Genomic DNA, 111637 nt, shown 5'->3' on the forward strand with positions numbered 1-111637 from the left:
GACGAGATGCTCGGTCTGATCCGCCGCGTCCACACCGACTTCGGCATCTCCGTCCTGGTCACCTCGCACCTGCTCGGCGAGCTGGAGCGCACCTGCGACCACGTGGTCGTCGTGGACGGCGGCAAGCTGCTGCGGTCCAGCTCCACCACCGACTTCACCCAGACCACGACGACCCTCGCGATCGAGGTCACCGACAGCGACACCCACCCCGACGGCACCCGCGCCCTGCGCGAGGCGCTCGGCGCGCGCGGACTCGACACCGAGGACGAGGGCGGCGGGCTGCCCGGCGCCGGACACATCGTCCTGGTGACCGCGAGCGGCGACGAGACGTACGACCTGGTGCGCGACGTCGTCGCGGACCTCGGACTCGGCCTGGTGCGCATGGAGCAGCGCAGGCACCGCATCTCCGAGGTGTTCACCACCGCCGACGAGCAGCGGAAGGAGGCCGCCGGCCATGGCGGTTGAGCACCCCATCCAGCACCCTGTCACCGAGTCGGCGGGGTCGCCCTCTGGCGACCAGTCCCGCATCCACGACATCGGCTACCGCGGTTACGACGGCCCCCGCCTCGGCCGCGCCTACGCCCGCCGTTCGCTCTACTCGCAGTCCCTGCGCGGCGCCTACGGACTCGGCCGCTCGGCCAAGTCCAAGGTGCTGCCCATGCTGCTGTTCGCGGTGATGTGCGTGCCCGCGGCCATCATGGTCGCCGTCGCGGTGACCACCAAGGCGCACGAACTGCCGGTCCCCTACAGCCGGTACGCGATCATCATGCAGGCCGTCATCAGCCTGTACGTGGCCTCGCAGGCACCCCAGTCGGTCTCGCGCGACCTGCGCTTCAAGACGGTGCCGCTGTACTTCTCGCGGCCGATCGAGACCGCCGACTACGTGCTCGCGAAGTTCGCGGCGCTCGCCTCGGCCCTGTTCGTCCTCACCGGTGGCCCGCTGCTCGTGCTCTACGTGGGCGCGCTGCTCGCCAAGATGGGGGTGGCCCACCAGAGCGAGAAGTTCGGACAGGGAGTGGTCTCGGTGGCGCTGCTCTCCCTGCTGTTCGCCGGGATCGGTCTGGTCATCGCCTCCATCACCCCGCGCCGCGGCTTCGGCATCGCCGCCGTCATCGCCGTCATGACGATCTCCTACGGCGCGGTCTCCACGCTCCAGGCCATCGCGGACGCCCAGGGCAACAGCGGGGCGGTGCCGTGGATCGGGCTGTTCTCCCCGGTCACCCTGATCGACGGCATCCAGTCGGCACTGCTCGGCGGCGCGTCGTCGTTCCCCAGCGGCGTCGGCCCGTCCACCGGAGAGGGCTTCGTCTATCTGATCGTCGTCCTCGGAGTCATCGCCGCCTGCTACGGCCTGCTGCTGCGCCGCTACAAGAAGGTGAGCCTGTGACCACGCTCAGCATCGACCACGTCTCCCGCTGGTTCGGCAACGTGGTCGCCGTCAACGACATCACCATGACGATCGGCCCCGGCGTCACCGGTCTGCTCGGTCCCAACGGTGCCGGGAAGTCCACCCTCATCAACATGATGGGCGGCTTCCTCGCCCCCTCCACCGGCACGATCACCCTGGACGGCCGCCCGGTGTGGCGCAACGAGTCCGTCTACCGGGACATCGGCGTCGTACCCGAGCGGGAGGCGATGTACGACTTCCTCACCGGGCGCGAGTTCGTCGTCGCCAACGCCGAACTGCACGGGCTCGGCGACCGGGAGGCGCAGCGCGCCCTGGCCACGGTCGAGATGGAGTACGCGCAGGACCGCAAGATCTCCACGTACTCCAAGGGCATGCGGCAGCGCGTGAAGATGGCTTCCGCGCTGGTCCACGACCCCTCGCTGCTGCTGCTCGACGAGCCGTTCAACGGTATGGACCCGCGCCAGCGCATGCAGCTCATGGACCTGCTGCGCACCATGGGCGACGAGGGCCGCACGGTGCTGTTCTCCTCGCACATCCTGGAGGAGGTCGAGCAGCTCGCCCGGCACATCGAGGTCGTCGTCGCCGGACGGCACGCGGCCAGCGGTGACTTCCGCAAGATCCGCCGCCTGATGACCGACCGCCCGCACCGCTACCTGGTGCGCTCCAGCGACGACCGGGCGCTCGCGGCCGCGCTGATCGCGGACGCGTCCACGGCCGGTATCGAGGTGGACACCTCAGAGGGCGCGCTGCTCGTCCAGGCCGTCGACTTCGGCCGCTTCACCACGCTGCTGCCGAAGGTCGCCCGCGACCTGGGCATCCGGCTGCACACGGTCTCGCCGTCGGACGAGTCCCTGGAGTCCGTGTTCTCGTATCTGGTCGCGGCGTAGGAGGCCGAAGATGTACGACCCCACCGTCGCCCGGCTCACCTACCGAGCCCTGCTCGGCCGCCGTCGGGCCCTCGTGCTCGGCGTGCTGCCGCTGCTGCTGATCGTCATCTCCGCGATCGTCCGCGGTCTGACCGGCGCCGACGACCAAGTGGCCGCCGACGTCCTCGGCGGGTTCGCGCTCGCCACCATGGTGCCCATCATCGGCGTCATCGCGGGCACCGGCGCCATCGGACCGGAGATCGACGACGGCTCCGTGGTCTATCTGCTGTCCAAGCCGCTCAAGCGGCCGGCGATCATCTTCACCAAGCTGATCGTCGCCATCGCGGTCACCATGGTGTTCTCCGCCGTCCCGACCCTGATCGCGGGCCTGATCCTGAACGGCAACGGCCAGAACATCGCCGTCGCCTACACGGTCGCCGCGCTCGTCTCGTCCATCGCCTACTCGGCGCTGTTCCTGCTGCTCGGCACGGTCTCGCGGCACGCGGTGGTCTTCGGGCTCGTCTACGCGCTGGTCTGGGAGGCGCTGTTCGGCTCCCTGGTGGCCGGTGCGCGCACCCTGAGCGTCCAGCAGTGGTCGCTCGCGGTCGCCCACAAGCTCGCGGGCGGCGACCTGGTCACCTCCGACGTGGGGCTGACGACGGCCACGGTGCTGCTGATCGTGGTGACCGTCGCGGCCACCTGGTTCGCGGGCTGGAAGCTGCGGTCGCTGACGCTGGCGGGCGAGGAGTAGGAGCGGGGGCCCCGGCGCTTTGACGGGGCCTTCACTCCCGGCTCGGCACACTGGAAACACGCTGAGAGACGGCGCGGAGGTGCGCGGATGAACGAGCGGACACCGCAGGACGACGAGCCGGGACGGGACGGCTTTGACGCCTGGGACGACGTGGTCCTCGACGAGGAGTTCGTACGGGACGCCGAGACCGTCGAGCCCTCCGCCCGTGCCCGGATGCTCGCCGCCCGCTGGCGCGCGGAGCGGCCCGAGCCGCAGCCGTGGCGCTCGGACGAACCGCCCGCGGGCTGGTTCTTCAGCCGGGCTCGTCGGCGCAGGTGGCGCCGCCGGTAGCGCCGTTAATTCGGTGGCGCCCCCGCTCGGCGCCGGGGCACAGTAGGGGTGCCCCATCCGCCGGGAACGTCCCGGCGCCCCGAACCGGGAGAGGAGTGAGGACGATGCCTCTGCACGGCAGTACGTCCGACTCCCGACAGGGTGGCCCGAGGCGGACTCCGGTGTAGTTCCCACCGTCGAGCCCGCTCCGCACAGGGAGCCACCCGGGGCGGCCGCTTCGAGCACGCGAAGTCGCTCTCGCGTGGGCCGCCCACCCGGAGGATTGGCCGAGTGGCAAGGCACCGGCTTGCTAAGCCGTGGTCGGGTGTCAAAGCCCGCGCACGTTCGATCCGTGCATCCTCCGCATGACCGCATGACCGCATGACCGCATGACCGCATGCCTGTCGGGCGGGACCGTTGTGGTCCCGCCCGGTGGGCGTTCAGGCTCGTTCGGAGAGCAGTCGCTCCAGGACGATCGCGATGCCGTCGTCCTCGTTGGAGGCGGTCACCTCGTCGGCGACCGCGCGCAGGTCCACGTGGGCGTTGTCCATGGCGACGCCGTGGGCGGACCAGGCGAACATCGGGATGTCGTTCGGCATGTCGCCGAAGGCGATCGTGTCGGCCGCCTTCATGCCCAGGCGGCGGGCGGCGAGGGAGAGACCGGTGGCCTTGGACAGACCGAGCGGGAGCAGTTCCACGATGCCCTCGCCCGCCATGACGACGGTGACGAAGCCGCCCGCGGCACCCTGCGCGGCTTCGGCCAGCTCGTCGCTGTTCAGCCGGGGGTGCTGGATGTAGAGCTTGTTCAGCGGCGCGGTCCACAAGTCGGACACGTCGGTGAACGGCGTGCTCGGCAGGGCGCCGGTGACCGCGTAGCCGGGACCGACCAGGACGTCGCCGTCCAGCCCGTCCCGGCTGGCGGCGATGTACAGCGGACCGACCTCCGCCTCGATCTTGGCCAGCGCCACTCCCGCCAGCTTCCGGTCCAGGGTGACCGAGGTGAGCAGGCGGTGCTGCCCCGCGTCGTAGACCTGGGCACCCTGACCGCAGACGGCCAGACCCTCGTAGCCGAGGTCGTCCAGGATGTGCCGGGTCCAGGGGACGGCACGGCCGGTGACGACGATGTGCGCGGCGCCCGCCTCCGTGGCGGCGGCCAGCGCCGCGCGGGTGCGCGGCGAGATGGTGTCGTCGCCGCGCAGCAGCGTGCCGTCGAGGTCGGTGGCGATCAGCCGGTAGGGGAGTCCGTCGCTCACTTGGCGGTCGGCTCCAGCACCTCACGGCCGCCGAGGTACGGGCGCAGCACCTCGGGGACGCGGACCGAGCCGTCGGCCTGCTGGTGGTTCTCCAGGATCGCCACGATCGTGCGCGGTACGGCGCACAGCGTGCCGTTGAGCGTGGCCAGCGGCTTGACCTGCTTGCCGTCGCGCATCCGGATCGACAGGCGGCGGGACTGGAACTCGGTGCAGTCCGAGGTCGAGGTCAGCTCGCGGTACTTGCCCTGGGTCGGGATCCACGCCTCGCAGTCGAACTTGCGCGCCGCGGAGGAGCCGAGGTCACCGGTGGCGACGTCGATCACGCGGAACGGCAGCTCAAGCGAGGTCAGCCACTGCTTCTCCCACTCCAGCAGGCGCTGGTGCTCGGCCTCGGAGTCCGCCGGGTCGACGTACGAGAACATCTCGACCTTGTCGAACTGGTGGACGCGGAAGATGCCCCGGGTGTCCTTGCCGTGCGAGCCGGCCTCGCGGCGGAAGCACGGGGAGAAGCCCGCGTACCGCAGCGGCAGCTTGTCGGCGTCGATGATCTCGTCCATGTGGTACGCGGCGAGCGCCACCTCGGAGGTGCCGACCAGGTAGAGGTCGTCCTTGTCTAGGTGGTACACGTCCTGCGCGGCCTGGCCGAGGAAGCCGGTGCCCGCCATGGACTGGGGACGCACCAGCGCGGGGGTGAGCATCGGGGTGAAGCCCGCGGCGGTGGCCTGCGCCATGGCGGCGTTCACCAGGGCCAGCTCCAGGAGGGCGCCGACGCCGGTGAGGAAGTAGAAGCGGGAGCCGGAGACCTTGGCGCCGCGCTCGGTGTCGATCGCGCCGAGGAGCTGGCCGAGTTCCAGGTGGTCCTTGGGCGCGAAGCCCTCGGCGCCGAAGTCACGGATCGTGCCGTGCGTCTCCAGCGTGACGAAGTCCTCCTCGCCGCCGACGGGCACGCCGGGGTGGACGAGGTTGCCGAGCCGGAGCAGCAGCTCCTGGGTCTCGGTGTCGGCCGCGTCGCGCTCGGCGTCGGCGGCCTTCACGTCCGCCTTGAGCTGCTCGGCGCGCTTGAGCAGGTCGGCCTTCTCCTCGGGAGCGGCCTTGGGGATCAGCTTGCCGAGCTGCTTCTGCTCGGCGCGCAGCTCGTCGAAGCGGACGCCGGAGGACCTGCGCCGCTCGTCGGCAGAGAGGAGGGAGTCGACGAGCGCGACATCCTCTCCACGGGCGCGCTGGGACGCGCGCACACGGTCGGGGTCCTCACGAAGCAGGCGAAGGTCAATCACGGGGCCAAGGCTACCGGTGCGGGGGGACGGGCCGGGAATCACTTCCCGGTTCCGCTCTGCAAAGATCGTCCGGAGTACCCCGGCTTGCCCGGACTCCCTTGCGGTGGGCGGCACTTGGCGGGCGCCTTGTCCACAGGAATCCACACCCGGGGAAAAGTTATCCACAGGCTGTGCGAAAGGGCTGTGGATTTCGGAATTGATCACTCCGGAACTCGGCACGAGTTCGAGGAATTACCGGTTCAAACACGCATGACACCCACTTTCGGGCGTAGATAGGTCGCCCTAAATGGTGAATCGAAGGAATCGGGTAGACCAAAGCCGATAGGCACACGGTTGGTCGATCTTGAACCGGCTAGGGCGATTTGTCGACCGTAGGGCCCGTTGTTGTCGACTTGTCCCCAGGTCGAGAAGCTGACCTGTGGATAACTTCTGTGGACAACGCCGAGGCGGCTAGAACCGGCCGTCCTGGCAGCCCGCCACCCAGTCGGCCGCCGCCAGGAACTCCTGGTCCGACGTGCCCGGCGGGGTCTGCCTGGCTTCCCCGGGCCTGATGTCCGCGCGCGGATAGGAACCGAGGAAACGCACCTGGAGGCAGATCCGCTTCAGACCCATCAGGGCTTCGGCCATGCGCCGGTCGGAGATGTGCCCCTCGGCGTCGATGCAGAAACAGTAATTCCCGATACCTGCCCCGGTCGGACGCGACTGGAGCAGCATCAGGTTGATCCCGCGCCCCGCGAACTCACCCAGAAGGTCGCGCAGCGCACCCGGGTGGTCGTCGCGCTGCCAGAGCACCACCGAGGTCTTGTCGGCGCCGGTCGGGGCGGCGGGCCGGGCGGGACGGCCGACCAGGACGAACCTGGTCTGCGCGTTCTCCGCGTCGTGGATGCCGGTCTCCAGCGGGACCAGACCGTACCGGGCGGCGGCGAACTCGCCCGCGAAGGCGGCGTCGTACCGGCCCTCCTGGACCAGCCGGGCGCCGTCCGCGTTCGAGGCGGCGGACTCCCAGAGGGCGTCCGGGAGGTGGGTGCGCAGCCAGTTGCGGACCTGCGGCTGGGCGGCCGGGTGGGCGGTGACCGTCTTGATGTCGGCGAGCTTCGTGCCGGGGCGGACCAGCAGTGCGAAGGTGATCGAAAGGAGCACCTCGCGGTAGATCATCAGCGGGTGCCCGGCGACCAGCTCGTCCAGGGTGGTGGTGATGCCGCCCTCGACGGAGTTCTCGATCGGCACGAAGGCCGCCTCGGCCTCGCCGGCGCGCACCGCGTCCAGCGCGGACTGCACCGACACATAGGGGATCAGTTCACGGGTGGCCGCCTCCGGAAGCGTGCGCAGGGCGACTTCGGTGAAGGTGCCTTCGGGACCGAGATACGCATAGCTCGCTGGCATGACCTCACCCTAATGGCCGCGCGGGAAGCAGGCTCGGGCGTCTCACGACGGCCACTCGCACGGGTGGTTTCGACCGCTGGGGACCACCTATGTCACCGGCGAGCACCGGCACGGCTGTCACCGGCGGCCACCGCCACGGCTGCCACAACTACCGCCTCAGCCCTCCAGCAGCCGCTGCCCCACGTACTCGCCCTTCGCCGCGCCGCCCGGCACCGCGAACAGACCGCTCGACTCGTGCCGCAGATAGGTGGAGAGCGCGTCGCCACGGTCGAGCTTGCGCTGCACCGGGACGAAGCCGCGCAGCGGGTCCGCCTGCCAGCAGATGAAGAGCAGCCCGGCGTCGGGGGTGCCGTCCGCGTCGAAGCCGTCGTGGAAGGAGAAGGGGCGCCGCAGCATGGCCGCACCGCCGTTGCGGTCGGGCCGGGTGATCCTGGCGTGCGCGTTGAGCGGCACCAGATACTCGCCGTGGGCGTCGGTCTTCTCCAGGTCCATCGGCGTGGTCTCGTCGCCGCCGGACAGCGGGGCACCGTCGGACTTGCGGCGCCCGACGACCGCTTCCTGCGCCGTGAGCGACAGCTTCTCCCAGTCGTCCAGCAGCATCCGGATGCGGCGGACGACCGCGTAGGAGCCGTTCGCCATCCAGGCGGGCTCCCCCGAGGCGGGGACGAAGATCCGCCGGTCGAAGTCGGGCTCGGCGGGCTTGGGGTTGCGGGTGCCGTCGATCTGGCCCATGAGGTTGCGGGCCGTCATGGGGTGCGCGGTGGCGCCGGGCGAGCGGTTGAAGCCGTTCATCTGCCAGCGGATCCGGGCCGCGCTTCCCGCTTCCTTCTGGAGGGCGCGCAGGGCGTGGAAGGCGACCAAGGAGTCGTTCGCGCCGATCTGCACCCACAGGTCGCCGTCGCTGCGGGACGTGTCGAGGTGGTCGGAGGAGAAGGCGGGCAGCGGGTCCAGCGCGGCAGGGCGCTGCTTCTCCAGACCGGTGCGGGCGAAGAAGGAGTGCCCGAAACCGAAGGTGACGGTCAGCGAGGAGGGTCCGGCGTCGCGGGACACATCGGTGTCGTCGTGCGGCGCGGGCTCGCCCGCCATGAGCCGCTCCGCTGTCGTCGACCAGCGGCGCAGCAGGGCGGCGGCTTCCTTGCGTCCCGCGCCGGGTGCCAGGTCGAAGGCGATGAGATGGCCGCGCGCCTGGAGCCCGTCGGTGATTCCGGGCTGATGTTTCACGTGGAACATCGCCCGGTCCGAGCCGAGGGAGGTGAGCGGAGCGGCGGGGGCGGGCGCGGCGGCGTACCCGACGGAGGCACCCGCCGCGCCGAGGACGATGCCGGTGGCTCCGGCGGTGCCGAGCAGGGTGCGCCGGGAGACGCCCCGGGCGCCGGACTGCTCCGGTGCCGGGGTCTCGGGTGCCTTACGGGTCTGAGGGACGGACGGGTCGGGCATGGTGCGGTTCAGCCGATCTGCGCGTTCTTGGAGACGGTGACCTGGTCGATGTCGGAGGTGCGCACGGTCACGGCGACCCTCCAGTCACCGGCCACGGGGATCTGCACTCCGGTGGCGGCCCAGTGGCCGCGCGTGATGTGCTCCGCCTTCACCGGGAGGGGGCCGATCTTCTTGGCCTCCTGGGTGAGGGCGATCTTCACCTCGGGGACGTCGTAGGGGCGGCCGTCGGGGCGCTGGACGTAGACGTGCATCTCGTTGCCGCCGACCCGCGCGGGGTCGAAGTCGATGCGGACCAGCCCCTTGCCGTTCGTGCCGCCGGTGTCGAAGGCCATGTCGAGGGTCAGCGCGCCCGAGGTGTCGGAGGATGAGGAGCTGCTGGCGGACGCGCCCGCGGCCTGCGCCTCCTGCTCGGTGCGGCCCGGCTCGGTCTGGGTCAGCGCGGTGGTGACGGCGAGCAGGACGACGGCGACGGCCGCCTCCGCGAGCACCGAGCGGCGCAGTCCGGACCGGTTGGGGTCGGCGTCCCGCAGCCGCTTGCGGCGGGCGTCCTCGACGGCACTGCGCTGCCGGGCGAGCTGGGCGGCGCGCTCGGTGGTGCCCGTGGCGGTGCCGCCGACGGTGGACGCGGTGGTGGACGCGGTGGTGGAGCCGGTGCTCTCCGCGGAGTCCTTGCCCTGCACGGCGGCGGCAGCGGTGGCGGGCACGGAAGCAGCCTCCGCCTTCGGCTCGTCCTCCGCCCCGGTCGCCGGGTGCTCGGCCAGCCGTCCCGTCCAGCGCCGGGAGATTCCCGCGAGGGCGACCATGACGGCCACCAGGCCGATCTTCACCAGCAGCAACTGCCCGTACCGGGTCTCGGTGAAGGCGGACCAGGAGCCGAGCTGGCGCCAGGACTGGTAGACGCCGGTGGCGACCAGGGCGAGCACCGAGCCGAAGGCGAGCCGGGAGAAGCGGCGTACGGCGGACGCTTCGAGGGGCGTGTCGGCCGGGGCCCGGTAGAGGGCGACCAGCAGGGAGGTGAGACCGCCGAGCCAGGCGGCGACGGCCAGGAGGTGGACGATGTCGACCGGTATGGCGATGCCCGGCTGGAGCCCGGTGGAGGCGTGCTCGGCCATGGCCCAGCTCGCCGCGAGCCCGGCCGCGACGACCACACCGCCGATGGCGAGCCCGAATCCGAGGTCCCGCTTCTCCTCGGCCTCCTCACCGACGGCGTGCTCCTCGCTGACCAAGTCGCCCTCGCCTTCGTCCTCACCCTCGACCTCGTCCCTCCTGGCGTACGCCCCGAAGAGCACGGCCACGAAGAGCGCGGCGGCGGCGAGCAGCAGCAGCCGGGAGACCAGCGCCGCCCCGGCCTTGGTCTGGAGCACCTGGCCGAGCAGGGCCAGGTCGAAGACGTCCCCGAACTTGCCCGAGGTGGTGTACGAGCCGCGCAGGAGCAGCAGCCACAGCGTGGCGCCGGTGAGCGCCACCCAGCCGCCGACCACCAGCCGCTGCAGCGCCCGTACGCTCGCGCCGCGCCGCCAGCAGGCCAGCACGAAGGCGGCCCCGCCGACCAGCACGATGTACCCGGCGTAGGACACGTACCGCCCGATCGCGTACAGCGTGCCGACCACGCCGCCGCCGACCGTGGCGGTGCCGGAGACCACGGTCTGGGAGGGCGCCCCGATGGAGAAGGTGTAGGCACCGGCGACGGGGTGGCTGTCCGCCGAGACGACCTGGTAGGTCACCGTGTAGGTGCCCTTGGCAAGCCCGCTTTTGAGCTGGACCGCGTAGGTGGTCCCGCTGACGTTGGCGGGCTTGCCCTGCTGGACGGGCTTGCCCTTGGGGTCGAGGACCCGCAGGGAGTCGTCGCCCATCGCGACCTGTTCGGAGAAGGTGAGCGACACCTGGGTGGGCGCCTTGTCGACCACCACGCCCTGGGCGGGGTCGCTGCCGGTCAGCGCGGCATGCGCGGAGGCGGGCGCGGCGCCCGCGAACAGCACGGCGGTGACGGCGAGAAGCAGCAGCACCAGGGGGCGCAGCCGAGGGGTGATGGTCCGCGTCAAGGTGGTCCCTCCCTAGTTGCCGGTCGACGGTGTGTACGTGGCGGACCGCACCGGCATCTCGACGGTGAGCGGCTTGGAGTGGGCGAAGCCCAGCTTCACCGTGACCGTCTGGCCCTCGCGCGGCTTGTGCGTGAGCCCTTCGAACATGAGGTGGTTCGCCCCGCTCTTGAACACCAGGCGGCCGTGGGCCGGGACGGCGAAGGAGGTCTCCTCCTTCATGGCGCCGCCGCTGGTGCTGTGCATGGTGACCTCACCGGCGATGTCGCTGCTGACGGAGGTCAGCTCGTCGGCGCCGCCGCCCTTGTTGGTGACGGTGAGGAACCCGGCGGCCATGTCGGACGAGACCGGCTGGGGCATGTAGGCGGCACCGGCGGACAGTTCGGGACGGCCGCCGGAGTCCGCGCCGCAGCCGGTGAGGGCGAGCGCCCCGCCGAGCGCGGCGACGGCGGCGGGCACCAGGGAACGCCTCACGGCTTCGCTCCCCGGACCAGCTTGGGCAGGTCCTTGGTGTAGTCGTCGACCGAGGCGTCCTCGCCGTAGAGGACGTAACCCCCGTTCGTCTTCGGGGAGAAGGCGATGACCTGGGTGCCGTGCACCGAGACGGTCTTGCCGTTCTTGTCCTTGGTGGTCGGCTCCACGGAGATGCCGAGGGTGCGGGCGCCCGCCTGGATGGTGGGGAAGTCGCCGGTGAGGCCGATGAAGCGGGGGTCGATCCCCTTGAGCCACTTGCCGAGTTCGGCCGGGGTGTCGCGGCCGGGGTCGGTGGTGACGAAGACGACGCGGAGCTTGTCCTGCTCGGCCTTGGGCAGCGCCTTCATGGCGACGGCGATGTTGCTCATCGTCGTGGGGCACACGTCGGGGCAGTGGGTGTAGCCGAAGTAGACGAGGGTCGGGTGGCCCTTGGTCTCGGCGCGCAGGTCGTACTTCTTGCCGTGGGTGTCGGTGAGGACCAGGTCCGGCTTCTCGAAGGGCTGGTCGAGGACCGTGGCGGCCTTGCCGGAGTCGGTCTCCGAGGAGACCGACGAGACGGGCGACTTGGCGTCGTCGCCGGAGCCGCAGGCGGTCAGGCCGAACGCGGCGGCGGTGAGCAGGGCGGCCACGGCGAGGGTCTTCCCGCGCGAGGAGAGGAGCGCCGAGGGGCGCGGGTCGGGCATGGAGGGCATGGCAGAACTTCCCGGAGGTGAGGAATCCGGCGCGCACCGGGGCCGCATGGGCCACACGGCCCCGGTGCGCGCGGACGGGTGGGTCAGGCGGTGCGGCGACGGCCCGCGAGGACGCCGTAGCCGACGCCGGCCGCGCCGACGACGATGCCGACGACGCCGAGGACGCGGGCGGTGGTGTCGGAGCCGCCGCTCTTGTCGGAGGCGGCGGCGGTCTGCTCGGTCTTGGCGTCGCCCTTGTCGTCGGACGCGGCACCGGACGTGCCGGAGGCGGCTGCCTGGGTGCCGTGGTGGTCGTCCGTGGCGGCGGTCAGTTCCAGCGTCGGAGCCGGGTTCTCCGGCTCGTCCTCGCCCTTCTGCGGCACCTCGATCCAGCGGACGACCTCCTTGTTGGAGTACGTCTGCAGCGCCTTGAAGACGAGCTGGTCGGTGTCCTCGGGCAGCGCGCCGAGCGAGAGCGGGAACTTCTGGAAGTAGCCGGGCTGGATGCCCTTGCCGTCGGCGGTCCAGGTGACCTTGGTGACGGCCTCGTCGATCTTCTCGCCGTGCATGGTGAGCGGCTTGGCCAGCTTGGACTTGGTGACCTTGACGTTCCAGCCGGGCACCGGCTGCGGCATGACCGAGGCGATCGGGTGGTCGGCGGGGAGGTTCACCTCGAGCTTGGTGGTCGAGGCGTTGTCACGCTCGTTGGGGACCTTGAAGTCGACGACCGCGTAGCCACCCTTGGCCGCGGCGCCCTCGGGCTGCACGGTGACGTGCGCGAAGGCGGGGGCCGACAGGGCGAGGACGGCGGTGGCGGCGACGGCGCCGGCGGCGGCGATCCGGGTGGTGGTACGGGAAACCTGCATGGCAGAGCACTCCACTCTGAGCGAGATCCGATGACGAAGAGGGGTGCGCGTGCGGTCGGTCCGACGCGCGCACGCGCGCGCCGCGTGACGGCGGACCCTCTCCGTCCGGTGCCGGTGGATCCGGGTTGCCGGGGAGCGGTGGTCGCGTCGTGTCAGGCGGCGAGGCGGAACGCGGCGGCGGGCGGGCCGCGCCGGATCACGGAGTGCTGGAGCGCGGTGGTGCGCGGGGCGGGCGGCTCGTCGCGGTCGGCGCGACGGGCGCGCGGTTCGGGTCCGGTGGCGGGCAGCAGCCCGGCGCACAGGGCACGCGCGAGGGCGAACGCCGCGCGCAGGGACCGTACGAGCGCGGCTTCGGCGACGCCGTGGGCCGACAGCTCGATCAGCCGCAGTACGGCCAGGTCGCCCCGGCGCAGCAGCCAGCCGACGGCGACGGCCGCGAGGACGTGCCCGAGCAGCATCGGCAGCGAGGGCAGCGACGCGGCGGAGAACCCGGTCAGGTCGTGGGCGTGCGGGGCGGTCGCCGCCGGGGTGCCCAGGAGATGTCCCGAGGGGTCGATCAGATGGGCGTCGAGCAGCAGTTGATAAGCCCGGCCGGGGCTGAGCGTCGAGGGCGTGGAGCCGCACAGCAGCCGGGTGGCGCGCTCGACGAGCACGTCCTGGCTCGGCGCGACCGCGCCCATGGCACTCATGCCGCTCATGTGCATGGACCCCATCGAGCCCATGGATCCCATGGAGTCCGTCGTGGCCGTGTGCTGGCCCAGGCCGAACAGCGTGTGCAGCGCGGTCTGCCCGAGCGCGAGGAGTCCGGCGATGGCGGGCAGCGAGCGTGCCCGTCCGGCGAGCGGCGCCATGAGCAGCAGCGAGCCCGCGAACCCCGCGCCGAGCGTCCACAGCGGGACGGTCGCGCAGGACGCCATGGTGTGCCCGGCAGCGGCCAGCACGACACAGACCGCGGCGAACACCGCGGCCCGCAGAAGCCGGACCCGGGGTCCGGGGCGCGTCGTGCGCGGCTGGGGGGCAGTCATGGCGGGGCTCATCATCGCACTGCGCCCCCGGGCCCCGTACGCCAGGTGGCCGGATCCGTCGCCGGAGCGCGACCGCGCGGAGCCGGGCGGACACGCCTGGGGCGCCCGGGGCCATACACCGATTCGTCCCCGCGCGCATCGGCCCTATGGGCGACCTCACGCTCCGGAAGGGCTTACACACGCGGAGCGGCGGCAATAGGTAACGGTATGTCGAGCCGCGGCCAGGAGGCTGGAGCATGAGCATCTGGTGGTCCGTCCACTTGCGACGCGAGGCCGCGAGCGTGCCGCTCGCCCGCAGGCTCCTGATCGGCACGATGGAGACGGCGGGCGTCGACCCGGACGTCTCCTACGACCTGTCGGTCGCCCTGAGCGAAGCCTGCGCGAACGCGGTCGAGCACGGCGGCGACGACGTGCGCGGCGGCGGTTCGGAGGCGTACCGGGTCACCGCCTACCTCGACGGCGAGAAGTGCCGTATCGAAGTGGCCGATTCGGGACCGGGGTTCGGGTCCGTGCCCGACGTCCGCCCGGCGCGGACCGATGCCGAGGGCGGTCGCGGGCTGTGTCTGATCAGCGCGCTCGCCGACCATGTCCACATCGGGACGGGTACGGGCCGGGGCGGCACGGTCGTGAGCTTCGACAAGGTTCTCAAGTGGAAGAAAGATCCTTCCCTGCTTACGGCATGAGGGGTCCCGTGCGGCGTCCGCGCGGCTAGGGTGCGCGCATGTCTGTGGAACTCATTCAAAACCAGGAAATACCGGGTGGATTCACCCTGCGCGCCCTCGCTCCCGGAGATGCCCCGGGGCTGGCCGACGCCTATACCGACAACCGTGCCCATCTCGCCCCCTGGGAGCCGGTCCGGCCGGACTCCTTCTTCACCGTGCGCGGCCAGGCCGAGCGGATCGAGGGGCTGCTGCGGAGTTGTACGGACGGAACCGTGGCGCCGTGGATCATCGAGACCCCGGACGGCCGGATCGCGGGGGCGATCACCCTGTCCGGCATCTCCCGGGGTCCGTTCTGCAGCGCGAGCGTCGGCTACTGGGTGGCCGCCGACCGGCAGAACCGGGGGCTGGCCAGCGCCGCCCTGGAACGGGTCTGCGACCTCGCCCGCGACCGGCTCGGGCTGCACCGCGTCGAGGCGTCCACGCTGACCGACAACACCGGCTCGCAACGGGTTCTGGAGAAGTGCGGGTTCGCGCCGATCGGACTCGCCCCGCGCTATCTGCACATCAACGGCGCCTGGCGGGACTGCCGCCTCTTCCAGCGCGTATTGCACGACAACGCGCCCGCGGCGTTGTAGCCGACCGGCCGACGAGCCGCCTTTGGGGGCGCGGGGGACTGCACGACCAGCCACGACGCGCCCGCACACGAAACGGCCGGGCACCCCGCTCGGGTACCCGGCCGTCCGTCGGAGGTCAGCTCTTGAGCGAAGCCATCCAGCTCTCGACCTCGTCAGACCGCCGAGGCAGCGCAGCGCTGAGGTTCCGGTTGCCGTCCTCGGTCACGAGGATGTCGTCCTCGATGCGCACGCCGATGCCCCGGTACTCCTCCGGAACGGTCAGGTCGTCGGCCTGGAAGTACAGACCGGGCTCGACGGTGAGGACCATGCCCGGCTCCAGGGTGCCGTCGACGTAGGTCTCGGTGCGGGCGACCGCGCAGTCGTGCACGTCCATGCCGAGCATGTGACCGGTGCCGTGCAGGGTCCAGCGGCGCTGGAGACCCAGCTCCAGGACGCGCTCGACCGGACCCTCGACCAGACCCCACTCGACCAGCTTCGCAGTGAGCACCCGCTGGGCGGCGTCGTGGAAGTCGCGGAACTTGGCGCCGGGCTGGACGGCGGCGATGCCCGCCTCCTGTGCCTCGTACACCGCGTCGTAGATCTTGCGCTGGATGTCGGTGTACGTGCCGTTCACCGGCAGGGTGCGCGTGACGTCGGCGGTGTAGAGGGTGTGGGTCTCCACGCCCGCGTCCAGCAGGAGCAGGTCGCCGGAGCGGACCGGGCCGTCGTTGCGCACCCAGTGCAGGGTGCAGGCGTGCGGACCCGAGGCGCAGATCGAGCCGTAGCCGATGTCGTTGCCCTCGACGCGCGCGCGGAGGAAGAAGGTGCCCTCGATGTAGCGCTCGGAGGTGGCCTCGGCCTTGTCGAGGACCTTCACCACGTCCTCGAAGCCGCGCACGGTGGAGTCGACCGCCTTCTGCAGCTCGCCGATCTCGAACGCGTCCTTGACCAGGCGCGCCTCGGACAGGAAGACCCGCAGCTCCTCGTCGCGCTCGGCGGTGACCTTGTCGGTCAGGGCCGCCTCGATACCGGCGTCGTGACCGCGCACGACGCGGACCGGACCCCTCGCCTCGCGCAGCTTCTCGGCCAGCTCGCGCACGTCGGCGGCGGGGATGCCGTACAGCGCCTCGGACTCGGCGAGGGAGTGGCGGCGGCCGACCCACAGCTCGCCCTGGCCGGAGAGCCAGAACTCGCCGTTCTCGCGGTCGGAGCGGGGCAGCAGGTAGATGGTCTCGCGGTGCCCGTCGGCGGTGGGCTCCAGGACGAGGACGCCGTCCTCGGTCTGGTTACCGGTGAGGTAGGCGTACTCGGTCGAGGCGCGGAAGGCGTACTCCGTGTCGTTCGAGCGCGTCTTGAGGTTGCCCGCGGGGATCACGAGGCGCTCACCGGGGAAACGGGCGGACAGCGCGGCGCGGCGGCGCCGGGTCTCGGCTGCCTGGGCGACCGGCTTCAGGTCCCGCAGTTCGGTGTCGGCCCAGCCGCCGCGCATGTTCTCGGCCAGCTCGTCGGAGACGCCCGGGTACAGGCCGTTCTTCCGCTGCTTGATGGGCTCCTCCGCCTCGGACTCCGGGGTCTCCGGGTTGAGCTCGTCGGACACGTGATCCTCCTCCGTACGGCAAGTGGTCTCCCCGGGCTCGCGAGGTCCGCGACCGTGCCCGAGCTGGGAACCACCCTCATCGTACGGTCGTACCGGGACGGACCGGGGCGTCGGGACCGGTGTGCGGGCGGGCGCACACGGTCGCGGCGGGCGCCGGATCAGTCGAAGCGCGCCGCCAGCAGGACGACGTCCTCGGTGTCCGCCGCGTCGTCCGCCGGGTCCATGCCGTCCGTGCCGTCCGGCAGCAGCGTGCGCAGTACGTGGTCCGCGACGGCGCCGGGGTCGCCGCGCAGGGCGCGCGGGACGCTCGCGGCGGCAGCGTGCAGCCGGGCGAAGGCGCGGTCCATCGCCTCGCCCGTGCGGTGCAGCAGTCCGTCGGTGTAGAGGAGGAGCGTCTCGCCGGGCTCGGCGTGGAACTCCAGGCTGGGCGCCTCCCAGCAGGCGAGCATCCCGAGCGGCGCGGAGAGGGAGGTCTCGGCGAACTCGGTGCGGCGCTCGCCGACGATCAGCGGCGGGCTGTGTCCGGCTCCGGCCAGGGTGATCTTGCGCAGGGCGGGCTCGCAGTAGGCGAACAGGGCGGTGGCGGAGCGGGCGGGCTCGGTCAGCCGCAGCAGCAGCTCCAGGTCGGACAGGACGGCGACCGGGTCCTCGCCCTCCATCACGGCGTACGCCCGCAGCGAGGCGCGCAGCCGTCCCATGGCGGCGACCGCGCCGGGCCCGGTACCGGTGACGGAGCCGACGGACAGACCGAGCGCGGCGTCCGGCAGCGGCAGGGCGTCGTACCAGTCGCCGCCGCCGTGCGGACCGGTGCGGTGCCGGACGGCGAGCTGGACGCCGGGCACGCGGGGCAGCCGGGAGGGCAGCAGTTCCTCGGTGAGGGTCGCCGCCCGCGCGCGGGTGCGCTCCACCTCGGTGAGCAGGGCGAGGTGTTCGGCGGCGTGCCGGACGTACAGCCCGATCAGATGCCGGTGGTGCTCGTCGGGCGCGGCGGGTTCGTCGTAGAACCAGACGGCGCCGCCGAGGACGCCCGCCGACTCGGAGACGAGCGGGAGCGCGTAGCAGGCGGCGTAGCCGAGGCGGGTGGCCACCTCGCGGTGGCGGGGGTCGAGACCGTCCTCGGCGAACAGGTCGGCGCGGACGCTCTCACCGGCGGGGAGGGGATGGAGCGGGCCGTGCGGGACGGTCTCCAGATGACCGATGTCGGCGCGGCCGATGCCGAGTCCGAGGCTGGTGCGCGGTCCGGGTCCGTCGCCGGGGTCGAGGGCGACGAGACCGCGGCGGGCGCCGACCAGGGCGGCTCCGGCGTGCAGCAGTTCCTGGAGGGCGGCGTCGAGGGTGCCCGTGCGGCACAGACGCTCGGTCAGTTCGTGGAGGGTGGTGAGGTCCGAGACCCAGCCGGCCAGGCGGTCCTGGAGCAGGGTGCCGGGGGCGGGCGCGTGGGGGGCGGGGACGGCGGGTGCGGTGAGCGCGGTGTCCGGGACGGGAGCGGCGTCCGGGGCGGGAGGTGCGGGCGCGACAGTGTGGGCGGGAGTGGGAACTGTGGGATCGATTCCGGCCACTTTCGCTGGGTGCGGGGCGTTCATGGCGTTCGGCTTTCGGGCCGGTGCGTAGTGCTGAAAAGCATCGCAAACCCCCATGTCATTCTGCGCCGCTGGCAGTGTCTCCACATGTACACGGACTCGTGAGGGGATGTCCAGCATTGTCCTGCTGGTATTCCTGGTGTCCATGCGTCTGACGTGCTTTTCCTTCGATGCCCTTGCCTTACTGGCAAGTTGGCTTGAAACTGCCTCGGGTAAGGCTTCTTTGCGGTCGACTGGCCCTGCTCCACGGAGCGTCACAGCGGTCGTGATGGGTACGTACTCGGAGAAGGCCAGGGGCGGTTGGGCAACGGCCCGGAACCTGGCGGCGGACCCGGGCGTCATAACCACCGACGGCCGAGCCCCATCCTCCCGTGGCGGAGGCGGAGAGAAACACGCGCGACGGCAAAACGCCAGGCTTCGCCACCCCCGCGCCGCAGCCGTACTCCTGCTGGACGCACCACCGACGCGGCCGATGCTCGACCCCGGGGGGCTCTTCCTGCCGCGCGCGGGGGCGTGATGCGCCACAAGGTACGCACAGTGAAGTGATCGACACATGATGTGATTCCACGGTGTTGCCAGCGGTGCAACGGAGTTGCCCAGCGGTGCAACGGAAAGGAACGAGCGCTCATGCGCGAGATCCTCGGAAGGCGACGCGGGCTGCTGCCCGGGCGGGACGAGTCCGGGCCGGATCGGCTCGGCGCGGCTCTGACCTTCGCGACCGAGTGGCGGTGGCCGGTACTCCCGGGCGTGGCGCCGGACTCCGGCGGCCCGGCCCGCTGCTCCTGCCCCGACCCCGACTGCACGGTGCCCGGCGCCCACCCCTTCGACCCCGGTCTGCTCGCGGCCAGCACCGACGCGCGCATGGTGCGCTGGTGGTGGACCAGGCGCCCGGCCGCGCCGATCGTCCTGGCCACCGGTGGCCAGGCACCCTGCGCGATCAGCCTGCCCGCGCTCGCGGCCGCCCGCGCCCTCACCCTGCTCGACCGGCGTGGGATGCGGCTCGGTCCGGTGATCGCGACCCCGGTCCGCTGGGCGATCCTGGTGCGGGCGTACTCCATGGAGCAGCTCGGCGAACTCCTCTACGCGCAGGACCACGTGCCCGGCTCGCTCCGCTTCCACGGCGACGGCGGCTATCTCGCCCTGCCGCCCTCCGAGACCGGCCAGGGCGCCGTCCGCTGGGAGCGCGCCCCGCTGCCCGGCTCGGCGCGGCCCTGGGTGCCCGACGTGGAGGCCGTGGTGCCCACGGTCGTCGAGGCACTCACTCGTACGGGTGTGAGCGCGCCCGAGTTGTAGGGGTGTCGGGCGGGAGCGGGCCCGGAGCGCCTTCCGGGCTCGTTATGTTCCGCCCATGCTGCGAATTCCCGCGGGTCCCGGCGGCCGGGCGCCCGCCCGGCTGCGTCTGCTCACCCTCGCCGGACTCGCGGCGGTCGCGGTGCTGCTGCCGCTCGGCGCGGCGTCGGCGGGACAGCCGGGCGCGGGCGGACCGGGCACGTCCGTCGGTGGGGCGTCCATTGGCGGCACGTCCGGGGGCGCCGCGTCCGGGGGTCCTACGGCCGCTGCCGTCACGCCCGCCGCCGGTACGACCGTTGCCGGTGTGCCCGTCGCCCCCGCGCCCGCCGCTCGTACGCCCGCTGCCGTCCCGTCCGCTGCGGAACGCGCCGTAGCCGGGCGGGAGCGACCCCGTTCGCTGGGGCTCGGGCAGGCCACCGCCGTGCGCTGCGGTCCCGAACTCTCCGCGCCGGACGGCGTCGAGGCGCAGACCTGTGTGCTGACCCGGGGCGGCGAGACCTGGGCCCGCGTCTACTACCGCAACACCACCGGTGACGCGGTCGACGCCCTGCTGAGCCTCATGGGTCCGGGCGGGCGGAGCGTGCTGACGCGCTGCGTGTCCGGCGGTGACGACGAGCCCGCCGTCTGCGACACCCCGCGCCTGCGCGTCCGGGGTCTCCCGGCTGCCTACACGGCCGTCGCGGAGTTCGCCGGGCGGGGCGACACCGCGCCGCTGATGCTCCGGGCGGGCAGCAACTTCCCTCACTGACAAGGGAGTTGGTGGCGCGTCGGGGACGCGCGGCCGTCACGCGGGCATGGAAAGGCCCGGTTGCTGGCGACGGGGGATGCACCAGCAACCGGGCTACTGGAACGGTAACAAGAGATCGGCGGTTCGCAAATTCCGGCTCGGCCATTCGGCCACCGATTGCCTTGTCAGAACCGGGAGTTGTGACAGGCGTCACCCTCCGCGGTCACCGCCGTCCCGCCGTTCTCAGCTCAGCGTGACCTGCCGGTTCGTCAGACCGCCGCGGGCCCGGCGCTCCTCAGGGGTGAGCGGCTCGGTGACCGCGAGGGCGGCGGCGAGGCGCTCGGCGAACTCGGCGGCGGGCTTCTCCATGTCGTCGGCGTCGACCCCGGTGGGCAGGTCCCACACCGGCACGGTCAGACCGTGCGCGCGGAAGGAGCCGACCAGGCGGGTGCCCTCGCCGAGGGTGGACTGTCCGGCGGCGTGCAGCCGGGCCAGCGCGTCGAGCAGGCGCTCCTCGGGGTGCGGCATGACCCAGCGCAGGTGGTTCTTCTCCGGGGTCTCGCACCAGTAGGCGGCCTCGACGCCGGTCAGCTTCACCGTGGGGATCGCGGCGGCGTTGGCGCGCTCCAGGGAGGCGGTGACCTCCGCGCTCGCGTTCTCCGCGTCCGGCACCCAGAACTCGAACCCGCTGTGCACGACCGGCTCCAGCGGCGCGGAATCGTCCAGCAGGTCCTGCAGCCGGGGTCCGTCGGCGGGGGCACGGCGCGCCTCGACCGGGGTGCCGGGCTCCGCCTCCAGGGCGCGCAGCAGGGTGTCGGCCAGGTCGCGGCTGATGTCGCCGGAGGCGGTGTCGTTCTGCAGACCGAGCAGCACCGAGCCGTCGTCGCGGCGCAGCGCGGGCCACGCCATCGGCAGCACGGTGGCCAGCGTGACGGAGGGGACGCCCTCGGGCAGACCGTCCTTCAGGGTCAGCGCGGCGGTGGCGGCGGGGACCAGCTCGCGCAGGGCGACCCAGTCGCACTCGCCGTTCAGCCCCTCGAAGGGGCGGTGCACCAGCTCGGTCGCCGCGTGGGCGGCGGCGCGGCCGTGGCACGCCTTGTAGCGCCGGCCGCTGCCGCAGGGGCAGTCCTCGCGGGCGCCGACGACCGGGATGTGGCCGTCGGCGGAGCGGGTCCCGCTCTGCTGCGGGCGCTTGGCCTTCGTCTGGGGTCGCTTCTTGGCCATCGTGGGTGTCTCCCGGTTACGGCTCCGTCTGGTACGCGGGGAGCCTAGCCGTTCACGCCACCAGCGGCTCGGACCTGTGGACAACCCTCGGCGGCCCCGGGTTCCGGGCCGTGGCGGGGTCGTCAGTCCAGGGCGTCGAACACGTCCGCGAAGTCCAGTCCGTCCAGCCCCGGCAGGGCGGGGACCGCCGCGACGCGCGTAGCGAAAGCGTGGTGTCCGCAGCGGGCGTCGGGATCGTGCACGTCGGCGTGGACGACCACCCAGACCGTCATCTCACCGGGGATCTCGTCGCGTACGCCCCAGTCGTCGGCGAGCGCGTCGATGATGCTCAGTCCCCGGCCGCCGTGCGCGGTGACCGAGGGGCTCGCCGGAGCCGGGCGGGTCGGGCCGCCGCCGTCCGTGACCTCCACGATGAGCCGCCCCCGCGCGTCCACCCGCCAGGCAGCCCGCACCGAGCCGGTCCCGGCCGGGGCTCCGCCCAGCGGTCGGCCGTGCCGGTACGCGTTGCTGAGCAGTTCGGACAGAATCAGCACGGCGTCGTCGATGACCGATTCGGAGACACCGCCGCCGCGCAGTTGCGCACGCATCCGGTGTCTCGCCTTCCCCACGCCCGCAGGGCCATGGGGTACGGCCATGCTCGACGACGTGGGCACCTCCTGTGCCACCACCAACGCCACCCCCGAGACCTCCTTCGCCCCACGCCACGGTGTGGATGCCCCTTTGGCCTGTACCGGAAACCGGTCAGTCTTGTTCCGGCGACGCATTCGCAACGTCCGCACACGCACCGAACGCGCCGGAGCACTCCCTTGTGCTCCCTATGGCCGGGTGGCCGGATATCAGTGGTGTGGCCGGGAAACGGAGGATGCTCCACCGCGGCTCCCGGGTCAAGGGCCGCGTGCCGGTCCTTACGGGACTCTTGGCCCGTACCGGTCCGGAAGCCGTGCCTCGGTCGCCCCTCAGCCGCCCTTCAGCCGTGCTCAGTCCAGCCGGCCCAGCCTGCCTAGCACCGCGCGCGGGCGGTTGGTGATGATGGCGTCCACCCCGAGCCGGACGCACAGATCCACGTCCTCGGGCTCGTTCACGGTCCACACATGGACCTGGTGTCCGGCGTCTTTCAGCCGTTCGACATATGCCGGGTGGCTGCGCAGGATGCGGATCGACGGTCCCGCGATGCCCACCCCCTCGGGCAGCCGTCCGTCGCGCAGCCGGGGCGAGACGAACTGCGCGAGATAGACGGTGGGCAGGTTCGGGGCGGCCGCCCGCACCCGGTGCAGGGAGCGGGCGGAGAAGCTCATGACGCGCACCGGGGAGTCGTCGGGGTGCTCCGGCGCGTCCAGGGCGAACCGCTTCAGCAGCGTCAGCAGCCGTTCCTCGACCTGGCCCGCCCAGCGCGTGGGGTGCTTGGTCTCGATGGCCAACTGCACCGGTCGTCCCGCGTCCGCGACCAGTTCGAGCAGCCGCTCCAGGGTGAGGACGGAGGTCGCCTCGCGGTCCTCGGGGCGGTGCTCCCAGTCGGGCTCCTCGTCCCGGCCGCGCCCGGAACCGCGCCCCTTCCAGGAGCCGAAGTCCAGTGCCGCGAGGTCGGCCAGCTCCAGGGCGGAGACCGCGCCCCGGCCGTTGGAGGTGCGGTTGACCCGCCGGTCGTGCACACAGACGAGATGACCGTCGGCGGTGAGTCTTACGTCGCATTCGAGGGCGTCGGCGCCGTCCTCGATCGCCTTGCGGTAGGCGGCCAGGGTGTGTTCGGGCGCGTCCTCGGAGGCCCCCCGGTGCGCGACGACCTGGATGGAGTGCTGTGATACGTGGGTCACGGCGTCATCGTGCCACCGACCGGACGTGCGGCGGGAGGCGTGAACGGTACGCGCGACGGACGCGGTGCTGCACCGTAATTCATGCGTATATAACACTTGCCGGAGATGTCCTGTGTAAAGGTTGTCACCGGACCCACAGCCCCCGCTTATGGTGCTCTGACGGCTCGTGGGAAAAGCTGCATACATACAACAGGAACGGCACGAGCGAGTGCGACCGACGACGACAGCCGTGGATCGAGGAGAAGAGCTGTGAGCACCGAGAACGAGGGCAACGCGGTACCCCCGGCCCCGTCCGCACCTCCCGTGCCGGTGGACGCTCCCACTGCCTCCGCGCAGGGCGCCGTATCCGACGGCGGAGCACCGACGACTCCGCTGCCGCCGCTGCCCCAGAGCCCGCCCGGCGCCGCCGGGCAGGCTCCGGGACCGGCATCCCCCGAGGGTCCCCAGACCCACGCCCAGGGTCCCGCCCCGCACCAGCCCTACGGCAGCCCCGCGCCCGACGGTTCCTGGCCGCCCCCGCCCGCCTACGGCGACGCGGGTGCTGCCGGTGCCGGTGCCGGTGGCGCGGGCGGTGGCTGGGGCGCGTCGTACCAGCCGCCCGCCCCCAAGCGCTCCGGGCGCGGCGGGCTGATCGCCGCCGTCCTGGTGGCCGCGCTGGTCGCGGGCGGCATCGGCGGCGGTATCGGCTACACCCTGGCCAAGGACAACGACGGGCAGGGCTCCACCACCGTCTCCGCCACCGACAGCAGCGCCTCGCAGGTCAAGCGGTCGGCGGGCACCATCGCGGGCGTCGCCGCCCGGGCGCTGCCCAGCACGGTCACCATCGAGGCGGAGAGCAGCAGCGGCGAGGGCGGCACCGGCACCGGGTTCGTCTTCGACACCCAGGGCCACATCGTCACCAACAACCACGTGGTCGCCGACGCGGTCGACGGCGGCAAGCTGACGGCGACCTTCCCCGACGGCCGGAAGTACAACGCGGAGATCGTCGGGCACGCGCAGGGCTACGACGTCGCCGTCATCAAGCTCAAGAACGCGCCCTCCGACCTCAAGCCGCTCTCCCTGGGCGACTCGGACAAGGTGGCGGTGGGCGACGAGACGATCGCCATCGGCGCGCCCTTCGGACTGTCCAACACGGTCACCACCGGCATCATCAGCGCCAAGAACCGTCCGGTGGCGTCCAGCGACGGCAGCGCCAGCTCCAAGGCGTCGTACATGAGCGCCCTGCAGACCGACGCGTCGATCAACCCGGGCAACTCCGGCGGTCCGCTGCTGAGCGCCTCGGGCGCGGTGATCGGCATCAACTCCGCGATCCAGTCGAGCAGCAGCGGTGGTCTCGGCTCCGGTCAGTCCGGCTCGATCGGGCTCGGCTTCGCCATCCCGATCAACCAGGCGAAGTACGTCGCCCAGCAGCTCATCAAGACCGGCAAGCCGGTGTACGCCAAGATCGGCGCCTCCGTCTCCCTGGAGGACTCCACCGACGGCGCGAAGATCACCGACCAGGGCGCGGGTGGCGCCGCCGCGGTCGAGTCGGGCGGTCCCGCCGACAAGGCCGGTCTCAAGCCGGGCGACGTCATCACCAAGCTCGACGACTCCGTCATCGACAGCGGACCCACCCTGATCGGCGAGATCTGGACCCACCAGCCCGGCGACAAGGTGACGGTCACCTACAAGCGCGGCGGCCAGGACCACACGGTCGACCTCACCCTCGGCTCCCGCGTCGGTGACAACTGACGCCCACCGCCCCCTCGGCCCCCCGATCCCGGTACGCTGTACCCCGCTCCGCCCCAGGTGGGCGAGGCGGGGAGGCGTGCCCGAGCGGCCGAAGGGAACGGTCTTGAAAACCGTCGTGGCAGCGATGTCACCGTGGGTTCAAATCCCACCGCCTCCGCGGACATCGCAGGTGTCGTAGTCAGAAGGGTGTCCCGGCTCCGGGGCACCCTTCCGCGTGGAGTGGTCCTGTCGGCGGCTGGACTCCTTCGGCATGTCCACAGCAGCCGCCACTATGCTCTTCTGGTCTTCTCGCCCGCCCAGCCGACCAGGAGCGCCCGATGTTCAAAGCCCGCACGACCACAGGCATCTCGATACTCGCCGCCGCGGCCGTCGGCACACTGCTCGTGGGCTGTTCGGCGTCCGTCGAGGTCAAGAAGTCCACACCGCCGAAGCTGTCCGCGGACAAACTGGCCGGCACGCTCTCCGAGAAGCTCGCCGCCGTCAGCGGACAGCCGAAGCCGCACGTTTCCTGCCCTGAGGACCTGGCGGGCAAGGTCGGCACCACCTCGCGCTGCACGCTCACGGCGGACGACGGCAGCACCCTGGGGATCACGGTCAAGGTCACGTCCGTCAGCGGGGGCCGGATCCACTACGACTTCAAGGCCGATGACAAGGCTTCTCCGGCCACGAAGTAACCAGCGGCGCACAACGGGAGGGGAATCCGATGGCAGGAGCGGAGCCGGGAAACGGTGGACCGGCACAGTCCGTTGGGATGCGGCTGAATCAGATACCGGGTGACGTCGGAGGCTCCCCGGCCACACCGGGACTGCCCGGCGGGCAGCAGAAGCTCGTCTCCACGCCGGCCCAGAAACAGGCCGCCGCCAACGCCATCGAGCAGCACATCGAGCCCGACACCCGCAAGGCGGGAGACCACGCGGACACGGAAACCGCCGCTGCGGTCAAGGAGTTCCGCGACGGGTGGCACACCTCGGGCGCGTTGAAGAAGGCCCACACGTCCTGGGGCGAGCAGGTCAAGAACCTGATGAACATGCTCGGTTCGGACAAGGCGGCGCTGCGCAGCACCAACGTCACGCTGCAGTCCACGGACATTCAGGTCGGGTCGAACAACAGCTCGGTGTCGGCGCTCTACGGGTACTGACGGACGTTCTGAACCACGCACGGCGCAAGGCGCAGACTGCCTGTCCATCACCACGGGGAACCCATGCCGACGTATCACGAGATCATGACGACCGACCTGTCCGCGCTCACCACGGCCGCTGAGCAATGGGACGGGATGGCCAAGGAGTTCCACAAGCAGGAGACCGCCTACCGGCGGGACGTCTACGGCATCACGCTGAGCCCGGGCTGGTCGGGACTGAGCGCGAACGCGGCGAGCGGACGCTTCAAGGTCACGCTTCAGCAGTTCCAGGCCGCACAGTCCGAGGCCAAGGCGGTGGCCTCCCTCCTGCGTGAGGCGCACACGGACTTCACGCATCTGCGCAAGAAGCTGGGGTCCGCCCGGGGGGATGCCGTCAAGGCGGGCATGACGGTCTCGGAGGGAGGCGTGGTCTCCTACGACACCACGAAGCTGACCGACGGCGAACGCAACGCCCTGCACCACGACCCCGATTACCAGCAATCCGTGCGCAAGGCCGTGGCCTCCTGGCAGACGGAGATCGATCGCCTCGTCAAGGACATGTGCGACGCCGACGCCGCGGTCGAGAACGCCCTCACCCGGGTGGTGATCGACTCCGACGTCAGTGACGGCACCCTCGTCGGCTTCAACAGCCATGCCCACGGTGACGTCAGGACGTACGAGGACGAGGCCAGGCGCGAGGCCGCCCGCACCAGGACCGACGGGTGGAAGTCCAAGGGCAAGACGGAGACGTCCGGCCCCGGTGTCGGGGCGAGCGCGGAGGGGCCGGACTGGGGAGAGGGCAAACTCGGCGAGGCGGAGGCGCACGCCGACCTGGGCAGCGCGAGTGCCGAGGGTTCCATGACCAAGGGTCCGTGGAAGCTCGACGGAAAGGCTGATGCCTACGCGGGAGCCAAGGGCTCCGCCGAGGGCAGCTTCTCCCAGGACGGTGTGGAAGGAAATGCCAGCGCCCTGGCGGGCGGTCAGGGCTCGGCGGAGGGCAAGGTCAACGTCGGGCCGGTCGGCGTCTCCGGCAAGGCCGAGGGAACCGTGGGCGGTGAGGCCAACGCCAACCTGGGGGTGGACAAAGAAGGGGTGCACTTGGGCGGCGAGGCTTTCGCCGGTGCCAAGGGCGGTGGCGAGTTCGGCGCGGATGTCGGGGGAGTCTCGGCCGGCTTCTCCGCCGAGGGGTGGGCCGGTCCCGGTGCCGAGGCGACCCTGGACTACGGCAAGAACGAACAGGGCGCCTGGGAACTCAGCAGCAAAGTGGGTCTCTCCCCCGGCCTCGGCGGGGAAATGGGCTTGAACTTCAGCGTCGACCCCGGCGAAGTCATGCATACGGCAGGTGACCTGGCCGATGCCGTGGGCCATGGTGTCGGCTCTCTCGGGCACGCGGTCACCAGCATCTTCTGAACCCCCTCACCGATCTGCTCCGTATCGGCGCGCGTGTGGCTTGTCGCCGCGGGCGCGCCGTCGGAGGAAGGAGACCCCGCGATGTCGACGACCCTGCCGATCCCGCTCCGGTTCGACGTCCCGCGCGGCTGGCGCGCCGCGCCCCCGGACGAAGTCGGCGCGTCCGGTGCCGCGTTCGTCGCGGTCCACCCGCCCGCGGACTCCGGCTTCACCGCGAACATCACCGTCGACGGCGAGTACCGCCCCGACACGGCGACCTTGCCCGAGATCGCCGACGAGTCGGTGGGACGCATGGGGGAGTCCGCCACCTCGCTCACGGTCACCGACCGGCGTGAGGCCGGCTCCGCCGACGCGCCCGGCTTCACCCAGACCCTGGCCTTCTCGGTGGTCGTCGGCGGGCGGAGCTACGACCTCGTCCAGTCGCAGGTGTACCTCTCCATGCTCGACGTCGACGATCCGCGGAGACGGGTCGTGATCCGGCTGGTGTTCACCTCCACCGCGTCGCAACACCCCGATCTGCTGGACGACTTCCGCGACCTGGTACGCACCGTCCGCCCGGGCGACGGCGCCACGCCTTAGCGGTTCCCGGGGAGCGGGCGCCGCTTGTGCCGGTGGTCTCGCCCTTCGTAGGTTGATGCCATGGGACTCTTCGACAAGCTCACCGGCACCCGGCACCCCGAAGAAGGAGTGGCGCCGGTCCCCCGGGAGGAACTGCGGGCGGCGCTGCTCGGGGTCAGCCAGGGTGAGGTCCCGTACGTCGTGCGGTACGGCGGTGGGGAGGGGTGCGATCTGCTGGCGGAGTGGCGGTTGACGGAGCCCGCGTGGCAGCACATTTTCGTGCGGTCGCAGATCAGCCATGCCCTGAAGATCCGGATGCGGTTCGACCAGCAGGCGCACGAGGTGCGGGTCCTTGAGGAGCAGTGGGAGGTCGAGCGGGTCGGCACTCCGGTGCGGCTGCAGGTGACGTCGAAGTACGAACGCGGGCAGAGCCGGACCGTCAGCCGGCGGTGGACCGTCGGTCGAGGGGAGGACGGTCGGCTCACGGCGACGGAGACCTTTCATTTCGACAGTGCCCAGATGCGGGACCCGCTGCGCGAGACCGTGCTGAGGTCCGGCTGGACCTGGCGGGGTGTTGTTTTCGGGAAGCTGTGACGGGCCGGATTTCCGGTGGCCCTGGCGCGGGACGGCGTTATCGTGGGGTCATGCGTTCTTCGTCGTGCCGTAGCTGGTGGCGCTCCTCCTAGGAGCGGCTGCCTTTTACGCATGACCACATGGCAGGGCCGTTCGGACGGACGGCCCTTCTTCGTGTTCCCGGACCCGGGTGCGTGCCGTCCCGACGGCACGAGTGACGACCAGGAGACCCCGTGAACACACACTCCGCGCCCACCCTCACCCGCACCACCCCGCTGGAGGAGCGGATCGCCCAGGACCCCGGGCGGTTCCGGATCCTCACCGGGGACCGGCCCACCGGGCGGCTGCACCTCGGGCACTACTTCGGCACGCTGCACAACCGGGTGCGGCTGCAGGACCTCGGCGTCGAGACGTTCGTGATCATCGCGGACTACCAGGTGCTGACCGACCGGGACGTGGCCGACGACCTCACCGGGTACGTCGAGGAGCTGGTCCTCGACCATCTCGCCGTCGGCGTGGACCCGGCGCGGAGCACGATCTTCACGCACAGTGCGGTCCCCGCGCTCAACCAGCTCCTGCTGCCCTTCCTCAGCCTGGTCTCCGTGGCCGAGCTGAGCCGGAACCCCACGGTCAAGGACGAGATCGCGCACTCGCGCCAGGCGGCGGTCAGCGGTCTGATGTTCACGTACCCCGTCCACCAGGCGGCGGACATCCTCTTCTGCAAGGCGGACCTCGTCCCGGTCGGGCAGGACCAGCTCCCGCACCTGGAGCTGACCCGGACCGTCGCGCGCCGCTTCAACGAGCGGTACGGCGACGGCGCCGCGGTCTTCCCCGAGCCCGAGGCACTGCTCTCCCGCGCCCCCGTGCTGCTCGGCACGGACGGCACCAAGATGAGCAAGAGCCGGGGCAACGCCATCGCGCTCGCCGCGACCCCCGACGAGACCGCCCGCCTGATCAGAGGCGCCAGGACCGACGCCGAGCGGCACATCCACTACGACCCGGAGAACCGCCCCGAGGTCTCCTCGCTGCTCCTGCTGGCGGCGCTGTGCCAGGACCGGGCGCCCGAGGAGATCGCGGACGAGATCGGCGCCCTGGGGGCGGCAGCGCTGAAGAAGGTGGTCACCGACTCCGTCAACGAGTACCTCGCCCCGATCCGCGCCCGCCGCGCCGAGTACGCCCGTGACCGCGCCCTGCTCCGCCGCGTCCTGCGCGAGGGCAACGAACGTGCCCGGGCGGTCGCCGACGCCACCCTCGCGGAGGTGCGCACCGCCATGAACAGCGATTACTGAAGCGAACCGCGACTACTGAAGCGCCGTCGCCCCAGCGGGTCAGGCGTCCTGCGGGTACCAGCGCAGCTCCACCGTGTTGCCGTCCGGGTCCCGGACGTACACGGAGGTCGCGGTGCCCCGGGCGCCGTCCCGCCGCACCGGTCCCTCCAGGACGGTCACCTGCGCCGACTCCAGGAACTCCGCCCAGTCCAGCGGGTCCACGGTCAGACAGAAGTGGTCCACGTTCGACTCGCCCCGGGGCTTGCCGACCACGTCGATGATCGTCTCCGCCGAGACCCGCACCGAGGGGAACGGCGCCTTCCCCGCCCGCCACGCCTCCACATTCACCGGCTCAAGACCGAGAAACCCGGTGTAGAAGCCGAGGGAACGCTCGATGTCGGCGACGTTGAGGACGAGGTGGTCGAAGGCTTTGACGTGCAGTGCGGGCATGTTTCCCTCCAGAGGAAGACCGTGTGGACGCGTGTTCCACGATCCGCCGGGGCGGGGAGACCATCAAGCGCGGATCGGTCTACGGTCGTTGAGCCTGGCTCGACGAACGGGGGACCTCGTGCTGGAACGGATCGAACTGGAAGCCTTCCTGGCGCTCGCGGAGGAGCTGCACTTCGGCCGCACCGCCGAGCGGCTCGGGGTGTCCACCGGACGCGTCAGCCAGGTGATCAAGAAGGTCGAGCGCCGGGTCGGCGGACCGCTGTTCGAGCGGACCAGCCGGGTCGTACGGCTCACTCCCGCCGGTCGGCGCCTCGCCGGTGACCTCGCCCCGCTCGCCGCCGGGATGACCGAGGCGCTGCGCAGAGCCGCCGACGCCAGTCGCGGGATCACCGGGGAACTCCGGGTCGCCTTCCTCGGCGAGTGGACCGCGCCCGCGCTGCTGAAGGCGGTCACGCTGTTCGGGGAGCGGCACCCCGAGTGCCGGGTGACCGTACGGGAGGCGCAGTTGTCCGACTCCCGCGCGAGTCTGCTCGACGGCTCGGTGGACGTGCTCATCGCCTCGTACCCCTTCGACGGCATGACCTGCGGTCCGGCGCTGCTCACGGAGCGGCGGCTGCTCGCCGTGGCCGCGGGGCACCCCCTCGCGCGGGCGGAGTCGGTGTCCCTGGAGGTGCTCGCCGAGCACCCCGTGGTCCAGTACCCGGAGATCACCTCCACCGGCTTCAAGCGCGACCGCACCCCCGACCGCACACCCTCCGGGCGCCCGGTCCCGAAGGGTCCCGCCGGACGTACCTTCTCCGAGATGCTGACCCTGGTCGCCATGGGTCACGGCGTCCTCCCCGTGGGCGAACACGCCCGGCGCTACTACCCCCGTCCCGACCTCGCGTACGTCCCGCTGCACGACGCTCCGCCGATCCGGCGGGGACCGGTGTGGCGGACGGACAACACCAGTGCCCGGGTACGGGAGTTCGTGCGGGCGGCGGTGGACGCGACGCGGGGAGACGCCCCCTAGGGCGGCGGTACGCGGCTGCCGCCCCCGGCGGACGCTCCCGTCGCCCGCGCCGCCGAGGCGATCGTCGCGCGGGCTTCCGGTTCCGGCAGGCCCGTGGCCAGGGCTGCTTCGAGGAGGGGGGTGGTCAGGGTGGGTCCGAGGCCGGATTCGTGGGCGCGGCAGGCGGCCCAGAACAGGCGGGTGTTGCGCTGTCCCTCGTGGGCGGTGAGGACGAAGTGGAGGAGACCCTGGCCGTCGGCGGGGGCGCGGCGGGGCGTACGGGGCGGGCGGGGTGGCGGGACGAGCAGGCGCAGGAGGGTGCGGGGGCAGGGGGCGGGGCGCAGGTGGGCGGTGCCGGGGGCGGTGACGTAGACGCCGTGGGCGGTGCGGGAACCGGGGCCGACCAGGTAGCCGCCTGCGCCGCGGATGTCGATGCCGGGGGCGAGGCGGCTCGCGGAGTTGGGTACGACGGTGTCCGGCGGTCCGGTGAGCCAGAGGTGGCGGCCGCCGCTCGGGGTCAGGACGACGACCGTCTCGGGGATCGTGAACCGGAACCTCAGTCCCAGGGCGCGCAGCGCTGCTGGGGCGTCGGTGCCCGGCTTGGTGTCCAGGTCGACGCCGACGAGGTGGTGCGGGGGCAGTCCGCAGGCGATGCCGTAGCCGGTGGCCCAGGGGGCGGCGGCGAACAGTTCCCGGATGCGGGCGGGGTCGGTGGAGGCGTCGTGGACGCCGTGTCCGGGGCGTCCGCACTCCCCGTGGCAGGGCGGGCGCGCGGGGTCGGCGCGGTGCGGCGAGCGCAGCGCCGGGAGCTTGGTCCGGGACAGGGGGATGACGGCCAGACCGCGCTCGGCGGCGGAGAGGGCGTGGGCGAGGGCCAGGGCGGTGACCTGTCGGCGGAAGGTGGCCATGGAACGATAGTCGTACGCATGTTCGATGATCGCCAGAGGGCATCCGGGGTCCGTTCCGGGCGGTCATTCGGGGTCCGTCCCGGACCGTCCCCTCAGGGTCAACCCTCAGGCGGGACCGTGCCGTACTCCACCCTCAGGAGGTGAGGGCGCGCCCGCCCCTCCGACCTGAGGCGGACCCCGCTTCGGGACCTGCGGCCGATCCGCCGGAGGCACCTCCGCTCCTAGCGTGGAGCCATGACCGCACCCGTCTGCACCAGCGCCTCGGCCGCCGCCGCACCAGCGCGGCAGACCCTTCCGCACCCCCGGCTCCGCACGGCCACGACCACGTACTCGTCGTTCTCCTCCTACGTCCGCGCCCGGCGCCCCGTGCTGCTGCGCACCGCGCGCTCGCTGACCGCCAACCCGAACGACGCCGAGGACCTGCTCCAGACCGCGCTCGCCAAGACGTACGCCGCCTGGGAGCGGATCGAGGACCACCGGGCGCTCGACGGCTACGTGCGGCGCGCCCTGCTCAACACGCGGACCTCGCAGTGGCGTCGGCGCAAGGTGGACGAGTTCGTCTGCGACGAGCTGCCCGAGCCGGAGGTGCGGGGCGGTGTCGCGGACCCCGCCGAACGCCAGGCGCTGCACGACGCGATGTGGCGCGCGATCGCCAAACTCCCCGCCCGCCAGCGCGCGATGGTCGTCCTGCGCTACTACGAGGACCTGAGCGAAGCCCAGACCGCCGAACTGCTCGGCGTCTCGGTCGGCACGGTCAAGTCGGCGGTGTCGCGCGCGCTCGGCAAGCTGCGGGAGGACCCGGAGCTGGGGGTCGTACGCCGGGACGGGTCGGACGCGGGGGTCTGATCCGTGCGGTGCCGGAGGAGGGGACTCGGGGTTCCCCCCGAGCCCCTCGGGGTCGCACCCGAGGCTCCCTCCCCACCCCCTCTGACCGGCGAGTTTCAGCCCGCCTAGTGACATACCGCGCGGTATGTGCGCAGAATCAGCGCGACTCTACTTCCGCTGAGGCAATGTTGCCGGGGAGGACGCCCGCCGTGCTGAGCACCATGCAGGACGTACCGCTGCTGATCTCGAGGATTCTCACCCACGGGTCGACCGTCCACGGATCGTCGCGGGTCACCACCTGGACCGGGGAGGGAGAGCCGCACCGCCGCACCTTCGCCGAGATCGGCGCCCGGTCGGCCCAACTGGCGCACGCCCTGCGGGACGAGCTGGGGGTGACGGGCGATGAGCGCGTGGCCACCCTGATGTGGAACAACAGCGAGCACGTCGAGGCGTACTTCGCGATCCCCTCCATGGGCGCCGTCCTGCACACCCTCAACCTGCGGCTGCCCGCCGAGCAGCTCGTGTGGGTCGTCCAGCACGCCGCCGACCGCGTGATCATCGTCAACGGCTCGCTGATCCCGCTGCTCGCGCCCCTGCTGCCGCAGATGCCGACCGTGGAGCACATCGTCGTCGCGGGACCCGGCGACCGCGCGCCGCTGACCGGCGGCACCGCCCGCGTCCACGAGTACGAGGACCTGCTCGCCGGCCGCCCGGAGAGCTACGACTGGCCCGAGCTGGACGAGCGCCGCGCCGCCGCCATGTGCTACACCTCCGGCACCACCGGCGACCCCAAGGGCGTGATCTACAGCCACCGTTCGATCTACCTGCACTCCATGCAGGTCAACATGGCCGAGTCGATGAGCCTGACCGACTCGGACACGACCCTGGTCGTCGTCCCGCAGTTCCATGTGAACGCCTGGGGTCTGCCGCACGCCACCTTCATGTCCGGCGTCAACATGCTGATGCCGGACCGGTTCCTCCAGCCCGCCCCGCTCGCCGAGATGATCGAGTCCGAGCGCCCCTCGCACGCCGCCGCCGTCCCCACCATCTGGCAGGGACTCCTCGCCGAGCTGCGCGCCAAGCCCCGTGACGTCTCCTCCCTCGGCCAGGTCACCATCGGCGGCTCGGCGTGTCCGCCCTCCCTGATGGAGGCGTTCGACGAGCTGGGCATGCGGGTCTGCCACGCCTGGGGCATGACGGAGACCTCCCCGCTCGGCACCGTCGCCCGTCCGCCCGCCCACGCCATCGGCACCGACGAGGAGTTCGCCTACCGCGTCACCCAGGGCCGCTTCCCGGCGGGCGTCGAGGCGCGCCTCACCGGTCCCGACGGCGAACGCCTCCCCTGGGACGGCGAGTCGGCGGGCGAGCTGGAGGTGCGCGGTCCCTGGATCGCGGGCGCCTACTACAACGGTCCCGACGCCGAACCCCTGCGCCCCGCCGACAAGTTCAGCGAGGACGGCTGGCTGAAGACCGGCGACGTCGGCATCATCTCCCCGGACGGCTTCCTGACCCTCACCGACCGCGCCAAGGACGTCATCAAGTCCGGCGGCGAGTGGATCTCCTCCGTCGACCTGGAGAACGCGCTGATGTCCCACCCGGACGTCACCGAGGCGGCCGTGGTCGCGGTGCCCGACGACAAGTGGGGCGAACGCCCGCTGGCCACCGTCGTGTTGAAGGAGGGCGCCCAGGTCGGCTTCGAGGCGCTGCGCGCCTTCCTCTCCGAGGAGGCGGGGGTCGCCCGCTGGCAGTTGCCCGAGCGCTGGACCATCGTGGAGACGGTCCCGAAGACCAGCGTCGGCAAGTTCGACAAGAAGAAGATCCGCGAGGCACACCGGCTGGGCGAGCTGGACGTGACCAAGCTGGTCTGACCGTCCGTCCTTTGCGGAAGCGGGTCCCACCGCGCGGTGGGACCCGCTTCCGTCAGTCCGTGCCGGTCCGTCAGTCCGTGCCGGTCCGCCAGTCCGTGCCGGTCCGCTAGTTCGTGCCGATCCGCGCCAGCAGGTCCACGATCCGCGACTGCGCCTCGTCGGTGGTCGCGCGCTCCGCGAGGAACAGCACCGACTCGCCCGAGGCAAGCCGGGGCAGGTCGCCGGGGTCGACGGTCGCGGTGTAGACGACCAGCGGGGTGCGGGTGAGCTGCCCGTTCGTCCGCAGCCAGTCCACGATCCCGGCCTGCTGCCGCTGCATCCGCATCAGATCCATGACGACGAGGTTCGGCCGGAACTGCCCGGCCAGCGTCACCGCGTCGCCGTCGCTCGCCGCCCGCGCCACCTGCATCCCGCGCCGCTCCAGCGTCGCGGTCAGCGCGAGCGCGATCTCCGCGTGCTCCTCGACCAGCAGCACCCGCGGCGGATGCTGCTCGCTGTCGCGCGGCGCCAGCGCCTTGAGCAGGACGGCAGGATCGGCGCCGTACGCCGCCTCGCGCGACGCCTGCCCCAGCCCCGCCGTCACCAGCACCGGCACCTCGGCGGCGACCGCCGCCTGGCGCAGCGACTGCAGCGCCGTACGCGTGATCGGTCCGGTCAGCGGGTCCACGAACAGCGCGGCCGGGAACGCGGCGATCTGCGCGTCCACCTCCTCGCGCGAGTGCACGACGACGGGACGGTAGCCGCGGTCGCTCAGCGCCTGCTCGGTCGTGGTGTCCGGCGCGGGCCACACCAGCAGCCTGCGCGGGTTGTCCAGCGGCTCCGGGGGCAGCTCGTCGTCCAGCGGCTGCGGGCGCGGGGTGTCCGCGACCTCGACGGCACCGCCGGGACCGTCCAGCGGCTCGGGTCCCTCGGCGGCGTTCGCGTCCGGTGCCCCTATGGCGTACGAGCGCCCGATGCCCTCGGTGCCGGGGGCGAGCCGGGTCTGCCCCGCCAGGGACGGCTGCGCGGGCTCGGCGCCCGCGTGCGGCTTGCCGGGCTGCTCCGGCTGCGCCTCGGGGCGCGCGGCGGGGGGCGTCCCCAGCTTGCGGCGCCTGCCACCGCCGTTGGTGCCGTGCGGGGGCGGGGTGGCACCGGGCTGCGGCGCCTGCTGAGCCTGCGGTGCCTGCGGTGTCTGCTGCACCTGCGCGGCCTGGCGGACGAACGGCACGCCCTGACCCAGCGTCCGCACGCTGAACGCGTGCCCCTGGGTGGAGGTCGGGTCGTACGCGGGCGCACCCGGCGCCTCCGCGGGCAACGGCTGCGCGGCACGCGGCGGCAACGCGGACGCCTGCGGCGCGGGCACACCGGCACCCGCCGTGTCGTCCTCGTCGTCGTCGGGCCAGGGCTGCGGGACCGCGGGCGCGGCGGCTTCAGCGGGGAGCGGTTGGGGGCCGGGCTGCGGGGTCGCCTGCGGCGCGGGCTCGGCGGGAGCCTGAGCCTGTGCGGGGATGACCCCGCCCGGAACCTGCTGCCCGGCGACGGGCATCCCCTGCGCCGGGATCGGCGCGGGCTGCTGCGCCGCCACGGGCGCGACCTGCCCGGGCACCGGCAGCGGCTGCCCGGGCGCGGGTACGGCGGCGCCGGGAGCCTGCGCCGGGAGGGCGACGGCCTGTCCGGGCACGGGGACGGGCTGACCCGGCGCGGGTACGGCGGGGGACGGTGCCTGTCCGGCGACGGCGACGGTCTGACCGGGAACCTGAACCGGCGGTCCGGCGACCGGCACGGGCTGCCCCGGCACCGGAACCGCCTGACCGGGAAGGGACACGGGCACGGGCTGCCCCGCTGCCGGAACCGCCTGACCGGGCGCGGGGACCGCCTGAGCGGGAACCGGTACGGACGGACCGGGCACCGGCGCGGGCTGCCCCGCCACGGCGACGGCCTGACCGACGGGCGCGCCCGGCTGACCTGCGACCGGAACCGCCTGACCCGGCACCTGCGCGACCGGACCGGCCACGGCGGCGGGCTGCCCCGGCACCGGTACTTGCGCCGGAACCCCCGGCGCACCCGGCACCGCACCCGGCTGAGCCTGCGGAGCGACCCGTGCCACCCCCTGCGCCTCCCGCGTCGGCTCGCTCGGCTGGGCCACCGCGCGGCGGCGGCGTCCGGTGGGCGCGGTCGTGGGATGCGGCTGGGGCGGAGTGTGATCGTCGGACTGGTCGACGGGGACGGAGTCGTGCTGCCCCTCGCCACCAGGAGCCGGAACCGGAACCGATCCCGGAATCGGAGCCGGAGCGGCCACGGGCGCCTCCGGCGCGCGGTCGGCCTCGGCGGGCGGCAGCGCGAAGACGGGCCGGGGTCCCTGCGCGGCTGCCTCCGGCGCGGCACCGGCAGCTTCCGGCGCGGCGCCCAGCGCCCGGCGGCGCCGTCCGGTCGGCTGCACTCCCGCGGCCACCCGCGGGTCGGGCGCGGCGGGCAGCGCGGGCGGCAGCGCCGCCTGCTCCTCGCGGCCACCGGACGCGGGCACACCCCGCGGGGACACGGCGGCACCGAGCCCCGAGGCCACGGCGGCCGTACCGGCGGCATGTTCCGCCGCCGTCATCACGGCACCCTCGGCCACCGCGTCCTGACCGGCACCGGCACCCGCAGCCGCGTCGGCGGGCCGTCCGCGCCGCCGTCCCGTACCGCCGGACGCCGCCTGCGCCGTCTCCAGCGCGGCGGGTCCGCCCTCCTCCTGGGCCGGGGCACCGCGCCTGCGGCGCCGTCCGGTCGGGGCGGGGGCGTCCGCGTCGCCGTTCACCGGACCGGCGGCGGACAGGTCGCTGTCGAGGAAGGCGTCGGTGGAGGACCGCCGGGTCCTGCGCCCCGCGTCCTGCGCCTCCGGAGCCTCGTCGGCCGTGTCCTCCTGGACCGCCGGGAGCCGCAGGGCGACCGTCCCGGCGCCGCCGCCGAGCGGCACCTCCAGGACGTACGCGCTGCCGCTCATGCCCGGGACCTCGTGCGTCTGGAGCACACCGCCGTGCGCGCGGACGATCCCGCGCACGATCGGCTCGTGCACCGCGTCGCCCCCGGCGTACGGTCCGCGCACCTCGATGCGGGCGACCTCGCCGCGCTGGGCGGCGGCGACCACGACCGTGTTGTCCAGGTAACCGCCCGCCGAGACAGGCGCGTTGCCGGTGGCGTCCACGCCCGCGACGTCCGCCACGAGATGGGCGAGCGCGGTGGCCAGACGCTGCGGGTCGACCTCCGCCTCGATGGGCGGGGCGTGCACGGCGAACTGCACCCGACCGGGACCGATCAGCTCGACGGCGCCGTCCACACCGGCGGCGACCACGGCGTCCAGCATCACCTTCGTACGGGTGATGTCCTCGCTGCCGGAGTCCAGGCGCTGGTAGGAGAGGACGTTGTCGATGAGGGCGGTGATGCGGGCGTACCCGGCGGACAGGTGGTGGAGGACCTGGTTGGCCTCGGGCCAGAGCTGTCCCGCGTCGTCGGCGGCGAGGGCGGCCAGCTCGCGGCGCAGCTCGTCGAGAGGACCACGCAGGGAGTCGCCGAGGAGGGTCAGCAACTGCTCGTGCCGTCCGGAGAGGGCTTCGTAGCGGTCCTTCTCGCGCTCGGCGAGAGCCGCGTACCGCTCCTCGCCCGCCGCCAGTTGCTCCTCGTGCTTCTCGCGCAGCCCGGCCAGCTCGGTGTCGCGCTCCTCGCGCAGCTCCGCGAGCTTCGTGTCCCGGTCCTCGCGCAGCTCCTCCAGCTCCGCCACGTGCTTCTGGCGCAGCGCGGTCAGGTCGGAGGCGTGCTCCTCGGAGAGCTTCTCCAGCTCCTCGGCGTGCGCCTTCTCCAGCTCGGACTTCTCCACCGAGAGCGTCTCGTAGGCGCGCCGGTCGGTGAAGGTCATCACGGCGCCGACGAGCTGGTCCCCGTCGCGCACCGGCGCGGTGGTCAGGTCGACCGAGACCTCGTCGCCGTTCTTGGCCCACAGCACCTGCCCGCGCACCCGGTGCTTGCGCCCCGAGCGCAGGGTGTCGGCGAGCGGGGACTCGGCGTACGGGAAGGGGGAGCCGTCGGCCCGCGAGTGCAGGACGAGGTTGTGCAGCTCCTTGCCGCCCAGCTCGCCGGCGCGGTAGCCGAGGATCTGCGCGGCGGCCGGGTTGACCAGCACGATCCGCCCGTCGGTGTCCGTACCGACGACGCCCTCGGACGCCGCCCGCAGGATCATCTCGGTCTGCCGCTGCGAACGCGCCAGCTCGGCCTCGGTGTCCACGGTCCCGGACAGGTCCCGTACGACGAGCATCAGCAGCTCGTCGCCGGTGTAGCCGGAACCGTCGTACGCCTGCTGCCCGTTCTCCAGGTTCGCGCTGGTGACCTCGACCGGGAACTCGGTGCCGTCGGTGCGCCGGGCGACCATCCGCGTCGGCTTCGTGCGGCCGCGCGGGTCCATGTGGTCGGGGCGGCGCATGGAGCCGGGGATCAGCTTGGAGTCGAACTGCGGCAGCAGATCGAGCAGCCCGCGCCCGACGAGCGCCGTGCCGGGAGCCTCGAAGGTCTCCAGGGCGATGGTGTTGGCGTTGACGACGGTCCCGTTGGCGTTGACCAGGAGCAACGCGTCGGGCAGCGCGTCGAGTATGGCTGCGAGGCGAGCAGCGCCTCGGGATGGCCTGCTGCTCACGAGACGCTTCCTCCCTGTTACCGCACCTTGCCTACCGCTCGGGCCATCTTGCCAACCGGCCCGCGGGGTGTCACGCGAGGGAGTCTAAAGGCACGGGTCGGGCTCGCGGCGCCGGATACGGGGGAGGTCCCACGAGGAAGTGACCCCGAACATGTGCGCGCGTACGACACGACCACCGCCCCGCCTTCCCTTCTCCCCGCTCCCTCCTCTTCTCTTCCCCCTCTCCCCTCTCTCCGTCACGTCCGCCGTCACGTCCTCCGCCACGCCAAAGAAGCCCTTTGCCCTGCGGCCCTCGCGCCTAGTACCGTGGGGGTCGATTGGTGACGCGGTGCTTGCCTGTGTCATCATCTGCACGCACCGATCGCGCGCTCGCGCGTGAACGGTTGTGCTGGAGGCGTCGCCTAGTCCGGTCTATGGCGCCGCACTGCTAATGCGGTTTGGGCCTTAAAGCCCATCGAGGGTTCAAATCCCTCCGCCTCCGCACCCACCCGAAGCCCCGGTCCCCAGGACCGGGGCTTCGGCGTTTCCGGAACGCACCCCGCCGTTTCCACCCCGCGCCCCACCTTGGGCGCCACCCGCCCCACCCCGCCCCAGATCCATGTTTCCGCAGGTCAGAGGAGGTGATCGGAACGGATTTCACATGACGGCGGCAGTCATGTAATGTTCTTCCTGTCGCCGGGACGGGCCGAAAGGGCCGGAACGAAAGACAAAAACAAAAGAACAAGCACTCGTAGCTTAACGGATAGAGCATCTGACTACGGATCAGAAGGTTGCAGGTTCGAATCCTGCCGAGTGCACAGCGAAGAGGCCCCGGAGAGATCCGGGGCCTCTTGTGTTTTCTCTTGTATCGGCCGTAACGCGTTGCCCCCGCCGGGCCCTGTAAAGGGTGACTTCGGATCACGGAAGGGTGCCATGGCTGGCAGAGCGGGGCGGGAGTACCAGGAGTTCGCGGCGGCGCGGGGAGCGCATCTGTTCCGTACCGCGTGTCTGCTGACCGGGGGCGACTGGCATCTGGCCGAGGACCTGGTGCAGGAGACGCTGGCGAAGATGTACTGCTCGTGGCGGCGGATCAACCGGGACAGCTCGCCGGTGGCGTACGCCAACACCGTGCTCACCCGCACGTTCCTCTCGCACCGCCGCAGGCGCAGTTCCGCCGAGCGGCCCAGTGACCGGATGCCGGACAGGGTGGGGCGCGCCGACGACGCCGAGCTGCGGCTGACCCTGCTGGAGGGGCTGGCCCGGCTGTCGGCCAAGGACCGTGCCGTGCTGGTGCTGCGGTACTGGGAGGACCGCTCGGTGGAGGAGACCGCCGAGGTCCTCCGGCTCTCGCCGGGCGCGGTCCGGGCGCAGAGCCTGCGCGCGCTGCGCCGGCTGCGCGCCGAGCTGGGCGATCAACTGACCGAGCTGGCACCCCGGTAGACCCGTGGTCGTCCGGGGCTTCGCGCCCCTTCACCGTCGTACTCGCACAGAAACGGAGATTCGTCATGCCCGCAGACGCCCACGACGTGTTCGAGCAGCACCTGCCCGCCGCGCTGGACGACGCCGCCCACGCCCTTCCTCCGCTGCCCCCCGGTCTGCTGGAGCGTGCCGCCCGGCGCGGGCGCCGACGGCGGATGTGGCGGACCGCGCGGGTGGGGGGCGGTGCCGTGCTGACGGTGGCCGCGCTCGGCGGGGTGCTGGTGGGGACCGGGGTCCTCGGGGGCGCCGGGACGCCGACGGCGGTTCCGGGGATGTCCGCCCCCGCCCCCGCCGACTCCAGCGGTCCGGCGCCGCGTGTGAGCGGGGACGACGTGTCGGCCACGCTGCGCGGTCTGATGCCGAAGAGCGGCACCGTCTCGAAGGTGTGGGGCAAGCGGTTGCCCGGCAGCCTCACGGCCGGGCTCGTCGTCCGCACCGGCGCCCACGGCGCGCCGTCCGCGCTCGACCTCGGGATCTCCCGGCAGCAGGCGGGCGGATGCCTGCCCGTCGAGGTGCGGCCGTACGACACCTGCGCGCGGAAGAAGTTCGCCGACGGCTCCGTGCTGTACTCCACCAAGTCCTTCACCTACCCGAACAGCCGTGACGGGCAACGGCGTTGGTACGTCGAGTACATCACCCGCGACGGCGCCCGGCTGTTCCTGGAGGAGTTCGGCGGGGGCGGCGAGAAGGCGTCCACCTCCGGCGGCGACCCGGTGCTCTCCCTCGACCGGCTCGGCGCCGTCGTCCGGAGCCCTGCCTGGCGTACGGCCATCGCCTCCCTCCAGGACCCGGACGGCGCCGAAGCGCCCCCGCGGCAGCAGGGCGTGCCCTCCGCCGACCGGATGTCCTCGGTGCTCACCGCGCTGCTGCCCCGGGGGCACGTCTCGGACCTGAGCAGCTCCCCGGGACTGGTGCAGCTCGTCCACGACGACGGCCACGGCAGGAACATGGTCGAGGTGGACGTCCAGCCGGACCAGAACGACGTGCTGGCCGGGGAGATGGGCTGCAGGGGAGGAGAGCTCACCTGCGACAGCGAGGTCCTCAAGGACGGCACCAGGGTCAAGGCGACCCGGTCCCCCTCGGAGAAGGGCGGCGCCGCGGTCGTCTGGGAGGTCGACACCCTGCGCCCCGACGGTCTGCGCGTCCTGGTGCGCGAGATCAACTCCTACGCCGAGGCGGGCCCCGTCACCCGCCCCGAGCCCGCGCTGAGCCTGGCGAAACTGCGGACGATGGCGCTGGACCCGAGGTGGCGCCGCTGACCGACCGTACGAGGGCTCACTCCCCCTTGTCGTTCAGCCGTTCCAGGCTCGCGTGGGCCAGGGCGGTGCCGCGGGTGAACCAGTCGGTGAGGACGCCGAGTTCGTCGGGGGAGTACTCCGCGAAGAGAGCGGTGAGGTTCTCGTAGTGGCAGGCGTACTCCGCGCCGACCCGGGTCACCGCGTCCGGGACGGCGGCGACGCGGACGCGGCGGCGGTCGGCGGGGTCGGGGCGGCGGGTGACGTAGCCCGCGCGTTCCAGGCGGTTGAGGATGCCGGTGACCGCGCCGGTGGTGACGTGGGCGCGGGCGGCGAGGTCGCCCGCGGTGAGCAGGTCGTCGCCCGCCTCCAGGACGAAGCCGAAGCAGGTGAGGTCGGTGACGTTCAGACCCAGCCGCCGGGCCAGTTCCTGCTGGCCGATCAGATGGGCGGCGATGAGGTGGTCCATCGCCGACAGCGCCTGGGCCGGAGTCGCGGGCGGTCGGGCGGGGCGGTCCATCTGGTCAGATTCCTTAGCCTGTGAGATATTCGCGAGACGAATCTCTTAGTTGGTGAGACATTTCCCGGGAGGGGTCTCCATGAGTCTGTACGACGAGGGTCACACGATCGCCGGCTGGACCGGGTTCGGCGTCGCCACGGCGGGGGCGTGTGTCCTCGGGGTGGGTGTGTGCGTCGTGTCCGTGCCGTACCTCGCGGGCGGGGCGGCGGTCGTGGCTCTGGGGGTGCTCGTCACCTGGGTCCTGCATCTGACGGGCTGGGGCAAGCCGCCGGGGGTGCGACCGCGCGAGCAGTGGGGGATGCGGGTCCGGGACACGACGGCCAGGGACGGGCATCCGGGGTGCGTGGGGTGCCGGCTCGCCGGGCGGGGGCGGAGCGGCGAGAACGCGCTGGTGGGGACGGACGTGGGTGCGGAATCGATACCTCTGTCTTCTATCGAGTGAACGTGCGCTGTGTGCACGGCAGTTGGTGAGGGGCGTCCCTAGCTTCCGGGATGGAGGTGATGCTCGATGTACGAGCAGGACGAGAACGGCATGGATTCCTGGGGCGCGGCGACGCCGCGGCGGGAGGCGATCGAGATCAACGACTTCGTGTACGCGGCCACCGGAGCGCGGCTGCGGAGGCTCACCCTGCCGGACGGCACGCACTGGTTCCCGGCCGCGGACGTGTGCAAGCGCCTCGGCTACGCACATGTGGGTTCGGCTCTGCGCAATGTCGCCGACCACGTCAACTTCGCTCCACTTGAGAGTGTGCTTCTGAAGCACACTCTCGGCATTCCCGCAGGTCGAGAGTGGCGCCGAGACATGAACGTAGTGAACCTTCAGGGGCTGATCCAGTTGGTCAACGGGTGCACCAAACCGGAGTCGCAGCCCTTCAGGACCTGGGTCTCCGAAGTCATCGCCACCATCCAGCGCGACGGTTCGTACACTCTCGACCCCGCCCCCGTGCAGCCCCCGCCCGGCGAAGGCACCGCCTATCTCATGCCCGACGAAGTCGCGGAGGCGATCGTCCGGCTGGAGGAGCGGAACATCCGGGCGGACGAGGCGATGGTGGTCGCGCGGCTGGAGGAGATCGAACAGGCGCGGCGGGCGAACGAGGAGCGCGGGCGGACCAACGAGCACCTCGGTCGTGTGACCGATCAGCTCGGCCACACCAACCACCACCTCGGCGCCCTCGACTCCCGAGCCGGAGGACTCCACCACGTCCTCGGTCGTATCGCCGACACCCTCGACCTCATCGCGGACCGGCTCCAGCCCCCGCCCCCGCGCACCGCGGCAGAAGGCGCGCCGCGTCTCACAGCCCAGCACCTCCTCGCCACCTGGCGGGCCCGCAACCTCGTCGTCACCGACGACGTGCACGCGGTGGCCGCCTGTCTCGCCCCCGCTCTCGTACGCGGTCCGGCCCCCTGCAGGCTGGAGGACGTCGCCGAGCGCACCGGTCTCACCCTCGACCGCGTCCACGACTGCGTGCGGATGCTGATCAAGCGGGGGTGCGTGCGGCAGGCGGGGAACGCGGCGGACGGGGTGCCGGTGTACGTGCTGCCGTAGCCCGCGCGCCGTATCGCCCACGCGCGTACGCCCGCCCCCGCTGTCAGTGCCCTCCCCTACCCTCGGCACCCATGGCACCCGCACGCGTATGGAGATGTTCCGGACTCCGCTGGACCCCGCAGGGACCCGTGCTGGTGTGGGGCGGTGGCAGGCGCAGCCCGCTGAGCAGAGGGAAGGCGATCGCCTTCGCCGTGGCGGAGGAGACGCCGCGCCGGTGTGTCGGCGCACGCGGGAACGGCTGTCCGGTGCGCGCGGCGGTGCCGGGAAGAAGCACCGGTGCCCGGTGCGAGGAGTGTGCGCGGCTGGACCGGGCGCATTCGGTCGCCGCCGACACCCTGGCCGACGATCCGCGTCCCTACCGTGTCTATCTGGCCTGGTTCGGTCCCGGCATGACCAAGGTCGGCATCACCGCCGCCGAGCGGGGTTCCGCGCGCCTGCTCGAACAGGGCGCCGTCTGTTTCACCTGGCTCGGCACCGGACCCCTGATGGCCGCCCGCCGCACCGAGGAGCTGCTGCGCGCCGCGCTGAACGTGCCGGACCGGCTGCCGTACGCCGAGAAGCGTGCCGTACGGGCGCATCTCCCGCCGACCGGCGCCGAACGTGCCGTGGAAGTGGAGGACTTGCACGCTCGGGCTCGCGCCCTTCCCGCCTGGCCCGAGTCCCTCGACCCCGCTCCCTGCCAAGTCGTGGACCACGTCGAGGTGTTCGGCATCCGGCGCGACGAACCCGCTGTCGCCGACGTGCGTGAGCTGGTCCCCGGCGGTGCCCTCGGCGGAGAACTCGTCGCGGTCGCCGGACCCGATCTGCATCTCGCCGTCGACGGTCATGGAGTCGTCGTCCTCGACACCCGGCTGATGACCGGCTGGGACCTCGTGACGCCCCAGCCTCCGCACAGCGGTGAACCGACCGTGCCGACAAGGAAGTTCACGGCCAAGCGGGTCAATCAGCAGGACGGTCTCTTCTGACGGGGCGTGCTCCTCCGCCGAACGGTCCCCGTCGCACGCCCCGGCTCCCCCAGCAAATCCCCATCAACCCCCCAAGCGAACCCCACCCATTCCCCAAGCAATCCCCCTATCACCCCTTTCCGATCACCCCTCGCGCATTTCTCAGCGAAATCACAGATTGCCGAAAGTCTCTTCTCAGAGGCTCCGGACATGGTTCCGCCATGACCACGACCTCGCCCCAGGGGCGCACCGAACTGCTGAGGCCGGACGGGAGCCCCGTCCGTGTGCTGGTGGTGGACGACGAGCTGTCCATCACCGAACTGCTGAGCATGGCCCTGCGCTACGAGGGCTGGCAGATCAGGAGCGCGGGGGACGGGCAGGGCGCGCTGCGCACCGCGCGGGAGTTCCGGCCCGACGCCGTGGTCCTGGACATGATGCTGCCGGACATGGACGGTCTGACCGTGCTGAGCAGGCTGCGCCGTGAACTGCCCGACGTGCCCGTGCTGTTCCTCACCGCCAAGGACGCGGTGGAGGACCGGATCGCCGGGCTCACCGCGGGCGGCGACGACTATGTGACCAAGCCGTTCAGCCTGGAGGAGGTCGTGGCCCGGCTGCGCGGGCTGATCCGGCGCTCCGGGGCGGCGGACCGGAGGTCGGATTCCATGCTGGTGGTCGGGGACCTGACCCTGGACGAGGACAGCCACGAGGTGACCCGGGGCGGCGACTCCATCCACCTCACCGCGACCGAGTTCGAGCTGCTGCGCTTCCTCATGCGCAACCCGCGCCGGGTGCTCAGCAAGGCGCAGATACTGGACCGGGTCTGGTCGTACGACTTCGGTGGACAGGCCAACGTGGTCGAGCTGTACATCTCGTATCTGCGCCGGAAGATCGACGCGGGGCGCGAGCCGATGATCCACACCCGGCGCGGCGCGGGTTATCTGATCAAGCCCGCCGTGTCATGAGCGGGCGACGGCGACCGCGCCGGTCCGGCGGTCGCCTGAGGGCGCAGCCGCGCACGCTGCGGACGCGGCTGGTCGTCGCGTCCGTGGCGCTGATCGCCGTGGTGTCCGCGGTGATCGGGACGGTGACCACGCTGGCCCTGCACGAGCACCTGTACGCCCAGTTGAACGGCCAGGTGAAGGAGATCACCGTACGCGCCGTGGGACGTCTGCACCTGCCCGGTGCCGGGGGTCCCACCTCTCCCGCGAGCGGTATCGGCATCCCGACGGACACCTCGCCTCCGGCCGAGAAGGTCGGCACGCTGCTCACCACGGGACCGACACCGCGCGGGACCGTCGCCGGGTTCGTGCGGGACGGCAAGGTGGTCTACGCCGCCGTGTCCCAGGAGCAGACCGACAGCCAGAACCGGTTCAAGCGGATGCGCGCCCAGGCGCTCACCGCCGACCAGGTCGAGGCGCTCGCCACGGCGCCCCGGGACGACAGCCCGCACACCGTGCACCTGCCGGGGCGCGGCGACTACCTCGTGCGGTTCGTCTCCAGCGACGACGGCGCCGACCAGTTCTACGTCGCCCTGCCCACCGCCGGGGTCGACGGCACCGTGGACACCCTCATCCTGGTCGAGGTGTGCGTCACCCTCGCCGGACTCGCCGCCGCCTCGCTGGCCGGGGCGGTCATCGTCGGCGTGGCCACCCGCCCGCTGCGCCGGGTCGCCGCCACCGCCACCCGGGTCTCCGAACTCCCCCTGCACAGCGGCGAGGTGAACCTCAGCGAGCGCGTCCCCGAGTCGGAGTGCGACCCGCACACCGAGGTCGGCCGGGTCGGCGCCGCGCTCAACCGGATGCTCGACCATGTGCACGGCGCCCTGCACGCCCGCCAGCAGAGCGAGATGCGGGTACGGCGCTTCGTCGCCGACGCCAGTCACGAACTGCGCACCCCGCTCGCCTCGATACGCGGCTACGCCGAGCTGACCCGGCGCGGACGCGAACCCGTCGGACCGGACACCCGGCACGCGCTGGGCCGGATCGAGTCCGAGGCGGCGCGGATGACGCTGCTGGTGGAGGACCTGCTGCTGCTCGCCCGCCTGGACGCGGGGCGCCCGCTCCAGTTCGAGCCCGCCGACCTGGTCCCGCTGGTCGTGGACACGGTCAGCGACGCGCGCGCCGCCGGGCTCGGGCACAACTGGCGGCTCGACCTGCCCGACGAGCCCGCGCTCGTGACCGCCGACGTCGCCCGGCTGCACCAGGTGCTGGTCAACCTGCTGGGCAACGCCCGCAACCACACCCCGCCGGGCAGCACCGTGACCGCACGGGTGCGCCCGCGCGGTCCCTGGATGTGCGTGGACATCGAGGACAACGGTCCGGGCATCCCGCCCGAGCTGCTGCCGCACGTCTTCGAGCGGTTCGCGCGCGGCGACTCGGCGCGCACCCGCGCCACCGGCTCCACCGGTCTCGGTCTCGCCATCGTGCGGGCCGTCGTCCTCGCGCACGGCGGCGACGTGCACGTGGAGAGCGCGCCGGGGCGCACCGTGTTCACCGTCCGGCTGCCGCTGACGTCCGGTCAGCGGGACGGGTCGTCCCTGGCGCCCGGCCGACCGGAACAGTCGCCCCTGACGCAGGGTCAACCGGAACACCGGACTCACTCACAGCCGGACCACAGCGTCACCACACGTGCGCGACAGGGCGCCTGACAAGAGTCACTTCCATGCGAAGCGACTCTTCTCCCGGCACCCTGCCGGCGCGGGAGCACCTCCCCGCCGACGCCGCGGGCACGCCGGTCCTGGACGTAGTCATCCCGGTCTACAACGAGGAGAAGGACCTCGAACCGTGTGTGCTCAGGCTGCACGAGCACCTGACCCGCACCTTCCCGTACGGCTTCCGCATCACCGTCGCGGACAACGCGTCCACCGACACCACCCCGCTCGTCGCGGACCGCCTCGCCGCCGCCCTCCCCGAGGTGAGCGTCCACCGCCTGGAGCAGAAGGGACGGGGGCGCGCCCTCAGGACCGTGTGGTCCACCTCGGACGCGCCGGTCCTCGCCTACATGGACGTCGACCTCTCCACCGACCTCAACGCCCTGCTCCCGCTGGTCGCCCCGCTGATCTCCGGCCACTCCGACCTCGCGATCGGCTCCCGGCTCAGCCGGACCTCCCGGGTGGTGCGCGGACCCAAGCGGGAGTTCATCAGCCGCGGCTACAACCTGATCCTGCGCGGCTCGCTCCAAGCCCGGTTCTCCGACGCGCAGTGCGGGTTCAAGGCCATAAGGCGCGACGTGGCCCAGGTGCTGCTGCCGCTGGTGCAGGACACCGGCTGGTTCTTCGACACCGAGATGCTGGTGCTTGCCGAGCGGGCCGGGCTGCGCATCCACGAGGTGCCGGTCGACTGGGTCGACGACCCGGACTCCACCGTGCACATCGTGCGCACCGCGACCGACGACCTCAAGGGCGTCTGGCGCGTGGGCCGCGCGCTCGCCACCGGCTCGCTCCCGCTGGACCGCCTCGCCCGCCCCTTCGGGGACGACCCGCGCGACCGCGAGATCTCCGACGTGCCCGGCGGGCTGGCCCGCCAGTTGGTCGGCTTCTGCGTGGTGGGCGGTCTGTCCACCCTGTTCTATCTGCTGCTCTACAGCGTCTTCCGGCAGTTCTCCGGCTCCCAGGTCGCCAACGCGCTCGCCCTGCTGCTGTCCGCGCTGGCCAACACCGCCGCCAACCGCCGCCTCACCTTCGGCGTGCGCGGGCGGGGCGGCGCCGTACGGCACCAGGCGCAGGGGCTGGTCGTCTTCGCCATCGGACTCGCCCTGACCAGCGGCTCCCTGGCCGCCCTGAGCGCGGCCACCGCCCACCCCGCGCACTCCACCGAACTCGCGGTCCTCATCGCCGCCAACCTCGCGGCGACCGTCCTGCGCTTCCTCCTCTTCCGCGCCTGGGTCTTCCCGGACCGCACCGAGCCGGTACGGCAGCCGACCCCGCCCGCCGAACAGCCCGCGCCCTTCGCGCCGTTCACCCCCGCCGCCCAGCACGCGCGGACCGGGTACGGCACCGAGCCGCCGTACGCCCCGCAGGCGCCCTACGCCCCGCAAGCCGCGTACGCCTCCCAGGCCACCTACGACCCGCACACCCCGTACGCCCCGCCGACCCCGTACGACGACCCGACCGTCCCGCACCCGACCACCACCACCCGACCGGGGGACTCCCGATGACCACCCAGTACGACCGGTTCACCCCGCCGGAGGCGTCCGCCCCGGCCCCGGTCCCCGAACCGGACGCCCAACACGCCGCCCCCCGGCCCCCGTTCGCCCGCAGGGTGTGGCGCGGGCGCCCCGACGACCCGGCGTGGGCGCGTCCCGCCTTCCTCGGTCTGCTGGCCGCGACCTTCCTCCTCTACCTCTGGAACCTCGGCGCCAACGGCTACTCCAACTCCTTCTACGCGGCGGCCGTCCAGGCGGGCAGCAAGTCCTGGAAGGCGTTCTTCTTCGGCTCGCTGGACGCGGGCAACGCCATCACCGTCGACAAGCCCTCGGCGTTCCTGTGGCCGATGGAGCTGTCGGTCCGGATCTTCGGACTCAACACCTGGGCGCTGCTCCTCCCCGAGGTCCTGATGGGCGTCGGCGCGGTGGCGGTGGTGTACGCGGCGGTACGGCGCCGGTTCAGCCCCGCCTCCGGTCTGATCGCGGGCGCGGTGCTCGCGCTGACACCGGTGGCGGCACTGATGTTCCGGTTCGACAACCCGGACGCGATGCTGGCCCTGCTGATGTCGCTGGCCTGCTACTTCGTCATCCGCGCGGTCGAGGACGGGCGGACGAAGTGGCTGGTGTGGGCGGGTGTGGCCATCGGCTTCGCGTTCCTCGCCAAGACGCTCCAGGCGTTCCTGATCCTGCCGCCGCTCGCGCTGGTCTACGCCGTCTGCGGGCCCACGCCCCTGCGCAGGCGGCTCGGGCAGCTCGCCCTCGCGACCGGCGCGCTCGTCGCCTCGGGCGGCTGGTGGGTCGCGGTGGTCGAACTGTGGCCCGCGTCCTCCCGCCCGTACATCGGCGGTTCGCAGAACAACAGCTTCCTGGAGCTGACCTTCGGCTACAACGGTCTCGGACGTCTCAGCGGCGACGAGACCGGCAGCGTCGGCGGCGGTGGCCGGGGCGGTCCCGGCGGGGGCGGCGCCTGGGGGACGACCGGCTGGGACCGGATGTTCGGTGACGAGGTCGGCAGCCAGGTCTCCTGGCTGCTCCCCGCCGCGCTGATCCTGCTGGTCGCGGGGGTGTGGGCGACGCGCAAGCTGAAGCGCGCCTCCGTCACCCGCGCCTCGTTCCTGGTCTGGGGCGGCTCGCTGCTGATCACCATGGTGGTCTTCAGCTACATGGCGGGCATCTTCCACCAGTACTACACGGTCGCCCTCACGCCCTACCTCGGCGCCGTGACCGGCATGGGCGCCGGGCTGCTGTGGGAGCGGCGCAAGGAGACGTGGGCGGCGCTCGTGCTGGCCGCCGCCTCGGTCGCCGGGGGCGCGTGGGGATACGTGCTGCTCAACCGCACGTCCGACTATCTGCCCTGGCTGAAGTGGCTGGTGCTGGTCGGCGCCCTGGTGGCGGCGCTCGGGCTGGTCTTCGTCGCCCGGGTGGGCCGTCCGCTCGCGCTCGGCGCGGCCGGGCTCGGTCTCGCGGCGGCGCTCGCCGGTCCTGCGGCGTTCACGCTGAGCACGGTCAACTCGGCTCACACGGGCTCCATTCCGACGGCTGGTCCGGCGGGCGCGAGCATGATGGGCTTCGGCGGGCGGCGCGGCGGCTTCGCCGCCTTCGGCGAGGGCATGACCGGACCGGGCGGCAACCGGCAGGGGGCGCCTGGCGCGAACGGCCAGGGCGCGCCGAACGGCGGCGGCTTCCCGGGCGGCGGCGGAATGCCGGGCCAGAACGGCAACGGCAACGGCAACGGCAACGGCGGCGGCTTCCCCGGCGGCAGGATGCCCGGCCAGAACGGCAACGGCTCCTCGAAGAGCCAGCGCGGCAACGGCGGTTTCCCGGGCGGCTTCTCGATGGGCGAGCGCGGTGGCATGGGCGGCGGCATGGGCGGTCTGCTCGACGGCGCCAAGGTCTCCGCCAAGGCGAAGAAGCTCCTGGAGTCGGACGCCGACGCCTACACCTGGGTCGCCGCCTCCATCGGCTCGCAGAACGCCGCGAGCTACCAACTCGCCACCGGCGACCCGGTGATGGCCATCGGCGGCTTCAACGGCACCGACCCGTCCCCGACGCTCGCGCAGTTCAAGAAGTACGTGGCCGACGGCAAGATCCACTACTTCATCGCGGGCGGCGGCATGGGAGGCGGCATGGGCGGCCGGGGCGGTGAGGGCCGCAGCAGCGGCTCGTCGTCCGGGATCAGCACCTGGGTGGAGGCTCACTTCACCAAGGTGACGGTCGGTTCGGCCACCTTCTACGACCTGACCCAGCCGAAGAAGAGCTGACCGGGGCACCCCGGCACCCGGACGCCCCCGACACCACGGAGACAATTCGGCTGTACACCGTATAGCGCCCGCTATACGGTGTACAGCATGTCCGTCTCCCCCGAGCTGCCCGCGTCCCAGGCGCCCCCGGCTCCCCAGGCACCCGAGGGACACGCCCGCCGCTGGCTGATCCTCGGCGTCATCTGTCTCGCCCAGCTCACCGTGCTCCTGGACAACACGGTGCTGAACGTGGCGATCCCCTCGCTCACCCGGCTGCTGCACGCGGGCACCGCCGACATCCAGTGGATGATCAACGCGTACTCGCTCGTCCAGTCCGGTCTGCTGCTCACGGCGGGCAGCGCCGCCGACCGCTTCGGTCGCAAGAAGATGCTGCTCGCCGGGCTCGCGGTGTTCGGCACCGGCTCACTGGTGGCCGGACTCGCCGACAACACCGGCCAGTTGATCGCCGCGCGCGCCGGGATGGGCGTCGGCGGCGCGCTGCTGATCACCACCACGCTCGCCGTGGTGATGCAGATCTTCGCGCCCGAAGAACAGCCCAAGGCGATCGGCATCTGGGCGGCGGTCAACTCGCTCGGTTTCGCGGTGGGCCCGCTGATCGGCGGTTTCGTCCTGGACCACTTCTGGTGGGGTGCGATCTTCCTGATCAACCTCCCGGTCGCCGTCCTCGGTCTGATCGCGGTCGCGGCGCTCGTACCGGAGTCGAAGGCGGCGCCCGCCGAGGCGCGCGGCGGACGCCCCGACCTGCTCGGCGCGCTGCTCTCCACCATCGGCATGGCCGCCCTGGTGTTCGCGGTCATCTCCGGACCGCACCACGGCTGGACCTCCCCCCGCGTCCTCGGCACGGCGACCCTGGCGGTCCTGGTCCTCGCCCTCTTCGCGTACTGGGAGAGCCGCGTCCCCGACCCGATGCTCGACCCGCACTTCTTCCGCGACCGCAGGTTCACCGGCGCGGTCGCCGGGGTCGTGCTCATCACCTTCGGGATGGGCGGGGCACTGTTCCTGCTCACCCAGCACCTCCAGTTCGTCCTCGGCTACGGCCCGCTGGAGGCGGGGGTGCGCACCGCGCCCCTCGCCCTGACCGTCGTCGCGCTCAACTTCTCCGGTCTGTCCGCGAAGTGGGCGGGAAAGCTGGGTACCCCGGTCGCCATCGCGCTGGGCATGGTGCTGATGGCGGCAGGGCTCGTCTCCATCGCCGAGCTGGCGTCCGCCGGATACGGCGGCACGCTGCTCGGGCTGGTGCTGATCGGCGCCGGGTGCGCGGTCGCCAACCCGGCGATGGCGCACGCCATCATGAGCGCGATCCCGCCGGACAAGGCGGGCGTCGGCGCCGGGATCAACGGCACGCTCGCCGAGTTCGGCAACGGGCTCGGGGTCGCCGTCCTCGGCGCGGTGCTCAGCTCCGCCGTGGCCTCGGGGCGGTCGCTGTCGGCGGGGCTCGGGCAGGGACAGCTCGTGGGCGCGGTCGCCGTCCTCGCGGGCGGGTTCGTGGCGGCGGGGCTCCTGCGGCGCGCGGAGCGCACGGCAGCCTGAGAGCCGGAGGATGTGGGTATGCGGCCACAGGGTCGCCCGGCAGGTCTGGCATCGTGACCGGTGACCGGGCCAGTGACGAGGAGGATGCGCCGATGGTGAAGGCGGAGCGGTCGGCGCGGGACAGTGTCTGGCTCGGCGGCAAGGAGCGGCGCGGCACCCGCGCGGGCCAGCCCTCGGGGCTCGACCGGGAGCGGATCACCACCGCGTCGCTGCGGTTGCTGGACGCCGAGGGGCTGGAGAAGTTCTCCATGCGACGCCTCGCTGCCGAGCTGAACGTCACCGCGATGTCCCTGTACTGGTACGTCGACACCAAGGACGACCTGCTCGAACTCGCCCTGGACGCCGCCTTCGGCGAGCTGCCGCTGCCCGACTTCGAGGACACCGGCGCCGACTGGCGTGTCCAACTGCGCGAACTGGCCACCGCTTACCGCGCGTTGCTCGTGCGCCACCCCTGGCTGTCCCCGCTCGCGGGCCGCTATCTCAACATCGGCCCGAACTCCCTCGCCTTCTCCCAGGGCATCCGCCTCGCGGTGCGCCGGGCGGGGCTGCCCGCACACGGGGTGACCGGGGCGATCTCGGCGGTCTTCCAGTTCGTGTACGGCTTCGGCACCATCGAGGGTCACTTCTTCGCCCGGATCGCCGCCACCGGGCTGAGCCCGGACGAGTACTTCGCGCAGGCCATGACCTCTTTCTCGGAGATCCCCGGCACCGCCGAGATGTTCCGGGAGTCCAGCGAGCTGATGGCGGCGCGGGGCGGCGACACGGTCGCGGAGATGATGGACCGCGACTTCACCTTCGCCCTCGACCTGCTGATCGCGGGCATCGAGGCGATGGTCGCGCGCGGCTGAGCTGCGAGAGCTAGTGCCGCGGCCTGCTGCGGCACTAGTCCCCCTCGACCAGCCGTGCCGGGAAGCCGCCCGTCGCCACCGGACCCCACCGCTGCGGCGTCACCCGGATCACGGACTTGCCCTGGCGGATCATCGCCTGCCGGTACTCGTCCCAGTCGGGGTGCTCGCCCGCGATGTTGCGGTAGTACTCCACCAGCGGTTCCAGCGAGTCCGGCGCGTCGACGACCTCGGCGGTGCCGTCGACCTGGACCCAGGGTCCGTTCCAGTCGTCGCTCAGCACGATCACACTGACCCGGGGGTCCTTCCTGATGTTCCTGGTCTTGGCCCGCTCGGGATAGGTGGCGGCCACGATCCGCCCCGAGTCGTCCACCCCGCAGGTCAGCGGAGACCCCTGCGGCCCGCCGTCGCCCCGCCGGGTCAGCAGGATCGCGCGATGGCGGGGGCGCACGAAGTCCAGCAGCTCGTCCAGCGTCACGCGGGTGTTCGTCGCGATATTCGGCATGGCGGCAGCCTAGGACCACAGCGGCCCGGCCGGGGTGCGCCCGGCCGGGCCGTGTCGGATTCCCGGAGTGGGTCAGAGCGCGGGCAGGGTGTCCCCCTGGACCGCCTGGATGTCCAGTTCGACGCGGAGGGTGGTGCCGATGGCGGCGATGCCCGCCTGGAGGACCTGGTTGTAGTTCATCGCGAAGTCGTCGCGGTGCAGCTCCGCCGTCGCGCGGAACGCGGCGCGGGTGCCGCCCCAGGGGTCGGCGCCGGTGCCGAGGTAGGCGAGGTCCAGGTCCACCGGTCGCACGATCCCGCGCATCGACAGCTCGCCGTGCACGGTCCAGCGGTCCGGTCCCGCCTGGGTGATGCCCGAGGAGCGGTAGGTCAGCTCCGGGTGGTGCTCCACGTCCAGGAAGTCGGCGGAGCGCAGATGGGTGTCGCGCATCGTGTTGCCGGTGTCGATGGACTCGGCCCGGATCACCGCCTCCACCCGGGACTTGGCGAGGTCGTCGGGGGCGATCTCGATGCTCCCGCCGAACTCCGTGAACCTGCCCCGCACGCTGGAGATCCCCAGGTGCTGGGCGACCGCGCCGACGCTGGAGTGCACCGGGTCGATGGTCCAGGGACCGGGCGGCGGCAGCTCGGTGCCGCCCTGGCGGGCCAGGGTCACCGTGCCGATCTCCGCCCGCCCGCTCGCGGTCACGAAAGCGCTGGACGCGACGGGCGCGTACCCCACGGCGGTCACGATCACGGTGTACGGACCCGGCGCCAGCGCGGTGGTGTCGTGCACGGCGCCCTCGGCGTCGGCCTCGGCGCGCAGCACCTGCGTACCGGTCATGTCGGTCACCGTGACGACCGCGTGCGACACGGCCCAGTTGTCGCGGGTGCGGATTCTCGCGGTCAGTGCCATCCCGTTTCTTCTTCTCCCTGCGCAGGCCCTGCGCGTGTTGGTCCCAGCGTGTCGTGCCAAGAGGACCGGCCCGTGGCGCGCCCCCACGCGCCACGGGCCGGTCCGTCGGACTACTCGCCCGGGTGGGCGAGTTCGATGTCGTGCCCGTCCGCCCCGGTGCCGGAGACGGTGAGCGCGGTGGCCACCGGCGGGTACCCGGTCGCGATGACCGTGTAGTCGCCCGCGTCCAGGTCGGTGAAGGCGTACTCGCCGTCCGTCCCGGTGGTGGCGGTGCCGACCACGTTGCCCGCCTGGTCGACCAGCGTCACGCGGGCGTCGGCCAGCGGACCGTGCGGAGCCCGGACGACACCGCGCAGCAGCGCGCCGGTGTCCAGCTCCGCCTCGACCCGGGTGACCCCGGTGGCCGCGACCTCGACGGGCAGCGCGCGCGGGCGGTAGCCGCTCGCGTTGACCGCGACGGTGACGGTGCCCGGCACCAGGTCGGTGAAGCCGAACTCGCCCTGCTCACCGGTGACGGCGGAGGCCAGCAGGTCCCCGCGCACATCGGTGACGACGACCATCGCGTCCTTGACCGGCAGCGCGCTCCCGGCCGCCCGGACCACACCGGTCAGCCCGCTGGTGCCGCTGAGCAGGATGTCGTAGGTCAGCGGTTCCTCGCCGACCACCACGGTGGACGCCTGCGGCTGGTAGCCGTCGGCGGAGGCGATCAGGACGTACGAGCCGGAGCCCGGCGCCCGGACGCTGTACGCGCCGTCCGCCTGGGCGACCGCGCGGCCGAGCTGGCGCCCGGTCAGCGAGATCAGCGTGACGGCGGCCTGCGGGACCGGCGCGCTCTCGGCGCCCCGGACGTGCCCGCCGACCGGCGTGCCCGCGTCGGTGCCCGAGGGGGACCCGTCGACGGAGGCGACGGCCGTGGTCGTCGCGTACGCGGCCGGAGCCGTGCCGTCCGCCTGCGAAGGCGCCTCACCGACCGCACCCACCAGGACCGGGACCTCCTGGGACTCGGCGACCACCGGAGCGGCGGCCGGGTCGATCGGCGCCTCGGACTCGGTGCTCTGCGCCAGCGCGCCCTTGGTCCGCAGCGGGACCTCCTTGATGAACAGCGTGATCAGGAAGGCGACCGCCGCGAGGAGACCCGCGATGAAGAACACGTCCGCGATGCCGTGGCCGTACGCGCTCTCCATGAGCGTGCGCAGCGGCGCGGGCAGCTTGTTCATGTCCGGGATGGTGTCGGTCGAGCCGGAACCGGCCAGCGCCGCCTGGTACTTGGGGCTGAGGGCGGAGATGCCGTCCTTGACGTAGTGCGTGATCCGGTGGGCCATCACCGCGCCGAGCGCCGAGACGCCCACCGCGCCGCCGAGGGAGCGGAAGAAGGTGACCGTGGAGCTGGCGGAGCCGAGGTCCGCGGGGGACACCTGGTTCTGCGTGGCGAGCACCAGGTTCTGCATCATCATGCCGATGCCGAGACCCAGCAGCGCCATGAAGATGGCCATCTTCCAGTAGTCCGTGTCGTACCGGATGCCGCCGAGCAGCAGCAGCCCCGCCGTGACCAGGACGCCACCGCTGACCAGCCACGCCTTCCAGCGCCCGGTGCGGGTGATGAACTGACCCGAGACGGTCGAGGAGATGAACAGACCGCCGATCATCGGGATGGTCAGCACGCCCGACATGGTCGGGGACTTGTCGCGGGCCAACTGGAAGTACTGGCTGAAGAAGACGGTGCCGCTGAACATCGCGACGCCGACGAACAGCGAGGCGAGCGAGGCGAGCGTGATGGTGCGGTTCCTGAACAGCCGCAGCGGGATGATCGGCTCGCTGGCCTTGGCCTCCACGAGCACGAACAGCGCGCCGAGGACGATCGCTCCGGCGACCATCGTGTAGGTCTGCCAGGAGACCCAGTCGTACTTGTCACCGGCGAAGGTGACCCAGACCAGCAGCAGCGAGACGGCCGCCGAGATCAGGAAGGCGCCGCCCCAGTCGACCTTGACGTCCCGCTTCACGACGGGCAGGTGCAGGGTCTTCTGGAGCACGATCAGCGCGATGACGGCGAAGGGGACGCCGACGTAGAAGCACCAGCGCCAGCCCAGCCAGGAGGTGTCGGTGATGACACCGCCGAGCAGCGGGCCGCCGACGGTCGCGACCGCGAAGGTCGCGCCGAGGTAGCCGGAGTAACGTCCGCGCTCGCGCGGGGAGATCATCGCCGCCATGACGATCTGCGCCAGGGCGGACAGACCGCCGACGCCGATGCCCTGCACCACACGGCAGGCGATCAGCATGCCGGGGTTCTGCGACAGACCCGCCGCCATGGAGGCGACGACATAGATGATCAGGGCTATCTGGACGAGCGCCTTCTTGCTGTACAGGTCGGCGAGCTTGCCCCACAGGGGAGTGGCCGCGGTCATCGACAGCAGGGCGGCGGTGACCACCCAGGTGTAGGCGGACTGGCCGCCGCCGAGGTCTCCGATGATGTGCGGCAGGGCGTTGGAGACGATCGTGGACGACAGGATCGCCACGAACATGCCGAGCAGCAGCCCGGAGAGCGCCTCCATGATCTGCCGGTGGGTCATCGGGGCGTGGTCGGCGCCACCCCCGTGCTTGGCGTGAGCCCGCACACCGGCCGGTGTGGTCGTTGCCATGGGCTTCCTTTTCTTACGTGTTCGCGGGTGTACGGGTGTTCTCTTCGACTACGGGGGCGCCCTGTCTCGGCAGACCGGGGCGGCAGTCCCCGAAGGACGCGCGCAGCCGGGTCATCAGCCGGATGAGCTGGCCGACCTCGTCGTCGGTCCAGTCGCTCAGCCGCTCGGCCAGCAACCGGCTGGTCCGCAGCGACAGCTCCTCGAGCTGCCGTGCTCCGGCCGGCGTCAGGCGCAGGATGCGCGAGCGCTTGTCGGCGGGGTCCGGCGACCGTTCGATCCAGTCGCGGGCCGCGACGTGCGCGACATGCCGGCTCGTGACCGACATGTCGACGGAGAGCAGCTCGGCGAGCCTGCTCATGCGCATGGCTCCGTGGCGTCCGAGCAGCGTCAGCACGGCGGCGGAGCCTGCCGGGCAGTCCGGGGGCAGGATGCGCCCCATGTCGCGTTTCACGGCGCCGACGGCACTGAGCTGACGTGCCAGTTCCTCGAACTGCGCCTGCTCGGCCATCACACCTCCCGTATTCGTTGCTTGGGGCAACCATAAGAGTGTTTGGTTGCCACAGGCAAATAAAGAGGGGTGGTCCGGCGCAAAAACTTGGCAAAGGCAAGTATTGCGATCGTAAATACGCAGGTGGCTGCGGGTGACGTGCCCGCGTCTGTCCCGGTGGCCCCGCACTTGGGCCGCAACCGGGGATTCGCTAGTGTCTCGGCCCATGGCTAACACCCAGGGCCCGCAGGGCAATTACGACCCCGCCGGCAGCACCCAGATGTTCCGCGCGTTCGTCGACGACGCGCCTCCGCCCGCCCAGCAGCAGGCGACCTCGTCCGGTCCGCGCGTCGGTCTGATCATCGGCATCGTCGTGGCCGTGGTCGTCGTCGCCGCGGTGGCGTGGCTGGCGCTCGGTTAAGGGAGGGCTCCGTCAGGAGCCCCTCCTCCTCACCTGATGTGGCGGACTCGGCGTGGAGCGCTCGCTCCACGCCGCCGTCTTTTCCGCGTCCCGCGCCGGTCGCTCAGTCGGCGACCAGGCCCTCCCGCAACTGGGAGAGGGTGCGGGTGAGCAGCCGGGACACGTGCATCTGCGAGATCCCGACCTCCTCACCGATCTGCGACTGCGTCATGTTCGCGAAGAACCGCAGCATGATGATCCGGCGCTCGCGCGGCGGCAGCTTGGCCAGCAGCGGCTTCAGCGACTCGCGGTACTCCACGCCCTCCAGCGCCGTGTCCTCGTAGCCGAGGCGGTCGGCGAGCGAGCCTTCGCCGCCGTCGTCCTCGGGAGCCGGGGAGTCCAGCGAGGACGCCGTGTAGGCGTTGCCCACCGCGAGACCGTCGACCACGTCCTCCTCGGAGACCCCGAGCGCCGCCGCGAGTTCCGGCACGGTCGGGGAGCGGTCCAGGCGCTGGGACAGCTCGTCGCTCGCCTTGGTCAGCGCCAGGCGCAGCTCCTGGAGCCGGCGCGGCACCCGCACCGACCACGAGGTGTCGCGGAAGAACCGCTTGATCTCGCCCACGACCGTCGGCATCGCGAACGTCGGGAACTCCACGCCCCGTTCGCAGTCGAAGCGGTCGATCGCCTTGATCAGCCCGATGGTGCCGACCTGGACGATGTCCTCCATAGGCTCGTTGCGCGAGCGGAAGCGGGCCGCCGCGTACCGCACGAGCGGGAGGTTCAGCTCGATCAGGGTGTCGCGGACGTAGGCGCGCTCGGGGCTGTCCTCGGAGAGCGCGGCAAGGCGCAGGAACAGGGAGCGGGAGAGGGTGCGGGTGTCGAGGTCGGCCGTCTCCGGGACGGGGGCCGGGGCGGCCGCCGCCGCGGGCGCGGCGTCGAGAGCCGTGGTGCCCTCGAAGGTGTCGAGGACGTCGAGAGCGTCGAGCTTCTTGGGCGCTGCCTCGCTCTTCGTGGGCGTGAGCACCTTCGAGCTGCCCTGTTCTGCGGACATGCCACCCCCTTTGGGTCGCGGGACGGTCGGCGCGCTGCCTGGAGGCAACGCGACCTTCACCTGAATACCGGAGCCGGAGCCTCGGCAAACGCGCTTCCCGCAGAATGTCACATGTCGGCAACGCGCTGAAGTGACATGTCGACACGTGAGACGCCAATCGCCCCTGGAAGAAGGCGGTCTGACGGGCTTTCGGCGCACAACTGTCGGCATCGGACCGGATGCGTGATTCGCTCCGGACGGTGATCGTTCGCTCCTGCTTGCGAACGCGCGCTACCTGCGGTTTTCGGGTTTGTGCTCCCGTGCGCCGGTCATGCCTCGATCCGGTTGGCGGATCTGAGCCGCTGGAAGCTGCGCGCGAGGAGCCGGGAGACGTGCATCTGGGAGACACCCAGCTCCGCGCTGATCTGCGACTGGGTGAGGTTGCTGTAGTAGCGGAGCAGGAGGATGCGCTGCTCCCGCTCGGGCAACTGGACGAGGAGGTGGCGGACCAGGTCGCGGTGTTCCACGCCGTCCAGGGCGGGGTCCTCGTAGCCGATGCGGTCGAGCAGCCCGGGCAGCCCGTCGCCCTCCTGGGCGGCTTCCAGCGAGGTGGCGTGGTACGACCGCCCCGCCTCGATGCAGGACAGCACCTCCTCCTCGCTGATGCGCAGCCGCTCGGCGATCTCGGCGGTGGAGGGTGAGCGGCCCATGGCGGTGGTGAGGTCCTCGGTGGCGCTGTTCACCTGCACCCACAGCTCGTGCAGCCGGCGCGGTACGTGGACGGTGCGGACGTTGTCCCGGAAGTACCGCTTGATCTCGCCCACCACGGTCGGCATCGCGAAGGTCGGGAACTGCACGCCCCGCTCGGGGTCGAAGCGGTCGATGGCGTTGATCAGCCCGATGGTGCCGACCTGGACCACGTCCTCCATGGGCTCGTTGCGGGAGCGGAAGCGGGCGGCGGCGTAGCGCACGAGGGGGAGGTTGGCCTCGATGAGGGCGCCGCGGACCCGGGTGTGCTCCGGGGTGCCCGGCGTCAGGTCCTTGAGCTGGGCGAAGAGGACCTGGGTGAGGGCGCGGGTGTCGGCGCCCCGGCGCTTCTCGGGTGCGGGCTGTTCGGGGGGTGCCGGGGCGGGGGCGGGTGCCTCCGCCTGGGGCGGCGCAGAACTGGCCGACACGGTCAACGCCACCTCTTCATCGGTCAATCATCCGTCAAAAGCGGTCATAGCATCACAAGACATGTGCACTGTGTGCAAGCACCGCATAACGCCGTGTTGGGCTCAAACGCCGCCAACTCGGGTATCCGGAAACGCCGAAAAGCCCCCCGCCGTCGGTGGCGGAGGGCAGGGGGCGAGGGGCTGTGGGGCCGGTGGGGCGCCTCAGAACTCGTAGTCGGCGATCACCCACGTGGCGAACTCCCGCCACAGGGCGACGCCCGCCTGATGGGCGGGGTGGTCGATGTAGCGCTGGAGGGCCGCGGTGTCCTCGACCGAGGAGTTGATCGCGAAGTCGTAGGCGATGGGGCGGTCGGAGAGGTTCCAGCCGCACTCCCAGGAGCGCAGCTCCGGGATCAGCCCGCCCAGCTCCTCGAAGACGGCGGCACCGGCGGTCACGCGGGGATCGTCGCGCTCGACGCCCTCGTTGAGCCTGAACAGGACCAGGTGCCGGATCATGGGAGGTACCTCAGCTCTTTCCGCCGTTGGCGGCCCAGGTCATGAAGTCGCCGATGGACCCGGCCGCGTCCGATATGCCCTCGAAGACTATCTGGACGTAGCCCGCCGCCTTGGCCGGGTCCGTGATGATCACGTACAGCGCGAAGACCACGAGCGCGTACACGATGATCTTCTTCGCGTTCACCGCCACCGCGGCCCTCCCCTGTCCCTCGGCCCCCACGGGCCCCTGCTGCAAGCGGCGAGTGTAACCGTCACGATCTTTTTTGGGGATCAACGGGCGCCACCGTCTTGGCACTTGGCGTCCGGGGCGGGACGCACGAAGGGCCCCGTCTCTCGACGGGGCCCTTCTTCGGCGGTAGCGGAGGGATTTGAACCCTCGGTGACTTGCGCCACACTCGCTTTCGAGGCGAGCTCCTTCGGCCGCTCGGACACGCTACCGAGGGAGACCTTACAGTACAGGGGGGCATGGTCTGAAATCGGTTCTCGCGGGGTCCCTGAGCAGGGGCGCGGGGTCCGGCTCAGCGCTCCCGGAAGAACTCCGTGAGCAGCCGTCCGCACTCCTCGGCGAGCACGCCCTGGATCACCTCGGGGCGGTGGTTGAGGCGCCGGTCGCGCAGCACGTCCCACAGCGAACCCGCCGCGCCCGCCTTGTCGTCCCGGGCGCCGTAGACCACCCGGTCGAGCCGGGACTGCTGGAGGGCGCCGCCGCACATCGTGCAGGGCTCCAGGGTGACGACGAGCGTGCAGCCGGTCAGCCGCCACTCGCCGAGTACCCGGGCGGCCCGGCGCAGCGCGAGGATCTCCGCGTGCGCCGTGGGGTCGCCGGTCGCCTCGCGTTCGTTGTGCCCGGTGGCGAGCACCGTCGTACCGTCCGGGGACAGCACGACGGCGCCGACGGGGACGTCCCCGCCGAGCGCGGCCCGCTCGGCCTCGGCCAGGGCGAGCCGCATCGCGGTCTCCCAGGGAGCGCGCACCGGGTCGGGCACGCCCCGTGTCTCTTCGGGGGCGGTCAGCGGACGGTCTCCAGCACCTCCGAGGCGCCCAGCGCCTCGGCGATCGCACCGAGCGCGTCGTCGGCACCGAGCGCGCGCAGTTCCTTCTCCCCGATGCCGAGGTCGTCGAGGATCTCCCGGTCGCCGACGGGGCTGTGCGGGACGGCGTCGGCGGACGGACCGTCCTCCTCGTCGTCGTCCTCCTCGTTCTCGCCGTCCTCCGTGCCGTCGAGGTCCAGCGAGTCCAGGTCGGGTCCGTCGTCCGCGCCCGGTTCGCGGCCCAGCAGCTCGTCGGTGAGCAGCAGCTCGCCGTACGCGCTGCGGGCGGCGGCGGCCGCGTCCGAGACGTAGATACGGGGGTCCTCCTCGCCGTCCACGCGGACGACGCCGAACCAGGAGTCCTCCTGCTCGATCAGGACGAGGACGGTGTCCTCCTCGGGCGAGGACTCGCGGGCCAGGTCGGCCAGATCGGACAGGGTCTCCACATCGTCGAGCTCCGTGTCGCTCGCTTCCCACCCGTCTTCGGTGCGCGCGAGCAGTGCGGCGAAGTACACCGTGACTCTCCCACTGGTCATAGGCGTGCCGGTTGGCGATCCCCCCGGCGGAGGTCTCTGGGCGGGAGGGGTTGTCGCCCCGGGGTCCGCCCACTGGGAATCGTGGCAGAAACAAGTCCGTCAGGGGACGTCTTCGGCTCCCTGTGTCTTGCTGTTCTGATCGTGCGTCCACAGCACGCCCGTCGCCGCCACCTGCGGATCGTACGCGGCTTTCCGGGCACCTACGCACGCCCGCCCTCCCGTCACGGCGGGGGCGGACACGGTCCTGCTCACCGGGGCTTTTCCCGCGGCCTTGCACACAGGACCGTACGCCGCGGAGGCCCGCCGACGGAACGTTCACCGGGGCGTGGCGTGGCGGGAGCGCTCCGCTGGGGCTGGGCGGGGAGGGGGCGCTTTGGTGGAGGGGGGGTCGGTTCGCGGCGGGGGGGGGCTGGTGGGCGTGGGTGGTGTGGGGCGGGTGGTGCTGGTGGGTGTGGTGCGGTGGTTGGTGGGTGCGGGTGGGTGTGGCGCGGCGGGTGCGAGGGCCGGTGGGTGTGGCGGGCGGTGGTGGTTGGTGCGTGCGGATGGTGCGGGGCGGCGCGGCGGGTGCGGCTCGGGGGCTGATCCGGTCCGGCCCTGTGGCGGGGCGCAGGGGTAGCCGTGGGCGGCCGGGGTGGGGGGCGGGTGGCTTGTGCCTCAGGGCACGGTGTGGCGGGGTGCCGCAGGCGGACGGGTGCGGGGTGTGCCCTGTGAGGACAGCCTGGTTCGTCCTGGTGGTGCGGGGTGTGCGGCTCGGGACAGCCCGGTTCGTTCCGGTGGTGCGGGGTGTGCGGCTCGGGGCAGCCTGGTTCGTCCTGGTGGTGCGGGGTGTGCGGCTCGGGGCAGCCCGTCCGCCCGGCGGTGCGGGGGTGTGCCGCTCGTGAGCGGTCCGGTCCGCCCCGGCGGCCGGCGCGGTGGGGGAGGTCGGTGGTCCGTTTCGGCGTGCTCGGGGGCGGGCGGCAGGTCCTCGATCGGGGCCCGGCGGAAGGGGGTTCGGTTCGTGGTGGCGGTGTCCGGCGGGGGCGGCGGGCGGCGTGCGATGCGAGGGGGGAGCGGGGCGCGGTTACTGTTAGAGACATGCGTCTCCACGTCGTCGACCACCCTCTGGTCGCTCACAAGCTCACCACGCTGCGCGACCAGCGCACCGACTCCGCCACCTTCCGCCGTCTCGCCGACGAGCTGGTCACCCTGCTCGCGTACGAGGCGACGCGGGACGTGCGCACCGAGGCCGTCGACGTCCAGACGCCGGTCGCGCGGACCACCGGAGTGAAGCTCGCCCGCCCGCGTCCGCTGGTGGTGCCGATCCTGCGCGCCGGTCTCGGCATGCTGGACGGCATGGTCCGGCTGCTGCCGACCGCCGAGGTGGGCTTCCTCGGCATGATCCGCAACGAGGAGACGCTGCAGGCCGAGACGTACGCCTCCCGGATGCCGGAGGACCTCTCCGGCCGCCAGGTCTACGTGCTCGACCCGATGCTGGCCACCGGCGGCACCCTGGTCGCCGCGATCCAGGAGCTGATCAAGCGCGGCGCCGACGACGTGACCGCCGTGGTCCTGCTCGCCTCCCCCGAGGGCGTCGAGGTCATGGAGCGCGAGCTGGCCGGCACGCCGGTCACCGTGGTCACCGCGGCCGTGGACGACCACCTCAACGAGAACGGCTACATCGTCCCGGGTCTGGGCGACGCGGGCGACCGCCTCTACGGCGCCGCCGAGTAGTACCCCCGCTCCCGGCCGGAGACGGCCGGGATCAGCAGTCCTTCTTGTCCTTCTTCACCACGGCCGCCGTCTGCGCGGGTTCGGTCAGCTTGACCACCGCCTGGTCGGCGGCCGTGCGCTGGTCCAGGGTCTTGAACCCGTCCCCGATGATCAGGTCGAGCGTGGCGCCCTTGCGCGCCGCGTCGGTACGGCGCTCGGCACCGGTGAGCTGTGTGCCGAGCACGGGGAGCGAGGTGTCGAGGGCGGTGGCGGGTCCGAGCAGGACGCCGGTGCCCTTGACCTTCTTGTCGAAGTCCTTGCTCGCGTTGCCCACGTCACCGATCTTGAAGCCGCGCTTCTTCAGCTCGTCGGCGGTCTGCTTGGCGAGCCCCGAGCGCGTGGTCGCGTTGTAGACGTTCACCGTGATCGTGCCGGGCTTGGGCAGCGCCTTGACGGGTGCCGGGCTCGCCTTCTTGAGGCAGGCGGCGGACGCGGCGTCCGAGGCGTGCCGGTGGCCCGTGAAGACGTCGACGAGCTGGAGCGTGCCCCAGCCGACCAGACCCAGTGCGGCGACGGACGCCACGGCGGCGGCGACGAGCCTGCCCCGCCGCCGGGGCGGGCGCATCCGAGGGTATGTCTCCCCCGTGATCCGGTACTTGCCGCCCATGCCGGGGGGAGTCAGCATACTCATGAGCCGCAGCGTAGTGCGCCGCGGCTGGGATGCCTATTAGATGATCAGCAGACGGAGTACAGCCCGACCCAAATGGGCTAACACCGGTACCGCGTACGGCCGTCGGGGCGGCTCAGCCGAGTTCGAGCACGCGCGCGTGCAGCACCTGACGCTGCTGCAGGGCGGCGCGGACCGCGCGGTGCAGCCCGTCCTCCAGATAGAGGTCGCCCTGCCACTTCACGACGTGGGCGAAGAGGTCGCCGTAGAACGTCGAGTCCTCGGCGAGCAGCGTCTCGAGGTCGAGCTGCTGCTTGGTGGTCACGAGCTGATCGAGGCGGACCGGGCGCGGCGCGACGTCCGCCCACTGCCGGGTGCTCTCCCGGCCGTGGTCGGGGTACGGCCGGCCGTTTCCGATGCGCTTGAAGATCACACGGAAAGCCTACCGGCCCAGACGTTCCGGGCGCAGCCATGGCGGCGTAGTGCGACGCTGAAAAAGCCACGGCACGTCATGGCAAGGCATGACAAAGGTGGCATACCGGAGACCATCGGGGACGAGACCAGCGGGGACAGGGACCTGAGATGACCGACCCGGAGACCGACGGCGTGAAAAAGGACGACGGAACGGCGGGCGGAGGAAGGGCGGGTGACGGTACGGCAGGCGGCGCGGCGGCGGGCGGAGACGCGGCGGGCGGTGACGCGGCACTCGCCGCTCCGGCGCGGCGGATCGCGGACGGGTACGCCTTCACCGGACCCGCCCTCGATCTGGGCGCCCTGCTGTGGGACGGCGCCTACCACCCCGGCGCGCAGGTCCGGGTCCCGCTGCCGATGCTCAACCGGCACGGGCTCGTCGCGGGCGCCACCGGCACCGGCAAGACCAAGACGCTCCAGCTCGTCGCGGAACAGCTCTCGGCGCAGGGCGTGCCGGTGTTCCTCGCGGACGTCAAGGGCGACCTCTCCGGGATCTCCCGGCCGGGACCCGGCGGCGACCGGGTCGCCTCGCGCGCCGCCGAGACGGGACAGCAGTGGGCGCCGTCCGGCTTCCCCGTGGAGTTCCTCGCGCTCGGCGGGATCGGCCACGGCATCCCCGTCCGCGCCACGGTCACCAGCTTCGGCCCGGTGCTGCTGTCCAAGGTGCTCGGGCTGAACCGCACCCAGGAGCAGTCGCTCGGGCTGATCTTCCACTACGCCGACACCAAGGGTCTGGAGCTGATCGACCTCAAGGACCTGCGCGCGGTCGTCGCCTTCCTCACCTCCGACGAGGGCAAGGGCGAACTGAAGGGCATCGGCGGTCTTTCCACCGCCACCGCCGGGGTCATCCTGCGCTCCCTGACCGCGTTCGAGGCGCAGGGCATGGCGGACTTCTTCGGCGAGCCCGAGTTCGACACGGCCGAGCTGCTGCGGACGGCGCCGGACGGGCGCGGGGTCGTCTCCGTCCTCGAACTGGCCGCCGTACAGGACAAGCCGGTCCTCTTCTCCACCTTCCTGATGTGGCTCCTCGCCGACCTCTTCCACGACCTGCCCGAGGCGGGCGACCTGGACAAGCCGAAGCTGGTGTTCTTCTTCGACGAGGCGCATCTGCTGTTCCACGACGCCTCGGACGCTTTCCTCGACGCCATCACCCAGACCGTGCGGCTGATCCGCTCCAAGGGCGTCGGCGTCTTCTTCGTCACCCAGACCCCGAAGGACGTCCCCTCCGACGTGCTCGGCCAGCTCGGCAACCGCGTCCAGCACGCGCTGCGCGCCTTCACCCCCGACGACCAGAAGGCGCTGAAGGCGACGGTCAAGACCTTCCCCGACTCGCCGTACGACCTGGAGGAACTGCTCACCGGTCTCGGCACCGGCGAGGCGGTGGTCACCGTGCTCAGCGAGACGGGCGCCCCGACTCCGGTCGCGGCCACCCGGCTGCGCGCCCCCGCGTCCCTGATGGGACCGGTGGACGCGGCGGAACTGGACCGGGCGGTCCGGGAGTCCCCGCTGTACGCACGTTATGCACAGGCTGTGGACCGGGAATCGGCGTACGAAAGGCTGAGCGCGCGGGAGGCGGCGGAGCCGCCGGAGGTGAAGGGCGAAGCCAAGGGCGCCCGGAAGAAGGCTCCGGCGGAGGAGCCCTCGCTGGTGGAGCAGGTCGTCGGGAGCGGGATGTTCAAGTCCCTGGCGCGCTCGGTCGGCACGCAGTTGGGGCGCGAGATCACGCGGTCGCTGTTCGGCACGGCCCGGCGGAGGCGGTAGCCCGCCCCCGCCGTCCCTGCCGCGTGGGGTGTCAGCGGCGGTCCCCCTCCGGGGGGCGCTGCGGCTGCTGGGGCGCCTCGCTGTCCGGCCGGGGCCGGGTGCCGCGCCGGGCTTCCGCGCGCAGCAGGGCGCGCAGGATCGCGTACGGGTCGATGGGCATGGCTGTGTTCCTCGCGTCGTACCGGCAGAACGGTCCTCGGGTGACGAGCGGTTCTGTCAGCAGCGCAGGACGACCGTGCGGGGTCGGGGCGCGCGGGAGGGAGCGGTGGGCGCGGGTCGGGTGCGGGGCGCGCTCGGTGCCGCGTCCTCCGGAGCGGGCGCGGGGGTGGGGGCGTCGGGTCGTCCTACGGTCCTGCCGACGCTCCGGTACGGGGTGACGGGGACCTCGTGCTCACACTCCGCGACGGTCGCCGTGCCCGCTACGGGCGCCGCCTGGGGCGTCTGCACATGGGGCACCAGCAGGACGAGCAGCAGCAGGAGGACCCGCGACAGCGGGCGAAGGCTGCGGGCTCGGATTGCTGCGGTGCTCACGGAGGGTCATCTGCCCAGGGGACACCGGGGGCTCATCCAGAACCGGGGCAGATCCGCCCGCACGGCGTACGAGTGCGGGGCGAGGTTGACGACCTCGCCCCGCGCCCCGCCGCAGCCGGGTCACACCGTCCGGGTCACACCGTCCGGGTCACACCGTCTTGGGGATCTGCTTCGCCCGGCTCCGGATGCTGAACGAGGTGATGATCTCGACGATGCCCACCACGATCAGCCACCAGCCGCCGACCAGGGTCAGCACGGCGATGGACTCGAAGGGGGAGTCGATCAGGACGATGCCCGCGATGAAGGTGACGATGCCGAGGAAGATGTGCCAGCCCCGGGCGGGCATGTGGGTGTCGGAGATGGCGGCCATGGTCTGTGTGACGCCCCGGATCAGCCAGCCGATGCCGATGAACAGCGCGAGCAGCAGGATCGACTGCATGGGTCCGCGGAAGCAGAACAGACCCAGCACGATCGACAGCGCACCGCTGATGAAGGCCAGCACCCGCAGCGAGGTCTTCTTGTGCGTGCCGAAGGCGGAGACCAACTGGAACACACCGCTGACCAGCAGGTAGACGCCGAACAGCACGCCCACCGCCAGCAGCGTGGCACCCGGCCAGACCAGCACCAGGATGCCCAGGATCAGCGAGGCGATGCCGGTCAGCAGCACGACCTGCCAGGCCGCCTGGGACAGCGCGTGCAACGGTCCCTCGAAGGGTGCCTCCGGCTCGGCTTGCCTGCCCTGGTCGGGGTGGGCCGCCTCGGCGGTGCCGGGCGCCCCGGTCGGTGTCGGGCCCGTACGGGCCTTCGTGTCGTCGTAGGCGTTGCCCCTGGTGGGGCCCTCGCTCGGTGACTCGGTCATGTTCCATGCTTGGACCGGGCGAGCGAATTCCGCCACTCGGAGGGACGTACGGGCCAGGACTACTTCCCGCTCTTCGCCGCCTTCGCCGCCGCCTTCATCTCCTGCTTGTGGGCGCGGACCTTCGCGAGGGAGTCCGGACCGGTGATGTCGGCGACGGAGCGGTAGGACTTCTCCTCGCCGTAGGCGCCCGCTGCCTCGCGCCAGCCCTCGGGGCGTACGCCGAGCTGCTTGCCGAGGAGGGCGAGGAAGATCTGGGCCTTCTGCTTGCCGAAGCCGGGGAGGTCCTCCAGGCGTTTGAGGAGGGCGGCGCCGGTGCCGACGCCCTGCCACACCGCCTCGGCGTCGCCGTCGTAGTGGTCGACCAGGTACTGGCAGAGGGTCTGGACGCGCTTGGCCATCGAGCCGGGGTAGCGGTGGACGGCCGGCTTCTCGGAGAGGAGCGCGGCGAACGCCTCGGGGTCGCGGGCGACGATCTCGTGCGCGTCGAGATCGTCGGCGCCCATGCGCCGCGCGATGGTCTCGGGACCCTTGAACGCCCACTCCATCGGGATCTGCTGGTCCAGCAGCATCCCGACGAGCGCGGCGAGCGGACTGCGGCCGAGCAGCGCGTCGGCGGCCGGGTCCTGGGCGAGGTGCAGGGTGACGTCCATGGACCGATGATCCCGCGCGGGCGCCCGCCGCGCCGTCTCAGTCCGCGCGCCAGTACCCCAGCGCGTGCACCCGGGTCTTCGGCAGCCCCAGTTCCTTGCGGACGTACGACCCGAGCGCGCGCGTCGTCCGCGTGTCGCAGGCGATCCAGACGTACGGGTCCTCGGTGGCGGACAGGACCTCGGGCAGCTCGGCGCGGACCCGCTCGACCAGGTGGGCGCCCGCCTCCTGGCGCGGGACCTCGTGGAACCGGTGCCGGTCGGGGTCGGCGGTGGAGGGAAGACCGTCGCGCGTCCCCTCGAACCAGATCGTCGCCGGAACCGAACCCAGCTCGCCCAGCAGCGAGTTGATCGCGGGCAGCGACGCCGTGTCGCCGATGATCGCGAGGTGGGACGGCGCCGGGTCCGGATGCTCGAACCCCGTGCCCTGGACGGTCGCCTCGACGGTGTCGCCCGCCTTCGCCGCCCGCGCCCAGTCCGAGGCGCAGCCGTCGTGCAGCGCGAACTCCAGGGCGAAGGTGCCGGTCTCCGGGTCGGGGTCGACCAGGGTGTAGGCACGCTGGTGGGGGCGGCCGTGGTCGGAGAACCACAGGCGGACCCACATGGTGGGGTGGACACCGGTCGCGGCGAGCAGCCCGCCGTCGGTCAGCCGCAGCCGCCGGTAGTGCGGGGTCACGTCCTCGGCGCCGGTGACGGTGAACGTGAAGTCCTTCGCCCGCAGCAGCTTGAGGACCGCTCCCTCCCAGCCTCGCCCCTGGCCCATCGCCACTCCACCCCTCGCGTACGATTCCTTCACCTGTCCACCAGGTTAGGCAAGGCTAACCTAAAACGAAGGGGTGCTCCAGGGTGACCACCGAGACCTACCGCGACGCCTGGGGCATCCCCCATCTGCGAGCCACCAGCGCACGTGAACTCGCCCGCGCCCAGGGACGGGTGACCGCCCGCGACCGCGCCTGGCAACTGGAGGTGGAACGCCACCGCGCCCAGGGCACCTCCGCCTCCTTCCTCGGCGCCGCCGCGCTGTCCTGGGACGTGTTCGCCCGCCGCGCCCGCCTCGACGACACCGCGAGACGCTGCTTCGCCGCCCTGGAGAGACGCGATGCGGAGACCGCCGACTGGGTGCGCGCGTACGTGGACGGCGTCAACGCCTCTCTGCCCGAAGGCGCCGCCCGCACACCGGAGTTCGAGCGCGCCGGACTCGAACCGGGCCGCTGGGAGCCCTGGACCCCGCTCGGCGTCTGGCTCGCCACGCACATCCTGTTCGCCGGTTTCCCGGCCAAGCTCTGGCGCGAGGAGGCGATACGGCACCTCGGTCCCGAGGCGGTCGGACTGTTCGCCACCGACGGTCCCGGCACCTCCGGCAGCAACGGCTGGCTGCTCGCGGGGGACCGCACCGACACCGGGCTGCCCCTGATCGCCGGAGACCCGCACCGCTTCATCGAGGACCCCGGCGTCTACCAGCAGATCCGCCTGTCCTGCCCGGAGTTCGACGTCGTCGGCATCGCCGTGCCCGGCGTCCCCGGCATCGCCCACTTCGGGCACACCGGCACCGTCGCCTGGGCGATCACCAACGCCATGGCCGACTACCAGGACCTCTACCGCGAGCGGCTGCGCCGCACCGGCGCGGGCGTCCAGGCGCTCGGTCCCGACGGCGCGTGGCACCGCGCCACCCGGCACACCGAGTCGGTCGAGGTGGCGGGCGAGTCCCCGGTGGAGATCGAGGTCATCGAGACCGAGCGCGGACCGGTCATCGCGGGCGGTCCGGAGGGACTCGAATCGGGCTCCCCCGAACCGGAGTCGGTCACCGCCCTCGCCCTGCGCTACCCGCCCCGCGTCACCGAGGACCTCGGGTTCGGCGCCCTGCTCCCGCTGCTGCGCGCCCGCACCGTGGACGACGTGGACGGCGCCCTGGACGCCTGGGCCGAGCCGGTCAACGTCGTCCAGGCCGCCGACACCGAGGGCGGACTGCTGCACCGGGTCGCGGGACGCGTACCGGCACGCTCCGACGCCAACCGGCGCCGTCTGGTGCCCGCTTGGGAACCCGGTCACGAATGGCAGGGCTGGCTGGAGACCCCGCGCACCCAACTCACCGACGGTATCGCGGTGATGGCCAACCAGCGCGGTTTCGCCACCCCGCTCGGCGTCGAGTTCGCCGCACCCCACCGCGCCGACCGCATCCACGCCCTGCTCCAGGAACACCGCGTCTGGTCCGCCGCCGAACTGCCCCGCGTCCACACCGACACCTATCTCGGCTCGACCGGCGCCCTCCTCGACCGCGCCGCAGCACTCGACGGACTCACCCCCGAGGCGACCGCCCTGCGCGACCAACTCCTCACCTGGAACCGGCACATGGACGCCGACAGCACCGAAGCGGCGGCGTACGCGGCGCTCCGCTCGGCGGTCGTCCGCCGCCTCGCCGCCCACCCCGCCCTCGCCGCCCTCACCGAACCGCCCGCCTACCCCGAGGTCCTCCTCCCCTGGATGTCCCTCACCGCGCGCATCGGCTACGCCCTCGAACACCTGCTGCGTGCCGAGGAGTTGTACGGCATCGACCGCGACGGCGCCGTACGCGCCGCGCTGGAGGAGACCGCTGCCGCACCCCCCGCCGGAACCTGGTCCAAGACCCACCGCCTCGCCCCCTGGCGCGCGCTGCCCGGCGCGCCGTACGACGAGCCCGGTCTCGCGGGCGACCACGACTGCGTGCTGTGCACCTCCGCCGTGCCCGGCATCACCGACCTCGCGGGCCGGGGTCCCGCCGCCCGCTACGTCTGGGACCTGGCCGACCGCGCCAACAGCCGCTGGGTCGTCCCCTTCGGCGCGGACGGCGTCCCCGGCAGCGCCCACCACCGCGACCAACTCCCCCTGTGGCTCACGGGAGAACTGGTCCCGGTGGTCACCGACTGGACCCTCCTCACCCTCGAACACACGGAAGACCACGAGGACTTCGATGTCTGACCAGACCCCCTTCGAGCAGCCCCTCCCCGGCTTCGGCACCGTCCGTATCCGCCCCCTGGACCCGGACGCCGACGCCGAGGTCATCCACGCCTGGGTCAGCGAGGAACGCGCCGCGTTCTGGGGCATGAACGGTCTCACCCGCGCCCAAGTGGCGGAGATCTACGCCCACATGGCCGGACTCGACACCCACCACGCCCACCTCGTCACCAAGGACGGCGCACCCGTCGCCCTGCTCCAGACCTACGAGCCCGCCGCCGACCGCGTGAGCGAGGTGTACGAGGTCCGCCCCGGCGACATCGGCGTCCACCTCCTGCTCGCCCCCGCCGGACCGGACGGGCACCGCCCCGGCTGGACCTCCGCCCTGCTGACCGCGATCGCGACGTACGTCCTGGTCGTGCTCGACCGCGAGCGCGTGGTGGTCGACCCGGACGTGCGCAACACCAAGGCCATCGCCCGCTTCGCCCGCCAGGGCTTCACCACCGGACCCGAGGTCGTCCTCCCGGAGATCGACCTCCCGGACGTGTACCTCCCCGAGAAGCGCGCCCAACTGGCGTTCCTGACCCGGGAGACGGCGTTCGCCGCCGGAAGCGGCACCGTTACCGTGTGAGCGCGACGCCACCGGCGTCCGTACGTAACGGGACACGCGGGACACACGGTCACGCGCGGGACGCGGAGGGCGGACGACGTGCGCGGTGAGGAGCGGGAGCGGCGGCGGCTCGTGGTGCGGTGGCGCGGGGCGCCGTACGGGGTGCTGCGCGGGGCGCTCACCGCCTGCGCCGCCCTCGTCCTGCTCGTGCTCGGCGCCGCCGTCCCCGCCTCCGCGCACGCCACGCTGCGGGGCTCCGACCCCGCCGACGGAACGGTTCTCCAGCGGGCTCCGCGCGAACTGACCCTCACCTTCAGCGAGTCCGTCGGTCTGCTGACCGACTCCTTCCGCGTCTACGACCCCCGCAACCACCGCCTGCGCACCGGCGAGGCAGGACACGCCCCCGGGCACTCCGACACCGCCCGCCTCACCCTCCCCGCCCGCCTCGGCAAGGGCACCTACACAGTCGCCTGGCGCGTGGTCTCTGCCGACAGCCACCCCGTCTCCGGCGCCCTCACCTTCTCGGTCGGCGAGCGCACGGCCACCCCGGTCACCGCCCTGCCCGACCGCACCGAGAACCAGACCACCACCGGTCTCTACAACATCGCCCGCTACCTCGCGTACCTGGCGATGGCCCTGCTGCTCGGCACGGCGGCGTTCGCGGTGTACTGCCGCCCGCCGAGCCGTGGCCATCTGCGTCCGCTGCTCCTGGTGGGCGCGTGGACACTGCTGGGCACGACGCTCGCGCTGCTTCTGCTGCGGGGACCGTACGAGGAGGGCACCGCTCCGTCCAACGCCTTCGCCACCCTCGCCCACACCGTGACCACGCGCCCGGGCGAACTGCTCCTGCTCCGGCTGCTGTTGCTGCTCGTCGCGGCGGCGGGCGCCCTGACCCTGCGGCACTGGCGCCGCCGTGTACCGCGCCGGGCGGCTCTCACGACCGCCGCCGTCCTCGCGGTCGCCCTCACCCTCACCTGGTCCGCGTCCGACCACGCCTCGGCGGGCATCCAGGTCCCGGTCGCCCTCGCCTCCACCACCCTGCACCTGCTGGCCACGGCGGTCTGGCTCGGCGGTCTGGCCGCCCTGCTGCTGACCCTGCGCCGCGCGAAGGACGCGCAGGCGCTGCCCCCGCGCGTGGTCACCCGCTTCTCCCGCGTGGCCCTGACCTCGGTCGTCGTCCTCGTGATCACCGGTACCTACCAGTCCTGGCGCGGTCTCGGCTCCTGGCAGGCGCTCACCGGCACGTCCTACGGCCGCATCCTGCTGGCGAAGCTGGCGGCGGTGACGCTGCTGCTCCTGGCGGCGGCGTGGTCGCGGGTGTGGACGGCGAGCCTGGCGCGCCCCGTGACGGCGGAGCGGGTCCGGGTGCTGGAGGGGGCGGGGGCACCGGCGGTTTCCGAGGCGCCCGAGCCCGTTTCCCCGTCCTTGATGCTGACGTATCTACGGCGCTCGGTGCTCGCGGAGGCGGCTGTGGCGGTGGTGGTCCTGGTGCTGACGACCCTGCTGACCAGCACGTTGCCGGGTCGTGCGGCGGAGGAGGCGGCGACCGGTGGGGGTCCTGCCGGGACGGGTGTCGCCGGCATCCCGTCCGCCTCGGTCACCACGATCCCCTTCGACACGGGCACCCCCGGCGGCCGCGGCAAGGTCCAGATCACCCTCGACCCCGGCCGGGTCGGCCCGAACTCCGTCCAGGCGGTCGTCTACGGTCCCGACGGCGGTCTCGCCTCCGTCCCCGAGCTGCGGATCGCCTTCCTCCTGCCCAGCCGTGACCTGGGCCCGCTGGACACCAAGGTCACCAACCGCGGCGGCTACTGGGCGGCGAGCACCTTCAGCCTGCCGATGCCGGGTACCTGGACGATGAGGGCGACGGTGCGGGTGTCGGAGCTGGACCAGGTGACGGTGGAGCGGCGGGTGCGGGTGGTGCGCTGATGGACGTACGGGAGTGCGCGCGGGGGACCGCCTGATGCCGGTCCCGCAGGACACGACGACCGAGCGGCTGCGGCTGGACGGCACGGAGTTCGTCCTGCGCCTCACGTCCCGCGACTCCCGCCTGGGTCTGCTCGCCCTGCACGGCGGCGTGGAGGGCGGCACGGCGGAACTCGCGGAAGAGGTGGCGGCGCGGACGGGCGCGACCTGCCTGACCTTCTCCCAGCCGTCGCCGCCCCGGACGCACATCTCGTCCCACCTCCTGGCGGAGACGCCGTCGAGGACGCTGGAGACGTTCCTGTCCGCCGTCTCCCTGACGATCTCCCTGCACGGGCATCTGCGACCGGCGACTCCCGACGCGATCTTCCTGGGCGGCAGCAACCGGGAGGCGGCGCGGACCCTGGCGGCGGCACTGCGCGCCCTGACCCCGTCGTTCACCCCGGTGACGGACCTGACGGAGATCCCCTCCGGCCTGCGCGGTCTCCACCCCCGCAACCCGGTGAACCTGACCCGGGAGGGCGGCGTACAGCTCGAACTCCCCCTGACGGCACGGACGCAGGGGCTGCGGGACGTACCGCCGGAGGACGTGGTGGCAGGCGTGACGGAGGGCGTACGACGCCTGGGTGCCTAGTGCCTGTCCGCTGGACAGGCACTAGTCGAAGCTGAGGCTCCCCGTCCGCTCCCGCTTCAGCTCGAAGAAGTCCGGGTGCGCGGCGAGCGTCCGCACCGCGTCGAAGATCCGCGCCGCTTCCTCCCCGCGCGGGATGCTGTTCAGCACGGGTCCGAAGAAAGCCGTACCGTCGATGTGCATCGTGGGCGTCCCCACATAACCACCGGCAGCCGGATCCTTCCCCGCGTCATGGCTGCGCCGCAGCGCGTCGTCGTACTCCGCACTCCGCGCCGCCGCCGCCAGCCCGGCGGGCAACTTCAGTTCGTCCAGCGCCTCCAGGGTGACGGCGTCGAAGTCCTTGTTCCCCTTGTCGTGGATGCGGCTGCCGAGCGCGGTGTACAACTCCCGCAGCACACCCGCACCATGAGCCTCGGACGCCGCGACGGCGACCCGGACCGGTCCGAGCGAGCGGTCCACCAAGTCCCGGTACCACTCCGGCAGTTCATTGCCCTCGTTGTGCAGATGCAGGCTCATGACATGAAACCGCACGTCGAGCCCCCGCAGCGGCTCCACTTCGAGAATCCACCGCGAGGCGATCCAGGCGAAGGGGCAGGCGGGGTCGAAGTAGAAGTCGACTCGGGTCGGGGGCTGGGAAGTTGGCGTGTCAGTGGTCATGCGGTCGAGGTTAGGGGTGGGGGCGCGGCGGTTCCGAGGTCCAATTCGGGACGGGAACCCTGGTCCAATGCGCTTGCCCCGGACGCGTCTCGCGTCGGCGCCGCCGGGGAATCCGACCCCGCCCCGGTCGACCTCGACCGGCACCCCGCGCCCGCGACCGACGCCGCTTGCACCGACTGCGAGCGTCGAATTCCGCCGCACTTTGATGAACCCTAGCCCTTTCTTGAAGATCCACAGAAGCTTTACCGATGTCATTTGCATGTACATGTAGATCCACAACGGTATAGAGAAGGGCCGCCCTATGGATCAGATGGTTCTCAAGGCGCAGAAATGGGTCAATGCGACCTATGCGGGGGTGTCCGGGTACCACCCGTGTACCGAAAACGGAATGACCGGCTGGGAGACGATCTACTCCCTGACCCGGGCGCTCCAGCACGAACTCGGCATCACCGCGCTGTCCGACAGTTTCGGGCCGACGACATGGGCGGATCTGAAGGCGTACGGACCGGTCGGGCGGGATTCCGGCAACATCAACATGCGCACCATCGCGGAGGCGGCCCTCTACTGCAAGGGCTACAGCGGCGGTGACATCGACGGCGGGTTCAACGTGGACACCGGCAGCGGTCTGACCGCGCTGGTGGCGGACATGGGTCTGCCCGGCCCGCAGCAGCCGGACCTCCAGATCTACAACGTGGAGCCGAAGGTCTTCAAGGCGCTGCTGACCATGGACGCGTACGTGCTCACGTCCGGCGGCTCCCACATGATCCAGACCTGTCAGCGGTGGCTCAACGACGCGTACTACCAGAAGGGTCAGTTCTTCATCGGCCCGTGCGACGGGCACTTCTCCCGCAACGTCCAGCAGGCTCTCGTCCTGGCCATCCAGTACCAGATGGGGCTGACGGACAGCCAGGTGACGGGCTCCCTCGGACCCACCACGGAAGGCGCGCTCAAGACGACCGCGTACGTGTCCAGCGGCTCGCACGACGCGGGGGCGGCAGGATGGGTGCGGCTGTTCCAGAGCGCCGTCGCGTTCAACGGCTACGACGCCCACTGGGGCGACGGCGGCGGGACGTTCACCGCCGAACTGGCCGCCACGGTGACCGCTTTCCAGCAGTTCAGCTCCCTCCAGCCCACCGGCGCCGGCGACTACGCGACCTGGATGTCGCTCCTGGTGTCGACCGGCGACCCGGACCGCAAGGGCACCGCGTTCGACTGCATGTACCCGCTGAACGCGACGACGATCCAGACGGTGAAGGAGAACGGCTACTCCACCGTCGGCCGCTATCTCATCGGCGGCACGAACAAGGTGCTGACCAACTCCGAGATAGCGCTCATATTCGACAAGGGGCTGTCCCTCTTCCCGATCTATCAGGACGAGGGAAACGCGCTCAACGACTTCAGCTTCCCGCAGGGCCAGGCAGCCGGAAAAGACGCGGCGCAGGCGGCGAGCGGATTTGGCATACCGTACGGAACGGTCATCTATTTCTCGGTCGATTTCGACGCCACCGACGACGACATCACCAGCGCGATCATTCCGCACTTCCAGGGCGTCGCCGCCGGGATGAGCGAGATGGGCAACCAGTACGCGATCGGCGTGTACGGATGCCGCAACACCTGCATCCGCCTCCAGGCAGCGGGTCTCACCACCCGGAGTTTCGTCAGCGGCATGTCGACCGGCTACAGCGGGAACCTCGGCTATCCGCTCCCGGACAACTGGGCGTTCGACCAGATCAAGGACTTCACGCTGGCCGCGGGCACCAGCGGCGCCGTGGAGATCGACAACGACATCGCCTCCGGCATGGACCCGGGCATCAACAGCGTGACCCGCCCGCGCGACCCCAACGACGCCTTCTACACGTATCTGATCTGGGTCGAGGCGAGAGCCGGTCAGTGGCGGGACCAGGGGCACACCTCCCGGTCCGCACAGGAACTGGTCGCGCAGTACTTCCGGGCCCGCACGTCGAAGTACGTGTTCACGGGTTCCGACACCGTCTTCGGTGAACTCGACCAGGGATTCATCGACTTCGTGAACGGCTACCCCGACCAGCCGTACGCGGGTCCGCTCCGCGACCCGGACCTGCTCTGGGACTCCGACATCGACCACTTCGGCGCCTCCTTCGGCGCCGTCGTCACCACCGGTCTCGTGGACGACCTCACCTCCGCCAACCTGGCCGACTTCGGGACCTGGGGCGGCGATCTCGTCAGCGTGCTGGCGCAGTTCTACATGAGCGGTCTCCCCGACGACCAGGCGTACGACTTCGCCGTGAACCAGATCGGCGCCAAGGGAGACAGCACGTACTTCTCCCTCGACGACGTCCTCGCCGACCTGGACGCCTGGATCCTGGGCGTTCCCGTCAGGCAGGGCTCGGGCACCGCGCTGTCGACGAGCTTCAAGGCGGACTACGCCTCGCCCGTCACGGCCGCCGTACGGCGCGGGTCGTTCTACTCGCTCCGGTTCGGCAGCTCTCCCCAGACGGTGAAGGACGCCGCCACGAGCGCGATGACCGGTGGTGACTCCCATCCGGAGATGGTGGCCATCCGCACGGCCTTCTGGGCCAAGACCACCCAGTCGGTGACCTGCCCGTCCCCCGAGTTCATGTCCGACACCGCGGTCTCCGGTGTGGCGTCGGCCTTCCGGGACGCCATCGTCCACTACTGCACGGGAATGGACTGACATGAACGACTCGAAGGTCACCCGCCGCCAGGTCCTGGTCCTCGGAGGCATCACCCTGGGCGTCGCCGCCGTCACGGTCGCCGGTCCGGGAACCGCGTGGGCCGCCGCCGCGGCGCCCGCCGACGTGACGCTGGTCCCCGTCGGCGCGAGCCCGGTCGTGGTGCTCCCCCGCGTCGGCGTCCAGCCCGCCGCGTTCCCCAGACAACTGGCCGTACAGGTCCGGCACGCGGGTACGGACCTCCCGGCCGGTACCCAGGTGGCCGTCACCTACGACCCCCGGCTGTACTCCCCGCTGCCCGGCGCGGTGGCCACCGCGGGCGACCGGCGGGTGCGCGCGACGAGCGCCGTCACCACCGATCCCAAGACCGCGCTCACGACCTGCACGGTCACCTTCACCGAAGCGCTCCCGGCGGGCAGCGAGCCGGTGGTCGTCGTGGGGACCGCGTTCCCCGTGCTCTACCCGCGCGACCTGGTCGCCGGACCCGCGGACGCCAGCGCGGCCGTGGGCCACCGGCACGGCAAACCGCGTGGACGGCGGAGCCTCCAGCCCGGCCGCCCGCACTCCTTCGGTGGTGTCGCCACGCCGTGGGGCCTGGAGGTCAGCGGCGTGTGGAACCGCCACGCGTGGGCGAACGGCAAGCGGTGGTACTACTACCCGGCGCGGATCACGCTGGACAGCGTCGGACCGGGCATCGCCCCCGTGCCCGCGTCCTTCTCCGTCGCGCTGGACCCCCAGGTCGTCTCCGACGTCAAGATCGTCAGCGCCCGGCTCAACAACAAGGCGTACGACGCGGGCGTACGGCTGCTGTCGGTCACCCGGACCGCCACGCTGTTCGAGACCCGCTGGACCACGCGTGCCAGGCTCAAGTCGGGTGACCGGCTCGACCTCGGTCTTGAGGTGAGGACCCGGAAGCCGTCGGGCGATCTGCCGACCGTCAAGCACCCGACGGTAGCGTTGATCGACATGGGCAACCACGTCACCCAGCGGCAGACCGGACGCACCTCCATGTCGCGGAGCGATTCCGCGTGGACGTGATCCTCGTATACCTCCTCACCCTGCCGACGGTGATCGTCGTCGGCTGGCTCCTGTCGTGGTGGGGGAGCCGACGGGTCCGGCGGATCGTGCTGGGCGCCGGAGCCGTCGTCTCCGTGCTCTGTGTCGTCGTCACCTGGCAGTCGATGGGTACGCCGCCGACCCCGGGGACGGACGGCTGCTCCTCGTCCCTCGCGTGCACGGACCTCCGCCCGGGCCTCGTGGCCCTGGGCGGGGTGCTGGGCGTCGTGTGCTGCGTCGTACTGCTGCTCCTGACCATCGGGGTCGAGGCGCTGCTGGGCTGGAGGCGGCGCCGGGTCGTCTCCGGCTGATGGGGTGTCGTCGCGCCGCCGCCCCGGCTCGGCGTCAACGCTTCGCAAAGTCGAAGGACTAGACCTGTCAGCAGCCTTGTCCCGTGCCGACCCCGTGGACAAGCTGTGTACATGACACTCGGCGGTGCTCGTTCCCGCCGAAGAGGTCACAGCGGACCCCCACGCAAGCACGCCCCTTCCCCACGGAGGTCGGACAGATGCGCCCGAGATGTGCCAAGCCGCGGCGCGGCAGATGGCGGAGAGTGCTCAATCTGGTGTCCGTCGTCGCGGTCATGACGGCGACCACCGCCGTCGCGTCGCTGGACGCCCAGGCGGCGGTGCCCCCGACGCCGTCGGGCTTCACCCTCACCTGGAGCGACGACTTCAACGGTGCCGCCGGAACCGGCATCGACCAGAACCTGTGGAAGTACGACACCGGGCCGGGCAGCAGCTTCGGCACCGGTGAGATCGAGACCATGACCAACAGCACCTCGAACGTCTACTACGACGGTCAGGGGCACCTGGTGCTCCAGGCACTCCACTCCGGCTCCGACCCCCGCTCCGGGTGGACGTCCGGACGCGTGGAGACGCAGTCGGCGGGCTTCGGCGCCGCGGCGGGCGGCGTCGTACGCATCGAGTCCGTCCTCCAGCAGCCCAACGTCACCACCGCCAACGGCGCGGGCTACTGGCCGGCGTTCTGGATGCTCGGCGCCCCGCTGCGCTCCGGTGTGACCTGGCCGAAGTCCGGCGAGGTCGACATCATGGAGGACATCAACGGCCGCAGCTCCGTCTTCAGCACCCTCCACTGCGGGGTGAACCCCGGCGGCCCGTGCAACGAGTCGACCGGCATCGGCTCCGGCGAACGCGCCTGCTCCGGCTGCCAGACCGGCTTCCACGACTACGCCGCCGAGATCGACCGCTCGGTCTCGCCCGAGCAGATCCGCTTCTACCTCGACGGCAACAACTTCTTCACCGTCAACGCCAACCAGGTGGACGCGACGACCTGGGCGGACGCGGTCGACCACCCCTTCTTCATCATCTACGACCTCGCGATCGGCGGCGGCTTCCCGGACGCCTTCGGCGGCGGTCCGAACGCGGCCACGGTCTCCGGCGGCAAGCTGGTCGTCGACTCGGTGGCCGTGTACAACAAGGGACCGGGCTCCGGGGGCGGGGGCGGCGGCGGTTCGGTGACCGGCCAGACCATCACCGGTCCCGGCGGCAAGTGCGTGGACGTGTCCGGTGACGACACCGGCGGCGACGGCACCGCGGTCCAGTTGTGGGACTGCCAGCAGGCAGCCAAGGACCAGCACTGGACCTGGAGCGGCCAGACCCTCCAGACCCTCGGCAAGTGCCTGGACATCGCCGGGGGCAACAGCGCCGCCGGGACCAAGCTCCAACTCGCCACGTGCAACAACGGCGGCTACCAGAACTGGGTGCGCCAGTCCGACGGCACGCTGCGCAACCCGACCTCGGGCCGCTGCATCGACTCGCCCTCCGGCGCCACCACCAACGGCACCCGCCTGCAGATCTGGGACTGCAACGGCTCCGGCGCCCAGCAGTTCGCCATCGGCACCCCGATCTACGGTCCCGGCGGCAAGTGCGTGGACGTGGCGGGCGACGACACCGGCGGCGACGGCACCGCCGTCCAGTTGTGGGACTGCCAGCAGGCGACCTCCCTCGACCAGAAGTGGACCTGGAACGGCCAGACCCTGCGCACCCTGGGCAAGTGCCTGGACATCGCCGGAGGCGCGAACGCGAACGGCACCAAGCTCCAACTCGCCACCTGCAACGGCGGCGGCTACCAGAACTGGGTCCCAGGCGCCGACGGCTCCCTCTCCAACCCCACCACCGGCCGCTGCGTCGACTCCCCGTCCGGCGCCACCACCAACGGCACCCGCCTCCAGATCTGGGACTGCAACGGCTCCGCCGCCCAGAAGTTCTCCCTGGCCTGACCGAACCACGCAACGTCGAAGGGCCCCGCTGCAAGCAGCGGGGCCCTTCGACTTAGTGCCCGGTGAGGCACTTGGCGGAGGATACGAGATTCGAACTCGTGAGGGGTTGCCCCCAACACGCTTTCCAAATGTTCGTATGGGGGTCCGGCGGGGGCCGCACCCGTCCTGACCTGCGGCGGAGAGTTCGGGGCGACCACGCTCAGACGGGGCCGGACCGGGGTGAATGAGACCAGGACTGAGACCATCGAGAGCCGTGTCGAGGAGGCGGCCCAGCCACACCGCCCCTTTTCACCACCACCTGCGCGGTCGTGCGCACCTCCACCCGACCGGGCTGGCGCGGATCCGGAGCTTCGCAGGCTCCTGGGTCACTCGTCGCGGAGGCGGATAGCCAGCACTGTCCCGTCGGCTCGGATCGACACCGTGTTCCAGTACTTCGATGTGCTGTGCGGCGGCCACTGTCCTCGCAGGTCGTGGACCTGGCGACGGTAGTCGTTGACGCGCCCGTGGTGGAGATGTGTGTAGAGACCTCTCTCGAGCCCGGAGAACGCTTCTACCCGGGTTCCGTTGAGGCGGTAGATGTGATCGGTGCCGACGAAGTCGATGTCGTGGATGCGGTGGTCCGCGTCTCGCAGCCTGCCCGTGTTGGGGTGGGTGTCGCGCTGGAAGTGTCGTCGCCCTTGTTCCTTGGTCAGGTACTGAGCGGTGGGTTTACCACCGCCGGTGAAGGCGGTGAGTGCGGCTGCTTCCGTCCGGGCCAGCACGACGCTGAACCAGGCGAAGGACTCGGGCAGTACCTGGAACCCGGGAATGGTTGTCCTGTCGCCTTCGGTGGGCAGCACGACATCGGGCATGAACTCTTCCTGTGTGAGTGCGAGGTCGAGGTTGATTCCCGGTGTCTCGCCGGGCGGGCGGAGCAGGGTTGTGCCCGGAGCTTCCAGAACATGCAGGGCGAGACTCTCCTTGGCTGGGATCTCAGTGCCTATGAGGAGGAAGGGGACAGTGCCGTAGGGGCCGATGTGGACTGACTCCACGTGGGCACTGGCAGTGCTGAGTTGCTTGTACACCTGATGGACGCTGCTGTGGGTCCCCTTCGAGGACATCAGGAAGATCTTGGACGGCTGTCCGGGCTGCCAGGCTTCGACGAAGAAGTGGGGGCGTCGCTGCAACGGCTCCGGGCGAGACCCGGTGCCGGAGCTGCGCAGTGTCCAGCCGGCTTTCAGGGCGATGTCCGCCGGGATCACGGAAACCGAGTGGTCGGGGTACCGGGACCTGACTATGTGCTCGGCCAGCAGCGAGGCGAAGCCGGTGCCGATCTCTCCGGACTGCGTAGCCTTGTAGAAGCGCAGTAGGTCGCGTCCCTCGGACGACAGCTCCAGGAATCGACCCCGGTTCGCTTCCAGTGCCTGGCTGTAGCGCAGGCTGCCCCAGTGCTCGGCGAGTCCTCGGCCGGCTCCCTGACGGGCCGCCGCAGCGCCAAGGCCGATGGCGTGCAGGACTTGCCAAGGGGTGAGTGACAGTGATCGCGGCGCTTTCCGAACGGCTCTGTAGTCGGTGCGCCTGCGCAGCGGACCCCTCCCGTCCTCCACGCGCTTCTCGTCTTCGTCCGACGCCGCCTTGTTGACCTCGGCAGCGAGTTCGTGAGACGAGCGGACCTGAATATTGGAGGTGGTGCCCAGTTCGTCCAGGATCTCGCTGATGGTTTTGGTTCCGTCCTCGTTCACCGGCGCCCCCTCTGCCGTTGCCGTGTGGTGTGAGCCGTTGGACGCTAAAAAGGTGCCGGGGAGCGCAACAAGTACGCACCAGGGGCTCACGACCGGATTCGGCCACAACCTCCTACGAAGACGAGCAGAGACCATCTGCGACCAGAAGGCGAGCCTGTGGCTGCTCTTCTCCAATGAGGTGGTGACGGGAACAACAGAGCTGGCTCAATAGACCCATGGAGATGGGTGAGCACTGGGCGTACCGAGCGAGGCCGAAGGATCTGGGCAGCGCGGTTCGCCGGGTCGAGACCGTGCGCGTGGGCGAGCGTGGCAGGGCTGGTTGGATCCATGTCCGGTTCCTCGAAGGCGACGATGCGGGGCTGCAGGAGTGGGTCAACCCCAGCCATCTTGTGGCGCGCTGGGAAGACGTTGAGGCGTTTCGCAAGGACGATGCGAGCGAGCTCGTGCTGGCTGAGGCGTCGAGGGAGGTGCGGGGGACCGCAGCCTTTGAGGCTGCCCGGCTGATCATTGGAGTCATCCGTCCGAAGAGCAAGCTCCGACTGCGCCGAGGTGTTTCGGACGCAGGGATCCTGGAGCTGAGCCGCCTCGAAGAGGCGGCCCGACTTGTCGGGATGGAAGCAGCGGAGCTGCGAGGCGACCCGATGGTCTACGAGAAGTGCGACGGCCTGGGCCTGGCTGGGTGGCCGGTCACCGAGCGCATCGCGCGTCACGTGGCCGGCCGTCTCGCCGACGACATCCTGTCGGAGGTGGACCGCAAGCAGCAGGCCATCGAGCAGGAGCGCACCCAGTCTTCCCGGTACTCCTACAGCCGTCGGGACGACCGCAAACTGGACGCGGAAGCGGCCGTTCTGCGGACCGTCCGGGAGTGGTGCGGTCAGGACAAGGCCGAGCGCTACGACGAGCTGATCGCCCTGCGAGACGAGGTTGTCCGGCTCGGAAAACTCGTGGAGAGGTCGGTGAAAGCCCTACGTGACCGCGGACACGGCGTCATTGCCTCCACCATTGAGCGCGACCTCGGGGTCCATATCTCCAGCCTTGGTCCAGACGTTCGTCGGTGAAGTTACGCCACCGCTCCGGGTCAGGGCGGCGCGGTTCGGCTTCGGCCTTGGGCTCTTCCTTTTTCGGAGGCTTCTCCTTCTCCGGCCGCTGCGGATGCCATCCGTCGAGGAACGGCCGTAGCTGGTCGCCTGTGGGATCCGCGTGGAAGTTGTGGGCGGTAAGGCCCTTGCCCGCCACGGTCGGATCGAGTCTGTTCGCCTCTGCCTTCCCCCACGTGGACCATTCGCGGATCCGCTCGGCTTCGTGGGGGTCGTCCGACACGGAGGCGGCCTCGTCTAGCGCAGCGCAGAAGGCCCGCATCTCCCCTGCGGCTCGCCACTGCGCCAGGGCGGTGCCGAACCGATCGACCCTCGCGGCATCCACTGCCTTGATCGTTGCGACGCTGATCGCTGCTTCCCACTCCCGCCGCGTGCGTTCCTTCTCCTCCGCTTCCTGCTGACGACGCTCCTCTTGTTCCTTGGCTTCCCGCCGGCGACGTTCTTCCTCCTGTCGTTGTCGCTCCTCACGCTGACGTTGCTGCTCCGCCTCACGTGCCAGCCGAGCCTTCTCCTCTGCCTCCGCGTTCGCTTTCAGAGCTCGGAAGACGGAGTCGATCTGGTCCTCCAAGGGCTTCTTGGTGGTGTCGGCCCACTCCTGCTTCCAGCTGTGGCGGTAGCTGTAGCCCGAGCCCTGGCTCAGGGCAAGTTTTAGTTCGCCGGACGGCTCAAGCCGGTTTGCAGGGTTGACTCGCTGCCAGTCGTAGTCCCGCCGGCCCGGCTGCGTGGGCACGTATCGGACCTGCTTCTGCCGCTCAGTGAAGCTGATCTCGTATGTCCTGCCGTGGACGGTGAGCAGCGGCCTCGGCTGCCTGCGCTTCTTCGACACCGTGATCTCGCCGTGCCGCGCGAGGGCCATCTCGGCGAGGAGCCGTAGGAGGGAGATCACTCGCGGGAGCACTTCGTCCGAGATCTCGAAGGCGCTGTGGTCTGCGGTGACTGCTGTGACCACGTCCTCGACGTCAGTGATTACTCGGCTGCGTGCCAGGCGGATCCGGTTCCATTCGGTGTCGTCCTCGCCCGTCACCCGGAGCAGGCCGAGGAAGAAGTCTCCCTTCGCCCGCCCGCTGTACTTCAGGTGGTACCCCTCCGGCGCGCACTGCCGCGCGGCGTCGAACGCCCGGCGATAACGGGCTCGCTCCTCGTCGCTCGGGTCCGGGATCCGAAGGAACCGGTCGGCCTTCCGCACCTCTGCGATCAAAGCCGCGCCGGCTTCCGTCGGTGACTGCCGCGGTGGATTCGAGGGGCGCTCTGGGGTCGGCTCAGCCTCGGTCGGAGGCGTCGCCCGCCGACGTAGAGGTGCCACAGCCTTCGATGTCGGATCGGCTGCTGCGGGCCGTTGCTTGCGCGGGGCCGGCTCGGGCCGGTCCGGATGGTGGCCGTGTTCCAGGTAGAAGCGACCGTCATCGGTGATCTCCGCCTGCCACTTCCCACCACGCCTGGGCATGGTGATGAGGCCCCGCCCCTTGAGAGCACGGGCAGTGTTGGCAAGCTCCGGGCTCTCAGAGGTGACGGGGGTCCGTTCCCGCTCCGATGCGGGTGAGTAGGGCCAGTTGGCGATCGTTGAGCGGCGACCATCGGTACATGCTGACGTCGTACCGGTCCTGCGGAGCGCCTACAAGCAGAATGGTGATGCTCCCGCATCCTGCTGCCCGAGCGACTACACGATCGAACGAACAGGGCCCGTTGTGAAAAGCTGAGTCAGCTGGCTGCCGTCTCTGTCGCAATGCGAGCCCGCTTCTCGGCACGTGGTTCGGCCTTCCAGCCGGGAAGGAACGCCGACAGCATCGGGTCGCTCTCGATCCTCTGCTGAGTGAGCCGCATGCCCTCGTCGATCAGCGCATCCCACTTCTCCGTGGCGAGTTCGACGCGGCAGGGCAATTCCTTGATGATCTTCTCGTCCACGGTCAGATAGTTCGACGCCCGCCTCGCGGCCCCACGGGCCGTGGGCACGAAGGCGTCAGCGCCGGCCTGGTCAGGAAGCAGTGAGATGAGGACCGCGTCCCCCTCCTCGGCGATCTTTCTGGCCGCCTTGTTGGCTGCCGAGATCTCCCCTTTGGAGGGATTCCGCTCCAACGACGCGATCAGGGTGTTGCGGATGCTGACTGTGCTCCGGCTGGCCAGCGCATCCCGCAGGGCTTGGCGGAAGGTCTCCGTCATTGATGTCATGACCGGGATTGTCACGACTGGCCGTCCCCGAGTCGTGTGCTTGAGGGAGGTGCCCGGTGTGTGTTCCCCCGTACGGCGGATACGAGTGCGCCGGGGGCAGACAGAAAGGGGCCCAGGAAGAGGCGGCGCACGTTCTTGGCGACGGCTTCCTCGGCTCGCTGCTCATCGACTCACGAGGACCCCTTTGACTACCTGCAGGGCTGGGCACGGGCCCGGGTTGTCAGCGACGTCATGAACATGCGCCGCTGCTGTAGGTCTACCGCATGTGCACCCAGCCGCTCGCCGACGTCTGTTACACGGCGCTGCATAAGGCGGTGTCCGAGGAGGCGCCCCGGACCTTCGCAGCTGAGGAACGGGGCGTCCTGGATCTCCTTCGGGACGACGAGCTGCGGGCGCCTTCCAGCTTTGAGTGGGCCTGGCTGGAGCGTTGCTGAAACGGGCACTGGCGCCAACTGAGGGCAACTCAGAAGACGTTGCGTGGCTGGTCGCGCCGCTTGCGTCGACGGATTGTTCCCTCGGGGTGTCGGTGGTAGCCGGTAGGTTCTGCTGGGGCACGTCACCACGAACGGGGAGATATATCGATCATGTACGACGCCGAATTAATGGCCGTGGCCACCGGCGCTGGCGGCACTCTCGTTGCGGCCATAGCCGCATCGGGCGCTGAGAAGATGCGCCTGAAGGTCGCACACTTCTTTCGTAGGGCCAGCCTGGATCAGCAGAGAGCGGCCGCACGGGCTGTGGATGACACCGCTGCCCAGCTCGCCTCGGGCACTCCGGAGACTCAGGCGCTCGCAGCGAGTGCCTGGGCCCAGCTCATCGCCCAGTACCTTGCCGAGCACAACGAGGCCATGAGCGAGGTGGACGAACTCGCGATTCCGAGTCCGCCAGTCTCGAAGGTCTGGCACCAGCACAACGCCAGCACTGGAACATTCATCGGTGGCGACGTCCACGGGGGGATGACTTTCAATTACGGCGGGGCGCCAGATGACGGATGCTGAGCACCGGGAGCAACACAACCATGGCTCCGGCACGTTCGTGGGTGGCGACGTCCACGGCGGCCTATGGCAGGTTTTCCTCCCGCCCTACGGGAAGAAGGCGACGACCAGCGATCCGGCACCGACGAAGCGAAAGCCCGAGCGGGACAATGAAGAAGAGGATGACTACGAAGACCACCTGTGGGCTCTGCTCGGCGCTGCGTGGGTTGCCGTTTCGGCTGGTGGTGCTGTCGGCTACGCGATCATGGGTTGGTCGTGGACCGACCGCGAACCGTCGCCGGGCATCGCTGAGCGCTTCGGCGTCGGGATCGTCGGCTTCTGCGTTTGCCTAGCTATGGCAGCCGCCTTCTTCGCTCGTCTTGCTCAGGTATTCGAGCTCTGGTCGGAACAATGCGCCATCACGGCTGTACAAAGCCGAGGCCGGATGGTTGCCGGACCGCCTGCGTCCATGTCCAGGGCTATGGCTGGATTGACGGCAGCGGCAGCCGTTTCATCCGAGCTACTGGCATCTCTCTTTGGTTGGTCGTCGTTCGGGGCCGAGGTAGCGCAACGCGCGCATCTAGCAAGGCTCAACGCAGCGGCCAACGCAGAGTCGGCTCGCGCCGCTACGAAGAGGCGCAAGGCATAGGCGCGCGCTGGCAGAGCCTGTTCCCGGAGGGGTGAGGTTCGCCTTGCCGATCCTCACCCCCATGATCTCGTGCGTGCCCGTGCGTCAAGTCCCAGTTGCTCGACACGTCGAAGAGTCACAGACGATATCGAACCGGTGGATTTCGGGGTGCCATGCACATATCTGTCGAACGCTCGGCGAAGTCAGTGGTAGGTCGTAGCGGGATGGATGGCCCTGCCGACCGCGCTACGGACGCGTTCGCGGATCTCTACCGCGGGGACGTACGAAAGGGCCTGTTCCAGATGGTTGGCGGCGGCCGAGAACAGAACTGCCTGTTGGCGCAGATAGGTGTCGAGGAAGGAAGCGAGGGCGCCCGTCGTGTCGCGCCGTGCTTGCTGTGTGTACAGCACAGTGAGGGCGAAGGCCCAGCCTGCGTGCAGGAAGCCGTATATGGGGCGGGCAGTCTTTCGCCATGGGGAGAAGAAGGTGACGTCGGTGGGCAGGGTCACGTCATACGCGGCCAGGGCGTCGTTGAGCCAGTTGTGGGCGGCCTCGTGGATCAGGTCGCGGGCCAGGACCTCGGGGCGGGCGGTGTAGTCGGTGAAGACGGTGCCCGGGAGTCGGGTGAGGGCCCAGCTGTGGAGGGTCTCGTCGAGTCGGCGGTGGTTGAGCAGACAGATGACGGGGGCGTGCTGGGTGAGCAGCGTGCCGAAGCCGTGCTCGGTCGCGGAGGCGAGGGCGGCACTAACGAGACCCTGGGCTGCGGACGGGGCGGGGCTGGTGTCAGGGCGGACGAGGTAGTACGCGGTTTCGGAGATCTCCGAGCGGAGCAGGTCCGCGGGGCGCGGACTGAGCACGATGTGCGGGCCGGCCGACAGGTGGGTCAGGTCTCGCACGGTCGTATGGCGGTACCAGGCGAGGCGGTCCGCGTCTCGGGTGCGCGCCGCGTGTTCGGCGCCTTCGAGCAGGTGGTGGGCCACGGCGTAGTCGAGGGCGGACGAGCCGAGGCGGTTGCCGAGTACTGAGGCGATACGGCTGGTTCGTAGACGCTGGTGGTCGGCAATGCCGTCGAGGGCGACAAGGGATTCCGGGGCGAGAGCGCTCATCTGGAGCTCCGGGCGTGAAACGGGGCCGGACCGGGACGGGCCCGGCCCCGTGGCGGGTTAGGACTCGGTGGTGGGCTCGGTGGCACCGGGCTCCACCGTGGTGGCCAGCCAGGTCTCGGTGGCCGCGTTGGAGGTGTGCGCGGTGGTGCGCACGGGGTCGCTGTCGCGCAGAGACGCGACCGCATCCAGGAACTCGTCGAACGTCTTGTCTTCTGCCACTGCTCGCTCTCTTCTCCGGTCGGGGCCGTGGGTCGGGGTGGGGTGGCTGCGGGGCGGGCCTCGGGGGCCGGTCATGGCGGCGAAGCCTCCTACTCGGAGACGAGGAGCGTGAGGAACTTGCGAACGCGGCCGGCGCGGACAGGTTCGGTGCCATGGACGAGCTGGCTGCCGAAGATCACGAGCGTGCCGGGAGCGGGTGCGACGCTCCATCGGGTGCGGGGCATGGCGCGGAACCAGGGGGAGGAGATGTCTGCCCCGTCGTGTGCGAAGCGCATTCCGTGGGCGTAACCCGATCCGGTCGGCGCCTCGGCGGCGGTCCAGACGGAGTCGCTGCCCGTGGTCTCCACGTAGAACGCGCCGCCCATGTCGTGGATGTCCGTGAGGGTGACCGTCGCGGCGGCGATCTGGCGGGGACGGGTGAGGGGATCGGGGGCGATGCCGTCGGCATGCGGGGTGATGTATTGGCCGGCGCCGTACTCGAGGTAGATCCACGGCCGGTGGCCGGTGACCGATGGCAGGGTGCGCGTGATGGCGGCCATGTGGAGCTTCAGGGCCTGGTCGAGGAGGGTGGTCGCCGCATGGGGGATGTCGGTTACCTCGATGCGGCCGGCTGGCTCGTAGACGTCCTGCGCCTCGCCGGGGGAGTGACCGGGGATCTCGTGGATGGTCGTGCGGCGGCCAGGGCCGTACCGGTCGCGTCCGAGGGAACCGAACGTGTCATCCATGACGAGGGTGAGCCGCTCGATCTCGTCCGGCTTGAGGAAGCCCTCCACAGTGCGGATGGACAGAGTTTCGGCGATGTGGATCATCGCTCTCCTCCGCAGGCACAGGGGGTGGAGATCGGGGCAGAGGCGGCCTCGGCCAGAGCCTCCGTGAGTACACGCACGGCCCGGGAGAGGTCCTCGAAGTACTCGGCAGGCGTGCTGCCAGCAGCGGGTACGAGATGCAGGTCGAGCGTCGGATACACCCGGCCGGTGGTGCGGCAGGTGAGCTCGCTGCGACCGAGGACCACCGAACACGACCCGGGCAGAGAGGACTCGGCCCGGCTGGCGGCGCGGCACAGGCTCGTCGCTGTACGCGCGTACTCGGCGCGGTCGCGCGGCAGGATACCGACCGAGAGGAAGCGGGGCTCGGCTCCGGGGAGGTCGGCGTAGGTGTGGCCCTGGCAGCTGTCATAGGTGACGGCGTTCCAGCCTGCAGTGAGCGCGTCGACGACCGGACGGACGCCGGGCTCGATGCCCTCGTGCCACTGGGGGTGGTGGGGGTCGAGATCGTCTGCCTCGTGCACACCGGGGAGGCCGACCGTGTTGATGTTGCCGTGGGCGCTGACCTGGAGGCGGGCGGGCGGGCGTGGTGCGGCGGGGTCGTCCCAGCGGGCCAGGAACGCTGCGACGTGGTGCATGTCGTTGGGGCGGACGGGACGCCAGCGCAGCAGGGAACAGGAGGCACCGGGCGGGAGGTCCGGGTGGGCGAGCAGGGCGGCGACGCCCTCGATCAGGCGCATGCGGTGGTCGCAGTACGCGTCTTCGTCGCCCGCGGCGGCGAAGCGGAGGCGGACCGCCGGGCAGCCCGCGCCGCAGGTGTCGCGGTAGTCGCAGGCCGTGCACTTCGTGACCAGGGAGCGTGCCTGCTGAAGCAGGGCAGAGTCGTCCTGGGCACGGGCCACGTCCGCTTCAGAGCGGATGTCGCCGAGCGTAGCCAGACCCGCCTGCGGCCAGGGCAGCTCGTCACAACTTCCCAGGCGGTCATCGGGATAAAGGGTGAGGACGTGGTCGCACTTCAAGTCGGAGAAGTGACAGGAACGGGTTTGCAGACCCCTCAGGCGGCGGATGACGGAGACGACGGGTTCCAGCTTGACGCGGCGGAACAGGCCGTCGGCAACCCAGTTGTGGGCGGCCTCCAGCACAAAGTCGGCGTATTGACGAGGTGTGACGGCCCAGGCCGGGCCAGTGGGGCCGATGGCCCGTCGCTGAAGTGCCCGACTGGTTGGCGCACGGGATCCGACAGCTGTGGTTGACCGGGTGACCGCCGCATCGAAACACGGCACCAGGCTGACCGTCGTCACGGCGGAAAAGGAGGCGAGGTTCTCCATGACCTCGGAGGCCCGGCCGAGGACGTACGGGGTGACGGCGCAGATGACGCCGGTGTGGCGTCCCCGACGGCCGAGGAGCTCCAGGGCTTCGACCACCCGGGGGTAGGTGGGGCGGCCGTCGTAACCGACGCGCCACGAATTCCCGAGCGCGTCCCCGTCGAGGGAGATGCCGATCTCCAATTCCGGGCAGTGTCGCTCGAACAGGTCAAGCCAGACGTCGTCGAGTTGGAGGCCGTTGGTCTGGAGGCTCACTCGGATGACGTTCGGCTGTGCGGCGAGCGCGTCCAGGATCTCCGCGATCCGTTCCCGGCCAGCGGTCAGGGGCTCCCCGCCGTGGAGCTCGACGCTGAGCGGGCGCCCGGAGAAGATCGAACCGAGGTGGTGGACCTGTGCCGCGCTGATGCGGGCGCCTCCCGGTGACTCCTTGCGCTTCTCGTAGCAGTACAGGCAGTCGATGTCGCAGGTCTCCCCGCGGAGCTTGAGGATGACGGAGACCGCCGTGTCCGGTCCGGTGCTCGGCAACGGGGCGTAGAGACTCTCCAGGTCGGTGGGTGCGGTGCGGGTGACGGGCATCAGAGGACTCCCGAGGAGGAGAGGCGCGGTCTACGCGCCATCGATGGACACCGTGGACAGCCACCCGAGAAGCTGTCCGCCGGTGATGGGGACGTGGACGTCGCCGCGGCGAAGGAACCATCCGTCGGCATACCGCTGGGGCAGCCAGCCGACGTCAGGGGCAACGAGGTTGGGAGGCGTCTGCAGCGGGTCGTCGACGGGCCAGCAGTCCAGGAGCGCTCTGGTCACGCGTCGCTGAACCGGACGGAACCACTCCCACGTTTCCGCGTGGGCCGGGCCGATCTGCGGACGGAACGGAGCGTCGGCAAGGAGCGGCAGCCACTTGTCGCCCAGGACCGGATGCCCGGCCGCCGCGCACTCGAGCGCGGTGAGGCAGGTCTCCAGCTTCCGGCACACGACGTCGGCGGGTTCGGCCAAGCCGTCCTCGACGAGGCCGATCAGGTCCTCGGCGAGGCTCGCCGCGACCTCGGCCTGGTCGGCGACCGCCCAGCGTCGGTAGCCCTGGCGCTCCTCGGGGTCGAGCACCAGATCCCAGCGTCCGGAGCCGTACGACAGAGCGGTACGCAGACACATGAGGTCGTGCATCGAGGCGCGTACTCGGCGGAACGATCCGAGATCGTCGCGGCGGACATCGAAGGAGCGGAGCAGGTGACGGAGCTCCTCCGCCCGCTGCGGCGCCGTCGCTTGGAGATCGACACGGACGCCGTCCACGATGCGCGACTCCCACGCCGGAAGGGCGCCGTCCACGATGCCGCGCAGGTCGATGTCGCTCGCCGCGTGGGCGAAGCCGCAGGCGAGGGCTCCCTCCAACCAGACCTCGCGGGCCTCGTCGGCCGCGAGGAGCGTTCGGGCGACCTTGTCGGCGATCTCCCGACGAAGCTGTGCCGATGGGTTCACCGGTGCCCTCCTTCGATCAGGATCTTTTCGTCGGCGGTGATCGTCCTGAGGAGATCGATGGCCCATCGGTCGAGTGCGCCGCGCACGTCGGAGCGCTGGGCGCCGATGTGGGGCGAGACCAGGAGGTTGAGCGGCGTCGTGGAGCCAGTGAGGAGCGGCAGGTGCTTCCGCTCTACCGGGTCGAGTGCCAGGCCCCAGAGCCTCCCGTCTGCCAGCGCTCGCAGGCAGGCAGTGACGTCGAGTGTCTCCAGCCGCCCTGCGCAGATCAGCAAGGGCCGCTGCGGTGCGACGCGTGCGAGGAAGTCCGCGCCGATGGACTGTTCGGTCGTAGGGCGCAGCGGCAGAGCGATCACGTGTACCTGTGACTGCTCCATGAGCGCTGTCTGCGGCAGCTCCCGCAGACCCGGAGGGTTCGACGGCCAGGCGGCGAAGGCCGTGCGGCCCACGTAGGGAGCGAGGGCCCGGGCGGTGGCCAGCCCCACCGGGCCCGCGCCCCAGATCCCTGCGGTCAGGCTTCCGAGTGACGCTCCCATACACGCCTGTTTCTCGTGCCGGCCGAGCATCAGCGCGTGCTGCCCCAAGGGGATTTGCCGGGCCAGGGCGAGGGCAGCGGCGAGCACCCACTCGCCCACGGCGTCCGCGCCGGCCTCGGCGTTGCGGTGCAACGTGATGCCACGGTGCCGGAGGGCGTTCACGTCGATGTGGTCGATGCCGGAGCCCGTCCGTACGACGTGCCGCAGGCGAGGGAGTGCATCGAGCTCCCTCCCGCCGAGACGGACACCGGAACGCAGAACGAGCACCGCTGTGTTGGCGGGCGGAGGCGAGTCCAGGTCCGGCACCTCGTGTACGAGGACGTCGGGCAGGGCGCGGCGGATCGCGTTCGCGTCCGCTGCACCGTGTAGCACCAGGACAGCGCTCATCCGAAGACCTCCGGCCTCTCGTACCGGCCGAAGGCGAGATCGCCCTTGCCGACGACGACGGTCACAGGCGAGGGCGCGCCGAAGTACGCGTCGCTGGCGCGCTTCACTCCCGGGAGCCCGTCCCAGGCCCGAGGATTGGTTGCCGTGTCCGCGTAGTCGTCGACGAGCAGCACGCCCGTCGGCACCAGGCGGGTGACGCAGTGCGTCAGCCCTGTGAGGGTGGAGTCGTAGAAGTCGCCGTCCAGGTAGGCGAACGCGATCTCGTCGGGAAGTTCTTTGGAAAGGGTCTCGTCGAACCACCCAGGATGGATGACCGGCGCCGGCCTGCCCCAGGCCGCATGCGTGGCGTGCACGTCGTCCGGGGACGACCGGAGCTCGCCCGCCGCCAGGTGGTCCGAGTCCTCGGCGCCGGGCGCGGGCATGCCCTGGAAGGAGTCGTAGACGTGGATCTCGCGGTCGTGGTCGCCCAGCGAGTCGAGCACGCTACGGATCCAGAGGGCCATCGCGCCCCTGTAGCAGCCGAGTTCCACCACGGGGCCTGGTAGACCGCGGGCGGCCAAGTGGGCGAGCTCGTCGGCGATCACGTGGAGGCGGTCGGCACAGACCGTCCCGGAGTGCTCCCGCAGCAGCCACTCCCGCAGATCCTTCAACCTTGGATCCATGAAGGTCACCACCTGTCCACGAAGGGGTCGGCGAGCTCCCCGCTCAGCGCTGCCGACAATGGGCGGTTGATCCGAGGCAACAGGTACACGTCGCCCAGACGTTCTAGCGGCACCCATTCGAAGCCCACTTGGATGGGATCCGGCGGTTCCGGCATGTGCGGCTCGGCGTTCTCCACCTGCTCGGCGAGGAAATTGAACTGAACCTTCTGCACGTCCCCGAACTCGCCCTGCCACGACTCGGGGACGTACTCGACGACGCACAGCAGACGTCGGGCCACGACCTGGAGGCCGGTCTCCTGCGCAACCTTGCGGTTCACGGCCTGGCGCAGGTCCTCGCCGACCTGAGCTTTGCCGCCCGGGAGGTTGTAGTGGAACCCGGCCTCGTCGTCGTACGACAGCAGCAGGACGGCGCCGTCGCGCACGATCGCCGCCTTCACGGAGACACTGATCCGAGGTAGTTCGGGCGTCAGAGGCACGACAGCGCCTCCGGCTCGCCGACGCGCATCAGGTCACCGACCTCCGCGAGGGATCCTGCGACGGTGGACCGGAAACTCCCTCCGCGCCGGAACTGACGGGCGGCGGTGCGCATACCCGCGAGGGCGGCACGGCTGAGCTGGTTCGCGTAGATGCAGAGGCGGAAGCCGGCCTCGCCGAGTTCGGCTGCGCTCAGGTCAGGGAACGCCGTGGGCACACTGACCAGCGGCGTACCTTGGCTCCACGCACGTCCAATGGCCCGCGCCTGCTCACCGGTCGCTTCCTTGGAGTGGATGAGTACCGCATCCGCTCCGGCCTCGGCGTACGCCTTGGCGCGGGCGATCGCCGTGGCCAGATCCTCACCGGCGATCAGGGCCTCGGTGCGGGCCACGACCACGAGGCCGTCACCGACGACCTTCCTTATACGCCCCACTTGCTGGCACAGCAGGTCCCGGTCGGCGAGGGTCTGGGCTCGGTGGGCCGCGAAGCTGTTGCACTTCGGGTACGCACTGTCCTCGACACACACCGCCGCGGCACCGGCGCGCATCAGGTCGTATGCGAACCGCTCTGCCGTGCGCCCCGAACCGCCCGCGTTGTCGATGTCCACGATGACGGGGAGATCGGTGACACGGCCGAGCGAGGCGACCACGTCGGACAGGTCCCGAGGGCTCAGCACGTTGGCGTCGGGCAGCCCCAAGGCCGCGGACACCTCCAGACCGCTCACCCATAGGGCGTCGAAGCCCGCCTCAGCCGCGACGTGCGCGGCGAGCGCGTTCACCGCACCGATTGCCAGTAGAGGGTGCTTCCGCTCGCTGTCGTCGAGGGCCTCACGTAGATGGATCGCCTTCGCGTTGTCAGTCATGGGTCTCTCTTCCTTCCGCGTGGGCGGCGAGCGATGGCACCAGCTGCCGTTCGCGCAGTACGTCCCAAGCGGCGAGCAGCACCTCGGACCGGGGCCGGCGGGCGTCCAGGCGGACCACGTCGCCGAGGAGCGGGAACTCGTCGGGCTTCGTGACCACGGCCTCGTAGGTCTCGCGAACCCGGCTCTGGATGTCGTGCACGTCCCAGTCGGCCCGGACGGCATCACCCTGGCGGGCCTGCGCCCGGCTCATCGAGGCGTCGGTCTCCAGGTCCAGGACGAGCGTGAGATCGGGGGCCACGGTGATCTGCGCGGTCAGCGCCTCGTACGTCTCTGACACCCTCATGTCGTGCTTCACCGCGAAGAAGGCCAGCTCGCTGAGGAGCCAGCGATCCGCGATCACGGGCCGGGCCTGTCGCTGGGGGAGTACGAGGCGATCCAGCGTGGCCTGTTTGTCCGCCGCGATCGCGGAAAGGTAGGCATCACGGTTCCCGGCGTTCGGCCGGTACTTGCCGGTGACGATGGCAGCGGCCTGCTCGGCGGCGAGGAAGTTGGTGGTGAGCATGCACAGCGGGGTGACGCCGTAGAGCCCCTCCCAAAGCCGGAACAGGCCCTTGCGCAGGGTCGTCTTGCCGGTGCCGTCGAGCCCCTCGACGACGATGAACGGATAGCGGTGGCTCATTCGACCTGCCCCGCCCCCGTGCCACCCGCGTACTTGGTGAAGCGACCCCGCCAGCGGGCCGTGGTGGACACCAGGTCCACCAGCCGCAGCTCCGCCAACTCCTCGACGAGGCCGGGCAGTTCGGGCTCAACGCAGATGCCGGCCTCGATAGCCCGGCAGTACGCGGCGCGGAGGGCCGGGCCGTCGTCGGAGCCGCGCAGCGCCGTCTCCAGCACCCGCGTACCCATGCCGTGGGCCACGACGCTCACCGCGGTGCCCAGGGCCTGCTCATGGAGTGGGCTCGGGTGAGGCTCCAGCGTGATGTGGTGCACCCCGCGGTGGCGAATGACCGCGAAGAAGCCCACCCACCACGCGGCGGCGGCGCTGACGGCGATCACGGCATCGGACCAGGCGGCCCCGGACTGTTCCGCGAGGAGGTTCTGGGCAGTGGTGTCGGCGGCGCGGTGAAGTGTCCCGCGCCGGTTCCGGGACTCCGCTCCGTGCCGCTGGGGCAGCTCCCACCAGAAGCCGAGCCCCGCGTCCTCCAGCAACGTCATCACAGCCTTGTCGCCTGCCGACAGCGGAGAGGGGCGCTGGGCCAGCACGGAGACATCGACGCCGGGGACGTCCGGCAGCGCCTTTTCCCCGGCGACAGCAGCCCTCCATTCGTCGAGATGAAGATGGAGCCGCTGGGTCAGTAGCCCGTCCGCCAGCGTCTGCCAGGCATGGGCGAGCGGCGGAGAACCGGGAGGCCGGGTCGGCAGGGTCAAGGAGGTCACAGGTCGGATCCTCACGTCCGTGGAGTCGCGGCACGCGGCTCAGTTCGGTGGTGCTCCACCACGATGGCCGCCCTGCAGGCCCACGCCTATGAGTGTTTATGAGCCCCACCAGCGGAACGTGTCCGAGTGGTCGCAGAGCGAGGCAGAATGCCGACCATGGTCGACAGCGGACAGCGGCGGTGTGTGCGTTGCGGTGCCCTTCTCAGCCGCTTCAACGCCGGTACACGATGCGCCTCATGTCAGGACGGGCCAGCCGCCCGACGGGCCGATCCGGCCTTCTGGCGTGATCCGACGGTCCGGCGAGCCGTGGCCGCGTGGGAACTCGGCACCGTCGTGAAGCTGTTCAGGAAGCACACGGGTCTCTCCCAGGCCGGTGTAGCGCGGATGGTCAGCATCGACCAGGCTGAGGTCAGCAGACTGGAACGCGGGCTCAAACAGATTCGTGACCGACGCCAGTTCGTGCAGTGGACCGATGCTCTGGGAGTTCCGGAGGAGTTGCTGGGCCTCCTGCCCACGGCTGATCCGCACAGTCCGGACTCCACGGGCCGACCAGGAATGGCGGCCACCCGAGCCCATGGGTACGCCGCGTTGCCCGAGGGGCCAGGCCAGCTGCTGTTACCCGCCGGCCGGTCCGTCTCGACGACTGCGCTTCCTGCGCTGAGTCTTCCCGCGGCTTCCTTCCTCGGTGACAGCCTGCTACTCGACTCCCGTCCGGAGCTGAGTGCCTGGCGCGCCATGCCCATGCGCGCGCTGATCGTCGCCAACCGAACCGTGGACGGAGCGATGCGGCAGTTCGTCATCGACGCCCGACCGGCCAGCCCAGGTGGCACCGCCTCCGACCCGGTGGACATCCCCGCCGCGTACGAACTGGATGACCTGACCTACGGCATCCTGTGGGCTATGTCAGGATTCGAGGCAGCACTCCTCGGCGACGACCAAGCCCTGTACACCTCGCTGGCGTCCCTCACCGTCCTCCCAGGCACACCAGTCGCTTCCGACCACGGGCTGACCGAAGTCTCCCGGATGCTGATCGGCTCGGAGACCGCAGCGCGGTACATCCTGGGCCACCGTGACCACCTGGGTGACGAACCCGTCTTCTGGACAAGGGAACAGCGCGGTGAGGAGGCCGCCACATGGCTGTTCTTCAAACACAAGTACCGATACCTCGAACGAATGGCACCCCGGCATCCGGACGGTGCCAGCGGCCGGGGGTTCTGCGTTCCCGACGCGGCGGTCGCTGCCTCGCCGGCTTACGAGCGCGTTCTGTTGTTCCTCGCCATCGCGCTCATGGAGTCCTTCGGTATTCGCACCTGGGTGACGGATGACAGCGGATTCGCCCACACCGACGGCTTCGCTCTCTCTCGCGGGCGCCGGGCCGTCATCGCCTCTTGGGTAAGGACCAAGGGTGCCTCCCACCTCGCGGTCACCGCGAGGCCGGGGGTCCTGCGAACGTTCGCTGACGTTACCGGCCACGTCAGCCACCACTCGGCCACGGCGGCCGAGCAAACTGGGCAGCGCCTTGCGGCAACGGCGGAGTACCTTGGCCTCGATGCCTACTGGCTCGGTCGCCGGTGCGCACAGTTGTCGGCAGTCGGCACAGAGCGGCTCGCCCGGCCGCGCAGCCGATTGCTCGGCCTCGAAGGGCTGGAGGCGGCCTGCCAGTTCGTGTCCGAACAGCTGGTGATCCTTCCGCGTACCCGGACGGCACCGACCCGATAGCCTGCCTCAACCACTCGTGAGGCCGCACTCGACGGCGTCCGGACAGGGGAGCAGGGACATGACGGAGTCGGTCAGGAACGTGGCGGTCTTCTCCCTCGGCGGCACGATCGCCATGACCACCGATCCCATCACCGGAGGCGTCGTCCCCGCACTCTCGGCCCACGAACTCCTCGCCGCGGTACCGGCGTTGACCACGAGCGGCATCGGCCTTAAGGTGCGGGACTTCCGGCGCTTGCCCGGCGCATCCCTGACCTTTGAGGACCTCACCGCGCTGTCGGCCGCGATCACGGCCGAGCTGGAGAACGGTGACGTCGATGGCGTCGTCATCACCCAGGGCACCGACACCATCGAGGAGACCGCCTTCCTTCTCGACCTCCACCACGGCCACGAGCAGTCGGTCGTCGTCACCGGCGCGATGCGCAACCCAACCCTGCCCGGCGCCGACGGCCCGGCCAACCTGTACGCCGCCGTCCTGGCCGCCGTCGAACCCGGACTCAGCGGCGCCGGCTGCCTCGTCGTGCTCGGCGACGAGGTCCACTCTGCCCGGACCGTCCGAAAGTCTCACACCACCAGCCCCGCCGCCTTCACCTCACCGGCGTGCGGCCCCATCGCGCGAATCGCGGAGAACCGAGTACGGATGGTGGGCGCCGTGCCGCCCCGCAGACTTCTGGTCGGCGCCCCCGACCGTGAGGCGCGCGTCGGGCTCTACACCGTCACCCTCGGCGACGACGGCACCCTGCTCGAACTGTGGGACGGCAACTGCGACGGACTCGTGGTCGCGGCCTTCGGCGTCGGTCACGTCCCGGAGCGTCTCGTCGAAGGGCTCACCAAGCTCGCGTCCCGTATCCCCGTGGTCCTCACCTCCCGCATCGGTAACGGGCCCGTCCTGTCCGACACGTACGGCTTCCCTGGCTCTGAGAAGGACCTCCTCGGACGAGGACTCATCGGTGCCGGAGACCTCGGCCCGTACCAGGCACGGCTCCTGCTGCAGGCCCTGCTCGCCCAGGGCGCCGACGGCGCGACGGTCCGCCAGACCTTCACCACCTTCGCTCGCTGATCCCATCTCGTCAGGAGACACCCCAGCATGCGTGCTCACGAGCTGACCGTCGGTCGTACCTTCGGGGTCACTTTCGACCACGGGGAGGACTTCTTTGAGGCGCTGACCATCTTCTGCCGGGACAACGGCGTACGCCAGGGCTACGTCCCCTCGTTCATCGGCGCCTTCGCAGAGGCCGAGATCGTGGGCGCCTGTGAGAAGCTCGCGGACCCGGACGCACCGGTCTGGGCGAAGACGTACGTCACCAACGTCGAGGCGTTCGGCGCCGGAACCCTCGCCCACGACCCGGCCACCGGCGAGATACTCCCGCATATCCACGTCTCCGCCGGCCTGAAGGCTCAGTCGGCCGACGGCAGGACGAGTCATCTCCTCAGCGCCAAGGTCCAGTTCCTCAGCGAACTCCTGATCGTGGAGGTCACGTCGCCCACCATGACCCGGCCCCGGAATCCCGACCTCTACGACGTCCCGCTGCTCACGTTCGGCTGACCGGCAGGAGCCGCCGGAGCCAGGGGTGGTCCGGCGCGATCACCCTGATGACATCCGCCAGCCAGACGCGCTGCGACTCCCCCAGGATCGGCAGCGCCGCCTCGAAGTCGATCTCGTCTTTGTCCCTGGTCGCCTTCGCCTTGTAGAAGAGCTGTACCTCGGGCGCGAGATACGGGACGCCCTTCTCGCTCGTCCTCCCGAGCTGGTCGATCGGGCGTCGGACCTCCGGGTTGCGCCGTGAGACCCACTGGGTGCCTTCTGCCTCGTCCAGCATGAGCTGCACCGACCAGGGTGCCTCCGGCGTCCGGCGGCACCAGATGTCGTGGAGCGGCGGTTGAAGGACCTCTCCAGGACGCCACGGTCGCAGCTTCCCCTGACCGGGCGGGTCTGCCACGTACAGGTCCCAGCCGGCCAGGAGATCACGAACGCGGGCCTGGTCACGCCGGAGGACTAGGACGTCGAGATCACCGTGCGGGCGTAGTTCATGACCGACCGCCAGCTCGATCGCGTATCCACCGGCGATCCACCAGGAGAAGTCCGCCTTGGTGAAGATCGTGGCCAGTTCCTCGGGACGATCCGGCACCCAGCGCCCCAACACGTCATCACTCACCGGCCCATACTTGCAGCGACGCGATGGCGAGAGGCGAAGGCAAGCGGGAGGCAACCGCTTCGGTCCTCATAAACGCCCATGAGCGGCAGAGGCACCGACGGTCATCGTTGAGCGTGTGGCCCCAGCTGTGTGGCCGGAGCTGCCCCTCCTGGGTCCGCCTGACGCAGGGGCTCAAGGCCCCGTCCGGCTTCCGGCGGTACGTGGTTGCTCTGTGGCACGACCGCGCCAGCGTCCTGGGAGGATCCTCCGCTGACGTCACTCGCAGGAGGTCTGCCGTCCGATGATCAGCGTGCCTGCCGCCGCTCGCGGCCCCGTGTACCGCTGGACCGATCACACCAACAATCCGACGGGTGAAGCCCGCGCAGTTCTGCGACGTGTCCTCAAAGACCTGGGTTTGTCGAGCGACGTCATCGGCGACGGGATCCTGGCGGTGTCGGAACTCGTGGCGAATGCGCACGAGCACGCGTGCGGCCCTTACGAGGTACACCTGCGATCTGCTGCGGGGAGATACATCTGCGAGATCCACGACGGCGATCCGCTTCTGCCCGTTGACCTCTACGCTGCTGCATCGTCCAAGGCGGAAGTCGCCTCGGCGGGGGCGGCGATCGGGTCGCTGGACGAGCGAGGAAGGGGGTTGTGCATCGTGAACGAATTGGCCCGCGGTCAGTGGGGTTACCGCGTGACGGACTGGGGCATAAAGGCCGCTTGGGTGGTTCTGGCGGAGGGCTTCGGCAGCAATCGGTACCCCCATCCTGGCCGCACCGGAGGAGCAGACGTGACGCAGCAGAACACGGACGAGCGGCCGGGCATCGCCGCTGCCATCGTCGTGCACGAGGGGTGCGTGCTGATGGTTCGCCGCCGGGTCAGCGAGGGTCAGCTCTCCTGGCAGTTCCCGGCAGGAGAAGTCGAACCCGGTGAAGCTCGCGAGGACGCTGCTGTGCGGGAGACCCAGGAAGAGACTGGACTGGCCGTGGCGGCCGTGAAGCTGCTCGGTGAGCGGGTCCACCCGAAGACGGGCCGGCTGATGTCGTACACGGCCTGCGAGGTGCTGGACGGAACCGCGTACGTTGCGGACACCGAGGAACTGGCCGAACTGTCTTGGGTCGCCCATGGCGAGATCCCGCAGTACGTGCCGGAAGGGCTGTTCGAGCCGGTACAGGAGTACCTGGATGCGGTTCTTGTCTCCTGACTGACCTTGGGGACCAAGGGGCCATGTTCGTATCGCTGCCCTGGGCACGCTACGGACCAGCAGATCTCGAACAAGTCCCCTTTCAATCGGTGAGCTTCCCGCGAAGACGTTCGTTCTTCTCTTCCAGGGCCTTAACGCGTCGTTCGAGCTGGGCTCGTGTCAGCTTCTTTGGAGGCGGCGGAGGCGTGGGCTCCGTTGGTTCCGGCGGCTCGGCACGCGGTCCGATGGGTTCGAAGGCCACGAGCGTTTGCCTGTCTTGCCCGCACTCAGGGCATCGCTTGCTGTATGCCCCAGCAGAGATGGGGTCGGGGTACGTGTAGTGCGCGTCAGTCTCGATGATGTGGCCGCAATACAGCCGGACACGCCTCCTGCTGGCCTGCTCCACCTGCAACACACGCTTCAAGGGCAACAAGCACCGCGGCGACGGCTTCGTCGGTTCCCTCCTCATCGACCCGACCCGCGAGGACCCCTTCGAGCACCTGGACCTTGGGCTCGCCAGCGGCGTCTACCGGCCGGTCGAGGGCTCGCCGAAGGGCGAGTGGACCATCAAGGTCTGCGGCCTGAACGAGGGGAAGCGTCCACGGGTCCGTGCCGAAGCCTGGCTGAACCTGGCCGACGACCTGCGGGGCTGGGCCCAGGCCCGGGCCGTCGGCGATGTCAGGAACATGCGCCGCAAGATCTACCGCATGCGCACCCAGCCGTTCGCCGACGTCTGTTACGCGGCGCTGCACAAGGCCGTGTCCGAGGATGCGCCCCGGGTCTTCGTGGCCGAGGAGCCGGGCGTCCTGGACCTCCTGCGGGACGACGAGCTGCGCGCTGCCTTCCAGATGTGAGCAACCCAGCTGAAGCGCTGCCGCGACGGGCACTCGCGCCAACTGAGACCAAAACTGAGACCAAGCACGACGAAGGGCCCCACCGCGAACGGTGGGGCCCATCGACATCGTGCCCGGTGAGGCACTGGCGGAGGATACGAGATTCGAACTCGTGAGGGGTTGCCCCCAACACGCTTTCCAAGCGTGCGCCCTAGGCCTCTAGGCGAATCCTCCGCCGCAAACATTACATGACCGCGGAGGGTGCTCGCGAACCTCGTTCCGAGGGGGCGGGCGGGGGTCCGGACCAGGGGTCTTCGCGGGGGGTGCGGGACGTCTCGCGGTGAGGCTCGGCGAGGTACCTCGCACCGGTCCGGATCGGGTACTCTTTCGGCAGCCCCCCACGCGGTGCTATCTGACTGAACTCCCCCAGGGCCGGAAGGCAGCAAGGGTAGGTCGGCTCTGGCAGGTGCGTGGGGGGCCCTTGTCTTTCCCGGGGTGCGGGGCAGGACCCAGGCTGTGACCTGCGGCGCCTTCCGGTCCGGTTCCGGCGCGCGGCCGGTTGTCGGTGCTCCCCTATAACCTCGTATGCGTGTCGTCTCTCGCGCTGTACCGCCGCTACCGACCCGAGACCTTTGCCGAGGTCATCGGGCAGGAGCATGTCACCGACCCGCTGCAGCAGGCGCTGCGGAACAACCGGGTCAATCACGCGTACCTGTTCAGCGGGCCGCGCGGATGTGGCAAGACGACCAGCGCGCGCATCCTGGCCCGCTGTCTGAACTGTGAGCAAGGTCCCACGCCCACCCCCTGCGGCGAGTGCCAGTCGTGCCAGGACCTCGCGCGCAACGGCCCGGGTTCGATCGACGTCATCGAGATCGACGCCGCGTCCCACGGTGGTGTGGACGACGCCCGTGAGCTGCGCGAGAAGGCGTTCTTCGGCCCCGCCTCCAGCCGGTACAAGATCTACATCATCGACGAGGCCCACATGGTCACGTCGGCCGGCTTCAACGCCCTGCTCAAGGTCGTCGAAGAGCCGCCGGAGCACCTCAAGTTCATCTTCGCCACCACCGAGCCCGAGAAGGTCATCGGGACGATCCGGTCGCGGACCCACCACTACCCCTTCCGGCTCGTGCCCCCGGGCACCCTGCGCGAATACCTCGGCGAGGTCTGCCAGAAGGAGCAGATCCCGGTCGAGGACGGCGTCCTGCCGCTCGTCGTGCGCGCCGGTGCCGGGTCCGTCCGTGACTCCATGTCCGTCATGGACCAGCTCCTCGCCGGTGCCGGCGAGGACGGCGTGACGTACCCCATGGCCACCTCCCTCCTCGGCTACACCGACGGCTCCCTCCTCGACTCCGTGGTCGAAGCCTTCGCCACCGGTGACGGCGCCGCCGCCTTCGAGGTCGTGGACCGGATCATCGAGGGCGGCAACGACCCCCGCCGCTTCGTCGCCGACCTGCTGGAGCGGCTGCGTGACCTGGTGATCCTCGCCGCCGTGCCCGACGCCGTCGAGAAGGGGCTCATCGACGCCCCCGCCGACGTCCTGGAGCGGATGCAGGCCCAGGCGGAGACCTTCGGTGCCGCCGAGCTGAGCCGCGCCGCCGACCTGGTCAACGAGGGTCTGACCGAGATGCGCGGCGCCACCTCGCCCCGCCTCCAGCTCGAACTCATCTGCGCCCGCGTCATGCTCCCCGCCGCCTACGGCGACGAGCGCTCCGTCATGGCCCGCCTGGACCGCCTGGAGCGCGGGGTCAACTTCTCCGCCGGTGCCGGAGCCGGTATGGGTGCCGCCCCCGTCGCCCCGGCCATGGGGTACGTCCCCGGACCCGACGCGCACCCCGGCATGGGCATGGCCGAGCCCTCGGGAGCTTCGGTGCCGCCCGGCGGTGGACCCGCCGCCGCCCGCGCCGCCGTACGGGGACAGGGCCCGGGCGCGCCCGCAGCCGCACCCCCCGTCGCCCCGGCTCCCGTCGCGCCTCCCGCGCCCGCCCCCGCCCCTACGGCTCCTGTGGCACCCCCGGCTCCCGAGCCCGCCGCCCAGCCCCCGGTCGCCCCCGCCGCCTCCGCCCCGGCCCCCGGTGCCTGGCCCACCGCCGCCCCCGCGGGCAGCGGTCGCCGCCCCGGTGGCTGGCCCACCGCCACCCCGGCCGGTGGTGGCGGCGGCGCCCAGCCGCAGTCGCAGCCGCAGTCCCCGAGCCGCCCGCAGCAGCCGCAGACTCCGTCCGCCGCGCCCCAGGACCAGCCCCAGCCCCAGACCCTCGCCCCCACCGGCGGTCTCGACCCCCGTGTCCTCTGGCCGAACATCCTGGAAGCCGTCAAGAACCGACGCCGCTTCACCTGGATCCTGCTCAGCCAGAACGCCCAGGTCACCGGCTTCGACGGCACCACCCTCCAGATCGCGTTCGTCAACGCGGGCGCCCGCGACACCTTCACGAGCGGCGGCAGCGAGGACGTCCTGCGCCAGGCGCTGGCCGAGCAGTTCAACGTGCAGTGGAAGATCGACGCGGTCGTGGACCCCTCGGGCGGCGGCTCCGCGCCCCCGTCCGGCCCCCCGCAGGGCTACGGCTCCGCGCCCGCCGGAGGCTACGGCGCCCCGGCTGCCGCCCCGCGCCCCGCCGCCCCCGCACCCCAGCCCGCCACACAGCAGCAGCAGTCCTCCGCCGCACCCGAGGCGAGACCCCCGGCTCCCGCACCTGCCCCCACCCCGGCCCCCGTCCGCCACGTCTCGCCCGAGGACGACACCCCCGAGGACGACGACCCCGACCTGGACGAGTCGGCGCTCTCCGGACGCGACCTCATCGTGCGGGAGCTGGGCGCCACGGTCGTCGAGGAGATCTCCAACGACCAGTGAGCGTCCACGAGCGCGGCCATGAGCGACCCGGCCGCTTGTGGGATCGTACGAACTCACCGCCCTCCGGAGTTCGGCAACCCAGCCGATAGGCTGACCCCCGTGAAGGTCCTCGTCATCGGCAGCGGCGCCCGCGAACACGCCCTGTGCCGCTCCCTGTCCCTCGACCCCGACGTCACCGCGCTGTACTGCGCACCCGGCAACGCCGGCATCGCGGAGGTGGCCGAGCTGCACCAGGTCGACGCGCTCGACGGCAAGGCCGTCGCCGCGCTGGCCGGTGAGCTGGAGGCCGACCTCGTCGTGGTCGGCCCGGAGGCGCCCCTGGTCGCCGGTGTCGCCGACGCCGTGCGCGAGGCGGGCATCCCCGTGTTCGGCCCCTCGCGGGAAGCCGCGCTGCTTGAGGGGTCCAAGGCGTTCGCCAAGGACGTCATGGCGGCGGCCGGGGTGCCGACCGCCCGCTCCTACGTCTGCACGACGCCCGAAGAGGTCGCCGTCGCCCTCGACGCCTTCGGCGCGCCTTATGTCGTCAAGGACGACGGGCTGGCCGCGGGCAAGGGGGTCGTCGTGACGTCCGACGCCGAGGCGGCGCGGGCTCATGCGGCGGCGTGCGAGCGCGTGGTGATCGAGGAGTTCCTCGACGGTCCCGAGGTCTCGCTCTTCGCGATCACCGACGGCGTGAGCGTCGTACCGCTCCAGCCCGCCCAGGACTTCAAGCGCGCGCTCGACGGCGACGAGGGTCCGAACACCGGCGGCATGGGCGCGTACTCCCCGCTGCCGTGGGCCGACCCGAAGCTGGTGGACGACGTGCTGCGCACCGTGCTCCAGCCGACCGTGGACGAGATGCGCAGGCGCGGCACGCCCTTCTCCGGGCTGCTGTACGCCGGGCTGGCCATCACCTCGCGCGGGGTGCGGGTCATCGAGTTCAACGCGCGCTTCGGTGACCCCGAGACGCAGGTCGTGCTAGCCCGCCTGAAGACCCCGCTGGCCGGGGTGCTGCTCGCCGCCGCGAACGGCACGCTCGGGCACCTGGAGCCGCTGCGCTGGAGCGACGACGCGGCGGTCACCGTGGTCGTCGCCTCCCACAACTACCCCGGCACCCCGCGCACCGGCGACCCGATCACCGGTCTGGACGAGGTCGCGGAGCAGGACGCCCCGCACGCCTACGTCCTGCACGCCGGGACCCGGAGCGAGGGCGGGGAGACCGTCAGCGCGGGCGGCCGGGTGCTGTCCGTCACGGCGGTCGGCGAGGACCTGGCGAAGGCGCGCGAGCGGGCGTACCGCGCGCTGACCCGGATCGGGCTGGACGGCTCGCAGCACCGTACGGACATCGCGGCGCGGGCGGCCGAGGCGTAGCCGCAGGTTTTTCCGATCAGGCCCCGGACATGCGTGAATCCGGGGCCTGATCTTTGCTTTCTGTCACCCAGCTCTGACCAAAGCCATTCCATCGAGTGAGCAATCAGCTATCCGGCTGACGGGGGCCGGGGCCCCAACTATGGTGCGGCGCAAGCATTCCGGCACTTGGCCCACCGGCATTGCGATGTCAGTGGTGGGTGCCACAGTGGGGGAGTGGGCAACGCCAGGAGAGCACGGGAGCGGCACGGAGGGGGTGAGCTCCGCTCATGACCGGAATCGGTGGGGAGGCGGGCGCGCGGGCCGCGCGTTCGCGGGCCCTGGCCGTGCTGCGGGTCCGGGGTCGCGCGCTGGGCGTGGCACTGCTGCCCGCGGCGGCCGAGGTGATCCTGCTGACGGGTGGTGCCACCGGCCAGTTCGCCGGTCCCGGCTGGGACCTGGCCCGCTGGATCGTGGGCGGCTTCGCGCTGGTGGTGCTGCTGGCGGCGGCCGGCATCGCCCTGGTCGTGGCCCGCGCGCGACCGGCCGAGACGCCCACGGTGCCGGTCCCGGAGCGGGCCGCGCCGGATCTGTACCGGCTGGTGCGGGACCTGGCCGAGCGCCTGGACGTGCCCGCGCCGTCCGCGATAGCGCTCACGCCCGACTGCGACAGTTGGCTGGAGGAGCGCACGCACCCGGCGCACGGACCTCCGGCGCGGGAGACCGCCGCCCCCGCCGAGATGCCCGGTCCCGTCCCCGGTGACGACCCCCGCGCGCCCCGCCGTGCGGAGACCGCGCCCGTCCTCGTCATCGGCTCCCCGTTCCTGTGGTGGATGCGGGTGGCCGAGCTGCGCGCGGTGCTCGCCCCGGTCGTGGCGGGTACGGGACCGTCCGCGCACCCGGACATAGCCGCCGCCCGGCGCTTCGTGCGGGGTCTGGACGCGGCGGTGGCCGTCTCCGCGACGAGCGGGCGCTGTCCGCTGACCCGGGGGGTGTGCGGGGCGCTCGGCTGGATGGCCAGGCTGCTGCTGCGCGCCTGCCGGGAGCACGCGGTGCTGATGGAGCGCGGGGTCGCCGCGGCGGCGGCCGAGCGGGCGCAGGCGGTGGACTACGGTCCCCGGATCGTCGCCCAGGAGCAGGTCGGGCTCGCCTACGCGGGCTGGGACCGGCTGCTGACCAAGGTGGCGCTGCCCGCCTGGCGGATGGGCCGCTGGCCCTCCCGGCTGGACGCGGGCGTGGTCGCGGCGCTGACCGAGCTGTCCCGGCGCGACCGGCTGGCCGAGGGCTTCACCTCGCGCCTCGGCGAGCGTCCGGCGTGCGACCTCCTGGAGGAGCCGGGGGTCGCGGACGAGGCGGTCTCCCTGCTCGCCGCCCGCCTCTTCCACGGAGCCCCGGCGGGTCCGGTCCCCCAGTGGTCCCCGGTCGACTGGCACGCCTACCCGGAGGAGGTCGTCGATCGCACCTGGCGCGCGGAGGCGGCCCGCCTCCACCGCGTCCTGGACGCCCTCCCCGACCGTCCCCCGGCTCCGGGCGGCGCCACCCTGGCCCGGGTCCTGGACCATCTGGCGGCTCCGCCCGGGGTCCCCGGACGCAGGATGCCGGACGACGACGCACCGACCGCCCCCGCCGACGCACCGACCACCCCCGCCGACGCCCTGGCGCACACCGACCCCGACGACCCCGACCCCACCACCGAGCGCGGCTCCGCCCTCGCCGCCGGTCTCAGCGCCGAGCTGGCCCGGGAGGAGAGCGGCGTGCCGCACGGCGCCACCGCCTCCGGGCTCGGGTGGGACAGCTCGTCGTGGGACGACGGCGCCCTGCCGCTGTTCCCGCTGCAGCCGCCGAGGACCGCCCGGGAGCTGCTCGTCGCGCACGTCACCGCGATGGTGTGCTGCGCGGCGGTCGACTCCGCGGGAGCCGCCCCGGGTCTCGACTGGCTCGACGGACCGACGCTGCTGCTGGGCGGCAAGCGGGCCGCCGATCTCCAGCCGAGGGTCCTCACCCTGATCGAGGAGGGGGACCCGGCGCCGCTGCGGGACTGGCTCGCCGCCGCCGGGATACGTCCGGAGAAGCCGGTCCGGCTGGGCTGACTTCGGCCGATAACGGAGCACTGACTTCCACTTCAGGCCAATTCACAACGAATAGTGACCGGAGCCGTGCGTTATGTGATGTGCTGGGACCGACACGCACATGGCATCGGCATAAGACACACCGAGCAGACCCGCACCGAGCAGCACCGCGCACCACCGAGCAACACGGCACCACCCGCACCACCACAACGGCAACGGGGGCATGAGGGAGGGGAGCGCCCATGGCCTCGGACCACATCCGCCGCTGGGAGTCCGGAGCACTCGCGCACGCCGTCACCGACCCTTTCGGTCTGGGCCCGGTGCCCTGGCTGCGCGGCAGTGAGACCTACTTCGACGACACCGGTCACGTGGTGCCCTGGTACGTGGACACCACCCAGCCGCACACCACCTCCCGTGCGAGCGGCACCCGCGTCCCCGCTCCCCGTTCGGCGGGTCCCGGTCCCCGCTCGGCCGACGACGTGCACCGCCAGATCAAGGGCTTCACCTCCACCGGCGCGGTCGAGCCCGGCAAGGCGATCGACTTCCACATCACGGTCGACCCGCCGCAGGAGTTCAGCGTCGACATCTACCGCATCGGCCACTACGCCGGGCACGGCGCCGCGAAGATCACCAACAGCCCCCGGCTCTCCGGCATCGTCCAGCCCGAGCCGCTGGCCGCCGACCGCACCGTCTCCTGTCACCACTGGTGGCTGTCCTGGCGCCTCCAGGTCCCCGAGGAGTGGCAGGTCGGCGCCTACGTTGCCGTCCTCACCACCCACGACGGCTACCGCTCCCACATCCCCTTCACGGTCCGCGACGACCAGCCCGCCGACCTCCTCCTGCTGCTGCCCGACATCACCTGGCAGGCGTACAACCTCTACCCGGAGGACGGTCACACCGGCGCCAGCCTCTACCACGCCTGGGACGAGAAGGGCCGGCTGCTCGGCGAGGCGGACGCCGCCGTGACCGTCTCCTTCGACCGGCCGTACGCGGGCGCCGGTCTGCCCCTGCACGTCGGTCACGCCTACGACTTCATCCGCTGGGCGGAACGGTACGGCTACGACCTCGCCTACGCC

At 71.3% G+C, this 111637-nt stretch carries 105 protein-coding genes, 6 tRNA genes, 1 other RNA gene and 1 pseudogene (2 of these 113 running past the window's edge); 60 read left to right on the plus strand and 53 right to left on the minus strand.

Annotation, left to right across the window (positions count from 1 at the left end):
• The 6 genes from IF655_RS02050 to IF655_RS02075 form a co-directional block, all read left to right on the plus strand.
• Positions 1-465 carry the 3' end of an ABC transporter ATP-binding protein gene (locus IF655_RS02050; RefSeq protein ID WP_199581860.1) on the plus strand. The gene continues 501 nt to the left of window position 1, outside the view, so the window shows 465 of its 966 coding nt (coding positions 502-966); its start codon lies off the left edge, out of view; the stop codon is at positions 463-465.
• Positions 455-1387: an ABC transporter permease gene (locus IF655_RS02055; RefSeq protein WP_199581657.1), complete on the plus strand. Its 933-nt coding sequence runs from the start codon at positions 455-457 to the stop codon at positions 1385-1387. Before IF655_RS02050 ends, IF655_RS02055 begins: the two co-directional genes overlap by 11 nt.
• Positions 1384-2295, plus strand: coding sequence for an ABC transporter ATP-binding protein (locus IF655_RS02060; protein ID WP_199581658.1), 912 nt, complete (start codon positions 1384-1386; stop codon positions 2293-2295). The genes IF655_RS02055 and IF655_RS02060 overlap by 4 nt, the downstream gene beginning before the upstream one ends.
• A gap of 10 nt (positions 2296-2305) precedes the next feature.
• The gene (locus IF655_RS02065) at positions 2306-3025 is read left to right on the plus strand and encodes an ABC transporter permease subunit (RefSeq protein ID WP_199581659.1); all 720 of its coding nucleotides are present in this window, start codon (positions 2306-2308) and stop codon (positions 3023-3025) included.
• A gap of 87 nt (positions 3026-3112) precedes the next feature.
• A complete protein-coding gene (locus IF655_RS02070; protein ID WP_199581660.1) occupies positions 3113-3355 on the plus strand; it encodes a hypothetical protein in 243 nt (80 codons plus the stop codon).
• A 256-nt stretch (positions 3356-3611) separates the two neighbouring features.
• Positions 3612-3698 (plus strand) — tRNA-Ser (locus IF655_RS02075).
• Positions 3699-3774: 76 nt separating this feature from the next.
• Here IF655_RS02075 and IF655_RS02080 read toward each other — a convergent pair.
• The 9 genes from IF655_RS02080 to IF655_RS02120 form a co-directional block, all read right to left on the minus strand.
• Positions 3775-4587 (minus strand): HAD family hydrolase, encoded by an 813-nt coding sequence (locus IF655_RS02080; RefSeq protein ID WP_199581661.1) that lies wholly within the window; start codon positions 4585-4587, stop codon positions 3775-3777.
• Positions 4584-5861: a serine--tRNA ligase gene (gene serS / locus IF655_RS02085; RefSeq protein WP_199581662.1), complete on the minus strand. Its 1278-nt coding sequence runs from the start codon at positions 5859-5861 to the stop codon at positions 4584-4586. The genes IF655_RS02080 and serS overlap by 4 nt, the downstream gene beginning before the upstream one ends.
• A gap of 450 nt (positions 5862-6311) precedes the next feature.
• A complete protein-coding gene (gene pheA, locus IF655_RS02090) occupies positions 6312-7244 on the minus strand; it encodes a prephenate dehydratase (RefSeq protein ID WP_199581663.1) in 933 nt (310 codons plus the stop codon).
• A 156-nt stretch (positions 7245-7400) separates the two neighbouring features.
• Positions 7401-8681, minus strand: a complete 1281-nt coding sequence (efeB, locus tag IF655_RS02095; protein ID WP_199581664.1) for an iron uptake transporter deferrochelatase/peroxidase subunit — start codon at positions 8679-8681, stop codon at positions 7401-7403.
• Between the two features lie 8 nt (positions 8682-8689).
• Positions 8690-10723: a copper resistance CopC/CopD family protein gene (locus tag IF655_RS02100; protein WP_199581665.1), complete on the minus strand. Its 2034-nt coding sequence runs from the start codon at positions 10721-10723 to the stop codon at positions 8690-8692.
• A gap of 12 nt (positions 10724-10735) precedes the next feature.
• A complete protein-coding gene (locus IF655_RS02105) occupies positions 10736-11194 on the minus strand; it encodes a copper chaperone PCu(A)C (RefSeq protein WP_199581666.1) in 459 nt (152 codons plus the stop codon).
• Positions 11191-11877, minus strand: a complete 687-nt coding sequence (locus IF655_RS02110) for an SCO family protein (protein ID WP_199581861.1) — start codon at positions 11875-11877, stop codon at positions 11191-11193. The genes IF655_RS02105 and IF655_RS02110 overlap by 4 nt, the downstream gene beginning before the upstream one ends.
• A gap of 92 nt (positions 11878-11969) precedes the next feature.
• On the minus strand, positions 11970-12731 hold the full coding sequence (locus tag IF655_RS02115; RefSeq protein WP_199581667.1) for a YcnI family protein: 762 nt from the start codon (positions 12729-12731) through the stop codon (positions 11970-11972).
• Positions 12732-12883: 152 nt separating this feature from the next.
• Positions 12884-13756 carry a hypothetical protein gene (locus IF655_RS02120; RefSeq protein WP_199581668.1) on the minus strand — a complete coding sequence of 291 codons (873 nt, stop codon included), beginning with the start codon at positions 13754-13756 and terminating at the stop codon, positions 12884-12886.
• 236 nt (positions 13757-13992) lie between these two features.
• On the opposite strand from IF655_RS02120, the gene IF655_RS02125 reads away from it, so the two are divergent.
• Together IF655_RS02125 and IF655_RS02130 are read left to right on the plus strand one after the other, a co-directional pair.
• The gene (locus IF655_RS02125) at positions 13993-14439 is read left to right on the plus strand and encodes an ATP-binding protein (RefSeq protein ID WP_199581669.1); all 447 of its coding nucleotides are present in this window, start codon (positions 13993-13995) and stop codon (positions 14437-14439) included.
• 38 nt (positions 14440-14477) lie between these two features.
• On the plus strand, positions 14478-15053 hold the full coding sequence (locus tag IF655_RS02130) for a GNAT family N-acetyltransferase (RefSeq protein ID WP_199581670.1): 576 nt from the start codon (positions 14478-14480) through the stop codon (positions 15051-15053).
• A gap of 115 nt (positions 15054-15168) precedes the next feature.
• Here the strand turns inward: IF655_RS02130 and IF655_RS02135 are convergent, their stop codons facing one another.
• Together IF655_RS02135 and IF655_RS02140 are read right to left on the minus strand one after the other, a co-directional pair.
• On the minus strand, positions 15169-16629 hold the full coding sequence (locus tag IF655_RS02135; RefSeq protein WP_199581671.1) for an aminopeptidase P family protein: 1461 nt from the start codon (positions 16627-16629) through the stop codon (positions 15169-15171).
• 158 nt (positions 16630-16787) lie between these two features.
• Complete coding sequence (locus IF655_RS02140; RefSeq protein ID WP_199581862.1) at positions 16788-18329, minus strand: PP2C family protein-serine/threonine phosphatase; 1542 nt, start codon at positions 18327-18329, stop codon at positions 16788-16790.
• Positions 18330-18836: 507 nt separating this feature from the next.
• On the opposite strand from IF655_RS02140, the gene IF655_RS02145 reads away from it, so the two are divergent.
• Both IF655_RS02145 and IF655_RS02150 read left to right on the plus strand, forming a co-directional pair.
• Entirely contained in the window at positions 18837-19502 is a 666-nt protein-coding gene (locus IF655_RS02145) for a bifunctional DNA primase/polymerase (protein WP_199581672.1), read from the plus strand.
• A 55-nt stretch (positions 19503-19557) separates the two neighbouring features.
• The gene (locus tag IF655_RS02150) at positions 19558-20247 is read left to right on the plus strand and encodes a hypothetical protein (protein WP_199581673.1); all 690 of its coding nucleotides are present in this window, start codon (positions 19558-19560) and stop codon (positions 20245-20247) included.
• Positions 20248-20469: 222 nt separating this feature from the next.
• Here IF655_RS02150 and IF655_RS02155 read toward each other — a convergent pair whose 3' ends face one another.
• The 3 genes from IF655_RS02155 to IF655_RS02165 form a co-directional block, all read right to left on the minus strand.
• Positions 20470-21450, minus strand: a complete 981-nt coding sequence (locus IF655_RS02155) for a DUF5926 family protein (RefSeq protein WP_199581674.1) — start codon at positions 21448-21450, stop codon at positions 20470-20472.
• Between the two features lie 122 nt (positions 21451-21572).
• Positions 21573-22214, minus strand: a complete 642-nt coding sequence (locus tag IF655_RS02160) for an ATP-binding protein (RefSeq protein ID WP_199581675.1) — start codon at positions 22212-22214, stop codon at positions 21573-21575.
• 213 nt (positions 22215-22427) lie between these two features.
• A complete protein-coding gene (locus IF655_RS02165) occupies positions 22428-23261 on the minus strand; it encodes a glycerophosphodiester phosphodiesterase (RefSeq protein ID WP_199581676.1) in 834 nt (277 codons plus the stop codon).
• A gap of 249 nt (positions 23262-23510) precedes the next feature.
• Here IF655_RS02165 and IF655_RS02170 point away from each other — a divergent pair, with 249 nt between their 5' ends.
• The 8 genes from IF655_RS02170 (at position 23511) to trpS (ending at position 29939) form a co-directional block, all read left to right on the plus strand.
• Positions 23511-24992, plus strand: a complete 1482-nt coding sequence (locus tag IF655_RS02170; protein ID WP_199581677.1) for a S1C family serine protease — start codon at positions 23511-23513, stop codon at positions 24990-24992.
• A 70-nt stretch (positions 24993-25062) separates the two neighbouring features.
• Positions 25063-25149: transfer RNA gene (locus IF655_RS02175), tRNA-Ser, on the plus strand.
• Positions 25150-25309: 160 nt separating this feature from the next.
• Entirely contained in the window at positions 25310-25666 is a 357-nt protein-coding gene (locus IF655_RS02180; RefSeq protein ID WP_199581678.1) for a DUF4333 domain-containing protein, read from the plus strand.
• Positions 25667-25743: 77 nt separating this feature from the next.
• Positions 25744-26130, plus strand: a complete 387-nt coding sequence (locus tag IF655_RS02185) for a hypothetical protein (protein ID WP_242488484.1) — start codon at positions 25744-25746, stop codon at positions 26128-26130.
• Positions 26131-26193: 63 nt separating this feature from the next.
• Positions 26194-27519: a hypothetical protein gene (locus IF655_RS02190; protein ID WP_199581680.1), complete on the plus strand. Its 1326-nt coding sequence runs from the start codon at positions 26194-26196 to the stop codon at positions 27517-27519.
• An 81-nt stretch (positions 27520-27600) separates the two neighbouring features.
• On the plus strand, positions 27601-28098 hold the full coding sequence (locus tag IF655_RS02195) for a hypothetical protein (RefSeq protein ID WP_199581681.1): 498 nt from the start codon (positions 27601-27603) through the stop codon (positions 28096-28098).
• Between the two features lie 60 nt (positions 28099-28158).
• A complete protein-coding gene (locus IF655_RS02200; protein WP_199581682.1) occupies positions 28159-28671 on the plus strand; it encodes a hypothetical protein in 513 nt (170 codons plus the stop codon).
• Between the two features lie 212 nt (positions 28672-28883).
• Positions 28884-29939 (plus strand): tryptophan--tRNA ligase, encoded by a 1056-nt coding sequence (gene trpS, locus IF655_RS02205; protein WP_199581683.1) that lies wholly within the window; start codon positions 28884-28886, stop codon positions 29937-29939.
• A 39-nt stretch (positions 29940-29978) separates the two neighbouring features.
• Here the strand turns inward: trpS and IF655_RS02210 are convergent, their stop codons facing one another.
• Positions 29979-30368, minus strand: a complete 390-nt coding sequence (locus IF655_RS02210; protein ID WP_199581684.1) for a VOC family protein — start codon at positions 30366-30368, stop codon at positions 29979-29981.
• A gap of 118 nt (positions 30369-30486) precedes the next feature.
• Here IF655_RS02210 and IF655_RS02215 point away from each other — a divergent pair, with 118 nt between their 5' ends.
• Positions 30487-31380: a LysR family transcriptional regulator gene (locus IF655_RS02215; protein WP_199581685.1), complete on the plus strand. Its 894-nt coding sequence runs from the start codon at positions 30487-30489 to the stop codon at positions 31378-31380.
• On the opposite strand, the gene IF655_RS02220 is transcribed toward IF655_RS02215, so the two are convergent.
• A complete protein-coding gene (locus tag IF655_RS02220) occupies positions 31377-32267 on the minus strand; it encodes a bifunctional DNA primase/polymerase (RefSeq protein WP_199581686.1) in 891 nt (296 codons plus the stop codon). The genes IF655_RS02215 and IF655_RS02220 overlap by 4 nt on opposite strands.
• A gap of 234 nt (positions 32268-32501) precedes the next feature.
• On the opposite strand from IF655_RS02220, the gene IF655_RS02225 reads away from it, so the two are divergent.
• Both IF655_RS02225 and IF655_RS02230 read left to right on the plus strand, forming a co-directional pair.
• Positions 32502-33113, plus strand: coding sequence for a SigE family RNA polymerase sigma factor (locus tag IF655_RS02225; protein WP_199581687.1), 612 nt, complete (start codon positions 32502-32504; stop codon positions 33111-33113).
• Between the two features lie 188 nt (positions 33114-33301).
• Positions 33302-34960, plus strand: coding sequence for a long-chain fatty acid--CoA ligase (locus IF655_RS02230; protein ID WP_199581688.1), 1659 nt, complete (start codon positions 33302-33304; stop codon positions 34958-34960).
• 106 nt (positions 34961-35066) lie between these two features.
• Here the strand turns inward: IF655_RS02230 and IF655_RS02235 are convergent, their stop codons facing one another.
• On the minus strand, positions 35067-39602 hold the full coding sequence (locus tag IF655_RS02235) for a PAS domain-containing protein (RefSeq protein ID WP_199581689.1): 4536 nt from the start codon (positions 39600-39602) through the stop codon (positions 35067-35069).
• A 390-nt stretch (positions 39603-39992) separates the two neighbouring features.
• Here IF655_RS02235 and IF655_RS02240 point away from each other — a divergent pair.
• The 4 genes from IF655_RS02240 (at position 39993) to IF655_RS02255 (ending at position 42319) form a co-directional block, all read left to right on the plus strand.
• Positions 39993-40083: transfer RNA gene (locus IF655_RS02240), tRNA-Ser, on the plus strand.
• Positions 40084-40326: 243 nt separating this feature from the next.
• Positions 40327-40399: transfer RNA gene (locus IF655_RS02245), tRNA-Arg, on the plus strand.
• Between the two features lie 115 nt (positions 40400-40514).
• Positions 40515-41021 carry a SigE family RNA polymerase sigma factor gene (locus IF655_RS02250; RefSeq protein ID WP_199581690.1) on the plus strand — a complete coding sequence of 169 codons (507 nt, stop codon included), beginning with the start codon at positions 40515-40517 and terminating at the stop codon, positions 41019-41021.
• A 65-nt stretch (positions 41022-41086) separates the two neighbouring features.
• Positions 41087-42319: a hypothetical protein gene (locus IF655_RS02255; RefSeq protein WP_199581691.1), complete on the plus strand. Its 1233-nt coding sequence runs from the start codon at positions 41087-41089 to the stop codon at positions 42317-42319.
• Between the two features lie 16 nt (positions 42320-42335).
• Here the strand turns inward: IF655_RS02255 and IF655_RS02260 are convergent, their stop codons facing one another.
• Positions 42336-42815, minus strand: a complete 480-nt coding sequence (locus IF655_RS02260) for a MarR family winged helix-turn-helix transcriptional regulator (protein WP_199581692.1) — start codon at positions 42813-42815, stop codon at positions 42336-42338.
• A 79-nt stretch (positions 42816-42894) separates the two neighbouring features.
• On the opposite strand from IF655_RS02260, the gene IF655_RS02265 reads away from it, so the two are divergent.
• The 9 genes from IF655_RS02265 to IF655_RS02305 all read left to right on the plus strand — a co-directional run bounded on the left by IF655_RS02265 (position 42895) and on the right by IF655_RS02305 (position 54087).
• The gene (locus tag IF655_RS02265) at positions 42895-43257 is read left to right on the plus strand and encodes an HGxxPAAW family protein (RefSeq protein WP_242488485.1); all 363 of its coding nucleotides are present in this window, start codon (positions 42895-42897) and stop codon (positions 43255-43257) included.
• Between the two features lie 66 nt (positions 43258-43323).
• On the plus strand, positions 43324-44361 hold the full coding sequence (locus IF655_RS02270) for a Bro-N domain-containing protein (RefSeq protein ID WP_199581693.1): 1038 nt from the start codon (positions 43324-43326) through the stop codon (positions 44359-44361).
• A gap of 71 nt (positions 44362-44432) precedes the next feature.
• Complete coding sequence (locus IF655_RS02275; protein ID WP_199581694.1) at positions 44433-45326, plus strand: DUF2797 domain-containing protein; 894 nt, start codon at positions 44433-44435, stop codon at positions 45324-45326.
• A 200-nt stretch (positions 45327-45526) separates the two neighbouring features.
• Entirely contained in the window at positions 45527-46267 is a 741-nt protein-coding gene (locus IF655_RS02280; protein WP_018547522.1) for a response regulator transcription factor, read from the plus strand.
• The gene (locus IF655_RS02285) at positions 46264-47952 is read left to right on the plus strand and encodes a HAMP domain-containing sensor histidine kinase (RefSeq protein WP_199581695.1); all 1689 of its coding nucleotides are present in this window, start codon (positions 46264-46266) and stop codon (positions 47950-47952) included. Before IF655_RS02280 ends, IF655_RS02285 begins: the two co-directional genes overlap by 4 nt.
• Before the next feature lie 14 nt (positions 47953-47966).
• Entirely contained in the window at positions 47967-49460 is a 1494-nt protein-coding gene (locus IF655_RS02290) for a bifunctional glycosyltransferase family 2/GtrA family protein (RefSeq protein ID WP_199581696.1), read from the plus strand.
• Positions 49457-51709: a glycosyltransferase family 39 protein gene (locus tag IF655_RS02295; protein ID WP_199581697.1), complete on the plus strand. Its 2253-nt coding sequence runs from the start codon at positions 49457-49459 to the stop codon at positions 51707-51709. The genes IF655_RS02290 and IF655_RS02295 overlap by 4 nt, the downstream gene beginning before the upstream one ends.
• Positions 51710-51796: 87 nt before the next feature.
• On the plus strand, positions 51797-53239 hold the full coding sequence (locus IF655_RS02300) for an MFS transporter (protein ID WP_199581698.1): 1443 nt from the start codon (positions 51797-51799) through the stop codon (positions 53237-53239).
• 92 nt (positions 53240-53331) lie between these two features.
• A complete protein-coding gene (locus tag IF655_RS02305; RefSeq protein ID WP_199581863.1) occupies positions 53332-54087 on the plus strand; it encodes a TetR/AcrR family transcriptional regulator in 756 nt (251 codons plus the stop codon).
• 34 nt (positions 54088-54121) lie between these two features.
• Here the strand turns inward: IF655_RS02305 and IF655_RS02310 are convergent, their stop codons facing one another.
• The 4 genes from IF655_RS02310 to IF655_RS02325 form a co-directional block, all read right to left on the minus strand.
• On the minus strand, positions 54122-54589 hold the full coding sequence (locus IF655_RS02310) for a PPOX class F420-dependent oxidoreductase (RefSeq protein ID WP_199581699.1): 468 nt from the start codon (positions 54587-54589) through the stop codon (positions 54122-54124).
• Positions 54590-54661: 72 nt separating this feature from the next.
• Positions 54662-55483, minus strand: coding sequence for a YceI family protein (locus tag IF655_RS02315; RefSeq protein ID WP_199581700.1), 822 nt, complete (start codon positions 55481-55483; stop codon positions 54662-54664).
• Between the two features lie 110 nt (positions 55484-55593).
• Complete coding sequence (locus tag IF655_RS02320; protein WP_199581701.1) at positions 55594-58119, minus strand: MFS transporter; 2526 nt, start codon at positions 58117-58119, stop codon at positions 55594-55596.
• Between the two features lie 13 nt (positions 58120-58132).
• Positions 58133-58627, minus strand: a complete 495-nt coding sequence (locus tag IF655_RS02325) for a MarR family winged helix-turn-helix transcriptional regulator (RefSeq protein WP_199581702.1) — start codon at positions 58625-58627, stop codon at positions 58133-58135.
• Positions 58628-58832: 205 nt separating this feature from the next.
• Between IF655_RS02325 and IF655_RS02330 the strand changes: the two genes are divergently transcribed.
• A complete protein-coding gene (locus IF655_RS02330; protein ID WP_199581703.1) occupies positions 58833-59027 on the plus strand; it encodes a hypothetical protein in 195 nt (64 codons plus the stop codon).
• 103 nt (positions 59028-59130) lie between these two features.
• Here the strand turns inward: IF655_RS02330 and IF655_RS02335 are convergent, their stop codons facing one another.
• The 7 genes from IF655_RS02335 to IF655_RS02365 all read right to left on the minus strand — a co-directional run bounded on the left by IF655_RS02335 (position 59131) and on the right by IF655_RS02365 (position 63252).
• The gene (locus IF655_RS02335) at positions 59131-60057 is read right to left on the minus strand and encodes an RNA polymerase sigma factor SigF (protein WP_199581704.1); all 927 of its coding nucleotides are present in this window, start codon (positions 60055-60057) and stop codon (positions 59131-59133) included.
• 308 nt (positions 60058-60365) lie between these two features.
• The gene (locus tag IF655_RS02340; protein ID WP_199581864.1) at positions 60366-61217 is read right to left on the minus strand and encodes an RNA polymerase sigma factor SigF; all 852 of its coding nucleotides are present in this window, start codon (positions 61215-61217) and stop codon (positions 60366-60368) included.
• A 195-nt stretch (positions 61218-61412) separates the two neighbouring features.
• On the minus strand, positions 61413-61706 hold the full coding sequence (locus IF655_RS02345; RefSeq protein WP_199581705.1) for a Dabb family protein: 294 nt from the start codon (positions 61704-61706) through the stop codon (positions 61413-61415).
• Positions 61707-61716: 10 nt separating this feature from the next.
• Complete coding sequence (locus IF655_RS02350) at positions 61717-61896, minus strand: hypothetical protein (protein WP_161179052.1); 180 nt, start codon at positions 61894-61896, stop codon at positions 61717-61719.
• A 163-nt stretch (positions 61897-62059) separates the two neighbouring features.
• A tRNA-Ser gene (locus IF655_RS02355) sits at positions 62060-62144 on the minus strand.
• Positions 62145-62224: 80 nt separating this feature from the next.
• The gene (gene tadA, locus IF655_RS02360; protein WP_242488512.1) at positions 62225-62656 is read right to left on the minus strand and encodes a tRNA adenosine(34) deaminase TadA; all 432 of its coding nucleotides are present in this window, start codon (positions 62654-62656) and stop codon (positions 62225-62227) included.
• Between the two features lie 59 nt (positions 62657-62715).
• On the minus strand, positions 62716-63252 hold the full coding sequence (locus IF655_RS02365; RefSeq protein ID WP_199581707.1) for a hypothetical protein: 537 nt from the start codon (positions 63250-63252) through the stop codon (positions 62716-62718).
• 728 nt (positions 63253-63980) lie between these two features.
• On the opposite strand from IF655_RS02365, the gene IF655_RS02370 reads away from it, so the two are divergent.
• A complete protein-coding gene (locus IF655_RS02370; RefSeq protein ID WP_199581708.1) occupies positions 63981-64154 on the plus strand; it encodes a hypothetical protein in 174 nt (57 codons plus the stop codon).
• A 193-nt stretch (positions 64155-64347) separates the two neighbouring features.
• The gene (gene upp / locus IF655_RS02375; RefSeq protein WP_199581709.1) at positions 64348-64983 is read left to right on the plus strand and encodes a uracil phosphoribosyltransferase; all 636 of its coding nucleotides are present in this window, start codon (positions 64348-64350) and stop codon (positions 64981-64983) included.
• 31 nt (positions 64984-65014) lie between these two features.
• Here upp and IF655_RS02380 read toward each other — a convergent pair whose 3' ends face one another.
• Together IF655_RS02380 and IF655_RS02385 are read right to left on the minus strand one after the other, a co-directional pair.
• Entirely contained in the window at positions 65015-65647 is a 633-nt protein-coding gene (locus IF655_RS02380; protein WP_242488513.1) for a LytR C-terminal domain-containing protein, read from the minus strand.
• 118 nt (positions 65648-65765) lie between these two features.
• Positions 65766-66062, minus strand: coding sequence for a type II toxin-antitoxin system VapB family antitoxin (locus tag IF655_RS02385; RefSeq protein ID WP_003986294.1), 297 nt, complete (start codon positions 66060-66062; stop codon positions 65766-65768).
• 149 nt (positions 66063-66211) lie between these two features.
• On the opposite strand from IF655_RS02385, the gene IF655_RS02390 reads away from it, so the two are divergent.
• Entirely contained in the window at positions 66212-67861 is a 1650-nt protein-coding gene (locus tag IF655_RS02390) for a helicase HerA-like domain-containing protein (protein WP_242488486.1), read from the plus strand.
• Between the two features lie 31 nt (positions 67862-67892).
• Here IF655_RS02390 and IF655_RS31400 read toward each other — a convergent pair whose 3' ends face one another.
• The 5 genes from IF655_RS31400 to IF655_RS02410 form a co-directional block, all read right to left on the minus strand.
• Positions 67893-68021: a hypothetical protein gene (locus tag IF655_RS31400; RefSeq protein ID WP_277952637.1), complete on the minus strand. Its 129-nt coding sequence runs from the start codon at positions 68019-68021 to the stop codon at positions 67893-67895.
• Between the two features lie 56 nt (positions 68022-68077).
• Positions 68078-68392 carry a hypothetical protein gene (locus IF655_RS02395; RefSeq protein WP_199581710.1) on the minus strand — a complete coding sequence of 105 codons (315 nt, stop codon included), beginning with the start codon at positions 68390-68392 and terminating at the stop codon, positions 68078-68080.
• A gap of 148 nt (positions 68393-68540) precedes the next feature.
• On the minus strand, positions 68541-69251 hold the full coding sequence (locus IF655_RS02400) for an HdeD family acid-resistance protein (RefSeq protein WP_199581711.1): 711 nt from the start codon (positions 69249-69251) through the stop codon (positions 68541-68543).
• Positions 69252-69310: 59 nt separating this feature from the next.
• A complete protein-coding gene (locus tag IF655_RS02405) occupies positions 69311-69901 on the minus strand; it encodes an HhH-GPD-type base excision DNA repair protein (RefSeq protein ID WP_199581712.1) in 591 nt (196 codons plus the stop codon).
• Between the two features lie 37 nt (positions 69902-69938).
• Positions 69939-70661 (minus strand): siderophore-interacting protein, encoded by a 723-nt coding sequence (locus tag IF655_RS02410; protein WP_199581713.1) that lies wholly within the window; start codon positions 70659-70661, stop codon positions 69939-69941.
• Positions 70662-70744: 83 nt separating this feature from the next.
• Here IF655_RS02410 and IF655_RS02415 point away from each other — a divergent pair, with 83 nt between their 5' ends.
• The 4 genes from IF655_RS02415 (at position 70745) to IF655_RS02430 (ending at position 75996) form a co-directional block, all read left to right on the plus strand.
• Complete coding sequence (locus IF655_RS02415) at positions 70745-72853, plus strand: penicillin acylase family protein (RefSeq protein WP_199581714.1); 2109 nt, start codon at positions 70745-70747, stop codon at positions 72851-72853.
• Entirely contained in the window at positions 72846-73460 is a 615-nt protein-coding gene (locus IF655_RS02420; RefSeq protein WP_199581715.1) for a GNAT family N-acetyltransferase, read from the plus strand. Before IF655_RS02415 ends, IF655_RS02420 begins: the two co-directional genes overlap by 8 nt.
• Before the next feature lie 114 nt (positions 73461-73574).
• Positions 73575-75368, plus strand: coding sequence for a copper resistance CopC family protein (locus tag IF655_RS02425; protein WP_199581867.1), 1794 nt, complete (start codon positions 73575-73577; stop codon positions 75366-75368).
• A 34-nt stretch (positions 75369-75402) separates the two neighbouring features.
• Positions 75403-75996, plus strand: coding sequence for a poly-gamma-glutamate hydrolase family protein (locus tag IF655_RS02430; protein WP_199581716.1), 594 nt, complete (start codon positions 75403-75405; stop codon positions 75994-75996).
• 21 nt (positions 75997-76017) lie between these two features.
• Here the strand turns inward: IF655_RS02430 and IF655_RS02435 are convergent, their stop codons facing one another.
• Positions 76018-76650, minus strand: coding sequence for a DsbA family protein (locus IF655_RS02435; protein ID WP_199581719.1), 633 nt, complete (start codon positions 76648-76650; stop codon positions 76018-76020).
• Positions 76651-77038: 388 nt separating this feature from the next.
• Between IF655_RS02435 and IF655_RS02440 the strand changes: the two genes are divergently transcribed.
• The 4 genes from IF655_RS02440 (at position 77039) to IF655_RS02455 (ending at position 82620) form a co-directional block, all read left to right on the plus strand.
• Positions 77039-79324 carry a glycoside hydrolase domain-containing protein gene (locus tag IF655_RS02440; RefSeq protein WP_199581721.1) on the plus strand — a complete coding sequence of 762 codons (2286 nt, stop codon included), beginning with the start codon at positions 77039-77041 and terminating at the stop codon, positions 79322-79324.
• Position 79325: 1 nt separating this feature from the next.
• Positions 79326-80360, plus strand: a complete 1035-nt coding sequence (locus tag IF655_RS02445) for a hypothetical protein (protein WP_199581723.1) — start codon at positions 79326-79328, stop codon at positions 80358-80360.
• The gene (locus IF655_RS02450) at positions 80351-80689 is read left to right on the plus strand and encodes a hypothetical protein (RefSeq protein ID WP_199581725.1); all 339 of its coding nucleotides are present in this window, start codon (positions 80351-80353) and stop codon (positions 80687-80689) included. The genes IF655_RS02445 and IF655_RS02450 overlap by 10 nt, the downstream gene beginning before the upstream one ends.
• 254 nt (positions 80690-80943) lie before the next feature.
• A complete protein-coding gene (locus tag IF655_RS02455; protein WP_199581868.1) occupies positions 80944-82620 on the plus strand; it encodes a ricin-type beta-trefoil lectin domain protein in 1677 nt (558 codons plus the stop codon).
• Positions 82621-82985: 365 nt separating this feature from the next.
• Here the strand turns inward: IF655_RS02455 and IF655_RS02460 are convergent, their stop codons facing one another.
• Positions 82986-84341 (minus strand): hypothetical protein, encoded by a 1356-nt coding sequence (locus IF655_RS02460; protein ID WP_199581727.1) that lies wholly within the window; start codon positions 84339-84341, stop codon positions 82986-82988.
• Positions 84342-84556: 215 nt separating this feature from the next.
• On the opposite strand from IF655_RS02460, the gene IF655_RS02465 reads away from it, so the two are divergent.
• Positions 84557-85399, plus strand: coding sequence for a PE-PGRS family protein (locus IF655_RS02465; protein ID WP_199581729.1), 843 nt, complete (start codon positions 84557-84559; stop codon positions 85397-85399).
• On the opposite strand, the gene IF655_RS02470 is transcribed toward IF655_RS02465, so the two are convergent.
• Positions 85329-86624: a hypothetical protein gene (locus IF655_RS02470; RefSeq protein WP_199581731.1), complete on the minus strand. Its 1296-nt coding sequence runs from the start codon at positions 86622-86624 to the stop codon at positions 85329-85331. The two genes, IF655_RS02465 and IF655_RS02470, sit on opposite strands and share 71 nt — an antisense overlap.
• Positions 86625-87136: 512 nt before the next feature.
• Positions 87137-87604 (minus strand): hypothetical protein, encoded by a 468-nt coding sequence (locus IF655_RS02475; protein WP_199581733.1) that lies wholly within the window; start codon positions 87602-87604, stop codon positions 87137-87139.
• Between the two features lie 584 nt (positions 87605-88188).
• Here IF655_RS02475 and IF655_RS02480 point away from each other — a divergent pair.
• Both IF655_RS02480 and IF655_RS02485 read left to right on the plus strand, forming a co-directional pair.
• Positions 88189-88602 carry a hypothetical protein gene (locus IF655_RS02480; RefSeq protein ID WP_199581735.1) on the plus strand — a complete coding sequence of 138 codons (414 nt, stop codon included), beginning with the start codon at positions 88189-88191 and terminating at the stop codon, positions 88600-88602.
• Positions 88589-89227 (plus strand): hypothetical protein, encoded by a 639-nt coding sequence (locus tag IF655_RS02485; protein WP_199581737.1) that lies wholly within the window; start codon positions 88589-88591, stop codon positions 89225-89227. The genes IF655_RS02480 and IF655_RS02485 overlap by 14 nt, the downstream gene beginning before the upstream one ends.
• A 182-nt stretch (positions 89228-89409) precedes the next feature.
• Here the strand turns inward: IF655_RS02485 and IF655_RS02490 are convergent, their stop codons facing one another.
• The 11 genes from IF655_RS02490 to IF655_RS02540 form a co-directional block, all read right to left on the minus strand.
• Positions 89410-90312, minus strand: coding sequence for an HEXXH motif-containing putative peptide modification protein (locus IF655_RS02490; protein ID WP_199581739.1), 903 nt, complete (start codon positions 90310-90312; stop codon positions 89410-89412).
• Positions 90313-90369: 57 nt separating this feature from the next.
• On the minus strand, positions 90370-90531 hold the full coding sequence (locus IF655_RS02495) for a hypothetical protein (protein ID WP_199581741.1): 162 nt from the start codon (positions 90529-90531) through the stop codon (positions 90370-90372).
• 89 nt (positions 90532-90620) lie between these two features.
• The gene (locus IF655_RS02500) at positions 90621-91340 is read right to left on the minus strand and encodes a 2OG-Fe(II) oxygenase (RefSeq protein WP_199581743.1); all 720 of its coding nucleotides are present in this window, start codon (positions 91338-91340) and stop codon (positions 90621-90623) included.
• Complete coding sequence (locus IF655_RS02505; RefSeq protein WP_199581745.1) at positions 91337-93196, minus strand: radical SAM/SPASM domain-containing protein; 1860 nt, start codon at positions 93194-93196, stop codon at positions 91337-91339. The genes IF655_RS02500 and IF655_RS02505 overlap by 4 nt, the downstream gene beginning before the upstream one ends.
• Positions 93197-93226: 30 nt before the next feature.
• A complete protein-coding gene (locus IF655_RS02510) occupies positions 93227-94093 on the minus strand; it encodes a hypothetical protein (RefSeq protein WP_199581747.1) in 867 nt (288 codons plus the stop codon).
• Positions 94090-95013: a D-isomer specific 2-hydroxyacid dehydrogenase family protein gene (locus IF655_RS02515; RefSeq protein WP_199581749.1), complete on the minus strand. Its 924-nt coding sequence runs from the start codon at positions 95011-95013 to the stop codon at positions 94090-94092. The genes IF655_RS02510 and IF655_RS02515 overlap by 4 nt, the downstream gene beginning before the upstream one ends.
• Entirely contained in the window at positions 95010-95687 is a 678-nt protein-coding gene (locus IF655_RS02520; protein WP_307814837.1) for a TylF/MycF/NovP-related O-methyltransferase, read from the minus strand. Before IF655_RS02520 ends, IF655_RS02515 begins: the two co-directional genes overlap by 4 nt.
• The gene (locus IF655_RS02525; protein WP_307814838.1) at positions 95681-96112 is read right to left on the minus strand and encodes an NUDIX domain-containing protein; all 432 of its coding nucleotides are present in this window, start codon (positions 96110-96112) and stop codon (positions 95681-95683) included. Before IF655_RS02525 ends, IF655_RS02520 begins: the two co-directional genes overlap by 7 nt.
• A gap of 29 nt (positions 96113-96141) precedes the next feature.
• The gene (locus tag IF655_RS02530; RefSeq protein ID WP_199581753.1) at positions 96142-97011 is read right to left on the minus strand and encodes an isocitrate lyase/phosphoenolpyruvate mutase family protein; all 870 of its coding nucleotides are present in this window, start codon (positions 97009-97011) and stop codon (positions 96142-96144) included.
• On the minus strand, positions 97004-97690 hold the full coding sequence (locus IF655_RS02535; RefSeq protein ID WP_199581755.1) for a dTMP kinase: 687 nt from the start codon (positions 97688-97690) through the stop codon (positions 97004-97006). The genes IF655_RS02530 and IF655_RS02535 overlap by 8 nt, the downstream gene beginning before the upstream one ends.
• Positions 97687-98448 carry a hypothetical protein gene (locus IF655_RS02540; RefSeq protein ID WP_199581756.1) on the minus strand — a complete coding sequence of 254 codons (762 nt, stop codon included), beginning with the start codon at positions 98446-98448 and terminating at the stop codon, positions 97687-97689. The genes IF655_RS02535 and IF655_RS02540 overlap by 4 nt, the downstream gene beginning before the upstream one ends.
• 306 nt (positions 98449-98754) lie before the next feature.
• Between IF655_RS02540 and IF655_RS02545 the strand changes: the two genes are divergently transcribed.
• From IF655_RS02545 to IF655_RS02555, 3 genes are read left to right on the plus strand one after another with little or no spacing between them, the layout of a single operon-like run.
• Complete coding sequence (locus IF655_RS02545; protein WP_199581757.1) at positions 98755-100167, plus strand: helix-turn-helix transcriptional regulator; 1413 nt, start codon at positions 98755-98757, stop codon at positions 100165-100167.
• A 58-nt stretch (positions 100168-100225) separates the two neighbouring features.
• Positions 100226-101224, plus strand: a complete 999-nt coding sequence (locus tag IF655_RS02550; protein ID WP_199581758.1) for an asparaginase — start codon at positions 100226-100228, stop codon at positions 101222-101224.
• 27 nt (positions 101225-101251) lie between these two features.
• Positions 101252-101710: a PPC domain-containing DNA-binding protein gene (locus tag IF655_RS02555; RefSeq protein ID WP_199581759.1), complete on the plus strand. Its 459-nt coding sequence runs from the start codon at positions 101252-101254 to the stop codon at positions 101708-101710.
• On the opposite strand, the gene IF655_RS02560 is transcribed toward IF655_RS02555, so the two are convergent.
• Positions 101697-102320, minus strand: a complete 624-nt coding sequence (locus IF655_RS02560; RefSeq protein WP_374100158.1) for a nucleotidyltransferase domain-containing protein — start codon at positions 102318-102320, stop codon at positions 101697-101699. The genes IF655_RS02555 and IF655_RS02560 overlap by 14 nt on opposite strands.
• Positions 102321-102600: 280 nt before the next feature.
• Between IF655_RS02560 and IF655_RS02565 the strand changes: the two are divergent.
• The 3 genes and pseudogenes from IF655_RS02565 to IF655_RS02575 all read left to right on the plus strand — a co-directional run.
• Positions 102601-102966 (plus strand): annotated as a pseudogene (locus tag IF655_RS02565) (ATP-binding protein); the annotation flags it as partial.
• A 129-nt stretch (positions 102967-103095) separates the two neighbouring features.
• Positions 103096-103509: an NUDIX hydrolase gene (locus tag IF655_RS02570; RefSeq protein WP_199581871.1), complete on the plus strand. Its 414-nt coding sequence runs from the start codon at positions 103096-103098 to the stop codon at positions 103507-103509.
• 335 nt (positions 103510-103844) lie between these two features.
• Complete coding sequence (locus IF655_RS02575; RefSeq protein WP_199581760.1) at positions 103845-104342, plus strand: hypothetical protein; 498 nt, start codon at positions 103845-103847, stop codon at positions 104340-104342.
• A gap of 125 nt (positions 104343-104467) precedes the next feature.
• Here the strand turns inward: IF655_RS02575 and IF655_RS02580 are convergent.
• Positions 104468-104555, minus strand: a tRNA-Ser gene (locus IF655_RS02580).
• Between the two features lie 155 nt (positions 104556-104710).
• Here IF655_RS02580 and ffs point away from each other — a divergent pair.
• The 5 genes from ffs to IF655_RS02605 all read left to right on the plus strand — a co-directional run.
• Positions 104711-104807, plus strand: an RNA gene (gene ffs / locus IF655_RS02585) — signal recognition particle sRNA small type.
• 103 nt (positions 104808-104910) lie between these two features.
• Complete coding sequence (locus tag IF655_RS02590) at positions 104911-107166, plus strand: DNA polymerase III subunit gamma and tau (protein ID WP_199581761.1); 2256 nt, start codon at positions 104911-104913, stop codon at positions 107164-107166.
• A gap of 99 nt (positions 107167-107265) precedes the next feature.
• Complete coding sequence (purD, locus tag IF655_RS02595; protein WP_199581763.1) at positions 107266-108516, plus strand: phosphoribosylamine--glycine ligase; 1251 nt, start codon at positions 107266-107268, stop codon at positions 108514-108516.
• A 266-nt stretch (positions 108517-108782) separates the two neighbouring features.
• Positions 108783-110582 (plus strand): hypothetical protein, encoded by a 1800-nt coding sequence (locus tag IF655_RS02600; RefSeq protein ID WP_199581765.1) that lies wholly within the window; start codon positions 108783-108785, stop codon positions 110580-110582.
• A 221-nt stretch (positions 110583-110803) separates the two neighbouring features.
• Positions 110804-111637, plus strand: the 5' portion of a protein-coding gene (locus tag IF655_RS02605) for a N,N-dimethylformamidase beta subunit family domain-containing protein (RefSeq protein WP_199581767.1). Its footprint extends 669 nt past the window's final position; 834 of the gene's 1503 nt are visible here — the first part of the coding sequence; its start codon is at positions 110804-110806; its stop codon lies beyond the right edge, outside the window.

It is taken from the genome of Streptomyces sp. DSM 110735 (genome assembly GCF_016482685.1).
GTDB lineage: Bacteria > Actinomycetota > Actinomycetes > Streptomycetales > Streptomycetaceae > Streptomyces.

What these genes read in the sequence shown, in the direction of transcription:
- IF655_RS02180 (WP_199581678.1), top strand. Translation starts at nt 25,310, where the DNA reads ATGTTCAAAGCCCGCACGACCACAGGCATCTCGATACTCGCCGCCGCG.
- IF655_RS02515 (WP_199581749.1), bottom strand. Translation starts at nt 95,013, where the DNA reads ATGAGCGCTGTCCTGGTGCTACACGGTGCAGCGGACGCGAACGCGATC.
- IF655_RS02550 (WP_199581758.1), top strand. Translation starts at nt 100,226, where the DNA reads ATGACGGAGTCGGTCAGGAACGTGGCGGTCTTCTCCCTCGGCGGCACG.
- IF655_RS02275 (WP_199581694.1), top strand. Translation starts at nt 44,433, where the DNA reads ATGGCACCCGCACGCGTATGGAGATGTTCCGGACTCCGCTGGACCCCG.
- IF655_RS02345 (WP_199581705.1), bottom strand. Translation starts at nt 61,706, where the DNA reads ATGATCCGGCACCTGGTCCTGTTCAGGCTCAACGAGGGCGTCGAGCGC.
- IF655_RS02110 (WP_199581861.1), bottom strand. Translation starts at nt 11,877, where the DNA reads ATGCCCGACCCGCGCCCCTCGGCGCTCCTCTCCTCGCGCGGGAAGACC.
- IF655_RS02440 (WP_199581721.1), top strand. Translation starts at nt 77,039, where the DNA reads ATGACCGGCTGGGAGACGATCTACTCCCTGACCCGGGCGCTCCAGCAC.
- tadA (WP_242488512.1), bottom strand. Translation starts at nt 62,656, where the DNA reads ATGCGGCTCGCCCTGGCCGAGGCCGAGCGGGCCGCGCTCGGCGGGGAC.
- IF655_RS02435 (WP_199581719.1), bottom strand. Translation starts at nt 76,650, where the DNA reads ATGACCACTGACACGCCAACTTCCCAGCCCCCGACCCGAGTCGACTTC.
- IF655_RS02530 (WP_199581753.1), bottom strand. Translation starts at nt 97,011, where the DNA reads ATGACTGACAACGCGAAGGCGATCCATCTACGTGAGGCCCTCGACGAC.
- IF655_RS02210 (WP_199581684.1), bottom strand. Translation starts at nt 30,368, where the DNA reads ATGCCCGCACTGCACGTCAAAGCCTTCGACCACCTCGTCCTCAACGTC.
- IF655_RS02305 (WP_199581863.1), top strand. Translation starts at nt 53,332, where the DNA reads ATGGTGAAGGCGGAGCGGTCGGCGCGGGACAGTGTCTGGCTCGGCGGC.
- IF655_RS02145 (WP_199581672.1), top strand. Translation starts at nt 18,837, where the DNA reads ATGCGCGAGATCCTCGGAAGGCGACGCGGGCTGCTGCCCGGGCGGGAC.
- IF655_RS02405 (WP_199581712.1), bottom strand. Translation starts at nt 69,901, where the DNA reads ATGGACGTCACCCTGCACCTCGCCCAGGACCCGGCCGCCGACGCGCTG.
- upp (WP_199581709.1), top strand. Translation starts at nt 64,348, where the DNA reads ATGCGTCTCCACGTCGTCGACCACCCTCTGGTCGCTCACAAGCTCACC.
- IF655_RS02185 (WP_242488484.1), top strand. Translation starts at nt 25,744, where the DNA reads ATGCGGCTGAATCAGATACCGGGTGACGTCGGAGGCTCCCCGGCCACA.
- IF655_RS02555 (WP_199581759.1), top strand. Translation starts at nt 101,252, where the DNA reads ATGCGTGCTCACGAGCTGACCGTCGGTCGTACCTTCGGGGTCACTTTC.
- IF655_RS02255 (WP_199581691.1), top strand. Translation starts at nt 41,087, where the DNA reads ATGCCCGCAGACGCCCACGACGTGTTCGAGCAGCACCTGCCCGCCGCG.
- IF655_RS31400 (WP_277952637.1), bottom strand. Translation starts at nt 68,021, where the DNA reads ATGCCCATCGACCCGTACGCGATCCTGCGCGCCCTGCTGCGCGCGGAA.
- IF655_RS02280 (WP_018547522.1), top strand. Translation starts at nt 45,527, where the DNA reads ATGACCACGACCTCGCCCCAGGGGCGCACCGAACTGCTGAGGCCGGAC.
- IF655_RS02120 (WP_199581668.1), bottom strand. Translation starts at nt 13,756, where the DNA reads ATGACTGCCCCCCAGCCGCGCACGACGCGCCCCGGACCCCGGGTCCGG.
- IF655_RS02500 (WP_199581743.1), bottom strand. Translation starts at nt 91,340, where the DNA reads ATGATCCACATCGCCGAAACTCTGTCCATCCGCACTGTGGAGGGCTTC.
- IF655_RS02130 (WP_199581670.1), top strand. Translation starts at nt 14,478, where the DNA reads ATGTCTGTGGAACTCATTCAAAACCAGGAAATACCGGGTGGATTCACC.
- IF655_RS02300 (WP_199581698.1), top strand. Translation starts at nt 51,797, where the DNA reads ATGTCCGTCTCCCCCGAGCTGCCCGCGTCCCAGGCGCCCCCGGCTCCC.
- IF655_RS02330 (WP_199581703.1), top strand. Translation starts at nt 58,833, where the DNA reads ATGGCTAACACCCAGGGCCCGCAGGGCAATTACGACCCCGCCGGCAGC.
- IF655_RS02505 (WP_199581745.1), bottom strand. Translation starts at nt 93,196, where the DNA reads ATGCCCGTCACCCGCACCGCACCCACCGACCTGGAGAGTCTCTACGCC.
- IF655_RS02200 (WP_199581682.1), top strand. Translation starts at nt 28,159, where the DNA reads ATGGGACTCTTCGACAAGCTCACCGGCACCCGGCACCCCGAAGAAGGA.
- IF655_RS02475 (WP_199581733.1), bottom strand. Translation starts at nt 87,604, where the DNA reads ATGACATCAATGACGGAGACCTTCCGCCAAGCCCTGCGGGATGCGCTG.
- IF655_RS02220 (WP_199581686.1), bottom strand. Translation starts at nt 32,267, where the DNA reads ATGGCCACCTTCCGCCGACAGGTCACCGCCCTGGCCCTCGCCCACGCC.
- IF655_RS02225 (WP_199581687.1), top strand. Translation starts at nt 32,502, where the DNA reads ATGACCGCACCCGTCTGCACCAGCGCCTCGGCCGCCGCCGCACCAGCG.
- IF655_RS02490 (WP_199581739.1), bottom strand. Translation starts at nt 90,312, where the DNA reads ATGAGCGCTCTCGCCCCGGAATCCCTTGTCGCCCTCGACGGCATTGCC.
- IF655_RS02320 (WP_199581701.1), bottom strand. Translation starts at nt 58,119, where the DNA reads ATGGCAACGACCACACCGGCCGGTGTGCGGGCTCACGCCAAGCACGGG.
- IF655_RS02155 (WP_199581674.1), bottom strand. Translation starts at nt 21,450, where the DNA reads ATGGCCAAGAAGCGACCCCAGACGAAGGCCAAGCGCCCGCAGCAGAGC.
- IF655_RS02270 (WP_199581693.1), top strand. Translation starts at nt 43,324, where the DNA reads ATGTACGAGCAGGACGAGAACGGCATGGATTCCTGGGGCGCGGCGACG.
- IF655_RS02140 (WP_199581862.1), bottom strand. Translation starts at nt 18,329, where the DNA reads ATGCTGGACATCCCCTCACGAGTCCGTGTACATGTGGAGACACTGCCA.
- IF655_RS02195 (WP_199581681.1), top strand. Translation starts at nt 27,601, where the DNA reads ATGTCGACGACCCTGCCGATCCCGCTCCGGTTCGACGTCCCGCGCGGC.
- efeB (WP_199581664.1), bottom strand. Translation starts at nt 8,681, where the DNA reads ATGCCCGACCCGTCCGTCCCTCAGACCCGTAAGGCACCCGAGACCCCG.
- IF655_RS02400 (WP_199581711.1), bottom strand. Translation starts at nt 69,251, where the DNA reads ATGACCGAGTCACCGAGCGAGGGCCCCACCAGGGGCAACGCCTACGAC.
- IF655_RS02535 (WP_199581755.1), bottom strand. Translation starts at nt 97,690, where the DNA reads ATGAGCCACCGCTATCCGTTCATCGTCGTCGAGGGGCTCGACGGCACC.
- IF655_RS02390 (WP_242488486.1), top strand. Translation starts at nt 66,212, where the DNA reads ATGACCGACCCGGAGACCGACGGCGTGAAAAAGGACGACGGAACGGCG.
- IF655_RS02575 (WP_199581760.1), top strand. Translation starts at nt 103,845, where the DNA reads ATGATGTGGCCGCAATACAGCCGGACACGCCTCCTGCTGGCCTGCTCC.
- IF655_RS02160 (WP_199581675.1), bottom strand. Translation starts at nt 22,214, where the DNA reads ATGCGTCGCCGGAACAAGACTGACCGGTTTCCGGTACAGGCCAAAGGG.
- pheA (WP_199581663.1), bottom strand. Translation starts at nt 7,244, where the DNA reads ATGCCAGCGAGCTATGCGTATCTCGGTCCCGAAGGCACCTTCACCGAA.
- IF655_RS02485 (WP_199581737.1), top strand. Translation starts at nt 88,589, where the DNA reads ATGACGGATGCTGAGCACCGGGAGCAACACAACCATGGCTCCGGCACG.
- IF655_RS02310 (WP_199581699.1), bottom strand. Translation starts at nt 54,589, where the DNA reads ATGCCGAATATCGCGACGAACACCCGCGTGACGCTGGACGAGCTGCTG.
- IF655_RS02285 (WP_199581695.1), top strand. Translation starts at nt 46,264, where the DNA reads ATGAGCGGGCGACGGCGACCGCGCCGGTCCGGCGGTCGCCTGAGGGCG.
- IF655_RS02065 (WP_199581659.1), top strand. Translation starts at nt 2,306, where the DNA reads ATGTACGACCCCACCGTCGCCCGGCTCACCTACCGAGCCCTGCTCGGC.
- IF655_RS02250 (WP_199581690.1), top strand. Translation starts at nt 40,515, where the DNA reads ATGGCTGGCAGAGCGGGGCGGGAGTACCAGGAGTTCGCGGCGGCGCGG.
- IF655_RS02055 (WP_199581657.1), top strand. Translation starts at nt 455, where the DNA reads ATGGCGGTTGAGCACCCCATCCAGCACCCTGTCACCGAGTCGGCGGGG.
- IF655_RS02410 (WP_199581713.1), bottom strand. Translation starts at nt 70,661, where the DNA reads ATGGGCCAGGGGCGAGGCTGGGAGGGAGCGGTCCTCAAGCTGCTGCGG.
- IF655_RS02445 (WP_199581723.1), top strand. Translation starts at nt 79,326, where the DNA reads ATGAACGACTCGAAGGTCACCCGCCGCCAGGTCCTGGTCCTCGGAGGC.
- IF655_RS02335 (WP_199581704.1), bottom strand. Translation starts at nt 60,057, where the DNA reads ATGTCCGCAGAACAGGGCAGCTCGAAGGTGCTCACGCCCACGAAGAGC.
- IF655_RS02480 (WP_199581735.1), top strand. Translation starts at nt 88,189, where the DNA reads ATGTACGACGCCGAATTAATGGCCGTGGCCACCGGCGCTGGCGGCACT.
- IF655_RS02600 (WP_199581765.1), top strand. Translation starts at nt 108,783, where the DNA reads ATGACCGGAATCGGTGGGGAGGCGGGCGCGCGGGCCGCGCGTTCGCGG.
- IF655_RS02190 (WP_199581680.1), top strand. Translation starts at nt 26,194, where the DNA reads ATGCCGACGTATCACGAGATCATGACGACCGACCTGTCCGCGCTCACC.
- IF655_RS02150 (WP_199581673.1), top strand. Translation starts at nt 19,558, where the DNA reads ATGCTGCGAATTCCCGCGGGTCCCGGCGGCCGGGCGCCCGCCCGGCTG.
- IF655_RS02465 (WP_199581729.1), top strand. Translation starts at nt 84,557, where the DNA reads ATGGAGATGGGTGAGCACTGGGCGTACCGAGCGAGGCCGAAGGATCTG.
- IF655_RS02325 (WP_199581702.1), bottom strand. Translation starts at nt 58,627, where the DNA reads ATGGCCGAGCAGGCGCAGTTCGAGGAACTGGCACGTCAGCTCAGTGCC.
- IF655_RS02115 (WP_199581667.1), bottom strand. Translation starts at nt 12,731, where the DNA reads ATGCAGGTTTCCCGTACCACCACCCGGATCGCCGCCGCCGGCGCCGTC.
- IF655_RS02290 (WP_199581696.1), top strand. Translation starts at nt 47,967, where the DNA reads ATGCGAAGCGACTCTTCTCCCGGCACCCTGCCGGCGCGGGAGCACCTC.
- IF655_RS02420 (WP_199581715.1), top strand. Translation starts at nt 72,846, where the DNA reads ATGTCTGACCAGACCCCCTTCGAGCAGCCCCTCCCCGGCTTCGGCACC.
- IF655_RS02265 (WP_242488485.1), top strand. Translation starts at nt 42,895, where the DNA reads ATGAGTCTGTACGACGAGGGTCACACGATCGCCGGCTGGACCGGGTTC.
- IF655_RS02315 (WP_199581700.1), bottom strand. Translation starts at nt 55,483, where the DNA reads ATGGCACTGACCGCGAGAATCCGCACCCGCGACAACTGGGCCGTGTCG.
- IF655_RS02125 (WP_199581669.1), top strand. Translation starts at nt 13,993, where the DNA reads ATGAGCATCTGGTGGTCCGTCCACTTGCGACGCGAGGCCGCGAGCGTG.
- IF655_RS02430 (WP_199581716.1), top strand. Translation starts at nt 75,403, where the DNA reads ATGCCGGTCCCGCAGGACACGACGACCGAGCGGCTGCGGCTGGACGGC.
- IF655_RS02260 (WP_199581692.1), bottom strand. Translation starts at nt 42,815, where the DNA reads ATGGACCGCCCCGCCCGACCGCCCGCGACTCCGGCCCAGGCGCTGTCG.
- IF655_RS02380 (WP_242488513.1), bottom strand. Translation starts at nt 65,647, where the DNA reads ATGCTGACTCCCCCCGGCATGGGCGGCAAGTACCGGATCACGGGGGAG.
- IF655_RS02070 (WP_199581660.1), top strand. Translation starts at nt 3,113, where the DNA reads ATGAACGAGCGGACACCGCAGGACGACGAGCCGGGACGGGACGGCTTT.
- IF655_RS02295 (WP_199581697.1), top strand. Translation starts at nt 49,457, where the DNA reads ATGACCACCCAGTACGACCGGTTCACCCCGCCGGAGGCGTCCGCCCCG.